The organism is Trinickia fusca (assembly GCF_003628145.1).
GTDB lineage: Bacteria > Pseudomonadota > Gammaproteobacteria > Burkholderiales > Burkholderiaceae > Trinickia > Trinickia fusca.
Genome location: NZ_RBZV01000017.1, coordinates 1 through 90,795 on the forward strand (window position 1 = coordinate 1; position 90,795 = coordinate 90,795).

Below are 90,795 nucleotides of genomic sequence, written 5' to 3' on the forward strand. Positions count from 1 at the left end.
GCTACCGTCTTGCGTCGCTGCGTCAGCAGCAGAGAAACGAGATTATGCAGACTTCGTTTTCATTCGTCAACTGTTTTTTTCGCTTCGCTTCGTTTTTACTTCACTCAGCGTTCAAAACCAGTCTTCGATCAAACGTGCCGCGCACACCACTTCAACTCCCGCGCAGCCCTGCTCCCACTTCCCTTTCCGCTGCACACTTGGCTGCGGAAAGGGCGTGACTTTACGCCCCTTCCTCGACCTGTGCAAGCGAAATTTGAAAACAATGCAAATGGCATTCTTAATGCAGGCGCAAGCACAATCGACGCAGTGCCGCGACATCCTGCCGCCGCGTACCAAGCACAGCTCGGCTAAAAGCGCCGCGGAAAAGACTAGAATGCAAGGCTCATTGAATCCAATATAAGACTGCTCCTATGCGCTCGCGAATCGCTAAACGTCTTCCTCCCGATGCCGACAAGCTCGTCGGCCTGTCCCTCGCGCTCTTCGCATCGGGTAGCCGCATCGAAGACCGCTTCTGGGAAGCGAAGCTCGATGCCCTTCTCGCAAAGGTCATTCGTAACAGCAATCAAACGACGCTCGACGCCGCGCTCGACCATCTGCAGCAAAATCATCCGGATGCCTACGGCGCGCTCGCCGATATGGCCGAAACGCACAGCGAATCGTTCGTCGTCGAGCACGAAGGCACACCGTACGAAGCCCTGCTCATCGCCGCCCCCGTGCTCGCCTGGACGCGCTACGTCATTCCGTCCGGCCCGCTCAAGACCGACGCCGTCGACGCGCTACGCGCGCACCTGCAAGCGCACGTGCTCGCGGACGGCTCGCGTGTCGCGCTCGCGCCGTTCCTCTATAGCATCGACCAATTGCCGCGCCACCACGTCGAAACCTATCGCGTTGCGCAGCAATTGATCCAGGCCGCGATCAGCGGCTCAACCGCCAAGCTCAACTTCGGCGACCTGCCCGAAACGTCGCCGATCCTCGCCGACCCGCGTTTCTTGCTCGCCGTCGTCGCCGCTCCCGTCGGCGCGCCACTCTTTCGCTGGCAGGAAGAAGAAAACGGCATGCGTATCGAACGCGGCCAATGCCTCGAGCAGTGGGCCACCCAAGGCGGCGCCAACCTCGCACTCGTGCTGCCCGGCTGCGAATTCGAATGCCTGCTGCCCGATGCCTACTATTCGGCCTGCCGCGACGCCGACGAACGCGTGCGCCCCCATACCGTGCGCACGGCGATCCGCTATCTGTACGACACCATCGGGGCAACGCCGCAAGACCTGCGGGCCGTTGTCGCCGGCTTCGGCGAGCGGCGCGTCGACGAATACCGCGTGGGCTTCACGCGCCGCGGCAGCAACGACGTGATCTACGGCGTAGTGTGGCCGCTATACGGGCGCGAGAACGGCGAGCTCGCCATCGACGAGGAAGCCGAAGGCTCCGGTCCGCTCGAAGAAATCATTGCGCTGCTCAAGGAAGCCGGCGTGACCGATATTCGTCGCCACGCGGGTCGATTCGAACCCGAATATTGCGACGATTGCGGCGTCCCGCTCTATGCCGACCCGCTCGGAGAAATCGTGCATGCCGAAATGCCCGAAGACGCCGAGCCCGCCCAGCCGCACTTCCACTGACCCGCCCAGCCGCACTTCCACTGACCCTCCCCTTCGCATCGAACCCCGCCGCGGAAGCGGCGGGGCACGTGTGTCCTATGCCGTCCGGATAGCCGCCCCACCGTAAGGAATTTGTCATCATTGCCTCCTCGGCGCATTCCCGGCACCGGCCCGCTCCCGGTTCGCCGCTGCCGCCGTCCATCGACCAACGAGGAGGCAAAACTATGCGGTTCGCAGTTCTCAGTCCAGGTGCAGAACGTCGCGACGGCCTGAAAGCCCTGTTGCGGCAGATCGATCGGCACGCCCGTTTTTGCGAGGCAAGAGATTGGGTGCAATCGAGCCGGGCGCTGCGGCGGGTGCCCGCCGATTTGCTCGTCGTCGATTGGCAAGATGAGATGCGCGTCTCGGACGCGCGTGCATTGCTGGCCGAACATGTCTCGTTGCGGGTCGCGGTGTTCGTCGATGACGCGACGGCGTCCCGCGTGCGTGCGCTCGTCGAACAGGGCGTGCATGGCGTGATCCCGCGCGTCACCCATGCTCAGTTGATCGTGCGCCTGCTCGAATTCGTGCTCGCCGGCGGTCATTACGCTCCATACGTCTCGCCGGCGCGCGATGCGCGGGCGGCCGGCGAGGTGCGGCCACTGCCGTCGTCCGCGCGCGCCTGCCCGCTACCCGGGCCGCGTCGCATCCGGCTCTCGACGATGCTGTCCCCGCGTCAGGAGCAAATCATGCGGTGCGTTCACATGGGCAGTACCAACAAGATGATCGCACGCACGCTCGGCATCAGCGAGGGCACGGTCAAGATCCACCTGGCCAGCATCTTCCAGCAACTCGGCGCGCCCAACCGCGCCGCCGCGGTTGCCATCTACAACGGCTGGCTGTCCGCCCAGCTCGAAGTGCTGCGCACGGAAGGCGAAGGTACAACCAAGCCCGTGCTCGGTCAGGCGGGACCGGTCCCGCTGCGCCGCAGTGCCTCATATCAGTACCCGATCGCGCGCTGTGACGAAAGAACCAATCTGCCGATGGCCGCCGAACCCGACACGCCGTTCGGCTCGGCAACGTCCAATACCTGCTGAACGCGACGGATGGCGCGCCGCGCCCGCGAGCCGCCGATGCAACGGCCACTCCCCTCTTTAGCGCCCCAACGAGTAATATGGACGGCATGGGTTTCCTCTACACGCCGCTCCCGTTGTGGATTGCCGTCGGTGGCTGGGCCACCGCGGCAGGACTCATTGCGCTCGCGTTGACGCGCAAGCCGTTTCGGCGCCTTCAGGATGGCACGCTGCAACATGTGTGGCTCGCGCTCGTCGTCGCCATCTCAGTGCTGTGGGCCAGCAACGCGTGGCTCAACGACGGCCCCGTCATGCATGTGCTCGGCGCGACGCTCGTCGTCACATTGTTCGACTGGTCGCTTGCGTTGGTTGCGATGGCCGCCGTGTCCGGCATCGCCGGCCTCATCTTCGATGCGGCATGGCAAGGCATCGCGCTGACGTTCCTCATCTATGGCGCGATGCCGGTCGGTGTGTCGGCACTGTTGCAGCGCGCCTGCATTGCATGGCTGCCGCGCAATCTGCTCGTCTTCATCTGCGCGCAAGGCTTCGTCTCGCCGGCCATTGCGGTCACGTGCGCGTCGCTCGCCGCGGCTGCCATGCATGTCGCGCTCGCTCACGGCTCCTTTGCCGTCATTCCCATCGGCTATGCGTTCAGCGTATTGCTGCTGGCCCTCGGGGAGGCCTGGTTCACCGGCATGTCGACGGCATTGATCGCCGTGTACAAGCCGACCTGGGTCACGACCAACGACGTGCGCCGCTATCGGCTGGGCGGGCCACGCACCTGAGAGGCCGCACGCGGCAAGTCCAGGCTCCGATCGCGCCACACGCAACCGAACCGCACCAAGCGGCACCAAGCAGCACGTCAGGCAGTCACCTCGATCTCCCATCTCGACGTCGGACATGTCGTCGCAGGCGGGCGTATCGCGGATTCTTTTGGTCTCAACCGACACCGCTCACTAGCGAAAATATTCACGCCGTCATTGAACTCCGGCTCCGACTGGGGCATCTTACGTGCCTGATGTCTCAATAGTGCCCAACTGGATGGATAGCTCCAACACCTCGAGCCGCTTGCGGCAGGTCCTCAAGTGGCTGGCCATGGCAGCGACTTCTCTGCCGCTCGCGTTTTCCGCGACCGCCCATGCCGACCTCCTCATCGATCAGCGCAATGCGATGATCGCCAAATTCATCAACGAGATGCACGCGGACCCGCTGGTCGCCGACTGTGCGGCCCACGGCAACTTCGTCGCGAGCACCTCGAGCGTCATCGATCATGTCGAGTTCCCGCCCGAGGCCTTCGATAGCGACCACGCCAAGATCGCTCCGTGGAACGAGTCGTTCGACGAAGGCAAGCAACGCGTCAAGGTCGAGAACGTCGTCACCGTCAACGGACAAGGCGTCGCCCGCGAGTCGGGGCACGCCCCGTACGATCTGACGTTTCGCTGCGGCTACGTGGGTACGCAGATGCTCGCGTTCAGCTGGAACGACCCCGAGCCCGCGGCCAAGCCCCACACCGAACGCGCAGCCAAGAAGAAAGGCAAGGGCAAGCACGGCAGGAGCGCCGTCAAGCGTTCGGGCAGCTCGGGCAAAAAGAAAGGCGCCGCTTCCTCCCGCCAGAAGAAAGCGGCAGCCTGACCGTTCAGGCAAATGTCTCGAAGTGGCGCAGCACGGCTGACAGCATCGCTGCGCCCAATGCCGCGCTGCGCTCGCCGTTCCAGCCGACACGCTCGTCGGGCAGGTCCGCGTTGTCCTTGAACGGCATCTCGAGCGTCAGCGACAGACAACCGAACGTGTGACCCACGTACTTGGAGGCCAGCTTCAGCGCATCCTCCTTGTACTTGCTCGCCTCGTAGCCGTATTTGTCCTGGAAGTCGGGGCTCGCATGCTTGAATGCGGCGATGAACGCCTTCTGCTCCTCAGCCTGGCGTGCCGTGAAGCTCGGCAGCATTTCCGAACCCGCGAGAAACACGTACGGCAGCCCTTCGTCGCCGTGAATGTCGAAGAACAGATCACAACCGATCGCGTGAATCGCGTCGCGCACCGCGAGCACTTCGGGGCTGCGCTGCGCATCGGGTTCCATCCATTCGCGATTGAGGTTGGCACCCGCTGCGTTGGTACGCAGATTGCCGCGCACGCTGCCGTCAGGATTCATGTTCGGCACGATGTAGAACACGGCGTGCTCGTACAATTTGCGCGCCACCGGATCGCCCGACCAGTCGCCCCACCCCACCAGCCGCTTGACCAGCCCTTCGACGAACCATTCGGCCATCGTCTCGCCCGGATGCTGACGCGCGATGATCCACACCTTCTTCTTCGGCTTCGCACTGGCGCCTTCCATCGCTTCGGGCGTCCCAAGCACGATAAGCGACATGGGCCGGTCTTCGACGGTGCGGCCCAGCTCGAGCAGCGTTGCGTGCGGCATCTGCTGCACGGCGCCCAGAAACTCGGAGTGGCGCTCCTCGCTGTACGGCTCGAAGTACGCGTAGTAGACGCGGTCGAACTCGGGCGTATGGTCGATCGTGAGCGCGCGGCCGTCGTAGGACGCCGGCACGCGGAACCAGTTGACCCGGTCGTAGCTCGCCATCGCACGATAGTCGCGCCAACCTTGCTCGAATGCGCACTCGGACGCATTCTCGAACGTCATCACGCAGCGTTCGCCGCGCGCGCCCGTGAGTCTGAAGTAGAACCATTGCGCGAAGTCGGCATGCGAGTCCGGGCGGATACGCAACCGGATGTCGTCGGCCGCTTCGCAAGACAGCACTTCAATGGCGCCGCCGTCAAAGTTGCTCGTGATCGAAAGGCTCATGAAGTTTCCTCAGTTCGATGCGGATGATGGTTGATGTCGCGCAGCGCGGCTCAAGCGCCGATGCGACGACGGAACAGGTAAGTGGATTCGTTCGACGCCTGTGCATCGAACGCATAGCCCTCGGCAGCGAATGCCTTCAGCTGCTCGGGCGTCTCCAGCCGATGCTCGACGGCAAAGCGCGCCATCAGGCCACGCGCGCGTTTTGCGTGGAAGCTGATGATCTTGTAGCGGCCACCCTTCCAGTCTTCGAAGACGGGCGTGACGACGGGCGCATCCAGCAGCTTCGGCTTGACCGACTTGAAGTACTCCTCCGAAGCGCAATTGACGAGCACGCGCGCGCCCCGCTCGTTCTTGCGCAACTGCGCGTTGAGCGCCTCGGTGATGCGCGCGCCCCAGAAGGCGTACAGGTCCTTGCCGTGCGCATTGGCCAGACGCGTGCCCATTTCGAGCCGGTACGGCTGGAGCAGATCGAGCGGACGCAATACGCCATACAGCCCGGACAGCACACGCACATGCTGCTGCGCGTAGTCGAGGTCGGCAGCCGACAGCGTTTTCGCGTCGAATCCTTCGTAGACGTCGCCGTTGAAAGCGAGCACCGCTTGCTTCGCGTTATCGGTGGTAAAACGCGGCGACCAATCGGCGTAACGCTGGAAATTCAGGTGTGCGAGCGCATCGGAGATGCCCATCAGCGTGCCGATCTGCTGCGGCGACAAGCGGCGCAAGCCTTCGACGAGCTCGGTGGCGGCGTCGATGAAATCGGGAATCGTATGATGCTCGACGTGTGGCGGCGTTTCGTAGTCGAGCGACTTGGCCGGGGACAAAACAATTATCATGGAGGCTCGCCGGCGTGCCTGGCCGGCGGTTAGACGAAAAGCCCGATTGTAGCGAATGCCTGCCTCCCCTACCTTGCGCGACGTGCCCCGCGTCGTACTCGACTCGAACGTCTGGATCGATATTCTCGTATTCGACGATGGGGTCACACGCCCGATCCGCGCTGCGCTCGAGCGCGGTGCGCTCGATGCCGTCATCGACGCGCGCTGCCTCGCCGAGCTCACCTATGTGCTCGACTATCCACAGTTCGTGCGCTGGGCGGTCGACAAGGAGGCCGCACTCGCGACAGTCGGGCGCCTCGCCACGCTGATCGCGCCGGAGCCCGTACCGAGCGATTGCGCGCCGCTGCCAAAGTGCAAGGACCGCGACGATCAGAAGTTTCTCGAGCTTGCCCGCGCGGCCGGTGCCGACTGGCTCGTGTCGAAGGATCGCGCCGTCCTCAAGCTCGCGCGGCGCACGGCGCGCGATTTCGGCTTTCGCATCGCACAACCGGCGCCGTTCGTAGCCGAATGCCTGGCCGACGCGTCGACGACGAGCACGCAGACAGACAGCTCACCGCCACCGCAGGTCGCGGTGCCCGGGTGAACCGAGCCCGTCATGCCGAAATATCGAGCCGCCATCCCTTCACGAACCCTTCAACGTTGACCGTCCGATGAACGCACCGCACGCCCCGACGCATGCCACGTCCCCTGTTCTGACCTCGCGTCTGCCGAATGTCGGCACGACGATCTTCTCCGTGATGAGTGCGCTCGCGGTCGAACACGGCGCCGTCAACCTGGGCCAGGGCTTTCCCGACTTCGATTGCGACGCGCGCATCGTCGACGCGGTCACCAAGGCCATGCGCGACGGTCACAATCAGTACCCGCCGATGGCCGGCGTCGCGCCGCTGCGCGAGGCCATCTCGCACAAGATTGCCGCGATGCACGCACGCCACTACGATCCCAACACGGAAATCACCGTCACGGCCGGCGCGACGCAAGCCTTGCTGACGACGATCCTCGCGACCGTGCATCCCGGTGATGAGGTCGTCGTGATCGAGCCGACGTACGACAGCTACGTGCCGTCGATCGAACTCGCGGGCGGCAAGCCCGTGTTCGTTGCGCTCGAGGCGCCCGATTACGCGATCGACTTCGACAAGCTCGCGGCCGCGATCACGCCGCGCACGCGCCTGCTGATGATCAATACGCCGCACAATCCGACCGGCCGCGTCTGGCATGCCGACGACATGCGCCGGTTAGAAGCGATCGTACGTGGCACGAACGTGTTGATCCTCTCCGATGAGGTGTACGAGCATATGGTCTACGACGGCGCGCCGCACGAGAGCGTCGCGCGCTACCCCGAGCTCGCGCAGCGCAGCTTCGTCGTCTCGAGCTTCGGCAAGACGTTTCACGTGACGGGCTGGAAGGTCGGCTACGTGGCCGCGCCGGCCGCGTTGATGGCCGAGTTCCGCAAGGTCCATCAATTCAACGTGTTCACGGTCAACACGGCGATGCAGGCCGGCATCGCCGACTATCTACGCGACCCGGCACCGTACCTCGAGCTGCCGGCCTTCTATCAGCAAAAGCGCGACACCTTCCGTGCGGGACTCGCGAACACGCGCTTCAAGCTGCTGCCTTGCGAAGGCACCTACTTTCAGTGCGTCGACTACACGGCGATCAGCGATATGCCCGAAGCGGAATTTTCACAGTGGCTCACGCGCGAGATCGGCGTCGCGGCCATTCCGGTGTCGGCGTTCTACCATGCGCCGCACGAGTCGGGCGTCGTGCGCTTTTGCTTCGCCAAGCGCGACAGCACACTGGCGACGGCACTCGAGCGGCTCGCCCGTCTGTAAACACTGTCCGCCAAAAGGGAACACGCCCGTGTGTCCGATGGCGCGCCCCGCTTGCACGGCCGGCGCGCCATCGCTGCGTTCAGCTGCCCTGCATCGCAGCCACGTACGCTTTACGGTCGTCCATCACGCGCCGCACTGCGGGCCGTTCGGCGATCGGCTTGATGTACGACTTCCAGTCGACCCCGCCTTCGAGCAGCAGATCGCGTCCGAGCACGGCTTGCGTCGCCATCCCGACGGCCGGCAGGATCGTGTAGCCGACGATATCGGCGATCGTGAACGTGTCGCCGGCAAGGTACGGGGCAAATTTCGCGAGCTGCTTGAAACCCTTGATGTGCTTGACGAGCAGCGTCTCGACACGCGCTTTGGTCTCGTCGGTCACCGTGCCGCCGAAAAACGCCTGCTTGTAGAGATCACGCGCGGGCAGCTCGAGATGCAGCTCGACGAACGTGATGAGCTCACGGAGCTTCGCCGCCTGGAACGCGTCGGCCGGGAAGATGCCCTTCTCGGGAAAGCGCTGGGCCAGATACTCGATGATGACTTCCGATTCGCACAGCGTACCTTGCTCGGTGTGAATGAACGGTATCTTGCCGGCTGGCGAGCAGACGAGCGTCGCTTCGTCTTCGATCGGCAAGCCCGTATGCACTTCCTCGAACGCGATGCCGTATTCGAGCAACGCAAACTTGACCTTGTTGTAGTAGTTCGACAGCGCGATGCCATGCAACTGAATCATGACTCTCTCCATGTACTGGGCGGTATGTCGCGCACCTCGACCCCGCGGGCGCGATCAGCTCGTCTCGAAAATGAAACGAGCGTGCTAGTCTAGACGCATTTCCGTGAAAGGAGACACCATGAGCGCAGAGCTACTTGCGTCGCGCCCGCCCGAGAGCGAGTCGACCCTCGTTCTCACGCTTTCGAACCCCGGTGCGCGCAATGCGCTGCATCCCGACATGTACGCGGCCGGCGTTCGCGCACTCGAAACCGCCGAGCGCGATCCGTCCGTACGCGCCATCGTGCTCACGGGTGCCGACGACTTCTTCTGCGCCGGCGGCAATCTGAACCGGCTGCTCGAAAATCGCGCCAAGGATCCCTCGGTGCAGGCGCAGAGCATCGATGCGCTCGGCCAGTGGATTCTAGCGCTGCGCACGTCGACCAAACCCGTCATCGCGGCCGTCGCGGGTGCGGCGGCGGGCGCCGGTTTCTCGCTGGCGCTCGCATGCGACCTCATCGTCGCGGCCGACGACGCGAAGTTCGTCATGTCGTATGCGCGCGTCGGCCTCACACCCGACGGCGGCGGTTCGTGGTTCCTCGCGCAAGCGTTGCCGCGTGCGCTCGTCACCGAGGTGCTGCTCGAAGCGAAGCCGATCGGTGCCGACCGCCTGTATGCGCTGGGCGTCGTGAACCGCCTCGTGAAGACGGCGCAGGTCCGCGACACCGCGATTGCGTGGGCCGATGAGCTGGGCCGCGGCTCGCCCAACGCATGCGCGCGCATCAAGACCTTGATCGCGGCAGCCGGCACGCAGCCGCTCGCCGATCACCTCGGCACCGAGCGCGACCACTTCGTCGCGTCGCTCCATCATGGCGATGCCCTCGAGGGCATTACCGCCTTCCTCGAAAAGCGCGCGCCGCGCTATCGTTGAAGGAGCCCGCCATGGCCGAATTCACGATGCCCCGACGGCGCCGCATCTTCCTCATGCGTCACGGCGACGTGACGTACTTCGACGATACGGGCCGTGCGATCGATCCCGATACGGTGCCGCTCAACGAACGCGGCCGCGTGCAAGCCAGCGCCGCCGGCCGCGCTTTTGCGGCGCACGGTTTGCGCTTCGATCGCGTGATCGTGAGCGGTCTGCCGCGCACCGTCGAGACGGCCGAGCGCGTGCTCGCCGAAACCGGCCAGCAGGTCGCGATCGAAGCATGGCCCGAGTGGCGCGAGATCCGTGGCGGCCGGCTCGTCGACTTGTCGGCCGATCGCATCGAAGCCGCGTTTCTGAGCGCATTCGATGGCATCGTGGCCGAAGACACGCGCTTTCTCGGCGGCGAAACGATCGGCGAGCTGCTCGATCGCGTGCTGCCGCCACTCGCACGGCTGCGCGCGGACCCATCGTGGGATACCGTGCTGCTCGTGCTGCATGGCGGCGTCAATCGCGCACTGCTCTCGCACGCCATCACCGCGGGCGGGCGCGCCTTCTTCGGTCATCTCGCGCAAGCCACGGGCTGCATCAACGCGCTCGACATAGGCAGCAAACCGGGTGACTGGGTCGTGCGCGCGCTCAACTACGCGCCGCCGACACCGCTGTTTCCCGACATACGCCACACGACAATGGAAGAGCTGTACGCGCAGTACCTGCGATACCGGCGCGAGTAGCGCGTTCGCCCCGCGCATCCGCATCCCACACTTCATCCGCAATGCGCCGGCACAGGCGCCCTATCCGGAGGAGACATGGCAGCGAGCGATTCGGCAACAGCATCACCAGCAGAAGAACGGCCCGACTATTCGGCATTCGTCGGCACGCGCGCCGTCGCCGAGCGCCAGCGCTTCGACCTCGACGCGCTGGCCGCCTGGCTGCGCGAACACGTGGACGGCTTCGATGGTCCTTTGAGCGCGGAGCAGTTCGCAGGCGGTCAATCGAATCCGACCTTCAAGCTCGTCACCCCCTCACGCAGCTACGTCATGCGGGCCAAGCCGGGGCCCGCCGCGAAGCTGCTGCCGTCGGCGCATGCGATCGAGCGCGAGTACCGCGTCATGCATGCGCTGGCGGACACGGACGTGCCCGTCGCGCACATGCTCGCGCTGTGCGAGGACGAAACCGTGATCGGCCGGGCGTTCTACGTGATGGAGTACGTCGAGGGACGGGTGCTGTGGGACCCGTCGCTGCCGGGCATGACACCGACCCAACGCGCGGCCGTCTATGACGAGATGAACCGCGTCATTGCGGCGCTGCATAGCGTCGACGTGAACTCGGCTGGCCTGACCGATTACGGCAAGCCCGGCAACTACCTGGCGCGGCAGATCGCCCGCTGGAGCAAGCAGTACGAGGCCTCGGAAACCGAGCCGATCGAGGCGATGCATCGGCTCATCGAATGGCTGCCGCAGCATGTGCCGGTTCAGACGCAGGCCGCGCCGGCACGCGTGTCGATCGTGCACGGCGATTACCGGCTCGACAATCTGATCTTCCATCCGAGCGAGCCACGTGTCCTGGCCGTGCTCGACTGGGAGCTGTCGACGCTCGGCGATCCGATCGTCGACTTTGCCTATCACTGCATGACCTGGCACGTCGACCCGTTGCAGTTTCGCGGCATCGCGGGCCTCGACTGGCAGATGCTCGGCATTCCCGATGAAACGCGCTACGTCGCGCGCTACTGCGAACGCACAGGCTTGACCCTCCCCGGCGACTGGAACTTCTATCTGGCGTTCAACATGTTTCGCATCGCGGCGATCCTGCAAGGCATCATGAAGCGCGTGACGGTCGGCACGGCCGCGAGTGCGCAAGCCGCCGACGCAGGCCGGCGCGCGCGGCCGATGGCCGAGCTCGCGTGGTCGTACGCTTGCAAAGTCCGCTGATTCGTCACGCTCCGCGAGGTCTCCATGAACTTCGACTACACCCCGAAAGTACAAGCACTGCGCGAAAAGCTGCTGGCGTTTTTCGATGCGCACATCTACCCGAACGAGCGCGCGTTCGCCGAGGAAGTCGCGCGCAATCGCGCAAACGGCGATGCATGGGTGCCCACGCAATTGATCGAAACATTGAAGGCGCGCGCGCGCGAAGCTGGCCTGTGGAATCTCTTCCTGCCCGATTCGACGCGCGGCGCCGGGCTCACGAACCTCGAATATGCGCCGCTCGCGGAGATCATGGGCCGCGTGCCGTGGGCGCCCGAAGTGTTCAACTGCAATGCGCCCGACACCGGCAACATGGAGACGATCGAGCGCTACGGCACCGACGAGCACAAGCGCACCTGGCTCGAGCCGCTGCTTGCCGGCGAGATTCGCTCCGCATTCCTGATGACCGAGCCCGAAGTCGCCTCGTCCGACGCGACCAACATCCGCACGCGCATCGAGCGCGACGGCAACGACTATGTCGTCAACGGCCGCAAGTGGTGGTCCTCCGGCGCCGGCGATCCACGTTGCAAGATTTATATCGTGATGGGCAAGACCGATCCCGACGCGCCCAAGCACGCCCAGCAGTCGATGATCCTCGTGCCGGCCGACATGCCCGGCATCACCGTGCATCGGCCGCTCTCGGTGTTCGGCTACGACGACGCACCGCACGGCCACATGGAAATCACGCTCGAGAACGTGCGCGTGCCCGCCTCGAACATCCTGCTCGGCGCAGGCCGCGGCTTCGAGATCGCGCAGGGCCGCCTGGGGCCGGGGCGCATCCATCACTGCATGCGGCTCGTCGGCCTCGCCGAACGCGCGCTCGAGCTCATGTGTCGGCGCGCCTTGCAGCGCGTCGCGTTCGGCAAGCCGATCGCAGCGCAAACGGTCACACAGGAGCGTATCGCCGAGGCGCGCTGCATGATCGAACAGGCGCGTTTGCTGACGCTGAAGGCAGCCTACATGATGGATACCGTCGGCAATAAAGCGGCCAAAAGCGAGATTGCGATGATCAAGGTGGTCGCACCGAACATGGCGTGCCAGGTCATCGACTGGGCGATTCAAGCACATGGCGGCGCCGGCGTCAGCGACGACTTCCCACTCGCCTATGCGTTCGCCAGCGCCCGCACACTGCGGTTCGCCGACGGCCCCGACGAGGTGCACCGCAACGCCATCGCGAAGTTCGAGCTCGCGCGCTATCGGGAGGCAGAGCCGCCGCTACCGGCTTGAAAGCGTGATGCCCGCACCGCAATCAGGGCTTTGGGGCGCAGCCAGCGACGCTCGTCGATCTATGCTAATTTTCGCGTCAATCGGCGCCGCCCCTTGCTGGCGCCAATCTCGACGAAGGAATGACGATGATCGACGTGCATAGCTGGGCAACACCCAACGGTCACAAGGTTCACATCATGCTCGAGGAGACGGGCCTCGAATACCGCGTCCATCCGATCGACATCGGAGCGGGCGATCAATTCAAGCCCGAGTTCCTCGCACTGAGTCCCAACAACAAAATTCCTGCCATCGTCGATTCCGACGGCCCGGACGGCAAACCGATCACGTTGTTCGAGTCGGGTGCGATCCTCATCTATCTGGCCGAGAAGACCGGGCGCTTCCAACCCGTCGATCCGGCCGGCCGCTATCGCGTGCTGCAATGGGTGATGTTCCAGATGGGCGGCCTCGGGCCGATGCTGGGACAGGCGCACCACTTCCGCATCTATGCGCCGCAGAGAATCGACTACGCGGTCGAGCGTTACACGAACGAGGCCAAGCGACTGTACGGCGTGATGGACAAGCAGCTCGGCAAGACACAGTACCTGGCCGGCGATGACTATACGATCGCCGACATCGCGAGTTTCCCGTGGACGCGTTCGTGGCAGAACCAGGGCATCGAACTGGCCGAATTCCCCAACGTGCAGCGCTGGCACGAAGCGATCGCTGCGCGGCCGGCCGTGCAGCGCGGCGTCGAAGTGCTGTCCTCGGCACGCAAGCCGCTGATCGACGACAAAGCGCGCGAGATGCTGTTCGGTGCCACGCAGTACGCGAAGCACTAGACAGCATCGGAATCCGATACGCGCAAGCGTGTCTTGCGCGACCTCGCTCGAGGTGAAGTATTGCGGCTTGCCGCAGAGGGGGTATCCTCGCGAAGCGCGCCGTCGGCGCCCCCCTTCCCTCCGAGAGATTCTCATGCCGCTTCGCCGCCTATGGTTGTGTTTGCTCGCTTGTGCCTTGCCGCTGCATGCGGCCGAGCTCAAGCTCGACCTCGATAACGGCGATCGCGTGGTCACGACCGAGCAGCTGCTCGTGCGGCCCGACGCACGCAGCGTGACAGTTCCGGCCGATCTATCGTTCCACCGTGAGATGCACTACCGCGCGGTGCCGCTCGCCGCGCTGCTTGCCGGTGTGAAGCCCGGCACGCGCCTGCAGTTCGTCGCCGCCGATGGATTCGCAGTCGACATCGACGCGGATTTGATTCGCAATCACAAGGGCGCGCAGGCATGGCTTGCCATCGAGGACCCGCAGGCACCGTGGCCCCCACTACCGACGAACAAGGGGCACGCGGGTCCGTTCTATGTCGTCTGGACGCACCCGGAGGCAGCTGGCGTCAGCGACGAGCAGTGGCCGTATCAGCTCGCCCAGATCCGACGCACGCTTGATGGCGCGACAAAGTACCCGGCCACGGCGCCCGACGCATCGGTGCCGGCCGATGGCGCTATCCGTCGCGGCTATGCGGTGTTTCAGCGAACCTGTTTCGCGTGCCACACGCTCAACGGGGAAGGCGATTCACATATGGGCCCCGATCTGAACGTCCCGCACAACCCGACCGAATACCTGCGTGCCGATATGCTGCGGGCCTTCATCCGCGATCCGCAGTCGCTGCGTCGCTGGCCCGAGGCGAAGATGAAGGGGTTCCCGACGCAAGCATCGCTGTCGGACGCCGATCTCGATGACGTCCTGGCGTACCTGCGTCACATGGCGCTGCACAAGGCGGACCACTAAGCGGCGGGTATTTCACCGCCGCGTGTGTATCGAACGCCACGGGCGTGGCGAGGTTTACGCCGTGGCTCCGCGCGCGACTGCCTGCTCGCGCAAGCCGAACATCACCTTCGAACGCACGGTGACAACCGTTTCGTCGTCCTGATTGACGCCTTCCCACAGCGTCGTGGCGATGCCGAGTTCGGGACGGCTCGACGACACGCGCTTGTCGATGACGGAGTTGAACATCCGGATCGCATCGCCGGGACGGACGGGCTTGAGCCAGCGAATCTCCTCGATGCCCGGGGAGCCCATCGACGTCGAACCGTTCAACACGTTGCGCACGAGCATGCCCATCATAACCGAGCAGGTATGCCAGCCGCTCGCGATGAGCCCGCCGAACTGCGATGCGCGCGCGGCTTGCTCGTCGATGTGAAACGGCTGCGGATCGAAACGCTCGGCGAACGCCAGAATCTCTTCGGCCGTAAACGTGTGCGTGCCGATCTCGTCGCGCGACCCCACGCGCAGGTCCTCAAAACTCAACCCCATCTTCTGTCTCCATGTTCGGCTCGCCTATCGAGCCTGATCTTGAACAACCATCGTTGGCATCGCCACGCACGGGCAGCGCGTGAATGGGTACAGCGTCGGGTACACGTTCGGCGGGCAAGCGCGAGCGATGCGCGCTGGAAAGATACGGCAAAGCCGCGAATCGCGTCTATTGCAGCGATTCTTTTGGAACGCAGGCACCTGGCAGCGGCAGCACGTCGATGCCTTCTTCGACCAGCGCTTTCGCGTCTTCGGGCGTGGTGACGCCGCGAATGCTACGCGCGGGCGCTTCGTTGTAATGGATGCGGCGCGCTTCTTCCGCGAAGCGTTCGCCGACGTTCTCGGTTTTCTCGAGCACCTCGCGCAGCATGCGCATCGCGCGTGCCTCGACCTCGCGCAAGCCCGCCTGCCCTTGCGGACGCTCAGCGGCTGCGCGGCGTTGCGTCTCGCCCGATTCGGGGCTCGTGGCGCCCGACAGATTCAGACGCGGCGCGGACGGCATACGGCAAACCTCGGTCGCCGCGCAAATCGGACATTCGACCAACTTGCGTGACAACTGCGACTCGAAGTCATCGACGGAGGCGAACCAGCCTTCGAACCGATGGCCGTGGGAACATTGCAGATCGAGGACCTTCATGCTGAACCGAGGTGAATGCAGAGCTGTCGACTCATTCTAGCGCGCTTTACCCGCGCGCCGACGAAGTGGCCGCCGCCTCGACAGCGCGGGGCTGCCACTCCCCCGAGCGCACTTTCTCGAGCCAGAACGTGCCGATGATCGTCTTCACGTCGCTGATCTCGCCCGTGCGCACCCATTCGCTGACCTGATCGGCGTGGACGGTAAAGGTCTCGAGGAATTCGCCTTCATCGAGGCTGCTCTCGCCGGCCGTCAGGCCTCGGGCAAGGTAGATGTCGATGAATTCGGTCGAATACGAAATGATCGGATGGATGCGCGTCAGGAACAGATACTCGCGCGCGGTATACCCGGTTTCCTCGCCCAATTCGCGCTGCGCGCAGGCGAGCGCGCCTTCGTTGGGATCGAGCTTGCCGGCCGGGTATTCGATCATGACTTTGCCGATCGGATAGCGGAACTGGCGCTCCATCAGCACACGGCCGTCGTCGAACAGCGGAATCACCATGACCGCGCCCGGGTGCTGCACATATTCGCGCGTGGCTTGCTTGCCGTCGGGCAGGCGCACGATGTCGCGCTTGAGGGTGAGGAACGAACCTTCGTGGACGGTTTCGCTGCTGACTCGCGTCTCGGTCAGGGACGCATCATGATCGTGATCGGGCAACTGGGCCATGTGCACTCTCCGAAGGGCGGGCACGACGGCGCTTGCTGCGCGCCGTCAGCGTCGTTTGACGAGATATTGGAACGTGAAGCCGGGGAACGCGAAGACGATGAAAAGACTGAACGTAATCGCGTAGAACTGCCAGCCCTGTTCGAAGCGGTTGCCGGCGCGCGCTTCAAGGATGAAGCCGAGCGCGCCGACCAGAAAATACAGCACGATCAATTCGCCGATCCGGATCCAGACGCTCTTTTTCGCCGCCGCGAGCGGCACGACGGCGAACAGACGCTGATTGAGAAACGGCACGTTGGCGCCGGCGAGCGCCAACAGTACGACGAACCAACCTGCGGCCGACATCAGAGCGCCACGGGCAGCGTGTGGGCGACGGCGTTCAGGCACAGCGTCATGAGCGGACCCGGCACGATGCCGAGCACCACCACCGCCACGCCGTTGGCAGCCAGCAGCCAACGCTTCGTGAAATCGCCGCCAATCGGCGTCGTGTCTTGCGGCGCGTCGAAGTACATGAGCTTGACGACGCGCAGATAGTAGAACGCACCGAACAGCGACGTGACGACGGCCAGCACGGCGAGCCAGGTCAGGCCTGCGTTCATGATCGCCTGGAGCACGGCGAGCTTCGCATAGAAGCCGACCGTCGGCGGAATGCCGGCCAGCGAGAACATCATCGTCATCATCACGAACGCATACACCGGGCTGCGCTTGTTGAGACCCTTGAAGTCGTCGAGCGTCTCGGCTTCGAAGTCGCGGCGCGCGAGCAGCATCACCACGCCGAACGAACCGAGCGTCGTCAGCAGATAAACGATGCTGTAGAACATCGCCGAGCTGTAGGCGCCGGCCATGCCGTCGGCCTTGCCGTCGACCACGCCTGCGAGCAGGCCCAGCAGCACGAAGCCCATGTTCGAGATCGCCGAGTACGCGAGCATGCGCTTGACATTGCGCTGCGCGATACCGGTGATGTTGCCCACGATCAGCGACAGCGCCGCGAGGATCGTCAGCATTTCCTGCCAGTCGACGGCGAGCGGCAGCAGACCCATCACGAGCAGGCGCAGACCCCACGCGAACGCGGCCACCTTCGGGCCACCGCCCACGAGCAGCGTCATGGCCGTCGGCGCGCCGTGATAGACGTCGGGCACCCACATGTGGAACGGTACGGCGCCCATCTTGAACGCGACGCCGGCCACGATGAAGATCACACCGAACAGCAGCACCGGTTCGTTGATGTGGCCCGAGGCCACGGCCTTCAGCACTTCGCTGAGGTCGAGCGAGCCCGTCGCGCCGTACAGCATCGACATGCCGTACAGCAGGAAGCCCGAAGCAAGCGCGCCGAGCACGTAGTACTTCATGGCCGCTTCGTTCGACTGCGACGCGTCGCGGCGCAGCGCGATCGCCGCGTACAGCGACAGCGACATCAGTTCGAGGCCGAGGTACAGCGTCAGGAAGTTGCTGCCCGAGACCATCACGAGCTGACCGAGCAGCGCGAACATGCCGAGCAGCACGAAGTCGCCGCGGAACAGATCACGATCCTCGAGATACTTGCGCGAGTAGATCATCGTGATCGCGTAGCCGATCGAGATCACGGCCTTCATCCCACTCGCGAACGCGTCGACCACGTACATGTGCGAGAAGAAGTAATGCGGCTGCGGATCGAACACGAGCGTCGTGAACCACACGCCCGCGACGAGCGACGCGGCGATCGCGATGAAGTACGTCAGGCGGCGGCCATTGTCGCCCACGAACGTTTCGTTCAGCCAGGCCACGACGGCGGCGGCCATCAGCAGCGCGTCGGGCAACAGAACAGTCATAGAGGCGTTTTGCATGATTCTCTCAATCCTCCACTCGGCTTACTGGGACAGCGGCGGCAGCTTCGACTGCGCCACGTGGGAGAGGAGGTTCTGCACGGACACGTGCATCACATCGGTGAAAGGCTTCGGATAGAGGCCCATGAGCAACGTCAGCGCAGCGAGCACGCCGAGAATCAGGAACTCGCGGCAGTTGATGTCCTTCAGTTCCTTCACGTGATCGTTCGCCACCGCGCCGAAGTACACGCGCTTGTACATCCACAGCGTGTAGGCCGCGCCGAGGATCAGCGTGAAGGCGGCGCCGAACGCGATCCAGAAGTTGTACTGGACCGACGCGAGAATCACCATGAACTCCCCGACGAAACCCGAGGTGCCCGGCAGGCCGCAGTTGGCCATCGCAAACAGCATCACGAGCGCGGCGAACTTCGGCATCACGTTCACGACGCCGCCGTAATCGGCGATCTGACGCGAGTGCATGCGGTCGTACAGCACGCCGATGCACAGGAACATCGCGCCCGACACGAAGCCGTGCGAGATCATCTGCACGATCGCGCCTTCGACGCCGAGCTGGTTGAAGATGAAGAAGCCGAGCGTCACGAAGCCCATGTGCGCGATCGACGAATACGCGACGAGCTTCTTCATGTCCGCCTGCACCATCGCAACGAGGCCGATGTAGATCACGGCGATCAGCGACAGCGTGATGACCACGGGCGCGAGCGCGTGGCTCGCATCGGGCGTGATCGGCAGCGAGAAGCGCAGGAAACCGTACGCGCCGAGCTTCAGCATGATCGCGGCCAGCACGACCGAGCCGCCCGTCGGCGCTTCCACGTGCGCGTCAGGCAACCACGTATGCACGGGCCACATCGGCACCTTCACCGCAAACGCGAGGAAGAATGCGATGAACAGCAGCACCTGTGGCGTCATCGCGATCGGCGCGTGTTGCCACGCCGCCAGATCGAACGTGCCCGTCTGCACGTACAGGTAGACCAACGCAACCAGCATCAGCAGCGAGCCGGCCAGCGTATAGAGGAAGAACTTGAACGCCGCGTAGATACGGTTCGCCCCACCCCACACGCCGATGATCAGGTACATCGGGATCAGGGTGGCTTCGAAGAACACGTAGAACAGCATGCCGTCAGCCGCCGAGAACACGCCGACCATGATCCCCGAGAGAATCAGGAACGCGGCCATGTACTGCGACACGTGCTCGGTGATCACTTCCCAACCGGCGATCACGACGATCACCGTGATCAAGGCGGTCAGCACGACGAACCACATCGAGATGCCGTCCACGCCGAGGTGGTACGTGATGTGGAAGCGTTCGATCCAGTTCGACTGCTCGACGAACTGCAGCGCGGCCGTCGACGAATCGAAGCCGGTAATGAGCGGCAACGTCACGAGGAAGCCCGCGATCGAGCCGATCAGCGAGAGCCAGCGCGCGGGCCCGGGGTTCTTGTCGGAACCGATGGCGAGTACGGCCAAGCCGAAAACGATCGGCAGCCAGATCGCGGTACTAAGAATCGGAAAAGAGTACATTCAGTGTCCCCGCCTTATTTGCCGCCGAGCGTTACAAACAGGGTAAGGAGCCCCAGCATGCCGATAATCATGGCGAACGCGTAGTGGTAGATGTAACCGGATTGCAGGAAGCGGATCACGCTCGCGAACCAGCCGATGAAGCGTGCGCTGCCGTTGACGATACCGTCGATGACCACGACATCGCCCTCTTTCCACAGACCGCGGCCGATCGCGACCGCGCCCTTGGCGAAGACGACTTCGTTGATCTTGTCCATGTAGTACTTGTTGTCGAGCAGCGTGTAGATCGGGCTGAACACGCCGCGGATCTTCGCAGGCAGCTCGGGACGCTTCAAGTACAGGAACCATGCCGTCACGACACCGGCCAGTGCGAGCCACAGCGGCAGCGTCGACACCGAGTGCAGGCCCATCGAGGCCCAGCCGTGGAATTCCTTGCTCATTTCCTCGAGCGCCGGGTGGTTCTCGCCGATGAAGATGACCTTCTCGAACGCCACGCCGTGCTGGAAGAAGTCGCCGTACAGCATCGGGCCGATCGCGATCGCACCGATCACGAGCGACGGAATCGCCAGCAGCACGAGCGGCACCCACACGACCCACGGGGTCTCGTGCGGTTCGTGCGCGTGGTGGTCATCACCGTGGTGCGCAGCCGATTCGGCGCCGTGGCCGTTGCCGAAGTCCTGCGGATGACGGAAACGCTCTTCACCGTGGAACACGAGGAAGTACATACGGAACGAGTACAGCGCCGTCACGAACACGCTCGCCACGACGGCGAAGTGCGCGAAGCCCGCACCGGCCAGATGCGACTCGGCAACCGCGTCGATGATCGAATCCTTCGAGTAGAAGCCCGAGAAGAACGGCGTGCCGATCAGTGCGAGCGAGCCGACCAGCGACGTGATCCAGGTGATCGGCATGTACTTGCGCAGACCGCCCATGTTGCGCATGTCCTGATCGTGGTGCATGCCGATGATGACCGAGCCCGCGCCGAGGAACAGCAGCGCCTTGAAGAACGCGTGCGTCATCAGGTGGAACACGGCGACCGGGTACACGGACGCGCCGAGCGCCACCGTCATGTAGCCGAGCTGCGACAGCGTCGAGTAAGCGACGACACGCTTGATGTCGTTCTGCACGATGCCGAGAAAGCCCATGAACAACGCCGTGATCGCGCCGATCACCATCACGAACGACAGTGCCGAGTCCGACAGCTCGAACAGCGGCGACATGCGCGTGACCATGAAGATACCGGCCGTCACCATCGTCGCCGCGTGAATCAGCGCCGAAATCGGGGTCGGGCCTTCCATCGAATCGGGCAGCCACACGTGCAGCGGGAACTGCGCCGACTTACCCATCGCGCCGATGAACAGGCAAATGCAGGCCACCGTCAGCAGGCCCCAGTGCGTGCCCGGGAACGTCTGCGCGGCCAGCTCGGTGCTCTTGGCGAACACCTCGCCGTAATTCATCGAGCCTGCATATGCGAATAGGAGGCCGATGCCGAGCAGGAAGCCGAAGTCGCCCACGCGGTTCACGAGGAACGCCTTCATGTTCGCGTAGATCGCGCTTTCACGGGTGAAGTAGAAGCCGATCAGCAGGTACGACACGAGACCCACCGCTTCCCAGCCGAAGAACAGCTGCAGGAAGTTGTTGCTCATCACGAGCATCAGCATCGAGAACGTGAACAGCGAGATGTACGAGAAGAAGCGCTCGTAGCCGTCGTCTTCGGCCATGTAGCCGATCGTGTAGATGTGCACCATCAGCGACACGAACGTGACGACGCACATCATCATGGCCGTCAGCGTATCGACGAGGAAGCCGACTTCGAACTTCACCGAGCCGACTTTCATCCATTCGTAGACGGTCGCGTTGTAGCTCGCGCCATGCAGCACGTCGAGGAACACCATCGACGAGAGAATGAACGAGATCAACACGCCAAGGATCGTGACGCGATGGCTTCCCTTGCGCCCCACCACCTTGCCGGCGAGCCCTGCAATCAGCGAGCCGGCGAGCGGTGCGAGCGGGACCGCCAGCAGCAGGTTTTGATTAAGTGTCGTGGACATAACCGCAGTGCCTGAATTTAACCTTTGAGCTGATCGAGATCCTCGACGTTGATCGTGTCGAGGCTACGGAACAGAGTCACCAGAATCGCGAGGCCGATCGCGGCTTCCGCTGCCGCCACGGTCAGCACGAAGAACACGAAGATCTGCCCGTGCACGTCGCCGAGGTAGTGCGAGAACGCGACGAAGTTCGTATTCACCGCGAGCAGCATCAGCTCGATCGCCATCAGGATGATGATGACGTTGCGACGATTCAGGAAAATGCCGACGACGCCGATCGAAAAGAGGATCGCGCCGAGCACGAGGTAATGAGCCAGGGTCAGGTCAAGCATATTTATCTCCTCGCCGCTCAGCCGTTGTTGCCGGACGCGTTCGCGTCGGCAGCCGTATCGAGCACCTTCTCGGCCGGCATCTTCACGATGCGCACGCGATCTTGCGCGCGCACCTTCACTTGTTCGGACACGCGTTGGCGCTTGCTGTCCTTGCCCTTGCGCGCCGTCAGCGCGATCGCTGCGATGATCGCCACCAGCAGCACGAGGCCGGCCACTTCGAACGCGAACACGTAGTCGGTGTAGATGGCCTTGCCGATCAGGAACGTATTCGGAACGGCGGCCGCACCTGCTGCAGCTGCTTCGCGCACCGGCGTGGTCGTCGCACCGTAGCCGTGCCAGAGGATCAGCGCGGTCTCGATGACGATGATCGCGCCCACCAGGGTCGCCATCGGCACGAAGCGCTTGAAGTCCTTGCGCAGCACGTCGAGGTTGATGTCGAGCATCATCACGACGAACAGGAACAGCACCATCACCGCGCCGACATACAGCAGCACGAGCAGGATCGCGAGGAATTCGGCCTCGAGCAGCATCCAGATGGCCGCTGCGTTGAAGAACGCGAGCACGAGAAAGAGCGCAGACCCGACCGGGTTGCGCGACGTGATCACCTTCAGCCCCGACACCGTAAGGAGCAGCGCGAAGATGTAGAACAGTACGGTCGTGAATTCCATGATTACCGGTTCATCGTTAGCCCAACGTCAGGCATGGTGTTTCGCAGGCCACACGCTGCATTCGCACCGCGACAGGCATCGAGCCTGCCGCGGCATGTTCGCCGCGTGCGAAACCCTTGCGTTCAACGATACGGCGCGTCGGCCGCCTTGGCCGCGGCGATTTCCGCTTCGTAGCGATCGCCCACTGCCAGCAGCATGTCCTTCGTGAAGTACAGGTCGCCGCGCTTCTCACCGTGATACTCGAGGATCTGCGTCTCGACGATCGAGTCGACGGGACAGCTTTCCTCGCAGAAACCGCAGAAGATGCATTTGGTCAGATCGATGTCGTAGCGCGTCGTGCGGCGCGTGTTGTCCGCGCGCGTTTCCGATTCGATCGTGATCGCCAGTGCCGGGCACACCGCCTCGCACAGCTTGCAGGCGATGCAGCGCTCTTCGCCGTTCTCATAGCGGCGCAGCGCATGCAGGCCACGGAAACGCGGCGAGATCGGCGTCTTTTCCTCGGGGAACTGCACCGTGAACTTGCGCTTGAACGTGTAACGACCCGTCAGCGCGAGACCCTTGAGCAGCTCGGTCAGGAAAAACGTCTTGAAGAAGTGTTGGATTGCGGTCATGTTTTCGTCCGCCCTTTATTTCCAGATGTTCAGCGGCGACATGATCCAGAACCCGACCACGACGACCCACAAGATACACACGGGCAGGAATACCTTCCAGCCGAGGCGCATGATCTGGTCATAGCGATAGCGCGGGAACGTCGCACGGGCCCAAATGAACACCGACAACAGGAGGAACACCTTCAGCACGAGCCAGAAGATGCCAGGGATGAACGACAGGAAGCCGAACGGCGCATCCCAGCCACCGAGGAACAGCACCGAGGCGAGCGCCGAGATCACGATCATGTTGATGTACTCGGCGAGGAAGAACAGCGCGAACGCCATACCCGAGTAATCGATCATGTGGCCTGCGACGATTTCCGACTCCCCTTCCACCACGTCGAACGGGTGGCGGTTCGTTTCGGCAATGCCCGAAACGAAGTAGACGACGAATACCGGCAGCAGCGGCAGCCAGTTCCACGACAGCAGGTTCAGGCCATAGCTCGCGAACAAGCCGCGCGCTTGCGAACCGACGATGTCGGAGAGGTTCAGGCTGCCCGAGGTCATCAGCACGACGACGAGCGCAAAACCCATCGACACTTCATACGAGACCATCTGCGCCGCCGCGCGCATCGCGCCGAGGAACGCGTACTTCGAGTTCGACGCCCAGCCCGCGAGAATCACGCCGTACACGCCGACCGACGAAATCGCGATCACGTACAGCAGACCCGCGTTGATGTTGCCGAGCACCGCGCCCGCCTGGAACGGGATCACCGCCCACACGGCAAACGCCGGCACGACGGTCATGACCGGCGCGATCAGGTAGAACCAGCGGTTGGCCGCGGTCGGCTGAATCACTTCCTTGAGCAACAGCTTCAGCACGTCGGCGATCGGCTGCAGCAGACCCTTCGGACCCACGCGGTTCGGCCCGAGACGCACGTGCATCCAGCCGATGAGCTTGCGCTCCCACAGAATCAGGTAAGCCACGCACAGCAGGATCGAAACCGACACCACGAGGATGCGCACCAGCGCCCACACCGTAGGCCATGCCGCACCGAGTAGCTGCGTGCCGCCCGAGTTGATCGTATCGAACAAGCTCATTTACGCCTTCTCCACCACCAGTTCACCGAACAGGCCGCCGAGCATCGCGCCGGCAGGCGTCGCCGCCGACACGCGCACGACCGTCTCGGCCAGATTCGCATCGCGCACTGCGCTCGCCAGAACGGCACGATCGCCTTGGCGTACGCTCACGACCTCACCATCCTTCAGACCCAGCTTGTCGAACAGCGCGGCCGGCAGGCCGATCGTGTTCGCGGCGCGCGCGGCGACCGTCAGATGCAGCGACGGCGCACGACGCACGAGCGGATCGGCATGATAGATCGGCACATCGGCGATACGCTCGAGCGCACCGGCTGCGGCCGGCTTGGCAAACGCGCCTGCCTTGGCCGGCACCGCCGACGTGCGGTTCGACAAACGTGCCGCGACGGCGCCGTTGCCGAGCGCTTGCGCACGCACGTCTTCCACGCTGTCGTACTCGAAGCCCGGCAGGCCCAGCACGTTGCCGAGCACGCGCAGCACCTTCCATGCCGGACGCGTTTCGCCGAGCGCACGCACGACGCCGTTGAACGACTGAACCGTGCCTTCCGCATTGACGAACGCACCGGCCGTTTCGGTGAACGGCGCGATCGGCAGCAGCACGTCGGCATATTCCATGCCGTGCTTGAATGCCGACAGCACGACGACCGTCTCGGCCTGCTTCAAAGCGGCCAGCGCTTGCTGCGGATTAGCCGTATCGAATTCGGGCTCGACGTTCATCAGCACATAGCCCTTGCGCGGCTGCTCGAACGCTTCGCGTGCGTTGAGACCGCCTGCGTCGGGCAGTGCGCCGACCACGTGCGCGCCGACCGTGTTCGCCGCTTCCGTGAGGAAGCCCAGCGTCGCGCCGGTTTGTTCGGCGATCCACTGTGCGAGCGCATGGATGCGCGAGAAATCGGGGTGTTGCACGGCGCTATTGCCGAGCAGCACGAGACGACGCTCGCCGCTGACGAGTGCCGCGGCCACTTCCTGAGCCTGTGCGGACGCTTGCACGCCGTCGAAGCCTGCGGGCAGTGCGACTGCGCGTGCTTGCGACACGGCTGCCGCCACACCGGCCAGCGCATCGAGCCAGGCCGACGGTGCGGCGACGATCGCCTTGGCCGTCGGGATCAGCGAGTTGTCGGCCGTCGCGTGCAGCAGATGCAGCTTCGCACCGGACTTGGCCGCCTGACGCAGACGCGCAGCCATCAGCGGATGGTCGCGGCGCAGGAACGAACCGATCACGAATGCGCTATCGACCTTCGTCAGGTCGGCAAGCGACACGCCAAGCCACGGCGCACCGTCGAGCGCGGCGGAGAAGTCGCTCTGACGCAGACGGAAGTCGACGTTCGGCGTACCGAGCGCCTTCGCGAGCTGCTTGAGCAGGAACAGTTCTTCGACGCTGCTGTGAGCGCTGCCCAGCATCGCGAGTGCTTGCGCGCCGTGGTCCGCCACGACACCCTTCAGGCCCTTCGCGACGTATTCGAGCGCGGTCTGCCAGTCGGTTTCGAGCCACTGGCCGCCTTGCTTGATCATCGGCTGCGTGAGGCGCTCTTCGCTGTTGAGGCCTTCGTACGAGAAGCGGTCCTTATCGGAGATCCAGCACTCGTTGATGGCTTCGTTCTCGAGCGGCAGCACGCGCATCACGCGGTTGTTCTTGACCTGCACGGTGAGGTTCGCGCCGACGGAATCGTGCGGGCTCACCGACTTGCGGCGCGACAGTTCCCACGTACGCGCGCTGTAGCGGAACGGCTTGCTCGTGAGTGCGCCGACCGGGCACAGGTCGATCATGTTGCCCGACAGTTCGGAGTCGACGGTCTTGCCGACGAACGACGTGATTTCGGAGTGCTCGCCACGGCCCAGCATGCCGAGCTCCATGACGCCGGCGATCTCCTGGCCGAAGCGTACGCAGCGCGTGCAGTGGATGCAGCGCGTCATCTCTTCCATCGAGATCAGCGGCCCCACGTTCTTGTGGAACACCACGCGCTTCTCTTCGCTGTAGCGCGAGGACGACTTGCCGTAGCCCACGGCCAAGTCTTGCAGCTGGCATTCGCCGCCCTGATCGCAGATCGGGCAGTCGAGCGGGTGATTGATGAGCAGGAATTCCATCACCGATTGCTGCGCCTTGACGGCCTTGTCGGACGTCGTGCGCACGACCATGCCATTCGAGACCGGCGTCGCGCAGGCCGGCACGGCCTTGGGCATCTTCTCGACTTCGACGAGACACATCCGGCAGTTGGCCGCGATCGAAAGCTTCTTGTGATAGCAGAAGTGAGGGATGTACGTGTCTACCTTGTGGGCAGCCTGGATCACCATGCTGCCCTCGGGCACCTCGACCTTCTTCCCGTCTATTTCAAGTTCAACCATGATGGTGAATGGTCCTTAACCTATTACCGCTCAATCGTTCGCTCGCCGACACCACCCGCGCATCCATGCGCGGGGCCTATCGCGAAGCGATGAAAGTACGTCTGTCGATGCTGCGTTACGCGACCGCCGCAGCGGCTGCAGCCGACGCACCCGCGTGACCGCCGACGAGGCAGCGCTTGTGCTCGACGTGATATTCGAATTCGTCCCAGTAGTGCTTGAGCATGCCGCGCACCGGCATCGCTGCCGCATCGCCGAGCGCGCAGATCGTGCGGCCCATGATGTTCTCGGCCACCGAATTGAGCAGGTCGAGGTCTTCCTTGCGGCCCTCGCCGTGCTCGATGCGATTGACGACGCGGTAGAGCCAGCCCGTGCCTTCACGGCAAGGCGTGCACTGACCGCACGACTCTTCGTAGTAGAAGTACGACAGACGCAGCAGCGAGCGCACCATGCAACGCGTCTCGTCCATGACGATGACCGCGCCCGAGCCGAGCATCGAGCCGGCCTTCGCGATCGAATCGTAGTCGAGATCCGTTTGCATCATGAGGTCGCCCGGCACCACCGGCGCCGACGAACCACCCGGAATGACGGCCTTGAGCTTCTTGCCGCCACGCACCCCGCCCGCCAGCTCCATCAGCGTCGCGAACGGCGTACCGAGCGGCACTTCGTAGTTGCCCGGACGGGCGACGTCGCCCGACACCGAGAAAATCTTCGTGCCGCCGTTGTTCGGCTTGCCGAGCTCGAGGTAATTCTGCGGCCCGATCGCCAGCAGGAACGGCACCGCGGCAAACGTCTCGGTGTTGTTGATCGTGGTCGGCTTGCCGTACACGCCGAAGCTCGCCGGGAACGGCGGCTTGAAGCGCGGCTGGCCTTTCTTGCCTTCGAGCGATTCGAGCAACGCCGTCTCTTCGCCACAGATGTAGGCGCCGTAGCCGTGATGCGCGTGGAGCTCGAACGAGAAGCCCGAACCGAGGATGTTGTCGCCGAGGAAACCCGCGCGGCGTGCTTCCTCGAGCGCCTCTTCGAAGCGCTTGTACGTTTCGAAGATTTCGCCGTGGATGTAGTTGTAGCCGACCGTGATGCCCATCGCGTACGCGCCGATCGCCATCCCTTCGATGAGGGAATGCGGGTTGTAGCGCAGGATGTCGCGATCCTTGAACGTGCCGGGCTCGCCTTCGTCCGAGTTGCAGACGAGATACTTCTGGCCCGGGAACTGACGCGGCATGAAGCTCCACTTCAGGCCGGTCGGGAAGCCCGCACCACCACGGCCGCGCAGGCCCGACGCCTTGACGTCGGCGATAACCTGCTCGGGCGGAATCTTTTCTTCGAGAATCCGGCGCAGCTGGGCGTAACCGCCGCGCGCCACGTAATCCTCGAGGTGCCAGTTGTCGCCGTTAAGGCCGGCGAGCATCAGCGGCTTGATGTGACGATCGTGCAAAGACGTCATTTCGAGAGCTCCTCGAGCAACTGGTCGATCTTCTCGCGGCTCATGAAGCTGCACATGCGGTGATTGTTCACGAGCAGCACCGGCGCATCGCCGCACGAGCCCATGCACTCACCTTCCTTGAGCGTGAACTTGCCGTCGGGCGTCGTCTCGCCGAAGTCGATACCGAGCTTTTGTTTCAGATAGTCGGCCGCGCTGTCTGCGCCGCCGTCAGGGCCAAGCTGGCACGGCAGGTTCGTGCAGAGCGTGATCTTGTATTTGCCGACGGGCTTCGTCTCGTACATCGTGTAGAACGTCGCGACCTCCTGCACGGCGATCGCCGGCATGCCGAGGTAATCGGCGACGAACTGCATGAGCTCGGGCGACAGCCAGCCATGCTCTTCCTGAGCAACGGCCAACGCCGACATCACGGCGGACTGTTTCTGATCGGCGGGGTACTTCGCGACCGCACGATCGATTTCTTTCAGGCCTTCAGCTGAGATCATTTTGAGAACACGACTCTTTCAATACCTACCGAACGAAAACCTGCTGCGCGGCGCAGCCCGCTAACACGAGCCGCGCACCGCGCGGCACTTAGCGGTCGACTTCGCCGAACACGATGTCCTGCGTACCGATGATCGCGACCGCGTCGGCGATCATGTGGCCACGCGCCATCTCGTCGAGCGTGGACAGGTGCGCGTAGCCGGGCGCGCGAATCTTGAGCCGGTACGGCTTATTCGCGCCGTCCGAGATCAGATAGATGCCGAACTCGCCCTTCGGATGCTCGACGGCTGCGTAGGCTTCGCCTTCCGGCACATGGAAGCCTTCCGTGAAGAGCTTGAAGTGGTGAATCAGCTCTTCCATGTTCGACTTCATGTCGACACGCGACGGCGGCGCAACCTTGTGGTTGTCCGTCATCACGGGGCCCGGGTTCTTGCGCAGCCATTCGATACACTGCTTGACGATCCGCGTCGATTGGCGCATTTCCTCGACACGCACGAGATAGCGGTCGTAGCAGTCGCCGTTCACGCCGACCGGAATATCGAAATCGAGTTGATCATAGACTTCGTACGGCTGCTTCTTGCGCAGATCCCATTCGATGCCCGAGCCACGCAGCATCGGCCCCGTCATGCCGAGCTGCAGTGCGCGCTCGGGGCTCACGACGCCGATACCCACCAGACGTTGCTTCCAGATGCGATTATCGGTCAGCAGCGTTTCATATTCGTCGACGCAGGTCGGGAAACGCGTGAAGAAGTCGTCGATGAAGTCGAGCAGCGAGCCTTGGCGCGTCTCGTTCATCCTCTCGAGCGCCTTCGCATTGCGGATCTTCGACGCCTTGTACTGCGGCATCGCGTCAGGCAGATCGCGATAGACGCCGCCCGGGCGATAGTACGCCGCGTGCATGCGCGCACCCGACACCGCCTCGTACACGTCCATCAGATCTTCGCGCTCGCGGAACGCGTAGAGGAACACCGCCATCGCGCCGACGTCGAGCGCGTGCGCGCCGATCCACATCAGGTGGTTCAGGCAGCGCGTGATTTCGTCGAACATCACGCGGATGTACTTCGCGCGAACCGGCACGTCGATGCCGAGCAGCTTTTCGATCGCGAGCACATAGCCGTGCTCGTTGACCATCATCGACACGTAGTCGAGACGGTCCATGTACGGCACGGATTGCAGATAGGTCTTGTGCTCGGCGAGCTTCTCGGTCGCGCGATGCAGCAGACCGATGTGCGGATCGGCCCGCTGGATCACTTCGCCGTCGAGCTCGAGCACCAGGCGCAGCACACCGTGCGCGGCCGGGTGCTGCGGACCGAAGTTGAGCGTGTAATTCTTGATCTCTGCCATGGCGACCTCTTAGTGTTTCAGACCGCCGTAGCGATCCTCGCGGATCACGCGGGGTGTAACTTCGCGCGGCTCGATCGTGACCGGCTGATAGACGACGCGCTTCTCCTCCGGGTCGTAACGCATTTCGACGTAGCCCGACAGCGGGAAGTCCTTGCGGAACGGGTGGCCGATGAAGCCGTAGTCGGTCAGGATACGACGCAGGTCGGGGTGACCTTCGAAGACGAGGCCGTACAGGTCGAACGCTTCGCGCTCATACCAGTTCGCCGAATTCCAGATGTCCACGACCGAGGGCACGATCGGCATGTCGTCGTCGGGTGCGAACACGCGCACGCGCAGACGCCAGTTGTTCGACACCGACAGCAGATGCAGCACGGCTGCGAAGCGCAGGCCTTCGTAGGTGCCTTCGCCGTAGGATTGATAGTCGACGCCGCACAGGTCGATCAGCTGCTCGAAGCCGAGCGTGCGATCGTCGCGCAGACGCTTGGTGATTTCGAGGTAATCAGCGGCCTTCACGACGATCGTCAGTTCGCCGACCGATTCCGTGATGCTCACAAGACGGCCGCCGAAGGCCGCCTCGAGGTTCGCTTTGAGGGTCTCGAGTTTGCTTGCCATATTGTGGGAAGGCTCAGGCTTATTGACGGGCGATGGTGTTGGTGCGGCGGATCTTCGCTTGCAGCTGGATCACGCCATAGACGAGCGCCTCGGCAGTGGGCGGGCAGCCCGGCACGTAGACGTCGACCGGCACGATGCGATCGCAACCGCGCACGACCGAGTACGAATAGTGATAGTAGCCGCCGCCGTTGGCGCACGAGCCCATCGAGATCACCCAGCGCGGCTCGGCCATCTGATCGTAGACCTTGCGCAATGCGGGCGCCATCTTATTGCACAGCGTGCCGGCGACGATCATGACATCCGACTGACGCGGGCTCGGACGAAACACGACACCGAACCGGTCCAGATCGTAGCGGGCCGCACCCGCATGCATCATCTCGACCGCACAACATGCGAGACCGAACGTCATGGGCCACAGCGAACCCGTGCGCGTCCAGTTGATCAGCTTGTCAGCCGTAGTGGTGACAAACCCTTCCTTCAAGACCCCTTCGATACTCATTTTGCTTTCCACTCCAGACGGGACGGCGATGCTGGGCCGCCCGTGAGAAACCGGCGATTAACCCATCACTCCCAATCGAGCCCGCCCTTCCTCCAGATATAGGCAAAGCCCAACAGGAGTTCGAGCAGGAAAATCATCATCGCCATGAAGCCGGGCCAGCCGATATCGCGCAGGGCAACACCCCACGGGAACAGGAACGCGGTCTCGATATCGAAAATGATGAACAGGATTGCCACGAGGTAGTAGCGCACATCGAACTTCATGCGCGCATCTTCGAACGCTTCGAAGCCGCACTCGTACGGCGAGTTCTTTTGATTGTCGGGCTTGCTGGGGCCGAGGATCTTGCCGATGCTGACCAGCGCTATGCCTAAACCAGCGCCCACGAGAAGGAATAACAGAACGGGGAAGTAGGCTGCGAGGTTCAAGACTATCCTCTTGAGGTTGGTTCTGAGTGCCGCCAAGCGAGCGATGGCTCACCCGACGAAAATCACTTCGTTCTGCTTGGCATTGCAAGCATCTCGCAAGCCAAACTCCAGAAGCGACAATGCCAGCCGAAGCTGAGCAAGCGGCTGGCATTGGATAACTTTGGTGCCGACGGCGAGACTCGAACTCGCACAGCTTTCGCCACTACCCCCTCAAGATAGCGTGTCTACCAATTTCACCACGTCGGCACTAACTGCAATCCGGGACACAACTCGTTGAAACCCGCGAATCGCTTCAAGACTTAAATTCTAACCTGACCGTCTGATTTGTTCAACGCACAAATGCAATTTTTTTTAGATTTTGTTACTTCGGCACGTTCTGACCCGGCGCCGACACCGGCGCAGGCACGGCAGCCGGCACCGAAGCCGCCGAGGCCGTCACAGCAGGCGCCGCACCGAGCAAGCCCGCCGACGGCTTGGACTTGTACGAGCCGATGTACGTCAGCGTGAGCGTCGTTGCAAAGAACACCGCGGCGAGGATGGCCGTCGTGCGCGACAGGAAGTTCGCCGAACCGGTCGCACCGAAGAGGCTCCCCGACGCACCGCTGCCGAATGCGGCACCCATGTCCGCGCCCTTGCCATGCTGCAGCAGCACGAGGCCGATGACGCCCAATGCCGACAGCAACTGCACCACGATAATCAACGTTTTCAGAAACAGCATCACACTCACCCGAGTAGAGGTTTAGGCATCCGCCGCGCCTGCGGCCGGACACATACATCGCGGCATCGACCGCAACGGCTCAATGCACGTTGCCGGTCACTGCGCCGCAGCGCAGATCGCGAGAAAATCCTGGCTCTTCAACGCCGCGCCGCCAATCAGCCCGCCGTCGATATCAGCCTGACGGAACAACGTTTCGGCATTGTCCGCCTTGACGCTGCCGCCGTAGAGCAGCGGCACGGCCGCTAGCGACGCATCCTTGGCCGCCAGACGCGCACGCAGGAACGCGTGCACTTCCTGCGCCTGCTCGGCCGTTGCGCTCTTGCCCGTGCCGATCGCCCAGACCGGCTCGTAGGCCACGACGATACGCGCCGCCTGCTCGACCGACAGCACCGCCAGCACGGCATCGAGTTGCGCACCGACGACCGCCTCGGTCGCACCGCCTTCGCGCTGCTCGAGCGTTTCGCCGATGCAGACGATCGGCGTCAGGCCCGCTTCCAGCGCACGGACCGTTTTCGCGGCCACGCGCTCGTCGCTTTCGGCATGATAGGCCCGCCGCTCCGAGTGACCGACGATCGCGAGCGTCGCGCCGAATTCGACGGCCATTTCGCCCGCCACTTCCCCCGTGTACGCGCCATGCGTGTACGCGGAGAGGTCTTGCACACCCCACACGAGCGACGTGCCAGCGAGCAACGTCTGCACTTGCGCGAGATACGGGGCCGGCACGCAGACGCCGACGCGCACGGCTTCGCCGAACGCACCCGCGCCCTGCACCACCGCCTGCAACAAGGCCGCGTTATCGGCCAGGCGACCGTGCATCTTCCAGTTACCGACTACCCACTTCGCTCGTTGTTTCGACATGTGTCGCCCTGACGCTTCCCGTTCTCCGTCCCGTACAGGCAACAGGGTCGGGAAATCTTTTGTGGACCGCATTGAGAAAAGCCTGCGCGCGCTATCGCCTCATCCGACATGCCGATGCCTGCGGCGCACGCAAAACGCGCAATTTTACTGTGCGCGGACGGGACCGGTCAAACCGAATCGGCCCAATCGAGCCGCATCAGCCGAGCCCCGCTTCATCGGTCCAATCGAGGACGATCTTGCCGATATGCTCGCTGCTTTCCATCAGCGCGTGCGCGTCTTTGGCCTGCGCCGCCGGAAATACGCGATAAACGACGGGCTTGATGCGCCCCGCTTCGATATGCGGCCAGACCTTCGCTTTCAATTGGGCCGCGATCTTCGCCTTGAAGTCGACCGAGCGCGGGCGCAGCGTCGAGCCCGTCACCGTGAGCCGCCGCCGCAAGATCTCGCCGAGATTGAGATCCGCCTTCGCCCCACCAAGCAGCGCAATCAACACGAGCCGTCCGCCGTCGGCGAGCGCCGACAGCTCGCGCGGCACATAGCCGCCTCCGACCATGTCGAGGATCACGTCCACGCCGCGATCGTTCGTCAACGACTTGACGACCTCGACGAAATCCTCTGAGCGGTAATTGATGGCACGTTCGGCACCCAGTTGCTCGCACGCACGGCATTTCTCCACCGAGCCCGCCGTCGCGAAGACGCGAAAGCCGAATGCATGCGCGATCTGAATCGCGGCCACACCGATACCGCTGGAGCCACCCTGCACGAGCAGCGTCTCGTGCTCGCCCCCCTCGCCCTCGCCCAGCTGCGCCCGGTCGAAGATGTTGCTCCACACCGTGAAGAACGTTTCAGGCAACGACGCCGCCTCGATGTCGGTCAAGCCAGCCGGCACAGGCAGACATTGCGCGAGCGGCACGCTCGCATATTGCGCATAGCCGCCGCCCGCCGTCAGCGCGCAGACACGATCTCCCAGCTTCAAGCCAAACGGGTTGTGCTTGCCCGCGAGCTCGCCTTTGACGATCTCGCCGGCCAACTCCAGCCCGGGCAGGTCCGACACGCCCAGCCGCGGGGCGTAGGAGCCTTTGCGCTGGAGGACATCGGGACGGTTCACGCCCGAGGCCGCAACCTTGATCAGCACCTCGCCGGCCTTCGGCTCCGGTATCGGGCGGTCCGTCAGCGCGAGCACTTCAGGCCCGCCGAACTCGGTAATCTCGACTGCTTTCATCTACATCACCCCTCATCATGGGTCGAACGCCGATGTCGCAGAGCACGACAACACCCTATTCTGATAAAAAAACGGCCGGTTCGCTTGTAGCAAGCGAACCGGCCGTTTCATGGGCTACCGCGTTACTGCTGCGGCGTCGATTCGGGCTGAGCGGCACCCGACTCGTTGAGCAGCGCCTTCGCCGACAGGCGCACGCGACCCTTTTCGTCCGTCTGGATGACCTTGACCTTCACTTGCTGGCCTTCGGTCAGGTAGTCCTTGATGTCCTTGATGCGCTCGTTGGCGATCTCGGAGATGTGCAGCAGACCATCCTTGCCCGGCAGCAGGTTCACGATCGCGCCGAACTCGAGCAGCTTGAGCACCGTGCCTTCGTAGACCTGGCCGACTTCGATTTCGGCCGTGATGTTCTCGATGCGGCGCTTGGCTTCCGCCATGCCTTCGCTGTTCGTGCTGGCGATCGTGACGACGCCGTCGTCGGAGATGTCGATCGTCGTGCCCGTTTCCTCGGTCAGCGCGCGGATCACCGAACCACCCTTGCCGATCACGTCGCGGATCTTTTCCGGATTGATCTTGATCGTGATCATGCGCGGCGCGAACTCGGACAGCTCGGTATTCGCACCGGCCACCGCTTCCGTCATCTTGCCGAGGATGTGCATGCGGCCTTCGCGCGCCTGTGCGAGCGCGACCTGCATGATTTCCTTCGTGATGCCCTGGATCTTGATGTCCATCTGCAGCGCGGTCACGCCGTCAGCGGTACCCGCCACCTTGAAGTCCATGTCGCCGAGGTGATCTTCGTCGCCGAGAATATCGGTCAGCACTGCGAACTTGTTGCCTTCGAGGATCAGGCCCATCGCGATACCGGCCACGTGCGCCTTCATCGGCACGCCGGCGTCCATCAGCGCGAGGCAGCCGCCGCACACCGATGCCATCGACGACGAACCGTTCGACTCGGTGATTTCCGACACCACGCGAATCGAGTAGCCGAATTCTTCGGCGCTCGGCAGGCACGCAACCAGCGCGCGCTTCGCGAGACGGCCGTGACCGATTTCACGACGCTTGGGCGTACCCACACGGCCCGTTTCGCCCGTCGCGAACGGCGGCATGTTGTAGTGGAGCATGAAGCGCTCGCGGTACTCGCCTTCGAGCGCGTCGATGATCTGCTCGTCGCCCTTCGTGCCGAGCGTCGCCACGACGAGCGCCTGCGTTTCGCCACGCGTGAACAGCGCCGAACCGTGCGTGCGCGGCAGCACGCCCGTGCGGATTTCGATCGGACGCACCGTGCGCGTGTCGCGGCCGTCGATACGCGGCTCGCCATTCAGGATCTGGCCGCGAACGATCTTCGCTTCGAGTTCGAACAGGATGTTGCCGATGGTCGCCTTGTCGACGGCGGCTGCACCTGCGGCGAGCGCTGCTTCGTCGAGCTTCGCGCCGGTCGCGGCGTAGACTTCCTTGAGCTTCGTCGAACGCGCTTGCTTGTTGCGCATCTGGTAAGCCGCGAGCAGCTCGCCCTGGGCGAGCTCGGTCACGCGCGCGTACAGGGCTTCGTCCTTCTGCGCCGGCTGCCAGTCCCACTCTTCCTTGCCACCTTCGCGCACGAGCTCGTGGATCGCGTCGATAGCCGTTTGCATCTGCTCGTGGCCGAACACGACCGCGCCGAGCATCACGTCTTCAGGCAGCTGATCCGCTTCCGACTCGACCATCAGTACGGCACGCTCGGTACCGGCGACGATGAGCTCGAGGCGCGATTCCTTCATTTGCGAGCGCGTCGGGTTCAGCACGTACTCGTTGTTGATGTAGGCCACGCGCGCAGCGCCGACGGGGCCGTTGAACGGCACGCCCGAGATCGCCAGCGCAGCCGACGAGCCGATCAGCGCGGCGATGTCGGCCGGCACTTCCGGGTTGATCGACAGCACGTGCACGACAACCTGCACTTCGTTGTAGAAGCCTTCCGGAAACAGCGGGCGCAGCGGACGGTCGATCAGGCGCGACGTCAGCGTCTCACCCTCCGACGGACGGCCTTCGCGACGGAAGAAGCCGCCCGGAATCTTGCCGGCGGAATAGGTCTTTTCGATGTAGTCGACGGTCAGCGGGAAGAAATCCTGACCCGGCTTGGCCGTCTTGGCTGCGACGACCGTTGCGAGCACGACCGTATCGTCGATGTCGACGAGCACGGCGCCCGAAGCTTGACGCGCGATTTCGCCCGTCTCGAGGCGAACGTTATGTTGGCCCCACTTGAATTCCTTAACGATCTTATTGAACATGGTCATAGTCACTCCTTCTCACATTTTGCTCATCGTTGTATCGGTCCGCTGCCGCACCCGAAGGGCAGCAGGCGGCGCGAGCGGCCAGAGCACTCGCGGGAAGAGGTGTGTTATGCCATTCCAGCGCCACGCTTGCGTACCGTACGCAAGCATCGCGATGGAATGACACAAAGCTCTGCCCGCCGAACTGGCCGGTTCGAGAGCCCGGCGCACGCTCATGCGTGCTGTGGGGCTCTACGGCAAACGCACGTATCGTGCGTGCCTTTCAGCTTTGCTTGGGACCGCAATAACCGCTTCAGCGGTTACTGTGGTCGACAGCTCTGCATGGGACCGCAGTAAGCGCTAAAGCGCAAACTGCGGTCGACAAAAAACAAAATGCCTGCATCAGAGGACTGACACAGGCACCTTGCATGAAGCGACGACCGCCGATTACTTGCGCAGACCCAGCTTTTCGATCAGCGAACGGTAACGGTCAGCATCCTTGCCCTTCAGGTAGTCGAGCAGCTTACGACGACGGCTCACCATGCGCAGCAGACCGCGGCGGCTGTGGTGGTCCTTCGAGTGCGACTTGAAGTGGGACGTCAGTTCGTTGATGCGCGTGGTCAGCAGTGCGACTTGCACTTCGGGCGAGCCGGTGTCGTTCGTGGCACGCGCGAATTGCGCGACGATGTCGGACTTCTTGATATCTGCAACAGACATTTGGTTTCCTTTAAAACAAACGGGCGGACACGGAAGAAAGGCCGTGCCGTGAGTTACGACGAAGCCGGGATTCTAACACAGTCGGACATGACTACCCAGCCCCCCTCAAGGCCGCTTCATGCGGCACACGTTGGCCGGCTCCGTCTGCTGGGCCGTTAGCGCCCGCACCGTGCGAAAGCCGTAACCGGAGCCCTCGTTGTCGAAACGCACACCCGGCACACCCGCGCGATCCATCTCGATCACGTAAAGGGGTTGGATCAGTTGGTGGTCGGCCGCGCGCATCGTGACACGGTGAAAATCGGGGCCGAACGTCATGCCCTCGAACGCCTTCGCGACGGCCATCGCATCGACCGAGCGCGCCCGCGTGACGGCCTCGGCCAGCATCTCGACCATCAGCTCCATGCGCAGCACGGGGTAATCGTCATGCGCGGCCGGATAGCGGGCGCGGAACGCCGCATAGTACTGATCGGACGCCTGCCCCCCCACGTTCGGATGCCAGTCGGCCACGGCCAGCACACGCTTGACGCCGGCATCGCCGAGCGCAGCCGGGGCATCGAGACTGTTGCCGTAGAACGTGTAGAACTTGCCGTTGAAGCCCTGCTCGCGCGCCGCTTTCACGAGCAGGGTCAGGTCGTTGCCCCAATTGCCCGTCACGACGGCGTCCGCGCCGCTCGCGCGCATCTTGGCGATATAGGGCGCAAAGTCCTTCACGCGACCGATCGAATGGAATTCGTCGCCGACGATGGCGATGTCGGGCCGCTTCGCCGCCAACGCCGCGCGCGCCAGCGTGCTCACGTCGTGGCCGAAGCTATAGTCCTGATTGAGCAGATAGACCTTCTTCACCGTGTGCTCGTCGGCGATCACGTCGGCCAGCGCATCCATGCGCATGCCCGCATGCGCGTCGAAGCGAAAGTGCCAGAAGCTGCACGCGGCGCCGGTCAACGCGGGATCGTCGGCCGAATAGTTGAGGAACAGCTCGCGATTGTCGGGCTCACGGGTATTTTGCTTATCGATCGCCGCCACCAGCGCCGCCGCCACGGACGAACCGTTGCCCTGCAAGATGAACGGAATATGCCGGTCGGCCGCCGCGCGTTGCTGAAGCAGCGCCTGCTCGACACTGCCCTGGCTGTCGAGCACCACGAGTTCGAGCGGGTGTGCGCCGTCGGGCAGCTTGACGCCGCCGCGCGCGTTCACGCGCTCGACGCCGAAGCGCAAATTGCGTTCGACCGCGGCGCCCGCGTCGGCGAACGGCCCCGACATCCCCTCGATCAGCGCCAGCCGGATCGGCTCCGCCGCACTGGCGGGCAGCGCCAACACCGACGCCAGCACGGCCGCCGCCGTCACCGCCTTTTTCCATGCGCCCTTCATCGCACGATCCTCGTATCGATTCGAAAGCGCGGATCATAGGCCGTTGCCCCGCCCGTCCGCAAGCAGGCGCCGCCAGCGCCGATGCGGTTGCACTGACACGATGGCCGCCACCGCCCGACCCAAATCTTTTTGCAGCGCCTACTGTCAAAACCTTGGACAGCGTGATAAAACGCCGCTCGAACGGGTTCATGCGGTAATCGGAGGAATTCATGTCCAAGCGTCTTACAGCGATGCTCGTCTGCGCGGCAGCCTTTTCGCTCGCGGGCTGCGCGCAGCCGTGGCAACGGTTTCAGCCGGGTGAGGACCAGTCGGCCCTGGTCCAGCGGCTCGGCCCGCCGCGCGAGATCTACGATCTGCCGAACGGCGGCAAGCGACTGATGTGGCCGACTCAGCCGATGGGCGAAGTCACGACGGCAGCCGACATCGATGCGGCGGGCAAGGTCGTGAACGTGCGCCAAGTATTACAGGCGAATGAGTTCTACCGCGCGCAGATCGGCCAGTGGACCAAGCGTGACGTACTCGTCAATTTCGGGCGCCCCGAGGAGACATCGTACTTTCCGCTCATGAAGCGCGAAGTGTGGACCTACCGCTATCAGGAAGACAACGTCTGGTATCTGCTCTACAACTTTTATTTCGATGACAACGGCATCCTGCGCCTGACGCAGAAGACGCCCGACCCGCTGCACGAACCGGACCGCGGCGATCGTATGTTCTGAGCTTTGCCGCCGCACCGAGCATGCGCGTAGAAAAAAGCCCGCTGCGAAAGCGGGCTTTTTTTGCCCACTTCGCAGCGGGCTTTTTTTCATCGTGATGCCGCGCAATGCGCGGGCAATCACGAACGCTGCGGGTTCACCTTGTCGCCCGCATAGAGCTTGTTCAGCGCGGCGATGTACGCCTTGGCCGATGCCGCCACGATGTCGGGATCGGTGCCGACGCCGTTCACGATGCGGCCGCCCTTGGACAGCCGCACCGTCACCTCGCCCTGCGCCTGCGTGCCCGTCGTGATCGCGTTGACCGAGTACAGCAGCAGCTCCGAGCCGCTGCCGACCTCGCTCTCGATCGCGTTCAGCGTCGCATCGACCGGGCCGTTGCCGCGAGCCTCGCCCGTGATTTCCTTGCCGTCGACCGAGAACACGACGCGCGCCTCAGGGCGCTCGCCCGTTTCCGAGTGCTGCGACAGCGACACGAACTTGAACTGCTCCTGTTCCTGGGCCTGCGCCGACTCTTCGGTGACGATGGCGATGATGTCCTCGTCGAAGATCTCGGCCTTGCGATCGGCGAGCTCCTTGAAGCGCGCGAACGCATTGTTCAGTTCGCTCTCGCTGTCGAGCGCGATGCCGAGCTCTTGCAAGCGCTGCTTGAACGCGTTGCGGCCCGACAGCTTGCCGAGCACGATCTTGTTCGCGCTCCAGCCCACATCCTCGGCGCGCATGATTTCATAAGTGTCGCGCGCCTTGAGCACGCCGTCCTGGTGAATGCCGGACGCGTGTGCGAACGCATTCGCGCCGACCACGGCCTTGTTGGGCTGCACGACGAAGCCCGTGATCTGCGAGACGAGCTTCGAGGCCGGCACGATCTGCGTCGTATCGATGCCGACGTCGAGGCCGAAGTAGTCCTTGCGCGTCCTGATCGCCATCACGATTTCCTCGAGCGCCGTATTGCCCGCCCGCTCGCCGAGCCCGTTGATCGTGCACTCGACCTGACGCGCCCCGCCGATCTTCACGCCCGCCAGCGAGTTCGCCACAGCCATGCCGAGGTCGTTGTGGCAGTGCACCGAAAAGATCGCCTTGTCCGAGTTCGGGATGCGCTCACGCAGTGTCTTCACGAGATTACCGTAAAGGTCGGGCACACCGTAGCCGACCGTGTCGGCGATGTTGATCGTCGTCGCGCCTTCGGCAATGACGCCTTCCAGCACGCGGCACAGGAAATCGATGTCCGAGCGGCTGCCGTCTTCGGGCGAGAACTCGATGTCATCGGTGAAGTTGCGCGCGAAACGCACCGCCAGACGAGCCTGCTCGTAAACCTGCTCGGGCGTCATGCGCAGCTTCTTCTCCATGTGCAGCGGCGACGTCGCGATGAACGTGTGGATACGGAAGCGCTCGGCCGGACGCAGCGCATCGGCGGCCCGTTGGATGTCCTTGTCGTTCGCGCGCGCGAGCGAGCAGATCGTGCTGTCCTTGATCATCGACGCGATCGTGTTGATCGCATCGAAATCGCCGTTCGAGCTGGCCGCGAAGCCGGCCTCGATCACGTCCACCTTCATCCGCTCCAATTGCTTCGCAATGCGGATTTTTTCTTCTTTCGTCATCGACGCACCGGGCGACTGCTCGCCGTCGCGCAACGTCGTGTCGAAAATAATCAGCTTGTCTGCCATCTCTTGTCTCCAGGGGACGATTTCAATCGGATCGTAAATACGGAATTGGGGTGTCCGCGCCACCGCTGGCGACGCTGAACGACGAACGAAGGCAGACGGGGGGCGAAAACGATCAGCGCGACGCGCGCGCTAGCGCTAGTGCGCGTAGCGACGCACCGGCGAGAAGGGATAGGAGGGGAAATGCGTGGATCGACATGCCGATGACTATAGCGGCATTCAAAAAAACGTGCAACGAGCCCCGCCGGATAAGGGCCCGAACCGGGAAAAGCGCCGCCGGACAGCACGCGGCGGCGCGGTGTGCCGCTCAGTCGTGCGGCACCGAGCGGGCCGGATTGTCACGGCCGCGCACGGCCATGTAGGCCCAGAACACATACCCCGACAGGCCGTAGAGCACGAACAGGCCGAACAGCATCAGCGGCGGATCGGACGACACGAGCACGAACGCGACGACGACCAGCAGGATCGCCGCGAACGGCACGCGATGCCGCACATCGAGTGCCTTGCCGCTGTAGAACGGCGCATTCGAGACCATCGTCATACCGGCATAGACGGTCAGCACGAACGCGACCCACGGCAGCCAGGAGAGCTTGAGCGGCACGCGGTTGTCGGTCGCGAGCCACACGAAGCCCGCGATCAGCGCCGCCGCGGCCGGACTCGGCAAGCCCTGGAAGAAGCGCTTGTCGACGACGCCGATGTTGGTGTTGAAGCGCGCCAGCCGTAGCGCCGCGCCCGAACAGTAGATGAACGCCGCGAGCCAGCCCCAGCGGCCGAGGTCCTTGAGCACCCATTCGTACATGACGAGCGCCGGCGCCACGCCGAACGACACCATATCGGAGAGGCTGTCGAATTGCTCGCCGAACGCGCTCTGCGTATGCGTCATGCGGGCGACGCGGCCGTCCATGCCGTCGAGCACCATCGCCACGAAGATCGCGATCGCCGCGATCTCGAAGCGCACGTTCATCGCCTGCACGACCGCGAAGAAGCCGCAAAACAGCGCGGCTGTCGTGAACGCATTCGGCAGCAGATAGATGCCGCGCGTGCGCAGGAACTGCTGGCGTGCGGCACGGCGGCTCTCGGCCGGCGCCGAATCGCCGGCGAGCGTCTTGTTGCGGTGGAACGGATTGCGCCGGAACGGCCGCGGCAGCGGCGTGTTGCCGCTGCGCGGACGGCGAGGTTTGAAAGCGGCCATCTGACCCTCCTCGCCCCGCCTCACAGCTCGGCGAGGATCGTCGACGACGCGTACACCTTTTCGCCAATCGAAACCTTCGCACGGCTGCCGAGCGGCAGATAAACATCCACGCGCGAGCCGAAACGGATGAAGCCGTAGCGCTGACCACGCGTGAGCGGCTCGCCGGTGCGCACGTAGCACAGGATGCGTCGCGCGATGAGGCCGGCGATCTGCACGGACGTGACCGTCTTGCCGTCGGCCATCTGGATCACGAGCGCGTTGCGTTCGTTCTCGAGCGACGCCTTGTCGATCGCGGCGTTCAGGTAGGCACCCGGAAAGTATTCGACCTTCGTGATGGCGCCGTCGACGGGCGAGCGCTGCGAGTGCACGTTGAACACGTTCATGAACACGCTGATCTTGAGCGCCTCGCGATCGGCATACGGGTCACGCGTCGTTTCGACGGCGACGATGCGCCCGTCGGCCGGACACAGCACCGCATTGGCCTGCGTCGGAATCGCACGCGGCGGATCGCGGAAGAATTGCACGACGAAGATCAGCAACAGCCAGAACGGCCATGCCAGAGCGAGCCCGGCGACCGCGTGGATCAACAGCGCGACGACGGCGGCGATTGCAATGAACGGCCAGCCTTCGCGCGCGATGATCGGATGAGGGTAATTCATGGATCGTTTCAGTCTTTTTGTAAAACCGTAGGATAGCAAAAGCCGTCCGGCGCACGACGCGCGGGACGGCTTTTGTGCACGCCGGCATCAAGCCGGCGGTCGATCATACCGCTTAGTTCTTCGACTGGTCGACGAGCTTGTTCTTCGCAATCCACGGCATCATCGCACGCAGCTTCTCGCCGACTTGCTCGATCTGGTGCTCGGCCGTCAGGCGGCGACGCGATTGCAGCGTCGGCGCGCCGGCGCGGTTTTCGAGGATGAAGCTCTTCGCGTATTCGCCGGTCTGGATGTCCTTCAGCACGGCCTTCATGACCTTCTTCGTCTCGTCCGTGACGACGCGCGGGCCCGTCACGTACTCGCCGTACTCGGCGTTGTTCGAGATCGAGTAGTTCATGTTGGCGATGCCGCCTTCATAGATCAGGTCGACGATCAGCTTGAGCTCGTGCAGGCACTCGAAGTAAGCCATCTCGGGGGCATAGCCCGCCTCGACCAGCGTCTCGAAACCGGCCTTGATGAGCTCGACCGTGCCGCCGCACAGCACGGCTTGCTCGCCGAACAGGTCGGTTTCCGTCTCTTCGCGGAAGTTCGTCTCGATGATGCCGGCACGGCCGCCGCCGTTGGCTGCGGCATACGAGAGCGCGATGTCGCGCGCGGCGCCCGATTTGTCCTGCGCCACGGCGATCAGGTGCGGCACGCCGCCGCCCTGCGAGTAGGTGCCGCGCACGGTGTGGCCCGGCGCCTTCGGCGCGATCATGATCACGTCGAGGTCGGCACGCGGGATGACCTGCCCATAGTGCACGTTGAAGCCGTGTGCGAACGCGAGCGCGGCGCCTTCCTTGATGTTGGCATGCACGTCGTTCTTGTAGACCTCGGCGATCTGCTCATCCGGCAGCAGCATCATCACGACGTCGGCACCCTTCACGGCTTCGGCCACTTCCTTGACGGCGAGGCCGGCCTGCTCGGCCTTCTTCCACGATGCGCCGCCGCGGCGCAGGCCGACGGTCACGCGCACGCCGCTGTCCTTCAGGTTCAGCGCGTGAGCATGGCCTTGCGAGCCGTAGCCGATGATCGTGACGTCCTTGCCTTTGATGAGGGAGAGGTCGGCGTCTTTATCGTAGAAAACTTTCATGTCTGTTCCTTCGCGTAATCGGTGAGATTCTTAAATCGGTGAAATGCTTAAAAAGCGCGCGCCATCCGCCTGGCGCGCCGATCGCAAGCGGCGTTACACCTTCAGGATGCGCTCGCCACGCCCGATGCCCGAGCTGCCCGTGCGGACCGTCTCGAGAATCACGGCGGCATCGAGCGCTTCGATGAAGGCGTCGAGCTTGTCGCTCGCCCCCGTCAGCTCGATCGTATAGGTCTTTTCGGTCACGTCGATGATGCGGCCGCGGAAAATGTCCGCCATCCGCTTCATTTCTTCGCGCTCCTTGCCGACCGCCCTTACCTTGATCAGCATCAGCTCGCGCTCGATGTGGGCGCCTTCTGTCAAGTCGACCACCTTCACCACCTCGATCAGGCGGTTCAAGTGCTTCGTGATCTGTTCGATCACGTCGTCCGAGCCAATGGAAACGATGGTCAGGCGCGACAGCGAATGGTCTTCGGTCGGTGCCACCGTCAAGGTTTCGATGTTGTAGCCGCGTGCGGAGAACAGGCCGACCACGCGCGACAGCGCGCCCGGTTCGTTTTCCAGCAGGACGGAGATGATGTGTCGCATAGTGCTTTCCCGTTTATCCAGATGTCGATGCGTGCGGTGCCCCCCAGCGCCTCGCGTCACGCCCGCCCTTCGTGAAAGCGTGTGCGCGCGATCGCTTGTCATGCCGGGCGCCGCGTCGTCGTTAGAGGTCTTCCGAGCCGAGCAGCATCTCTGTGATGCCCTTGCCGGCCTGAACCATCGGCCAGACGTTTTCGGTCGGGTCGGTCTGGAAATCGAGAAATACGGTGCGATCCTTCAGGCGCAACGCCTCCTTGAGCGCCGGCTCGACATCCGCGGTCTTTTCCACGCGAATGCCCACGTGGCCGTACGCCTCGGCGAGCTTCACGAAGTCGGGCAGCGCATCCATGTACGAGTGCGAATAGCGCTTGCTGTATTCGACCTGCTGCCACTGGCGCACCATGCCCAGATAGCGGTTGTTCAGCGAGATGATCTTGATCGGCGTGTCGTACTGCTTGCAGGTCGACAGCTCCTGAATGCACATCTGGATCGAGCCTTCGCCCGTGATACAGACGACGTCGGAATCGGGATGCGCCATCTTCACGCCCATCGCGGCCGGCAGGCCGAAGCCCATCGTGCCGAGGCCGCCCGAATTGATCCAGCGGCGCGGCTTGTTGAAGCGGTAGAACTGCGCGGCCCACATCTGATGCTGGCCCACGTCGGAACACACGTACGCTTCGCCGTCGGTCAGCTCCCACAGCTTTTCGACGACGTATTGCGGCTTGATGATCTCGCTCGTACGGTCGAACTTGAGGCAGTCCTTCGCGCGCCACGCCTCGATCTCTTTCCACCACTGCGCGAGCGCAGCCGTGTCGGGACCGTGCTCGGCCGTCTGCAGCTGCTCGATCAAGTCTTTCAGCACTTCCTTGACGTCGCCGACGATCGGAATGTCGACCTTCACGCGCTTGCTGATCGAGGACGGATCGATGTCGATGTGGATGATCTTGCGCGCCCGCGATGCGAAGTGCTCCGGATCGCCGATCACGCGGTCGTCGAAGCGCGCGCCGATGGCGATCAGCACGTCGCAGTGCTGCATCGCCATGTTCGCCTCGTACGTGCCGTGCATGCCCAGCATGCCGAGGAACTTCTTGTCGCTCGCGCGGTAGCCGCCCAGCCCCATCAGCGTGTTCGTGACGGGGTAGCCGAGCAGGTCGGCGAATTGATTGAGCTCGCGCGCCGCGTCGGCGAGGATGATGCCGCCGCCCGTGTAGATATACGGACGCTTGGCCGCAAGCAGCAGCGCGACTGCCTTGCGGATCTGGCCCGAATGGCCCTTCGTAACCGGGTTGTATGAGCGCAGCGAGACGCTCTTGACCGGCTCGTACTGGCACGGCGTCTTCGAGATGTCCTTCGGAATGTCGATGAGGACAGGGCCCGGACGACCGGTGCGCGCAATATAGAACGCTTTCTTGACGGTGGCCGCGAGGTCGCGCACGTCCTTCACGAGGAAGTTGTGCTTTACGCAGGGCCGCGTGATGCCGACCGTGTCGCATTCCTGGAATGCGTCCTGGCCGATGGCGGCCGTCGGCACCTGCCCGCTGATGATGACGAGCGGGATCGAATCCATGTAGGCCGTGGCGATGCCGGTGACGGCATTGGTGACGCCGGGGCCGGAAGTCACGAGACACACGCCAACCTTGCCGGTCGAGCGCGCATAAGCGTCGGCCGCGTGCACGGCTGCCTGTTCGTGGCGCACGAGCACGTGCTGGACTTTGTCCTGCTTATAGAGTTCGTCGTAGATATAGAGCACTGCGCCGCCGGGATAGCCCCACAGCACCTCGACGCCTTCGTCCGCCAGCGCGCGCATGAGCACCGTGGCGCCAATCGAATCGGCTTCGTGGGCAGGAGTGATATCCGACGTGGAGAATTCCGCGCTGGGCATATTCATCATTTACCTTTCAAATTTTCGGCAAAAAATTGATCGGGTGCTCTCTGCCGGGCTTGTGGCTCGGGTTCAAGCGGCGCGTCCAGTTTGACAGGCAGGCTTCTTGGGCCCACCCCAAAAGAGACAATCACTTTGTGTCGCGAATCGGAAACGTTATCTGCTGACGGAGGCAAGGTCAAGCAAAACTTCCCGAAGCAAGCACCGGCGTGGCCTTGCGCGCAATGCAGTGAGCACTTAAAACAACGCGCGGCTGGCGTTTGGCGGCCGCGCCCATCCCCAGCGCCCCGAAAGTTTGCTAGCATCCGCGAGTTTTACGACTTTTTTTCAATCGATTACGGCGCGCGCAAGCTTCGCGCCGATCTCAGGGATGGCATCAGACAAGGAACTCGCCGATTTTCTGGCGGGCGTCGAAAGGCGCGCGTTCAAGCAGACCGTCTACGCTGTGCGCGACGACGATGCCGCCCTCGACATCGTGCAGGACGCGATGATCAAGCTCGCCGAAAAATACGGCGACCGCCCCGCTGCCGAGCTTCCGCTCCTGTTTCAGCGTATCCTGCAAAATGTGACGCACGACTTTTTCCGTCGTCAGAAAGTACGCAATACGTGGGTCAGCCTGTTTTCGTCACTGGGCAACGCCGACGACGAGGACTTCGACCCGCTCGAAACGATCGAAGCCGATGACAACGCCTGGGGTTCCGAGAGCAGCGAACAAAAGCTCGAACGCGATCAGGTACTTGCATTGATCGACGCGGAAATCCAAAAATTGCCGGCGCGTCAACGGGAGGCGTTTCTCATGCGTTATTGGGAAGATATGGATGTCGCCGAGACTGCCGCCGCAATGGGCTGTTCCGAGGGCAGCGTCAAGACGCACTGTTCACGGGCCACGCATACGCTAGCGGTCGCGCTCAAGGCCAAAGGAATTACGCTATGAGCTCCGCTCCCGATACAAAAGAACGCGAGTTCGCGCAGAGAATCTGCCGCGCGCTCGACGAAAACACGGCCAGCCTGCCCACTTCGACACTCGACAAGCTGGCTACCGCACGGCGTACCGCGCTTGCACGCAAGAAGCCGGAACCCGTCGCCGCCCCGGCCTTCGCGCCGGTGCTCGCGCACGCCGGTGGCTCGTTCGGCACACCGCGTGCCGACGCGCCGCGTGAGCGCGTCTCGCCACTGCGCCGGCTCGCCCGCGCGTGGCCGCTCGTCGCACTCGTGGTGGGTGTGGTCGTGGTCGCTTACTGGGAAGACGTGCAACGCGCCAAGGAACTGGCCGACATCGACGCGGCCATGCTCAGCGACGACTTGCCGCTCAACGCGTATCTCGACCACGGGTTCAACGCGTATCTGTCGCGCGCGCGCTAACGCAGGCGGGAGCGAATCGGGGTGAGCTACAAGCGCGGCTTGGCCGTTGTGTTCGGGTGTGCCATCGCGGCTGCGGTCGCGTTCGCCGCCACGTACCCACGCTTTTTCTCGCAGCAGCCGGCAGCCCAGGCTGGCGGCGCGCACGGCGCTGCGCCAGCGCCGGCGGCGCTCGCCGTCGAGTTCCCCCCTCTTGCCACCGACAACAACCCGCTGTCGTGGTCTCATTTGTCCCCGGCCCAGCATGTGGCCCTCGCGCCGTTCGCCGCCGAATGGGACGGCTTCAGTGACGAGCGCAAACGCAAATGGATCAAGATCGCGGCTCGTTTCTCGAAGATGTCGCCAGAAGCGCAAAAGCGACTGCAAGATCGGATGGCCGAGTGGATTGGCATGACGCCCGAGCAGCGACGCGTCGCGCGTGAGAACTATCAGGTCTCGAAGACGCTTCCGCCGCAGGCGCGCCAGAACGCCTGGAAGGCTTATCAGGAACTCTCACCCGATCAGAAGGCCCGGCTGGCGGCCAGCGAGCGCAAGCGCCGGCCGACTGTCGTCAGTGCGCCGCCTTCCGGCGCCAAAAGCGAGATTCGCGGCATCAACCGGCTCGTCAACGGGCCCAAACACGCGGCAAGCTCCACGCAGGCCGCGCAAGCGCCCGGCGTAGCGAGCGGGGCGTCGGAAGTGGCGCCCGCACCCATGCCCGCGTCGAGCCCGGCCGGCTTCGCGCCTGCCATCCCGACGCCGGTTTCGCCATCCGAAGCGCCCTCGCTGTTCCGCGGCGCCTAATCACCCTTCTTCGTTCATGTCCTCGCCGACGCCCTCGAACGCACCGACCCCAACCCGCTCCCGTGGCGTGCCGTCGGTGCGGCGGCGTCTGGCGGCGCTCGTCTACGAGAGCGTGATCCTGTTCGGCATCGTGTTCGTGGCCGGCTACCTGTTCAGCACGCTGACGCAGCAGCGCAACGGTCTGACGCACCACAACGCGCTCGCGGTGTGGGTGGCGCTCGTGGTCGGCGTCTATTTCGTCTGGTGCTGGACTCATGGGGGCCAGACCCTGCCGATGAGGACCTGGCGCCTGCGCGTGATCACGGCGAACGGCGAGCCGCTGGGCCTCGTACGCGCGATGGCGCGTTATGCTCTGGCCTGGCTCTGGTTCCTGCCGCCGCTGGCGCTGCACCCGCTGCTGCACCTGTCCGTGCCGGCCACGCTCGGCGCCACCGCGGCCTGGTTCGCTTTCTGGGTCGTGGCGGCGCGGCTCGATCGCGCGCGGCAATTCCCGCACGATCGCCTCTGCGGCACGCGCATCGTCGCCGTCGACGCCAAAGCCGCGGACCAACCCGCGTAAACGCCCGCGCCACCGCGCGGCACCGCTCTTGCGCAGCCCCTGTCCTGGCCGCGTCTTCCGTCCCTGAAATGCAGTAATAAGAACTTCTTGTGACTGTCATGTGGCAGTCACGCACGCGTGGCGCAATGCACGCATGTTCAACTCGACGCGAGAAGCCATGGACCGCACGACGTCCGCGACTTCGCTGCTGCGGCAACTCGGCGCAAGCGTCGACGCTGTGCCGTTTCAACCCCTCTCCACCGGCGCCGCTGACCTGCCGCTCGATACGCCGCCGCTGCCGACTTCGAACAGCCATCACGACGACAGCGTGGGCGACGAATCGCATCGCTATCGCACGATCTGGCTCTCGGATATCCATCTGGGCTCGAGCGGGTGTCAGGCCGAATATCTGCTCGACTTCCTGCGTCATAACGAGTCCGAATACCTGTACCTCGTCGGCGACATCATCGACGGCTGGCAGCTCAAGAAAGGCTGGTACTGGCCGCAGGCGCACAACGACGTCGTGCAAAAAATCCTGCGCAAGGCGCGCAAAGGCACGCAGGTCATCTACATCCCGGGCAATCACGACGAAGGCGCGCGGCAATTCTGCGACCTGGCGTTCGGCGACATCCACGTCCGCGGCGAGGCGTTTCACACCACGCTGTCGGGCAAGCGCTTGTGGATCGTCCACGGCGACCTGTTCGACGGCGTGATTCAGCACGCCAAATGGCTCGCGTACCTCGGCGATACGGCCTACACGGGAATCCTCGTGCTGAACCGCTGGTTCAACCGCCTGCGCAGCCGCTTCGGCCTCCACTACTGGTCGCTGTCGCAGTATCTCAAGCATCAGGTCAAGAACGCCGTGAACTTCATCTCGTCGTTCGAGCACGTCATGGTCGACGAAGCACGCCGGCGCGGCTGCGACGGCGTCGTGTGCGGACACATCCACAAAGCCGAGATCCGCGACGTCGACGGCCTGGTCTACTGCAACGACGGCGACTGGGTCGAGAGCCTGTCGGCGCTCGTCGAGACGCTCGATGGCGAACTCAAGATCGTGTACTGGACCGTCATGCGCTCGCCCGAAGCCAGCTCGCGCAAAACCAAGGCCAAGGCCGCCGCTTAAAGCCCGTGACAACCGGAAATACCCGCATGAAAATCATGATCGTCACCGACGCCTGGGAACCTCAGGTCAACGGCGTCGTGCGCACGCTGAAAAACACCACCCGCGAGCTCACCGCGCTCGGCCATCGCGTCGAGCTCGTCACACCGCTCGAATTTCGCACGGTGCCGTGCCCGACCTACCCCGAGATCCGACTCTCGCTGTTGCCACGCCGGCGTCTGCACACACGAATCAGCGAGTTCTCGCCTGATGCGCTGCACATCGCCACCGAAGGCCCGCTCGGGCTCGCCGCACGCGCCTATGCCGTCAGGCACGGCCTGCCGTTCACGACGGCCTACCACACGCGCTTTCCCGAGTACGTGCAGGCGCGTTTCGGCATTCCGGTAACGGCCACCTACCGCTTCCTGCGCTGGTTCCACGGCGCTTCGCTGGCCGTCATGGCACCGACGCCCGTCGTGAAAGCCGACCTCGAGCACCATGGCTTCAAGAACGTCGTGCTGTGGACGCGCGGCGTCGATCTCGAGATCTTTCATCCGATGGATTCGAAGGTGCTCAACACCGCGCGGCCGATCTTTCTCTATGTGGGGCGCGTGGCTGTCGAGAAAAACGTCGAGGCGTTCCTGAAGCTCGATCTGCCCGGCTCGAAGTGGGTCGCCGGCGAAGGACCCGCCCTTGCTGAGCTCAAGTCGCGCTACCCCGAGGTCAACTACCTCGGCGTGCTTTCGCAAGCGGAACTCGCGAAGGTCTATGCCTGCGCCGACGTGTTCGTCTTCCCGAGCCGCACCGACACGTTCGGCCTCGTGCTGCTCGAGGCGCTCGCTTGCGGCACGCCCGTGGCGGCCTACCCCGTGACGGGACCGATCGACGTGCTCGCCGATGGCGGAGCCGGCGCCATGCACGAAGACCTGCGCGAAGCATGCCTCGATGCGCTGAAAATCGACCGTGCGCATGCTCGCGCATGGGCCGAGCGCTTTTCCTGGAGAGCGGCGTCCGAGCAGTTCGCCGCGCATCTGAAGCCGCGTTCGAACGCGGCCATACCTGAGGAAAACGCAGCCGCATGAAGCGCGATCCGTCGCTTTCCCCGCAAGCCGCCAGCGAGCCTCAAGCACCTCATGAGCCGCTCGGCCCCGACGATCCCCTCGCGCTGGCGCCCGCGCCCTTCAATCCGTACAAAGGCAATCGCGGCCTCACGCGCGCATGGCACGCGCTGAAGAACTCGATCAACGGTTTTCGCGTGGCGATTCGCGAAGAAAGCGCGTTTCGTCAGGAGCTCACGCTCGCCGCGATTCTCGTGCCATGCGGCACGTTCGTGCCTGTCGACGCCGTCTCGCACGTGCTGCTCGTCGGCTCGGTGCTGCTCGTGCTGATCGTGGAACTGCTCAATTCGAGCGTCGAGGCGGCCATCGACCGCATTTCGCTCGAGCGTCACGAGCTGTCGAGGCGCGCGAAAGACCTCGGCAGCGCCGCGGTTACCGTCGCACTCGTGCTTTGCGTGCTGACTTGGGCCCTCATCGTGGGCCCGCTCGCGATGCATTGGCTGGGCCGCTGAAACCGACCAAAGCCACGCCCCGCAAGGCTTCAGCGAACGATCGTTCGAAATCTGTCTCTCCCGCGCCACACAAGGCTTGTCCGGAAAACCCTATACAAAAGTCCGGGGAACAGAACGACCAGTTTATAATCGCCCGACAATCCTCAAAACATACCAACCGAGCCGGGCTCACAACGCAAGCTCGCGAGAGCGACACGCGTGCCCGGCAGCACAGGGCCGGACGAGACGATATGGAAGCCAAAACTCCCCGCCGCACCCGCGAACGGATTCTCGAGCTGTCGTTGAAGCTATTCAACGAGATCGGCGAACCGAACGTGACCACGACGACGATCGCGGAGGAAATGGAGATCAGCCCAGGCAATCTCTACTACCATTTCCGCAACAAGGACGACATCATCAACAGCATCTTCGCGCAGTTCGAGCAGGCCATCGAAAAGCGACTGCGGTTCCCCGAAGATCATCGTCCGACCATCGACGAGACCTGGTCGTACCTGCAGTACATGGCCGACTTCATGTGGACGTACCGCTTCCTGTACCGCGACCTGAACGACCTGCTCGCGCGCAACCGCACGCTCGAGACGCACTTCAAGCAGATCATCAGCCACAAGGTGCGCTTTGCGCGCGACATGTGCGAACTGCTCGTGGCCGACGACGAAATGGTGGCGACGCCCGATGAGATTCAAGTCATCGCGACCAACATGGGCGTCATCGCGACGTACTGGCTCTCGTACCAGTTCGTCATGCATCCGCGCAAGTACAACGACCAGGAAGCGATCCGCGACGAGCTGCATCAGGTCAGCGTGCACGTGATCTCGATGATGGCGCCGTATCTGCGTGGCCGCTCGCGACAATTGTTCGACGATCTCGTCTCCGGCAAGCTGCCCAAGCGTCAGTTCCAGGACTATCTGCCTCCGCGCGATGGCTCGCGCGCCGCCGCCAAGGACGCCCAGCAATGAAATCGATCTGCGTCTACTGCGGTTCTTCGCCCGGCGCCAAGCCGGTCTATGCGCAGGCCGCGCGGGCGTTCGGTCAAGCACTCGTGCGCGAGGGCTGCTCGCTCGTCTACGGCGGCGGCCGCGTAGGCCTGATGGGCATCATCGCCGATGCCGTGCTCGAGGCCGGTGGCCAGGCGATCGGCGTGATCCCCAAGCTGCTCGTCGACAGGGAAATCGGCCATCCGGGGCTCACGGAACTGCACGTCGTGCCCGACATGCATGAGCGCAAGAAGAAGATGGCCGATCTCGCCGACGCGTTCGTCGCGCTGCCCGGCGGCGCGGGCACGCTCGAAGAGCTGTTCGAGGTCTACACGTGGTCCCACCTCGGCTATCACAACAAGCCGATCGGGCTCTACGACGTCGAAGGCTACTATCGTCCGCTCGTCGCAATGCTCGAACACACCGTGCGCGAAGGCTTCTTGCGGCAGAACTACGTCGATGCGCTGCAGGTCGACGCGCACGCACCTGGGCTGATCGACAAGCTGCGCCGCTATCGTCCGCCCGGCAGCGATAAGTGGGCTCTCGAGCGCGACGCCGTCTGAGCGGCTGCGCCCCCTCCCCCTCCGATCCGGTGATGCTCCGATGACCCGCGCCCAGCCCGTGGCTCTCATCACCGGCGCCAGCCGCGGCATCGGCCGCGCCACCGCGCTCAAGCTCGGGCAGGCCGGCTGGGCCGTCGGCGTCAACTACACGCGCGACGCGCTGGCCGCCGAACAGACTGCGGCCGAGGTCGAATGCGCAGGCGGCCGCGCACTGACCGTGCAAGCGGACGTTGCCGACGAAGCCGCCGTAATCGCGATGTTCGACACGCTCGAACGCACGTTCGGGCCCATCGACGCACTCGTGAACAACGCTGGCATCGTCGCTCACTCGATGCCCCTTGCCGACATGGACTATGCGCGGCTCAAGCGTATGTTCGACGTGAATGTGCTCGGCGCGTACCTTTGCGCCCGCGAGGCGGCCCGCCGCATGTCGACCGACCGTGGCGGGCACGGCGGCGCGATCGTCAACGTCTCCTCGGCGGCAGCCCGGCTCGGCTCGCCCAACGAGTATGTCGACTATGCAGGCTCGAAAGGCGCGATCGATACGATGACGCTCGGCCTCGCCAAGGAACTCGGGCCACGCGCAATACGCGTCAATGCCGTGCGCCCGGGCCTCATCGACACCGAGATCCACGCCAGCGGCGGACGCCCCGAGCGCGCGGCGACACTCGGCGCGCAAACGCCGGCCGGACGGCCCGGTACGGCGGAAGAAGTCGCTGCGGCTATCGTCTGGCTGCTCAGCGACGCCGCCTCGTACGTCAACGGCGCCCTGCTCGACGTCGCCGGCGGCCGATAAACGGCATCGTCGCCACCCGCCCCGGCGCGGCGTTCTGACCCCACCCACACAAAACTCCACAAAGCTCGACGCTTCTCGTAATACGCGGTAACAATTGGCCGATACACTTATTCGTAATGGCTGGCCAAGTTGTTGCAAGCAGTTGGAGTCGTTCATAGCCAGCTCCCTACGCGGGCCACGCGTCATCAGGCTGCACGCCACGTAAGCGTCCGGCCGATTCAAACGACCGATTCACATGCTCGGACCTGTAGAGACTCCGCGGCGGACTTCGTCCGCCCGCGATCCCCTCGTTTCGCCCGTCGCCTCCGCGCGCCGCGCTCACGCTGGCATCGAACCGGCGCTGACGACGCTGCGCACGCATGGCCTCGAGCCGGTCGACGTGTCGATGGGCAGTCACGGGCACGCGCCGGCAGCGGAACGGACTATCGCACGCGCGTGGTTCTGGCCTCGGCTGCGGGCCTGGCTGATCATGCTGGCGCTCGTGTGCGCCTACGTGCTGCCCGGCACACTCGGCCACGACCCCTGGAAGCAGGACGAGACCTATACGTTCGGCATCATCCAGCACATGCTCGAGACCGGTGACTGGGTCGTGCCGACGAATGCGGGCCAGCCGTTCGTCGAAAAACCCCCGCTTTACGACTGGGTTGCCGCCTCGCTCGCGTGGGCAGGCGGCGACGTGTTGCCGCTGCACGACGCGGCACGGCTCGCCAGCGCGCTGTTTACGCTGCTCACGCTCGCCTGCGTCGCGCGACTTGCGCGTCAGGCGACTGGAGCCCGCAGCTGGAGCGACATGCGTGTGCTCGGCATGCTGGCGCTGTTTGCGGGCACGCTGCTCGTCGTCAAGCACTCGCACGACATGATGACCGACGTCGCCTTGATGGCGGGCACGGCGCTTGGCTTTTGCGGTCTTTTCGAGCTCGTGACGATCCTGCGTCGCGACCGGGCCGACACCGACCGCAAGGCTGCCGACGTGGCCGCGCTGATGCTCGGCGTCGGTGTCGGCATCGCCTTCATGACGAAGGGACTCTTTCTGCCACTCGTCTTCGGCGCCACCGTGTGCGCGCTGCCGATCATCGATCCGGCCTGCCGCAGCCGCGCGTTCGTCCGCGCGCTTGCGCTCGCCGCGCTCGCCTTTGCCCCGTTCGCGCTCGTTTGGCCGATTGCCTTCTACTGCCGCTCGAGCGAGCTGTTCAAGGTGTGGTTCTGGGATAACAACATCGGCCGCTTCTTCGGCTTTTCGGTGCCGCAGCTCGGTTCCGAGAACGATAAGCCGCTGTTCATCTGGCGCGTGCTGCTGACGGCGGGCTTCCCCGTCGGGCCGCTCGCCCTCGCCGCACTGGCCGGCGGCGCGTGGCGCCGCTGGCGCGAGCCGCGCGTCGCGTTGCCCGTCGTCTTCTGCGGCATCGGCATCGTGGTGCTGCAAATGTCGGCGACCGCGCGCGAACTGTACCTGCTGCCGTTCATGGCCCCGTGCGCATTGCTCGCCCTGCAAGGCGTCGAGCGCATCACGTTGCGCGCGCACACCGCTTGGGACTTCGTCAGCCGCGCGCTGTTCGGCCTCTCCGCGGCAGCCACTTGGCTGGTCTGGTCGGATATGACCGATCCGTCGAGCACCCATGAGCAGATCCGTTTCCTCGGCCGCTGGCTGCCGCTCGACTGGACGATGCCGATCCAGCCGGTGGCCGTCATGATTGCGCTCGGGTTCACGTCCGCCTGGCTGTGGCTGCTGCCGCTGCTGCGGCAAACCGGTAAGTGGCGCGGCGTGTTCAGTTGGTGCGCGGGCGCGATGCTCGCCTGGGGCCTCGTTTTCACGCTGCTGTTGCCGTGGATCGATGTCGCCAAGAGCTATCGCTCCGTATTCGAAGACCTGTCGGTGCATCTGGATTCTGCATGGCGCCAGGGCGACTGCCTGGCGAGCCAGGACCTCGGCGAATCGGAAGCACCGATGCTGTATTACTTCACGGGCATCCTGCACGCGCCGTTGGCGGCCGATGCGCCGGAGAATACGCAGTGCCGCTGGATCATCGTGCAAGGCGCCCCGAATGACGGCAAAACGCCGGCCGGCGACTGGACGCCGTTCTGGGCAGGTGCACGGCCCGGCGACGATGGTCAGCAACTGCGCGTTTACTTGCGCAAGCCGTTCAGCATCGCCAACGCAAGCAATATCAACAAAACACAACCGATTAAAACGACGAATTGGGTTCGAGCAGAAGCGCACGCTCCTCATCGGTCAATGTCCGCCCCGACGCGGCATGGCGATGTGGAAAGCAATCAAAGCGTTCGACGATTTCCCAGCGTCTGATTACATACTCGAGATAGCCGCGCTCGCCCGTTTGCCGAGCGAGCGCGTCGAACAGGCACACCGAGTCGCTGAACGTCCGGCGACTCGGTGTGTTCGCTTGCCCACGCCGCGAGCTAGGGCCTGTTCGCGCTAATACTGAACCAGAATCGTCACGCGCCGATTCGCAGCCCGGGCCGCCGCGTCATCTCCCAGCACTAACGGGACGTTATCCGCGCGGCCAATCGCGGCGAGCCTGAGCGGCTCGATTCCCTGGTCGACGAAGTACCGCACGACGGCCCCCGCTCGCGCGGACGAAAGCTCCCAATTCGACTCGTACTTCGCGTTCGAGATGGGCACGCTGTCGCTATGGCCTTCGACCAAAATACTCTTCGCCGATCGGCTTGCGAGTGCTCGTGCGACTTGATTGAGGACTGCAAACGAATCGGGCAGCAGGCGCGCATCGCCCGAATTGAACAGGACCTTCGCGTTGATCGCGATCTCCACGCCCTCAGACGTATCGACCACCGCGATCTGGTGCTGGTCGCTCAACGGTTTCAAAAGGGAGAGCAGCGTCTGTTTCGCCGTTGTTCGCGCGTTTTGCACGGCGCTTGCGGCATCCATGCCGGCGACGGCGGCCCGTTGCTTGACGACGTGCGCGTCGAACGCCTTGCTCTCGAGCTCCCTGTATTTCGCCAACTGCAACACATAGAGCGCGAGAAAGAACACCATCAGCGTCGTGATGAGATCCGCGTAGGAAATGAGCCAGCGCTCCGAACGCTCGTCGGCATCCTCCTCGTCCTCGTATCCGTTCTCGGAGGGTGCGAGGCGTTTGCCGCCAGAAAGGATGCTCATGATGAAAAGCTCAATTCAAAAACCAGCGTTCGATACGATGCGTCCGGTCCGCCGAGCCGGGCTAGGCCAGCAGCTCCGCGGACCGCTCCCGGACTTCTGCCGCCAAACGCGTCTCGATGGTTTGCGGCGACTCCTTGCGCGAAATGGCGAGCAAGCCATCCAGGTACAACCGTCTGAAGCGCAATTCGCTATCGACCTGCGCTTTGATCTTTCCGTACAGCGGCAGAAAGATCAGATTCGCCAGCGCCAGGCCATAGAGCGTCGCGGTGAATGCGGCTGCGATACCTTGCCCGAGCTGCGCCGGCTCGAGGATGTGGCCCGTCACGTGGATCAAGCCGAGCACGGCGCCAAGAATGCCGAAAGTCGGCGCATACCCGCCTGCCTGCTGCCAGATGCGTGCCGCGGCCATGCGATTGCGCTCATAGGCAACCAACTCCCGTTGCAGGGCATCTTCGAGGACAGCGGTGGACACACCGTTTGCGAGCAGCTCCAAGCCCCGCTTCGCAAAGGCGTTGATCCCGCTGGCGTCGATCGATTCGAACGCCAGCATGCCGTTCAATTTCGCCTGATCGCCCCACTCGAGCAAGACCGAGAGACTTTCGCGGTCGACTTGCCGTGTCTTGGTGAACGCGAGATGCAGCTGCTTGATGCCGTCGCAGAACCGCACCCAGGTGTTCTGAATCATCACGGCGCTCACGGTGCCGCCCAGGACGATGACCAGCGCCTCCATCTGGAAGAGCGTCGTGAAATGGCCGCCCTCGAGCCAGAAGCCGAGGGCGATGGCGGTCGCGCCGAATAGCGCGCCAAATACGGTCAGCAGATCCATGGCGAACACTCAAGCTTCTCGGCCGGCAAGCGCCGTGCCATTGGCCGCAGACGTCTTGATCGTTCTGACGGTCTCGAGGAATCGTTGCTCGATGTCGCTCACTTCGAGCGGATCGATCTTGATGTCGCGCCGCATCACCCACGACACCTCTTTCCTCCTTGCATCCGCCAAGACGGAAATCAGCCGTTCCGAAATCGACTGATCCGCCATCGTCGCGAGCAGCTTGGCGAGATCGTATGTATCGGTGGCGGCCACGGCCTCGAAGAGCGTCCTTTGATCGACGAATTCGAGATCCTCGAGCGAATTCACATCGCCAGTCCCACGCGCGTTTCGCTTCGAGAAGTAGCTGACCCCTTTCTGCTCGACATAATTGAGGACTCTCGTCTTGCGGAACGCGAACAGGTCCTCGGCGATTTCGCCATGCGACAGCTTGCTCAAGATCAGCTTCTTCTCCACCCCGATCAGCGTTTCCAGGTCGGTCAGCTCGATGAGCTCGAGTTCGCTGTTGATGGCGATATCCAGATCGCGGTCACCCACTTGCTCGGCGCGATCGGTGATCCGCGCCGGGTCGAACGTCACCATCTGTCGGCCTATCGCATCGTCCTGCCCGGAATAGCGCGAGTTCTCGGGAAGACTTCCGGCCCGGCCGTTCTCCATCGTGATGAGATTGAGCTTCTCCATCCGCTTGAGCATCGCCATCACGTGCGGACGGGAGTGGCCTGCAATCGCACGGCACTTCTTGATGACGTCAGGCAATGGCACGGAAACGTCGTCGCTCTGCGCACGCCGCATCCGTCGGTCCATCGACTCCACATTGTCGGCAGCCGCCATCAGCGCGAGGACATGCGCATACGACAGCACGCCTGGCAGGAAATCGGCGTGCGTGTACGTCGCGAGGAGATCGTCTTTCTTTCTGGACCGGCGAATCATCGTTCGCACCATATGGCGAACGAGCGGCGACGATCGCTCGAGCTCTTGCTCCACCGTGCTGGCTTGGACCACCGTCAATTGACAAAACGTCAGCGCCTTCGCGGTATGCGCACGCGGTTCGGCAGGCAGCAGTGCCGCTTCGCCGAAGAATTCGCCTTTGCCGAGGGTGGCCAAGACGACTCGCTTGTCGTCGCATTGCGTGGAGAGTTCGACTTTGCCGTCCGCAATCACGTAAATGACTGCGTCGCCCGCGTAACCCGCGGAATAGATGACTTCGCCCGGAGCCGCTGTGCGCGTCCAGGACGACGATCGTTGCTGATTCAAGATGCACTCCCCGTAACTGGTTCCTGCACGCCCGGTCCTCGTTGGTGCTTCGAGGCGGACGCGTCGTGCCGATGTCGCGGCTTATGCAAACGATAACGACATCATTAGGAGCATCTTTAGACTCGTCGACATACGTCTGACGAATGTGGGGGCCAAGGCTAAACGGAACACACTCGATTAAAACGACGAATTGGGTTCGAGCAGAAACGCACGCTCTTCATCGGTCGATGTCCGCCCTAGCACGACATTGCGATGTGGGAAGCGACCAAAGCGTTCGACGATCTCCCAGTGCCTGATTGCATACTCGAGATTGCCGCGCTCGCCCGTTTCCTCGGCGAGTGCGTCGAATAGGCGCACCGATTCGCGCTGAGCCTCCAGCGACTCGGCGTGCTCGAATGGCAGGTACGCGAACACACGGTGATGCGAGGTCGGCAGCAAGCGGTCTGCTTGCGTCCGAACGAGTTGCTGCGCAGCCGCCAGCGCGCGCGCATCGCCGGCAAACGCCTGTGCATGGCCACGATGAAGATTGCGCGAGAACTGGTCGAGCACCAGGATCAACGCCAGCGCACCGAGCGGCGTGCGCTGCCAGTCGTCGAGCTCGCCGCTGCAGGCGCTGGCGAGCGTCGGCGCAAAGCGCGCCGTCAATTCCGCATCGAACGCATCGTCGCGCGCGAACCAGCGTGAATCGGCGCGACCAAAACGCGGCGAATCCGGCGCACCAAACCAGAAGTCGAGCACCTCGCGCGCGGCGCTTGGCAGCGCCAGGTAGTCAGCGCTCGGGTGCCCTGCCCCGTTCGCTTCGAATGCGCGAGGGTCCCCCCCAGCCTGCTCCGTCGCCCTGAAGCCCCCTTCTTCGATGTCGTGCGGATGCGTCATGCAATCTCCAATACGAGGCGCCGCGTGCGAGCGCTTTTCTTTTCCAATTTGGCCACGCGCAGCACGCCGATCTCGGCCGTATTGGCCACATGCGTGCCGCCGCACGGCTGCAAGTCGACGCTCTCGATGCGCAGCAGACGCACGCGCCCGAGCCCCATCGGCGGCTTCACGCTCATCGTGCGCACGAGTTCGGGACGCGCGGTCATCTCTTCGTCGGTGATCCATTCGGTCGATACGCGGTGCTCCCCTTTGACGAGCTCGGCAAGCCGTGCCTCGACCTGCTCGCGCTCGATCGGTTCAGCCGTCGCGAAGTCCATGCGCGCGTAGTCGGCTGTGATGCTGCATCCGTCGACGGCGTAAGGCAGCACCGCGCACATCAGATGCGCGGCCGTATGCAGGCGCATGTGCCGGTAGCGGCGCGCCCAGTCGATCTCGGCCACGACCGCCTCGCCCACGCGCAACCGGCTCAGCAGCAACGCCTGGCCCGGCGCCGGCACGTGCACGACATCGTCGACCGTGGCGCCGTCGAACTTGGCCTTGCGCGCATCGGCAATCTCGATGCGCGTACCGTCGGCAAGCTCAAGCACGCCCGTGTCGCCGGCCTGCCCGCCGCCGAGCGGATAGAAGACCGTCCGATCGAGCACGATGCCGTGCTCATCGAGGTGGGTGATCGATGCCTCGCAGCGCGTGAGGTAAGCATCGTTGCGAAACAGTGCTTGCGTCGTCATGGCAGGACCTTTCTGGACAAGGGATCGAAACCGTTCGGCGCGTGTCTGTTTTGACTTCATCAAGCGCGCCGGCACCGCATGCGCATTATCGCGACGAACGATCGGCACAGAACAGGCTGCCCCGTGCCGCGCACGCACAGCACCGTACCGGTCGATCAACCGGGCCGGTTGCGCATCCAATGTTTCCGAATACTACTGACTGTTCGCGGCAGGTAAGTGCCGGCTCGGCAATTCGTCCTGCCACTCATCGAATAAGCGGCCTTGACGGCATCATATCGTTTCGACGAACGGGAACTCGTACCGGCTCGCGAAGACGGCGCATCGCCGGATGCGTGCCGTCCGGCCGCCGCGAAACGCAGACTTGCTTCGAAAGTGCGGGATCAAAGCCGCTCGAGAACTTCGAGACCGAGCAGCACAATGATAAGTACGCCAATCCATCTCACCGTCAATCTCAGGTTGGCGAGCTTCGCGCCGAGTGAAATCACGGCATCGGCGACAGGGTTCATCGCCCCTTCAGCATCCTCGTCACCGTTGGCCACGGCGCCACGCAACTCGGTCGTTGCGAAATCGATACGAAGGTGGGTGACATAGCCGGTTGCGATATGCGGCCATTCACCCGTGCTGTCGCTCTCGCTCCTGTCAGGCCTGAGAAACAGGCGAGCCCGACGTGCAGGGTTGTCCGGCGCGTTTTCGGCCGTGTAGAGATGCCGCAGGACGAGGCCCAACTCGACCCCACCGAGCTGGCCATCCGCGCTCGCCCTGGACAGCGCCTGCAGGCAGGCTTGGGGAATGTGGCAGGCAAGCCACCACTGATCGGGCTCTCCCGTCTCGTCGTCGGCGCCGTTGAATCCCAAGCGAGCCGTGCCGAGCGTCACATCGGAATACGAAATGCCGAGTTCGTCCTCCAACTGGCGCAGGCCTACCCGGTCGCCTGTGCTCACGTCGCGCGCCCCAAAAGACACGTCAACCGTACGCGTCGTGTGCGCATCGTCGCCGATGATCGCCAACTCCCGGCCGTCGAGATACGCCAGCCCGTGCAGCGACGTGGAAAGTGTCGGCTGTTTGTCTTCGTCCAAGGGCTCGGCAAGCTGCTTCACCACCTGGAGGCGCCCCAACTTCAGCCACATGGACCGGGCAGGGTAATAAGCCTTTTTTTCGATCTCGGACCCGACATATTCGAGGGAGTGATCCTGCCGCTCGATGAATTCGTCCGCGACCTTCTTGTCCGCTAGCATGGCGCGCCCCCCGCTCGCAATGCGATCTGCCGATGAGCGCAACTGTAATCGCGGCGACGCCCGACTTTGTATGATGAAGGGCACACAAAGACACAAGAATTACGCAGTGGGCGGCGATCGAATCCATCGTGCCCAAGATCGGCTGCACGAGCCAGACGCTGCTGGGGTCGGTCAAGCGAGATGAAGTCGATCAACCAGGTCGGTTGCGCATCCAGTCGGCCGTGTCGTAGAACGACATCATCAAACGCTCGCGCAGCGGCTCGCCCAATCCCATGTCGTCCATCGCCCAGGCTATGCACCGCAGCCACTGGTCGCGCTCAGACGATGCGATTGCAAACGGCAGGTGCCGCGCACGCAGTCGTGGATGGCCGAAGCGCTCGATGTAGTGATCGGGGCCGCCGAGCCAGCCGCACAAGAACCAGAACAGCTTGTCGCGCGAGCCGTCGAGCGAGGGCGGGTGCATCGCGCGGATACCCGCGAACTCGGGCTCGAGATCCATCAAATCGTAGAAACGGTCGACGAGTTCGCGCACGCGCGCCTCACCGCCCACGAGTTCGAATGCCGTCGGCTGGGACGGCACTTCGTCGTCGGTCTTATCGGTCATACGTAATACGTCAAGCCAAGAAAAAAGAAACGGAATGGAACGGAAAGCCTGCGCGCGTGAAGTGGTCGCGGCCGTGCCTCACGCGTCGCGCAACGACTGCGCTGCCGGACGCCGCAGCACGCGTGCGAGGCTCAGCCAGCCGCCTACACCCGCGCATACGACGCCGGCCGCCACGCCGACCGGCAGTAGCCACGGGTCGAAGTCGAGGTAGAAGTCGAACACGCGCGTGGCGAGCACCGAGCCCAGCGCTTGCGCGCCAGCTGCCGCCATGAGTCCGGCAAGCGCCCCGACGGCGGCGAACTCGGACAGCTGCACCGCACGCACCTGCCGATGCGATGCGCCAAGCGCACGCAGCAAGGCCGATTCTCGCACGCGCTCGTCACGCGTGCCGGCGAGCGCCGCATACAGCACGAGCACGCCAGCGGCCAACGTGAACGCAAACAGGAACTGCACGGCGCCGATCACCTGATCGAGCACATGCTGCACCTGCGCCAGGATCGGCCCTGTGTCGATCGCCGTCAGGTTCGGATGCTCGGCGATCAGCGCGTCAAGCACCGCGCGCCGCTGCGGCGGCAGATAGAAACTCGTGATGAAGGTGGCCGGGAAACCTTGCAGCGAGGCCGGCGGCATCAACACGAAGAAGTTGACCTTGAACGAGCCCCAATCGAGCTTGCGCACGCTCGTGACCGGGGCCTCGACCGGCAAGCCCGTCACATCGAAGCGCAGCACGTCCCCCACTTTCACGCCGATCAGTTTCGCGAGTCCCGCTTCGATCGAGATCTCGGGCTTCGTCGCCGCGCCGAACCAGCGGCCGTCGGTAATGCGATTGTCGTCGGGCAGGCTCGCGCGGTACGAGAGGTTGAACTCGCGATCGACGAGGCGGCGCGCGTCGTCGTTCTTGTACGCGCCTGGGTCGACCGGCTTGCCGTCGATGGCGAGCAGTCTGCCGCGCACGAACGGTTCGAGTACGACGCCGGGCACGCCGTGCGTGCTCAGGTAGCTCAGCACGGCCTCACGCTGGTCAGGCTGGATGTCGATGATGAATTCGTTCGGCGCATCGGGCGGCGTCGACTTGCGCCAGCCCGCCACGAGATCGTTGCGTGTCATCGCGATCAGCAGCAGGCACATGAGACCGATCGCCAGCGCCGTGATCTGCAACGCGCTGGCCGCCCCGCGCCGCTCGAGCGACGCCAGCGCATACCGCCAGCCGAGACTCGCGCGCAGCGCCACGCTGCGCTCACTGCGCGCCAGATGCGACATGGCCCACAGCGCGGCGCGCGCGAGGCTCGCGAAGACGACCAGCCCCAGCGCAAAGCCGCCCGCGACGATGCTGCCAAGCTTCAGTTCACCGGCCGCCAACACGAGCAGACCCGCGAACAGTGCGATGCCGAGCGCGTACGCGGGCCATGCCGTGCGGGCCTGGCCATCCCATTCGCGACGCAGCACACGCACGGGCGGCACGCGCGTAAGGGGCAACAGCGGCGGCAAGGCGAAGCCGAACAGCAGCACGAGTCCGGCCGCGAGGCCCTCGACGGCCGGCAGCAGGCTCGGCTGCGGCAAGTCGACGGCGATGAGCTCGCCGAGCCAGGCCAGCAGCGCGAAGTGTCCCGCGTAACCGAGCGCGACGCCGGCCACGCCCGCCACCAAGCCGACGAACAGGAACTCGAGCGCGACCAGCGTGCGCAACGTGCGCTCGGCCAGACCGAAGCAGCGCATGACCGCACAGCCGTCGAGATGGCGCCGTGTGTAGCGATGCGCGGCCATCGCGATCGCGACGGCCGCCAACAGCGCCGTCAGCAGCGCCACGAGACGCAGAAAGTGTCCGGCCCGATCGAGCGTCTGACGCACTTGCGGCTGGCCGTCCTGCAGCGACTCGAGCGCGACGCCGCGCAGCTTGCCGCCGTCGACGTGCGCATGCGCGAACTGGGCGAACTGGGCGACGGCGTCGTCGCCGCCCGCGACAAGCAACCGATACGTCACGCGGCTGCCGTAGCCGAGGAGCCCCGTCGACGCGAGCTCGTCCTCGCGCAGCATCAGGCGCGGCGAAAAGTTGACGAACGAGAAGCCGCGATCGAGCTCGCGCGTGATGACCGCGCCGATCGTGAACGTGCGCGCGCCCAGCACGACTTGATCGCCGACGCGAGCGTTCAATGCGCCGAGCAGTTCGGCGTCGACCCACGCCGTGCCACGTGACGGCATGCCGGTGGCCGGTGCATCGGGCGCATCGGGCGCCGCCGCAATGCGCAGCGCCCCGCGCAGCGGATAAGTCGGGGAGACCGCCTTGACAGCCGCCAGCCGCGCGCTCGGCAACGCACCGGGGGCCGCCTCGTCGCCGCCCGCGCGCATCACCATGCTGGGAAAGATCGTCGTCGTCGCCGTGCGCAGCCCCAGCGCGCGGGCTTCATTGAAAAAAAAAGAGTCGAGCGGATGATCGGCACGGACGATGAAATCGGCCGCGATCATGCGGCGCGCATCGCGTTCGAGCCCTTGTTGCAGACGATCGGCCAGGAACCCGACGCTGGCGAGCGCCGCGACGGCCAAGACGAGCGCCAGCACGAGCATTGTCAGCTCGCCCGAGCGCCAGTCGCGCGCGGTCATCCGCGCCGCCTGGCGTACGGTATCCGCGAAGGTGTAGCGGCGGCGCGGCCCGCCATCGATCGGCTGGCTCAATCGCGCTTGCCCCCGAACGAGCCCAAGCGCGACACCATGTGCGCCGCCATGCCGCGAAAGCCCCCCTGCACGCCGCGCCACAGCCGCGGCAACGCCCAGCTCGAAAACGCGAGGAAGCCGACCATCAGCAGCAGGAACAGCAAAGGCACGAACAGCGCGAGCGCCAGCCCCACGCACACGAGCACGTCCTCGGTCGACGAAGCGATCCAGTTCGACAGCGGCTCGGGCGAGAGATTGATCAGCGCGCGTGTGCCGGCCTTGGTCAGATGCGCCGAGCCGGCCAGCGTGCCGCCGGCGAGCGCGGCCACCGTCAACAACGCAGGGTCGGCATGGCCGAGCGAGCCGGCAGCCAGCAGCGCCCCGGCCGGGATGCGGATGAACGTATGGATCGCGTCCCACAGCGAGTCGAATGCGGGTATGCGATCGGCGAGGAATTCGGCGACGGTCAGCACGGCGGCCGTGCCGATGACCCAAGGCGAGGCGAGCGCCGACAACGTGTCGGGAAGATGCACGATGCCAAGCCGGGCGAATACGCCCACGAGCAGCACCGTCAGATAAAGGCGCAGGCCGCTGGCCCATGACAGGCCGGCGCCGAGCGAAAGTGCGTCGAGCATTGCCCCCTCCCCTTTGTCGTGGCGACGGCCACTTCGCGCGGCATCAGGCGCGCGGAAGGCTGTCACGGGCCGCGCGCGCCCCGCGGCGCGCGACTTGCATCCCATTATAGACAGGTCGCCGGTACGCCAACGCGCGATGCGCCGTTGCTGACGGGGGCCGTACGCAAGCTGCGCGTCAGGCGGCGCCGACGAGCCGGTAGCCGACGCCGGTTTCCGTGACGATGTGCTCCGGCTGGGCCGGATCGCGCTCGAGCTTCTGACGCAGGTGCGCCATATAGATGCGCAGATAGTGGTTGCTCTCGACGTGCGACGGGCCCCACACGTCGCGCAGCAGCTGCCGGTGCGTCAGCACGCGGCCTGCATGGCGCACGAGCGTCGCGAGCAGGCGGTATTCGATCGGCGTCAGGTGCACGGGCGCGCCGTCGCGCGACACGAGCCGCTGCGCGAGATCGACGCAGACCGGGCCGAAGCGCACCTGCGGCGACTCGCTCGTGCCTGCCAGGTTGCGCCGGCGCAGATGCGCGCGAATGCGCGCGAGCAACTCCGAGACGCCGAACGGCTTGGTCAGATAGTCGTCGGCACCCGCGTCGAGCGCGGCGACCTTTTCGGCCTCGTGCGTGCGCGCCGACAACACGATGACGGGCATCTCGCTCCAGCCGCGCAACTCGCGGATCACGTCGAGCCCGTCGGTGTCGGGCAGGCCCAGGTCGACGATGACGAGGTCAGGCTTGCGCGTGGCCGCCTCGACGAGCCCCTGCTTGCCCGTTTCCGCGTCGTACACGGCAATGCCCTCGGTCTCGAGCGACGTGCGCACGAAGCGGCGGATCTGCTTTTCGTCCTCGATCAGGACAACGGTGATGGTAGGCTCACTCATGATGCTTTATTCGTTGTGGGCGTCGCGTTCGACGCTGTGCCTTCGGCTACGGGCGGCAGCGCGGGAAGCGCCTCGATATCGCCTTCGACGTCAGGCGCGGCCGGTGGCGTCTCGACCGGCAGGGTAAACCAGAACTGCGCGCCGATGATCGTGCCTTCGGGACCGAGGCGGTTCGCCGCGCCGATCGTGCCGCCGTGCGCTTCGACGATCGCGCGGCAGATCGCCAGCCCGAGGCCGATGCCGGGCTTGGCCGATTCCTTTTCGCCGCGCGTGAACTTCTCGAAGATGCGCGCTTCCATGCCGTGCGGCAGACCGGGGCCGTTATCGTCGACCGTCACGCGCACGAACGGCCTGCCGTCCTCGTCGATGCGCTGCGCGCCGATCGCGATCGGCGTGCCGGCCGGCGTGTACTTCGCCGCGTTCTCGAACAGGTTCGAGAACAGCCGCTCCATCAATACCGCGTCGAGCTGCAACAGCGGCAGCTCGGGCGCCAGCGTGACACTGGCCGGATGCGGGGCGAGCACGCGCTTGCAGGCCGCGAGCGCAGCGCCGACCGTTTCCTCGAGCGGCGTCCATTGCCGGTTCAAGCGCAGGCTGCCGGCTTGCAGGCGCGCCATATCGAGCAGGTTCGTGACGATGCCCGTCATGCGCAACGCTTCCTCGTGGATGGCCTCGACGAGCTCGTCGCCGGGCTGTGGGGCAGCCATGCCCGCGCGCGTCTGCGCGAGCATCGACGAGAAACCGACGATGGCCGTCAGCGGCGTGCGCAAGTCGTGCGAAATGGCCGACAGCAGCGAATTGCGCAGGCGCTCGGACTCCATGTTCACGAGCGCATCGCGCGCGATGTCGACATAGTGGACACGCTCGAGCGCGAGCGCGATCTGCGCCGCGAACGCATCGAGCATGCGCTGCTGCTCGGGAATGGCGAGCTCGCTGGCATTTTCCATGACCACGGCCAGCACGCCGCGCGTGCGCATCGGCGCCTTCAGCGGCAAATACAGGGCCTGCGCGGCCGGCAGCGTATCGGTGCCGCGGCCTGCCGGCTTTTGCTGGTCGTAGACCCACTGCCCTACGTCGATATCGAGCGCCTCGCCTTGCAGCGTGACCTTTTCGTCGGGCTCCTCGATCTTCTGTTTCACCTTGTCGGCACTGTCGGGCAGCAGGATCGCGACGCGCGCGCGAAACACCTCGCTGACGTGGCGGCTGCCGATCTCGACGATCTGCTCGGTCGTCAGCGCCGCGCCGAGCTCACGCGCCATCGCGTACATCGCGCCCGTACGCCGTTCGCGATGTCGTGCCACGCTGGCCTCGCGGCGCAGGCTCGACGTGAGGTGGCTGATCACGAGGGAAGTCAGCAGCATGCCGAGGAAGGTCAGCAGATACTGCGTATCGGTGACCGAAAACGACATGCGCGGCGGCACGAAGAAGAAGTCGAACGCCGCCACCGACAGGAACGACAGCAGGACGCCGGGCCCGCGTCCGAGCCGGACGGCCGTGAACACGACGCCAAGCAGATACAGCATGACGAGGTTCGTCAGGTCGAGGTGCACCATCAGACGGCTCGCGATGGCCGTGATGACGGCACAGATCGCCGTCGCATAGGCATAGCTCGACGGCGGCGAACGCCAGGCGCTGCCGGCCGCGAGCGCCTCGCGCCATGCGCGAGCGCCATCGTCGAGCGCCGTGCCGCTCGCGCGGCTCGAACGTGTCTCCTGCTCGCCGAACGCGCGGATCAGCGTGACGTCGACGTCGCCGGCACGCTCGGCCAGCCGCTCGCCCATCGGCCGGCGCAGCCAGCGCGAAACGCCCGTGCGCACCGAGCCGCCCGCCACGAGCTTGGATACATTGCGCACGCGCGCATAGCCCACCAGCGCCGCGATGGCATCGCTGGCGGCCAGCGTGGCCGTCTCGGCGCCGAGCTCGGCCGCGAGCTTCAGCGCGTTCAACGTGTGCTCGCGCGTGGCATCGGACAGCCGTTGCAGCTTGGGCGTCTCGACATAGACGGCGATCCAGTCGGCTTTCAGGCTGGCCGCGAGCCGGGCCGCCGCGCGCACGAGCATCGGCGCCTCGGGCCCGGGCCCCACGCACACGAGCAGCCGCTCACGCGCCTGCCAGATACGCTGGATCGAGCGGTCGGCACGATACTCGCGCATCTGCGCGTCGACGCGATCGGCCGTGCGCCGCAGCGCGAGCTCGCGCAGCGCGATCAGGTTGCCCTTGCGGAAGAAATTGCGCACGGCGCGCTCGGCCTGCTGTGCCAGATAGACCTTGCCGTCGCGCAGGCGATCGAGCAATTCCTCGGCCGGCAAGTCGACGAGGGTGACTTCGTCGGCCATGTCGAACACGCGGTCGGGCACGGTCTCCCACACGCGAATGCCGGTGATCTGCCCCACGACGTCGTTCAGGCTCTCGAGGTGCTGCACGTTGACGGTCGTATAGACGTCGATGCCGGCGTCGAGCAGTTCCTGCACATCCTGCCAGCGCTTCAGATGGCGTGCGCCCTGCACGTTCGAGTGCGCGAGCTCGTCGACGAGCACCAGCTGCGGCTTGCGCGCGAGCGCAGCATCGAGATCGAACTCGCCGAGCTTGCGCCCGCGATACTCGATTTGCGCGAGCGGCAGCATCTCGAGCCCTTCGACGAGCGCGGCCGTTTCCTTGCGGCCGTGCGTCTCGGCGATGCCGACGATGACGTCGACGCCCTCGTCTTTGCGGCGGCGCGCGGCTTGCAGCATCGCATAGGTCTTGCCAACGCCGGCCGACGCGCCAAAGAAGACCTTCAGCTTGCCGCGCTGGCGCCGCTCTTCGTCGCGTTGCAGTCGATCGAGCAGTTGATCGGGATCGGGTCGGTTCATGCGAAAACAGTATGACGGACTGCGCAATAACAAGTGCGCGATGCTCCTATTGTCGAAGCACCGCGCGCAAAAGGCAAAGGCGACGCCCCATGCCGGCGGCGCCGCCTTTGCACAGCTAGGCCCCTGCTCAGCCGTGGCTGCCGTGCGCAGCCGCGTCGAGCGCGAGGTTCAGCTTCAGCACGTTCACGCGCGGCTCGCCGAACAGGCCGAACTGACGCCCGCTCGTGTTGCTCGCGACGATCGCTTCGACGTCGGCCGCCGACATATTGCGTGCCTTGGCTACGCGCTCGACCTGATAGACCGCCGCGGCCGGGCTGATCTCGGGATCGAGCCCGCTACCCGAGGACGTCACCAGATCGACGGGCACCGGCTTGGACATGTCCGTGCCGGCCGCCTTCAGCGCCTCGATACGGCCTTTCACCTCATCGGCGAGCGCCGGATTCGTCGGGCCCGTGTTCGAGCCACCCGAGTTCGAGGCGTTGTACGGCTGCGGGCTGGTCGCCGACAAACGCCCCCAGAAGTACTTCGGCGCATCGAATTGCTGGCCGATCAGCGCCGAGCCCACGGCCTTGCCATCGTGCTCGATGATGCTGCCGTTGGCTTGGAACGGGAAGACCGCTTGCCCGATGGCCGTGACGACGGCCGGATAAGCGAGCCCGGTGATCGCGGTCAGCACGGCGAAGACGACGAGAAGCGGACGAAAGAAGGAGTTCATTTTCACATTTCCTTGGCAATGACGAGCCGATCAATCAAACCCAGCCCAGTGCGGCCAGCACCATGTCGATCAGCTTGATGCCGACGAACGGCACGAGAATGCCGCCAAGCCCGTAGACCAGCAGGTTGCGGCGCAACAGCATGGCCGCGCCGAGCGGCCGGTAGCGCACGCCCTTCAGCGCGAGCGGGATCAACATCACGATGATCAGCGCGTTGAAGATCACCGCCGACATGATGCTCGATGCCGGCGTCGCCAGATGCATGACGTTCAGCGCGTTGAGCTGCGGATAGGTCGTCGCAAACACGGCCGGAATGATCGCGAAGTACTTGGCCACGTCGTTGGCGATCGAGAACGTCGTCAGCGAGCCGCGCGTCATCAGCATTTGCTTGCCGATCTCGACGATCTCGATGAGCTTGGTCGGGTTCGAATCGAGGTCGACCATGTTGCCCGCCTCCTTCGCCGCCTGCGTACCCGTGTTCATCGCCACGGCCACGTCGGCTTGCGCGAGCGCCGGCGCGTCGTTCGTGCCGTCGCCCGTCATCGCCACGAGCCGGCCTTCGGCCTGATGCGCGCGAATCGTCTTGAGCTTCGTTTCGGGCGTGGCTTCGGCCAGGAAGTCATCCACGCCGGCTTCGGCCGCGATGGCCGCCGCCGTGAGCCGGTTGTCGCCGGTCACCATGATGGTCTTGATGCCCATCTTGCGCAGTTCGGCAAAGCGCTCCTTGATGCCGCCCTTCACGATGTCCTTGAGCTCGATCACGCCCAGGATGCGTGCCGCGCCGCCAACCTTTTCAGCCACGACGAGCGGCGTGCTGCCGCGACGGGCCACTTCGGCCACCGCATTCGCCACTTCCGGCGAAAAGCGTCCGCCGTTCGCTTCGACGTACGTCTTCAACGCGTCGGCCGCGCCCTTGCGGATCTCGCGGTCGGCCAGGTCCACGCCGCTCATGCGTGTCTGTGCGCTGAACGCGATGAACGTCGGATGCAGCGCAGCCATGTCGCGTTGGCGGATGTTGAAGCGCTGCTTGGCGAGCACGACGATGCTGCGGCCTTCGGGCGTTTCGTCGGCCAACGAAGACAGCTGCGCCGCATCGGCGAGCGCCTCCTCGGCGATACCCGGGGCCGGCACGAAGCTCGATGCCTGCCGGTTGCCGAGCGTGATGGTGCCGGTCTTGTCGAGCAACAGCACGTCGACGTCACCGGCCGCTTCGACTGCGCGGCCCGACGTCGCGATCACGTTGGCCTGCATCATGCGGCTCATACCGGCCACGCCGATCGCCGACAACAAGCCACCGATCGTCGTCGGAATCAGGCACACGAGCAGTGCGACGAGCGCCGTGATCGTGACGACATGGCCGGCCTTGGCCGCCTCGACCGAGAACATCGAGAACGGCAACAGGGTCACCGTGGCGAGCAGCAGCACGATCGTCAACGCCACGAGCAGGATCGTCAGCGCGATCTCGTTGGGCGTCTTCTGACGCTTGGCGCCTTCGACCATCGCGATCATGCGGTCGAGGAACGCTTCGCCCGGATTGGCCGTGACGCGCACGACGATCCAGTCAGACAGCACGCGCGTGCCGCCCGTCACCGACGAGAAGTCGCCGCCCGATTCGCGGATCACCGGTGCCGATTCGCCCGTGATGGCCGATTCGTCGACCGACGCCACGCCTTCGATGACTTCACCGTCGGCGGGAATCGTGTCGCCCGTTTCGACGAGCACCACATCGCCGCGGCGCAGGTCGGTGGCCGTGACGATGCGCACGGGCGATTTCGGATGCGGCTCATTGAGCTTTTTCGCCATCACGTCGCGCTTGGCGCTGCGCAGCGACGCGGCCTGCGCCTTCGAGCGCCCTTCTGCGAGCGCTTCGGCGAAGTTTGCGAACAGCACGGTGAACCACAGCCACAGCGTGACGGCCAGAATGAACCCCGACGGCGCTTCGGCCTGGCCCGCGAGCGCAGCCAGCCACAGGATCGTCGTGAGGATGCTGCCGACGTACACGCAGAACATCACAGGGTTGCGCAGCTGCGTACGCGGCGTCAGTTTTTTGAACGAGTCCACGATCGCCGGGCGCACCAGCGCCGGATCGAACATGGACCGAGTAGCGGAATGTTGAGTCATGTGAATTCTCGAATGCGCTTGTCGCGTTCCTCGATCAATGGCCCGCGATCATCATCAGATGCTCGACGGCGGGGCCCAGCGCGAGCGCCGGCACGTAGGTCAGCGCGCCGACCAGCAAGACGGTGCCGAGCAGCAGCACGACGAACAGCGGGCCGTGCGTGGGCATCGTGCCGCTCGTGACGGCCACGCGCTTCTTAGCGGCCAGCGAACCGGCGATCGCCAGCACGGGCACGATCGTGCCGAAGCGGCCGAACCACATCGCAATGGCGGTCATCCAGTTGTAGAACGGCGTGTTCACCGACAGACCCGCAAACGCGCTGCCGTTGTTGTTCGCCGCCGAGCTGAACGCGTAGAGAATCTCCGAGAAACCGTGCGGGCCCGGGTTCGCGATGCCGGCCTTGCCTGCGGCCGTGAGCACGGCCACGGAGGTGCCGACGAGCACGAGCAGCGGCGTAAGCAGAATCACGATCGAGACCATCTTCATCTCGAACGATTCGATCTTCTTGCCGACGTATTCGGGCGTGCGGCCGATCATCAGGCCTGCGACGAACACGGCGAGCAGCGCGAACACGAGCATGCCGTACATGCCGGAGCCGACCCCACCGAAGATCACTTCACCGAGCTGCATCGACAGCATCGGCACGAGGCCGCCGATCGGCGTCAGCGAATCGTGCATGGCGTCGACGGCGCCGCACGACGCGACCGTCGTCGCCACCGTGAAGATGCCCGTCTGCGCGATACCGAAGCGCGTTTCCTTGCCTTCCATGTTGCCGCCCGCTTGCAGCTGGCTCGCCGACTGATCGACGTGCAGCGTGCTGAACAGCGGGTTGCCGGCCTGCTCGGCGCCGACCTCGGTCACCACGGCCGCTGCGAACGCGATCGTCATGACGGCGAGCACGGCGATCCCTTGCTTGCGGTCCATCACCATGTTGCCGAACACGAGGCACAGCGCGGCCGGAATGATGAGGATCGAGAAGATCTGCACGAAGTTCGAGAACGGCGTCGGGTTTTCGAACGGGTGTGCCGAGTTCGCATTGAAGAAACCGCCACCGTTCGTGCCGAGCATCTTGATCGCTTCTTGCGAGGCGACCGGGCCCATCGCGATCGTCTGCTTCGTCACCGGCGTGTCGACCATCACCGGGTTGCCCTTCGCATCCTTCACGGCATTGCCTTGCGCATCGAGCTTGGGCGCCGAATAGGTGGTCGCCTGCAGCACGGGCACGTCCTCGTACGTCTTCATGTTCTGAATGACGCCCTGGCTCATCAGCACGGCAGCCACGATGACGGACATCGGCACGAGCACGTACATCGTCACGCGCGTGAGGTCGACCCAGAAGTTGCCGATCGTCTGCGCCGTATGGCGCGCAAAGCCGCGGATCAGCGCGATGACGACGACGATACCGGTGGCCGCAGACAGGAAGTTGTGCGTCGCCAGGCCCAGCATCTGCGTCAGATAGCTGACCGTCGCCTCGGGCGTGTAGTCCTGCCAGTTCGTGTTAGTCGCGAAGCTGACGGCCGTGTTGAAGGCGCTGTCGACCGTCATCGGCCCGAACTGCTGCGGGTTACCCGGCAGCCATTGCTGAACGCGCAGCAGCCCATACGTGAAGATCGTGCCGAGCACGTTGAACGCGATCGTCGCGAGCGCGTAGTGCTTCCAGTTCATCTCGGCGTTCGCATCGACGCCGGCGAGCCGATAGAAGAAGCGCTCGATCGGGCCGCCAAGGCGCACGATGCGCGAGCTGCCGTCCATGACGCGCGTGATGTAGCGCGATACGGGCACGGCAGCAGCCAGCAGAACGACGAGGAAAACGGCTGCTTGCAGGAGGTTGTTCGAATTCATTCGATGTCCTCCGCGCACAGCAGTGCATAGACGAGATAAGCGAACAGCAGCGCCGTCGCCGCGCCCGATAACCACAGCATCCAGGTCATGAGCGTTCCCCCTGGCCGCGGCGTGCCCGATAGAGCTTGTCGCAGCCCGCAATCAACGCGAAGGTCAGCGCCGCGAACAGCACGATGCCCCCGACATACACCACATCCATTTATGTTCTCCATTTGAACGGATTTTGGACGGTGTAATCGTAGGGAAGCCCGCGTAAATGACGGGTCAAACCTTTTCGCATACGCGTAAACAACGCGTAAACGACGAAAGCGGCGCTGGACGCCGCTTTCGTTTTGCTTACGCAATGCTCGGGCTGCGCCGCGCTTGCCGCATCAGGGGATCAGGATCGTCGACCCCGTCGTCTTGCGCGCCTCGAGATCGCGATGCGCCTCTCCCACGTCCTTCAGCGCATAGCGCTGGCGGATGTTGGTCTTGACCTTGCCCGAGGACAGGACGTCGAACAGCTCGGCCGCCATCGCCTCGAGTGCACCGGGCTGGCCCATATAGGAGAACAGCGTCGGCCGCGTGAAGAACAGCGAGCCGCGGTTCGAGAACTCGGACGACTCGATCGGCGGCAGCGGCCCCGATGCGTTGCCGAAGCTCACGAAGTAGCCGAGCGGCGCGAGGCAGTCGAGCGAGCCTTTGTAGGTGTCCTTACCGATCGAATCGTAGACGACGGGCACCCCCGCGCCGCCCGTGATCTCCTTCACGCGCTCGGTGAAGTTCTCGCGCGTGTAGACGATCGCGTGGTCGCAGCCGTGCGCCTTGACTAGCTCGGCTTTCTCGTCGGAGCCGACCGTGCCGATGACGGTCGCGCCGAGCGCCTTGGCCCACTGGCACACGAACAGGCCCACGCCGCCGGCGGCCGCATGGATCAGGATCGTCTGCCCCGGCTGCACGCGATAGGTCTGGCGCAGCAGATACTGCGCGGTCAGGCCTTGCAGCATCGCCGAGGCCGCATCGTCGAACGACACCGCATCGGGCAGCTTCACGAGCGCCGCGGCCGGCAGCACGCGCGCTTCGCAATAAGCGCCGGGCGGCCGCGCGACGTACGCGACGCGATCGCCGTTCTTCAAATGCGTGACGCCGGCGCCGACCGCCGTGACCTCGCCGGCCGCCTCCATGCCGAGTCCGGCCGGCAATGGCTGCGGATAGAGACCGGTGCGAAAGTACACGTCGATGTAATTGAGGCCCACGGCGCGCTGCGCGATGCGCACTTCGCCAGGACCGGGCTCGCCGACCTCCACGTCGACCCACTGCATCACTTCAGGACCGCCCGTGCGTTCGTATCGAATCGCCTTGACCATCGTGCTCTCCTTCTCGTGTTCGGTTGGTTCGGGTGCTGCGGTTGATTCGGTTGGTTCGCCTGCTGCTGGCCGGCGCACGCTCAGGCAGCGTCGCTAGAGCGCTCCGCCAGCGCGTCGAGAATCATGCGCGCGGTGGCGACGTTCGTCGCGCACGGCACGTTGTGCACGTCGCATGCGCGCACGAGCGCATTGATGTCGGGCTCGTGCGGCTGCGGTGTCATGGGATCGCGCAGGAAGATGACCACATCGACTTCGCCTTGCGCGAGCTGCGCGCCGATCTGCAGGTCGCCGCCTTTCGGGCCCGACAGCATGCGCTCGACCGTGAGCCCGTGCGCGCTTGCGATGCGCCCGCCCGTGGTGCCGGTCGCGACGAGCGCACAGCGGCGCAGCGTGCCGACGTATTCGCCCGCGAGGGCGACGATGTCGTCTTTCTTGTGGTCGTGCGCGATCAGCGCAACGCGTGGGGTCATGACACGGCTCCTTGCTCGTTGATGCGGGGTCGATGCAGTAATAGTGTGAGGCGGCGGGCGACGGCGGGGAAATCCGGCTCGGACGCCGCGGGTGCGGGACGCTGCGCTAACGCGGACGCGACGTCGTCAGAACGTGCCGGGGTACGCGCCGCCGTCGATGAGCCAGTTCTGCCCCGTGATGTAGCCCGCATGCACGCTGCAGAGGAACGCGCAGGCCTTGCCGAATTCACCGGGTTCGCCGAAGCGGCCAGCCGGAATCGTCTTCATGCGCGCGCGGCGCGCCTCATCGAGGCTGACTCCCTTGCTCGACGCCTGCGCCGTGAACGTGGCCGCGATGCGGTCCGTGTCGAACAGGCCCGGCAACAGGTTGTTGATCGTCACGTTGTGCTGCGCGACGTTGCGGGCCACGCCGGCCACGAAGCCCGTCAAGCCCGAGCGCGCGCCGTTGGACAGGCCCAGCACGTCGATCGGCGCCTTCACGGACGAGCTCGTGATGTTGACGATGCGACCGAAACCGCGCGCGATCATGCCGTCGATGGTGGCCTGGATCAGCGCGATCGGCGTCAGCATGTTGGCCTCGAGCGCACGTAGCCAGTCGTCGTGCGTGAACTGCCGGAAGTCGCCCGGGGGCGGGCCGCCCGCGTTGTTGACGAGGATGTCGGGCTCGGGACAGGCCGCCAGTGCCTGTGCGCGGCCGTCAGGCGTCGTGATGTCACAGGCGACCGTGCGTACGCGCACACCTGTCTTCGCACGGATGTCGTCGGCCGTTTGCTCGAGCGTCTCGGCCGTGCGCGCCACGATCACGAGCTCCACGCCCTCCGCGGCCAATGCCTCGGCACAGCCGCGCCCGAGACCCTTGCTCGCCGCGCACACGAGCGCACGTCGCCCAGCGATTCCCATGTCCATACGTGTTCCTGACGGTTCGGATAACGAATGCGGACGATTGTAGAAGAATCGCTTGTTCGCTGCCGAAGGCGCGCACAGCACCGCATCGGATCCGCGCGGCCGCCCCGTCTTTCGGTAAACTTGCGCCCATCCCCAATCTATTGACGCGTGGCGCCCATGAAACAAGACAGCCGCTTTCCGAACCTCTTCATCCTCAACCATCCGCTGATCCAGCACAAACTCACGCACATGCGCGACAAGGACACGTCCACACGCACGTTCCGCGAGCTGCTGCGCGAGATCACCTTGCTGATGGGTTACGAGATCACGCGCAACCTGCCGATCACGACCAAGCGCATGGCTACGCCGCTCGTCGAAATCGACGCGCCCGTCATCGCCGGCAAGAAGCTCGCGATCGTCCCCGTGCTGCGCGCGGGCGTGGGCATGTCCGACGGCTTGCTCGAGCTGATTCCGTCGGCACGCGTCGGCCACATCGGCGTGTATCGCGACGCGGAGCATCGCCCCGTCGAATACCTCGTGCGCCTGCCCGACGTCGAGGACCGCATCTTCATCCTGTGCGATCCGATGGTGGCGACGGGTTACTCGGCCGTGCACGCCATCGACGTGCTCAAGCGCCGCAACGTGCCCGGCGACCGCATCCTGTTTCTCGCGCTCGTGGCGGCCCCGGAAGGCGTCGAGGTGTTCCAGCAGGCACACCCGGACGTCAAGCTGTACGTCGCGTCGCTCGATTCGCACCTGGACGAGCACGCCTACATCGTGCCGGGCCTCGGCGACGCCGGCGATCGTCTGTTCGGCACAAAGAACTGACGAATAGGGGGCGCTCGGCGCCGGCCGCGCCCCACCTGCCCCGCCGCTTACCGCTTCCCGGCGGGAAGCGGCATGTTAAAATCGCCTTCTGCTCATCGAGCGGCCCGCCCTGCTTACCGCTCAAGCTCGCGCGCGACGCGCCGCCCGATATCGCGACCATTCGCACATTCGCACCGACAAAACGCATCATGCGTGCGCCCAGCGCGCACGCGACGGAGAAACGGTATGGCTGGTCATTCCAAATGGGCCAACATCAAGCATAAGAAAGCCGCTGCCGACGCCAAGCGCGGCAAGGTCTGGACTCGTCTGATCAAGGAAATCCAAGTCGCGGCCCGCATGGGCGGCGGCGACGCCGATTCGAACCCGCGTCTGCGCCTCGCCGTCGACAAGGCCTACGACGCGAACATGCCGAAGGACAACATCAATCGCGCGATCCAACGCGGCGTCGGTGGTGTCGATGGCGCGAACTACGAAGAAATCCGCTACGAAGGCTACGGCATCGGCGGCGCTGCGGTCATCGTCGACACGATGACCGACAATCGCACGCGCACCGTCGCCGAAGTGCGGCACGCGTTCTCGAAGTTCGGCGGCAACATGGGCACGGACGGCTCGGTGTCGTTCCTGTTCGATCACGTCGGACAATTCATCTTCGCGCCCGGCACGCCCGAGGACAAGCTCATGGACGCGGCACTCGAAGCCGGCGCCGACGACGTCCTCACGAACGACGACGGCAGTATCGAAGTGCTGTCGCCGCCGCACGATTTCACCAAGGTCAAGACCGCGCTCGAAGCAGCGGGCTTCAAGGCCGAAATCGCCGAAGTGACGATGAAGCCGCAAACGGAAGTGGAATTCACTGGCGAAGACGCGGTGAAGATGCAAAAGTTGCTCGACGCGCTCGAGAATCTCGACGACGTGCAAGAGGTGTACACGAACGCCTCGATCGTCCTGGAGTAACCAGCGTGGCAAGCGTCGCGCGCAGCCGAGCGGCGGGCGCGGCGCGCTCGCTTAAAGAGCCCAGATTCTACGGCCGGCGCCTTGCGCCGGCCGTCCCTCTTTTACGTCTTCGGGGAATCATATGAAACTACTCGTCGTCGGTTCCGGCGGTCGCGAACACGCGCTCGCCTGGAAGCTCGCGCAATCGCCGCGCGTGCAGCTCGTCTACGTCGCGCCGGGCAACGGCGGTACGGCACAGGATGAGCGCCTGCTCAACATCGCCATCACCGATCCCGAAGCGCTGGCCGATTTCGCGGAGAAAGAGCAGATCGCCCTCACCGTGGTCGGCCCGGAAGGCCCGCTCGCGGCCGGCATCGTGAACCTCTTTCGCCAGCGTGGCCTGAAGATTTTCGGGCCGAGCAAGGAAGCCGCGCAGCTCGAGAGCTCGAAGGATTTCGCGAAGGCGTTCATGAAGCGCAACGGCATCCCGACGGCCGAGTACGAAACGTTCTCCGACGCCGCTGCCGCGCATGCCTACCTCGACAAGCAGGGCGCGCCGATCGTGATCAAGGCCGACGGGCTCGCGGCTGGCAAGGGCGTCGTCGTCGCCGCCACGCTCGACGAAGCCCATGCGGCCGTCGACATGATGCTGGCCGACAACAAGCTCGGCGATGCAGGCGCTCGCGTGGTCATCGAAGAATTCCTCGAGGGCGAAGAAGCGAGCTTCATCGTCATGGTCGACGGCAAGCATGTGCTGCCGCTCGCCTCAAGCCAGGACCACAAGCGGCTGCAAGACGGCGATGCCGGCCCCAACACGGGCGGCATGGGTGCCTACTCGCCCGCGCCGATCGTCACGCCGCAGCTGCACGCGCGCGTGATGCGCGAGATCATTCTGCCCACCGTGCGCGGCATGGAGAAGGAAGGCATCCGCTATACGGGCTTCCTGTACGCGGGCCTGATGATCGACACCGAAGGCAATCCGAAGACGCTCGAATTCAATTGCCGCATGGGCGACCCCGAAACGCAGCCGATCATGGCGCGCCTGAAGGGCGACTTCTCGAAGGTGCTCGAGCAGGCCATCGCCGGCACGCTCGACACGGTCGAGCTCACGTGGGACCGTCGCACGGCGCTCGGCGTCGTGCTGGCCGCGCACAACTACCCCGACACGCCGCGCAAGGGCGATCGCATCGGCGGCATCCCGCCCGAGACCGATGCGGCCGTCACGTTCCATGCCGGCACGGCGCTCGTCGACGACGGCAAGCTCGTGACCTCGGGTGGACGCGTGCTGTGCGTCGTGGGCCTGGCCGATTCGGTGCGTGGCGCGCAGTCTGCCGCTTACGAAACGATCAACCAGATCTCGTTCGACGGCATGCAGTACCGTCGCGACATCGGTTATCGCGCGGTCAACCGCAAACATTGAGGGGGTACGTCAAGCGCGGTGCGCGGCTGAAAGCCGCGGGGGTCGAGGGCGGGCGTTCGTTAAAATCGGAACAGCCCGTCCTGGTGACGACAGCCCCTGACACTTGTAGCCTGAAGCGCCCGCGCTTGCCTATCATGACCACCCCGATGACGACCCCGATGACCGCCTCGACTTTCGACGCCACTCCCGTTCGCGCTTACCTGCAAGGCCTGCAGACGCGCATTGCCGACGCGCTCGGCGCCCTCGACGGCAAGCCCTTCACGCGCGACGCGTGGGAGCGGCCGGCCGGCGAGCGCCTGGCGGGCGGCGGCGTGACGACCATCCTCGAGGACGGCGCACTGATCGAGCGCGGCGGGATCGGCTTCTCCGACGTGCGCGGCGGCGCGCTGCCGCCGTCGGCCAGCGCATCGCGCCCGCAGCTAGCGGGCCGCGGCTTCGAAGCGATGGGTGTGTCGCTGGTCATGCATCCGCGCAATCCGTACTGCCCGACGGCCCACATGAACGTGCGGCTGCTGTGCGCCACGAAGGAAGGCGAAGCGCCCGTGTTCTGGTTCGGCGGCGGCATGGACCTGACGCCCTACTACGCGTTCGAGGAAGACGCCGTGCACTTTCACCGTGTCTGCCGCGATGCGCTGGCGCCGTTCGGTGCCGAGCTGTACCCGCGCTTCAAGCACTGGTGCGACGACTACTTCTTCCTCAAGCATCGCAACGAGACGCGCGGCGTCGGCGGCATCTTCTACGACGATTTCGACGAGCTCGGCTTCGAGCGCTCGTTCGAGATGATGCGCAGCGTCGGCGACGCGTTCATCGAAGCCTACTTGCCGATCCTCGAAAAACGGCACGCGACCCCGTATGGCGAGCGCGAGCGCGCGTTCCAGGGCTATCGGCGCGGCCGCTACGTCGAGTTCAACCTCGTCTATGATCGCGGCACGCTGTTCGGCCTGCAAAGCGGCGGCCGCACCGAGTCGATTCTGCTGTCGATGCCGCCCATGGCGAATTGGCGCTATAACTGGCAGCCGGAGGCCGGCAGCCCCGAGGCCCGGCTCTACAGCGACTTCTTAAAACCTCGCGAGTGGCTCTGACCCGCCGCTCGCCCGCATCAAGGATCGACAACTGAATTCGCCCGCCCCGTCAGCCCATGCCGCACCCGACGCACCCATCCCGCTGCCACGCCGCGTGGGGCTGCTCGGCGGTACGTTCGATCCGATCCACAATGGCCACCTTGCGCTGGCTCGGCGCTTCGCCGAGCTGCTGCAGCTGACCGAACTCGTCCTGTTGCCGGCTGGCCAGCCCTGGCAAAAATCCGACGTCTCCAGCGCGCACCATCGTCTCGAGATGACGCGCGCAGCCGCCGCCTCGCTCGCGCTGCCGGGCGTGACCGTGACGGTCGCCCTTGACGAAATCGAGCACGACGGCCCGACCTATACCGTCGAGACGCTCACGCGCTGGCGCGCGCGCGAAGGCTTCGACGCCTCGCTCGCGCTGCTGATCGGCGCGGACCAGCTGCTGCGCCTCGATACCTGGCGTGACTGGCGGCATCTGTTCGATTTCGCGCACGTGTGCGCGGCCACGCGGCCCGGCTTCGATCTCGCCTCGCTCTCCCCGGAGCTGGCGCACGAGCTTGCGCGGCGCCGTGCCGACGACACACACGTACGCGGGACACCGAGCGGGCATTTGCTGATCGACACGACGCTCGCCCTCGACGTGTCGGCCACCGACATCCGCACGCACCTGCGCGCACACCTCGTTCCCAATACGCAGAGCGCCCCCGATACGATTCCGGCGGCGGTCTGGGACTATATTCTTCAACATCATCTGTACCATCAGTAACCATGGACATTCGTAAACTGCAACGCGCAATCGTGGACGCCCTCGAAGACGTCAAAGCGCAAGACATCAAAGTCTTCAACACGAGCCATCTGACCGAACTGTTCGATCGCGTGATCGTCGCGAGCGGCACCTCGAACCGGCAAACGAAGGCGCTCGCCTCGAGCGTGCGTGACAAGGTCAAGGAAGCGGGTGGCGACATCATCAGCACGGAAGGCGAGGACATCGGCGAATGGGTGCTCGTCGACTGCGGCGACGCGATCGTGCACATCCTGCAACCGGCGCTGCGCCAGTACTACAACCTCGAAGAGATCTGGGGCGACAAGCCCGTGCGCATCAAGCTCGCGAACACGAGCGGCTTCGGCGGCGCTCACGCCAGCGAACCGATGGACGACGAGGAAGACGAAGACGCTACCCCGGCTGTGAAGAAGCCGGCAGCGCGCAAGACTGCCGCCACCAAGACGGCCAAGCCCGCTGCGCGCAAAACGGCTGCGGCGAGCCCGGCCCGCAAGACGAGCTCGGGCCGGCGCTAACGCGCCGAAAGCGGTACGGCACGATCGATGAAACTGCATATCCTCGCCGTCGGCCACAAGATGCCTGACTGGATCACGGCCGGCTTCGACGAATACGCGAAGCGCATGCCGCCCGAGTTGCGCATCGAGCTGCGTGAACTCAAGCCCGAGCCGCGCACGGGCGGGCGCACGGCGCAAAGCGTGATGGCGGCCGAGCGTCAGCGCATCGAAGCGGCGCTGCCCAAGGGCGCCCGCGTCGTGGCGCTCGACGAACGCGGGCGCGACTGGACCACCATGCAGCTGGCCGAGGCGCTGCCGACCTGGCAGCAGGAAGGACGCGACGTGGCGTTCGTCATCGGCGGCGCCGACGGCCTCGATCCGCAGGTCAAGGCGCGTGCTGAACTGCTGCTGCGCATCTCGAGCCTCACGCTGCCGCACGGCATGGTGCGCGTGCTGCTTGCCGAACAGCTTTACCGCGCGTGGAGCATCACGCAGAATCACCCCTATCACCGCGTCTGATGCGCCGTCACGTTTCGTGAAGCGGCGCATCGCCGCCTCACGAGAACGCTAGATGCCGCAGCCAAACCACTCCTCGCCGTACCCGTTCGTTTATCTCGCCTCACAAAGCCCACGCCGGCAGGAACTGCTCGGGCAGCTCGGCGTGCGCTTCGAATTGCTGCTGCCGCGCCCCGACGAAGATGCCGAAGCGCTCGAAGCCGAGCGCGATGGCGAGTCGGCGCAGGTGTACGTGCAGCGTGTGTGCGTCGCCAAGGCCGAAGCCGCGCGAGCCCGGCTCGTCGCCGGCAGCCATGCCACCGCACCGATTCTCGTTGCGGACACAACCGTTTCGATCGACGGCGCGATCCTCGGCAAGCCTGACGACGTCGAGCACGCGGTCGAGATGCTGGCGCGCCTGGCCGGACGCGACCACGAAGTGTTCACGGCACTGGCCGTCGTCGACGCCGACGGCGCGCTGCTGCCACCCGCGCTGTCGCGCTCCACGGTGCGCTTCGCCGCGGCGCCGCTCGACGCGCTGCGCCGCTATGCGACGACGGGCGAGCCGCTCGGCAAGGCCGGCGCGTATGGCATCCAGGGCCGCGCCGCCGAGTTCGTCGAGCATATCGAGGGATCCTATTCGGGTATCATGGGTCTGCCCCTTTTTGAGACCGCCGCGCTGCTGCGCCAGGCCCGCGTCGACTTCTGAAGCCGTTTCGATTTCGAACCAGACATGAACGAAGAGATTCTGATCAATGTGACCCCGCAGGAAACGCGCGTCGCGCTGGTCCAGCAAGGCGCGGTGCAGGAGCTCCACGTCGAGCGCACCCTCTCGCGCGGACGCGTCGGCAACGTCTATCTGGGCAAGGTCGTGCGCGTGCTGCCCGGTATGCAGTCCGCGTTCATCGACATCGGGCTCGAGCGCGCCGCCTTCCTGCACGTGGCAGACATCTGGCATCCGCGCATCGCGGGCGAGCATACGCCGACCCCGCAGCCGATCGAAAAGACGGTGTTCGAAGGACAGACGCTGACGGTGCAGGTCATCAAAGACCCGATCGGTACGAAGGGGGCCAGGCTGTCGACGCAGGTCAGCATCGCGGGCCGCACGCTCGTTTATCTGCCGCAGGAGCCGCATATCGGCATCTCGCAGAAGATCGAGAGCGAAGCCGAACGCGAGGCGATTCGTGCGCGACTCATGGCCGTGGTGCCTAGCGAGGAGAAAGGCGGCTACATCGTGCGCACGATCGCCGAGGATGCGACGAGCGAAGAGCTCGGGGCCGATGTCGCCTATCTGCGCAAAACCTGGGCGACGATCGTCGCCCAGGCGCAGCGGCTGCCGCCTACCAGCCTGCTCTATCAAGACCTGAACCTTGCGCAGCGCGTGCTGCGAGACTTCGTCAACGACGAGACCACGCGCATTCAGGTCGATTCGCGCGAGACGCATCAAATGCTGGCCGAGTTCGCGGCGGAGTTCACGCCGGCCGTGAGCCCGAAGCTGCATCACTACACGGGCGAGCGGCCGCTGTTCGATCTGTACAACGTCGAGGCCGAGATTCAGCGGGCGCTGTCGCGTCGTGTCGATCTGAAGTCGGGCGGCTATCTGATGATCGACCAGACCGAGGCGATGACGACGATCGACGTCAACACGGGCGGCTATGTCGGCGCGCGCAACTTCGACGATACGATCTTCAAGACGAATCTCGAAGCCGCGCACACGATCGCGCGGCAGCTGCGCCTGCGTAATCTCGGCGGCATCATCATCATCGACTTCATCGACATGGAGAACGCCGAGCATCGCGATGCCGTGCTCGGCGAGCTCAAGAAGGCCCTCGCACGCGATCGAACGCGCTCGACCGTGAACGGCTTCTCGCAGCTAGGGTTGGTGGAGATGACGCGCAAGCGCACGCGCGAATCGCTGGCGCATGTGTTGTGCGAGCCCTGCCCTACGTGTCAGGGCAAGGGGCAGGTGAAGACGCCGCGCACTGTCTGCTATGACGTGCTGCGCGAGATCCTGCGCGAGTCACGGCAGTTCAATCCGCGCGAGTTTCGGGTGGTGGCGTCGCAGCAGGTGATCGATCTGTTTCTCGATGAGGAGTCGCAGCATCTGGCGATGCTGATCGACTTCATCGGCAAGCCTGTCTCGTTGCAGGTCGAGTCGAATCTCAGTCAGGAGCAGTACGACATCGTGCTGATGTGAGGAGGCATGGTGCGGGCTGAATAGCCCGCGCCTTGGGCGCGGGCATCTGCATCAACGGGCTCGCGCGTCAGTCCGTCCCGTACTTCGGCGAGCGCGGACCGTACATCCAGCCGTCCGGCGGACCTGCGTGCAGCAGGCGCGAACTCGTCAGGCCAGCGACGTCATGGCTTTCATCGGTGATCGTATGGGCAACCTGCTTGACGGCCGCCTGCACCAACATGAACAGCAAGCCGGCGTTGATGTCGACGTTGGTGCCGATTTCCTTGCCCGTCGCGCGTGCGTGGCCGTGCCACAGCGTATCGCCGCTACGTAGGTCGATGAGTTTCGCCGACGCATCAACGACACTCGTGCTATCAACCACCTCGTACACGGAACCGTATCGCGTCACCTTCGTGTACAGCGCCGCATCGGCACCGAAGATGTCGCGCAGCTTTTGCGGCGAAACATCCTGAATGTCGTTCGGCGTCGTCAAGCCGTTCTGCTTGAACGTCTCTTCCATCACCGCGACAGGCACGACGTAGTAGCCGCCTTCGGCGACCGGCAACGTCATTTGCGACAGCATGCTATCCGACGCCAGCACATCGGTGGTTTCGTTGATCGGCGGCAAGATCAGAATCGAATGCGGTTTGTTCTTCTTGAACGCCACGTAACTGCGGTGTGCCCCCTGCTGATTCGCACAAGCCGCGAGCATCACCACGGCAGACAGCGCCAGCAGACGCTTGAGGAAATTGAGTTTGGACATGGCTGCCTCGCGTTATTTGGGTTTCTTCATCAGGAAGTCCATGTAGGCGGACGACTCGGGGAAGAGCCGCTTCTCCTCGCCAAATTCCTGTAGGGCTTGATCGCCCTTGCCGACGCTCGCATAGAGCATCCCCAGATGCGCGTGGAAGCCCGGCGGCGGGTTGCCGTTCTTTGATTGGATCTGCTGGAGTGCCTTTTCGAGCGCGTCGATCTGAGCGTCAGGGGCGGTCTTGCCCTTGAAGTATTCGTAGACTTGCGGCTGATAGGCGTCCCACTGATAAAGCGAGGTGTCGTTATTTGCCGCGCAGCCGGAGACGAGGATCGTCACGGCGAGCGCCGGCAGCCCGGCGCTGCGGGCGATGTTGGTCAATGTCATCTTCTATCGTTATGGATGTCGATCGGAGGTGGAATCGAAGCGCGTCGCGGCTCCGACGTCACTGCGCCGATTTGAGCGCGCCGGCGTCGATCTGCTCCGCGAGGTGGTTGACCGCCTCTTGAATCGCGAGCTCGAGCACCTTGCCGTTGAGCGTCGAGTCGTAGGACGCGGTGCTGCCGAAGCCGATGACCTCGCGATTCGACAAGCTGAACTCGCCGGCCCCCTGGCTCGACAAGACGACTTCCGAAGTCGTCGTATCGACGACGTTCAGATTCACCTTCGCGTAGGCGATCTGGTGCCTGCCTTGGCCCAGGATGCCGAACAGCTGCTGATCGCCGACTTCCTTCCGGCCGAATTCGGTCACGTCGCCCGTGATCAGGTACGTGGCGCCCTTCACTGCCTGAGCCTTCTTCTGGAAGCCCGCTTCCTGCTTGATCTCGTCGAGGTTGTCGCGATCGAGCACGGTGAAGCGGCGGCTTTGCTGCAGGCTCGTCACGAGGATCGTCTTCGCCTGGCTGCCGAGGCGGTCGACGCTATCCGAGAAGATGCCGCGCAGGTAGCTCGAGCGGTTGTCGAATTTGCCGACGGCGATTTGCACGGGCTTGCCCGTGAACGGCGTCTGTGCGCTCGCGACTGGTTGTACTGGAAGCGTGCGCGACGATTCAGTCGTGCAGCCGCTCAATGCGGCTGCGACCAATGCAGTGATCAGGACACCGTATTTTTTTGATGGTCTCAAGTGCTTAATCCCTTTTTGAAACGCGCGTGGTCGCGCGGAAACGTGCCGTAGCGATCGTCTAGTTCGCCTAGTCGATCGTGGTCGGACTCTTATGAATTGGTTTGAATTTTCGAGTCGCAATCGCGCTGAGATGGCGCGGGACTTCTACAAAAACCGCTACTGATCATGGCCCCGTCACTTATGGTTCGTATTTATCGATGTTTGCGGGGGATTGTAGCCGAAGGCGATCGCCGCGATTGTGCCGGTGTGTGGGGATTCGTTTTTATAGCGCCGCGGCGCTGATGATCCTTGAGCGATGAAGCCAATGATGCGTGACATTGTGGCGTGCGGCGGGAAGCCAGACGATAGACAGCATGCGTATCCGGTCAAGTCGACTCTGTCAGGCCGTCAAGACCGTCTAGCTGCAATTCTCAGCGCTGCCTCTCGGATGAGGGCCTCCATGTCGGCCATCACCTCGTCATGGGGAACGAACACCACATTGGGGGCGTCTGCCTCGCGCAGCGCAGCCTCCATCTCGGCTCGTAACCAGCGGTCGTACGCTTCGGCCTCTTCGACCGTGGCGAATTCCGATTCGATGGGGGAAAGAATTGTAGGCATGGGTCGTAAGATACGCTCATCGAGCACCCGCTTTCCAACCCGGGACGTCGTTACCGCGTAACGACGTTCATGCCGCAGCGAACAACATTCAACCGATAACCACTTTTACCGGCTTGCCGACGCGGGCCAGCATCTCCACCAGAGCATCAATCGTGAACTTGCCAGCCTTCTTATTGACCACATCCGAGACGCGAGGCCGCGTGACGTGCAGTACCTCAGCGGCTTCGGCTTGCTTCAGATGGTGATCCTCGATCCACGAAGCGAGCTCGCCCATGAGCTGCTCCTTGAGCGCCAGCGTTTGGCCGATCAGAGCCCGCGACTCATCTTGATACCGCTGCGCCTCGTCAGAAGCGAAGCCCAGTTCGGCAAACAGGTTCGCTCCGGGCTTCGTCACATGGCGGATGCGCGTATCGATCTTGCTCATTTCTGCTCCTTCCTTTCTCGAACTACCACTCGGTAGCGAGTTTCGGCAATCTCTTTGTCGTGCTTTGACGTAGCCTGCGTCTTCTTCTGGAAGCAATGCAGCACATAGATCGCTTCCTCGAACTTGGCCACGTACATCACCCGGTAAATTCCCGCGCTGTCACGAATACGGATTTCTCGCATGCCAGAACCAATGTCGGCGAGCGGTTTCCAGTCGTCAGGGTCCAGTCCTGCCTGAACCCGCCCAAGCTGGAAGCCCGCCTCTCGGCGAGCGGTGGAGGGGAGCACGTCCGCCCCGTTCTCCAGCATCAGCGTCGCCATCGTTTGCCGGAACAGGTAGCACGAGCCGCGGGTGATTGCACACCTGCCACCGGAACCACACCTTGATCGGAGCCAGCTGCATATGTTGGCTGCGTCCCGACAGCGCTTCGCCGTTTTTCCTGCGATACAGGAACAAGTAACGCTGATACCAATCCAGCACTGGGCGCGTTACCTCCCGCGGGCGCGTCACGCCCCGCCCGTCGCACTACGAAATGAACGCGCGCAAGTGCGTCCCCTGATGCTCGACGGTCCCCTCGCTGTAGTTGCGCACCCGCATCCACTCCAGAAATGGTCGCCTCCGGTGATACAGGATCTGCGGATCGTCTGGCAGACCGATCAGGGCAGCGGCGCGCGTGGCGTGACTGCCTTTTTATTGGTGTTCGAAGCCAACGAGCACGGCCCCTCCGACGATCTGCGCTTGCAATTCAAGGCCATCGGTCATATGCGCCGAGGAGGGGTGCGCCATCATCAAGGCCGTGCTCAACGGCATGATCCTCAAGTACCAGGCCAAGCAGATCGTCGGCCTCGTCAGCGGCTAAGGAAGGAAGGGAGAAACAGCAGGAGAACTGAACTGCTCAATTGAAGCGCGGGCCGTGAGTGCTACCAACACTCACGGCCCGCTGACCACAACCAGTTCGACGGAGGAACTGACCATGGCTGATGCCAATCTTAAACCACACCCATCACGCACACGCCTGCGCGACAGCTGCGCCGTGACGCTACGCGATTCGCCCGACTACGGCACCACACAGCCCACTCCCGCTTTCATGCCTTGGATGCAGGTCGCCGACCTCTGGCTCCACCGCGTTGGCTTCGCTTCAGGGCAGCGCATGCGCCTCTCCTTCGACTACCGAAACCACTGCCTTACCATCTCGCCCGAGCGCTTCTAGCACCTCACAAACAGCAGGCCCGGCCGGGACCGGGTTTGCTGAATCAGCCTACTGCGGGTTACTCGCTAGCTCCTTGATCGCGTCTTCCAGCATCGCTTTGAATTCGTTTAAATCGAAGTGCCATGCTCCGTTGTTGGCTGCCGGATAAATCTCGATCTCGTAATCACTACCTGGCTCCTTCGATACTTCGGCAACCTGCCTGTTTTCGTGCCAGATTTCGTAGATGAGGTTCTCCCTGTCAGTCACGCTTGCAATCTGCGCCCTTAGCGATTTCATTTGTTCGGCTCCAAAAAACCAATAAATCTTCCGTCCACCCGATACCGAATACCTCGCCCATCAGAAGCCCGGACTTCGATGACATCACCGTAACGTCCACGGTTCATTTGCTCAACAGTACGTCCGGGATCATTCAGAATTTCATCGACGATTTTCTGCCCTTGCTCGTTGATTGCCGCAGGATTCCCTTTAGCAGCGGGAAACGAGCTACCGTCCCGGCCACCGTGCTTCTGCAACGCCCGGCCCGCCCCGGCTAACTCGCCTGACCTATCGGATGGGTCGGGTACCTTTGCAGCATCGGACCAGTCACTGATACTTCTCCCGCCAATCGACTGATCGCTATCCCCACTATTGAGCGTCGCATTGCTCGGCCCATGCCCCGTTGTACTCAGCGAGGCCTCCGCAGCCTGCCCCCCCGTGGAAGTTACCAACTGCAGCCCCGGACTCGCAGTTGGCCCCTCACCGCCCCCTGCTCCCGCAATCGCGCTCACGCCATTCGCGACGCTCTGAGCCACCAGGCTCGCAGGGGATTCGGACATCGTACGCTGAGCATCAGACTTCATCTGGTTGAGGAACTGGCTCACGAAGTCCGCAGCACCTCCACGAACGAAGTTCGACGCACCACGACCTACACCTGCGCCGCCCCAATCCCACGCCTGTGCAAGCTTATCGAGCCCTCCATCGACGATCGGGTCGTACTTGAACAACCCCGTCGCGTTCAGATTGGAGCAGCCCCCTGAAACACCGGACACAGCCTCCCACTTAAAATAACGGGTAGGCATAAGACTGTGTTTTTGACTAACACTAGGCAGGAAGTGAT

General features: G+C 64.2%; 95 protein-coding genes, 1 tRNA gene and 2 pseudogenes. 36 read left to right on the plus strand and 62 right to left on the minus strand.

Annotation, left to right across the window (positions count from 1 at the left end; genetic code table 11):
* The 5 genes from D7S89_RS27685 to D7S89_RS24760 all read left to right on the plus strand — a co-directional run.
* Positions 1 to 400 (plus strand): hypothetical protein (locus tag D7S89_RS27685; RefSeq protein WP_220702203.1); only part of this gene is annotated, 400 nt, incomplete at its 5' end.
* Positions 401 to 410: 10 nt separating this feature from the next.
* A complete protein-coding gene (locus tag D7S89_RS24745) occupies positions 411 to 1,613 on the plus strand; it encodes a DUF2863 family protein (RefSeq protein ID WP_121281521.1) in 1,203 nt (400 codons plus the stop codon).
* A 203-nt stretch (positions 1,614 to 1,816) separates the two neighbouring features.
* On the plus strand, positions 1,817 to 2,668 hold the full coding sequence (locus tag D7S89_RS24750; RefSeq protein WP_121281522.1) for a helix-turn-helix transcriptional regulator: 852 nt from the start codon (positions 1,817 to 1,819) through the stop codon (positions 2,666 to 2,668).
* 86 nt (positions 2,669 to 2,754) lie between these two features.
* Positions 2,755 to 3,429 (plus strand): energy-coupling factor ABC transporter permease, encoded by a 675-nt coding sequence (locus D7S89_RS24755; protein ID WP_121281604.1) that lies wholly within the window; start codon positions 2,755 to 2,757, stop codon positions 3,427 to 3,429.
* Positions 3,430 to 3,685: 256 nt separating this feature from the next.
* Positions 3,686 to 4,276, plus strand: coding sequence for a BspC domain-containing protein (locus D7S89_RS24760; protein WP_121281523.1), 591 nt, complete (start codon positions 3,686 to 3,688; stop codon positions 4,274 to 4,276).
* A 4-nt stretch (positions 4,277 to 4,280) separates the two neighbouring features.
* On the opposite strand, the gene D7S89_RS24765 is transcribed toward D7S89_RS24760, so the two are convergent.
* Positions 4,281 to 5,447 carry a M14 family metallopeptidase gene (locus tag D7S89_RS24765; RefSeq protein ID WP_121281524.1) on the minus strand — a complete coding sequence of 389 codons (1,167 nt, stop codon included), beginning with the start codon at positions 5,445 to 5,447 and terminating at the stop codon, positions 4,281 to 4,283.
* Positions 5,448 to 5,497: 50 nt separating this feature from the next.
* Positions 5,498 to 6,280, minus strand: coding sequence for a peroxide stress protein YaaA (gene yaaA / locus D7S89_RS24770; RefSeq protein ID WP_121281525.1), 783 nt, complete (start codon positions 6,278 to 6,280; stop codon positions 5,498 to 5,500).
* 55 nt (positions 6,281 to 6,335) lie between these two features.
* On the opposite strand from yaaA, the gene D7S89_RS24775 reads away from it, so the two are divergent.
* Positions 6,336 to 6,863, plus strand: coding sequence for a putative toxin-antitoxin system toxin component, PIN family (locus D7S89_RS24775; protein WP_121281526.1), 528 nt, complete (start codon positions 6,336 to 6,338; stop codon positions 6,861 to 6,863).
* A gap of 67 nt (positions 6,864 to 6,930) precedes the next feature.
* Complete coding sequence (locus D7S89_RS24780) at positions 6,931 to 8,109, plus strand: pyridoxal phosphate-dependent aminotransferase (protein ID WP_121281527.1); 1,179 nt, start codon at positions 6,931 to 6,933, stop codon at positions 8,107 to 8,109.
* Positions 8,110 to 8,188: 79 nt separating this feature from the next.
* Here the strand turns inward: D7S89_RS24780 and D7S89_RS24785 are convergent, their stop codons facing one another.
* Positions 8,189 to 8,839: a glutathione S-transferase family protein gene (locus tag D7S89_RS24785; RefSeq protein ID WP_121281528.1), complete on the minus strand. Its 651-nt coding sequence runs from the start codon at positions 8,837 to 8,839 to the stop codon at positions 8,189 to 8,191.
* Between the two features lie 118 nt (positions 8,840 to 8,957).
* On the opposite strand from D7S89_RS24785, the gene D7S89_RS24790 reads away from it, so the two are divergent.
* From D7S89_RS24790 to D7S89_RS24815, 6 genes are all read left to right on the plus strand, one after another.
* Positions 8,958 to 9,746, plus strand: coding sequence for an oxepin-CoA hydrolase, alternative type (locus D7S89_RS24790; protein ID WP_121281529.1), 789 nt, complete (start codon positions 8,958 to 8,960; stop codon positions 9,744 to 9,746).
* Positions 9,747 to 9,757: 11 nt separating this feature from the next.
* Entirely contained in the window at positions 9,758 to 10,474 is a 717-nt protein-coding gene (locus D7S89_RS24795) for a histidine phosphatase family protein (protein ID WP_121281530.1), read from the plus strand.
* 75 nt (positions 10,475 to 10,549) lie between these two features.
* Positions 10,550 to 11,671 carry a phosphotransferase gene (locus tag D7S89_RS24800; protein ID WP_121281531.1) on the plus strand — a complete coding sequence of 374 codons (1,122 nt, stop codon included), beginning with the start codon at positions 10,550 to 10,552 and terminating at the stop codon, positions 11,669 to 11,671.
* 24 nt (positions 11,672 to 11,695) lie between these two features.
* Positions 11,696 to 12,934 (plus strand): acyl-CoA dehydrogenase family protein, encoded by a 1,239-nt coding sequence (locus D7S89_RS24805; protein WP_121281532.1) that lies wholly within the window; start codon positions 11,696 to 11,698, stop codon positions 12,932 to 12,934.
* Between the two features lie 125 nt (positions 12,935 to 13,059).
* Entirely contained in the window at positions 13,060 to 13,752 is a 693-nt protein-coding gene (locus D7S89_RS24810; RefSeq protein ID WP_121281605.1) for a glutathione binding-like protein, read from the plus strand.
* A gap of 133 nt (positions 13,753 to 13,885) precedes the next feature.
* On the plus strand, positions 13,886 to 14,698 hold the full coding sequence (locus D7S89_RS24815) for a c-type cytochrome (protein ID WP_121281533.1): 813 nt from the start codon (positions 13,886 to 13,888) through the stop codon (positions 14,696 to 14,698).
* A gap of 54 nt (positions 14,699 to 14,752) precedes the next feature.
* Here the strand turns inward: D7S89_RS24815 and D7S89_RS24820 are convergent, their stop codons facing one another.
* The 25 genes from D7S89_RS24820 to D7S89_RS24940 all read right to left on the minus strand — a co-directional run bounded on the left by D7S89_RS24820 (position 14,753) and on the right by D7S89_RS24940 (position 38,865).
* On the minus strand, positions 14,753 to 15,223 hold the full coding sequence (locus tag D7S89_RS24820) for a MaoC family dehydratase (protein ID WP_121281534.1): 471 nt from the start codon (positions 15,221 to 15,223) through the stop codon (positions 14,753 to 14,755).
* Between the two features lie 166 nt (positions 15,224 to 15,389).
* Positions 15,390 to 15,857 (minus strand): DUF1178 family protein, encoded by a 468-nt coding sequence (locus tag D7S89_RS24825; RefSeq protein ID WP_121281535.1) that lies wholly within the window; start codon positions 15,855 to 15,857, stop codon positions 15,390 to 15,392.
* Between the two features lie 46 nt (positions 15,858 to 15,903).
* Positions 15,904 to 16,521: an NUDIX domain-containing protein gene (locus tag D7S89_RS24830; protein WP_121281536.1), complete on the minus strand. Its 618-nt coding sequence runs from the start codon at positions 16,519 to 16,521 to the stop codon at positions 15,904 to 15,906.
* Between the two features lie 45 nt (positions 16,522 to 16,566).
* Entirely contained in the window at positions 16,567 to 16,863 is a 297-nt protein-coding gene (locus D7S89_RS24835) for a DUF2818 family protein (protein WP_121281537.1), read from the minus strand.
* Complete coding sequence (gene nuoN, locus D7S89_RS24840) at positions 16,863 to 18,341, minus strand: NADH-quinone oxidoreductase subunit NuoN (protein ID WP_121281538.1); 1,479 nt, start codon at positions 18,339 to 18,341, stop codon at positions 16,863 to 16,865. Before nuoN ends, D7S89_RS24835 begins: the two co-directional genes overlap by 1 nt.
* A 24-nt stretch (positions 18,342 to 18,365) precedes the next feature.
* Positions 18,366 to 19,859 carry an NADH-quinone oxidoreductase subunit M gene (locus D7S89_RS24845; RefSeq protein WP_121281539.1) on the minus strand — a complete coding sequence of 498 codons (1,494 nt, stop codon included), beginning with the start codon at positions 19,857 to 19,859 and terminating at the stop codon, positions 18,366 to 18,368.
* A gap of 14 nt (positions 19,860 to 19,873) precedes the next feature.
* Positions 19,874 to 21,907, minus strand: coding sequence for an NADH-quinone oxidoreductase subunit L (gene nuoL / locus D7S89_RS24850; RefSeq protein WP_121281540.1), 2,034 nt, complete (start codon positions 21,905 to 21,907; stop codon positions 19,874 to 19,876).
* A gap of 17 nt (positions 21,908 to 21,924) precedes the next feature.
* The gene (gene nuoK / locus D7S89_RS24855) at positions 21,925 to 22,236 is read right to left on the minus strand and encodes an NADH-quinone oxidoreductase subunit NuoK (RefSeq protein WP_121281541.1); all 312 of its coding nucleotides are present in this window, start codon (positions 22,234 to 22,236) and stop codon (positions 21,925 to 21,927) included.
* 17 nt (positions 22,237 to 22,253) lie between these two features.
* Complete coding sequence (locus D7S89_RS24860) at positions 22,254 to 22,904, minus strand: NADH-quinone oxidoreductase subunit J (protein ID WP_121281542.1); 651 nt, start codon at positions 22,902 to 22,904, stop codon at positions 22,254 to 22,256.
* Between the two features lie 122 nt (positions 22,905 to 23,026).
* Complete coding sequence (gene nuoI, locus D7S89_RS24865; protein ID WP_121281543.1) at positions 23,027 to 23,515, minus strand: NADH-quinone oxidoreductase subunit NuoI; 489 nt, start codon at positions 23,513 to 23,515, stop codon at positions 23,027 to 23,029.
* 15 nt (positions 23,516 to 23,530) lie between these two features.
* Positions 23,531 to 24,595 carry an NADH-quinone oxidoreductase subunit NuoH gene (gene nuoH / locus D7S89_RS24870; protein WP_121281544.1) on the minus strand — a complete coding sequence of 355 codons (1,065 nt, stop codon included), beginning with the start codon at positions 24,593 to 24,595 and terminating at the stop codon, positions 23,531 to 23,533.
* Positions 24,596 to 26,935 (minus strand): NADH-quinone oxidoreductase subunit NuoG, encoded by a 2,340-nt coding sequence (gene nuoG / locus D7S89_RS24875; protein ID WP_121281545.1) that lies wholly within the window; start codon positions 26,933 to 26,935, stop codon positions 24,596 to 24,598.
* Between the two features lie 115 nt (positions 26,936 to 27,050).
* Positions 27,051 to 28,379, minus strand: a complete 1,329-nt coding sequence (gene nuoF / locus D7S89_RS24880; protein WP_121281546.1) for an NADH-quinone oxidoreductase subunit NuoF — start codon at positions 28,377 to 28,379, stop codon at positions 27,051 to 27,053.
* On the minus strand, positions 28,376 to 28,861 hold the full coding sequence (gene nuoE, locus D7S89_RS24885; RefSeq protein ID WP_121281547.1) for an NADH-quinone oxidoreductase subunit NuoE: 486 nt from the start codon (positions 28,859 to 28,861) through the stop codon (positions 28,376 to 28,378). The genes nuoF and nuoE overlap by 4 nt, the downstream gene beginning before the upstream one ends.
* Before the next feature lie 88 nt (positions 28,862 to 28,949).
* Positions 28,950 to 30,203 carry an NADH-quinone oxidoreductase subunit D gene (locus D7S89_RS24890; protein WP_121281548.1) on the minus strand — a complete coding sequence of 418 codons (1,254 nt, stop codon included), beginning with the start codon at positions 30,201 to 30,203 and terminating at the stop codon, positions 28,950 to 28,952.
* A 9-nt stretch (positions 30,204 to 30,212) separates the two neighbouring features.
* The gene (locus D7S89_RS24895) at positions 30,213 to 30,815 is read right to left on the minus strand and encodes an NADH-quinone oxidoreductase subunit C (protein ID WP_121281549.1); all 603 of its coding nucleotides are present in this window, start codon (positions 30,813 to 30,815) and stop codon (positions 30,213 to 30,215) included.
* A gap of 19 nt (positions 30,816 to 30,834) precedes the next feature.
* On the minus strand, positions 30,835 to 31,314 hold the full coding sequence (locus D7S89_RS24900) for a NuoB/complex I 20 kDa subunit family protein (protein ID WP_006052903.1): 480 nt from the start codon (positions 31,312 to 31,314) through the stop codon (positions 30,835 to 30,837).
* Positions 31,315 to 31,379: 65 nt separating this feature from the next.
* Positions 31,380 to 31,739 (minus strand): NADH-quinone oxidoreductase subunit A, encoded by a 360-nt coding sequence (locus D7S89_RS24905; RefSeq protein WP_121281606.1) that lies wholly within the window; start codon positions 31,737 to 31,739, stop codon positions 31,380 to 31,382.
* Between the two features lie 161 nt (positions 31,740 to 31,900).
* Positions 31,901 to 31,985 (minus strand) — tRNA-Leu (locus D7S89_RS24910).
* A gap of 115 nt (positions 31,986 to 32,100) precedes the next feature.
* Positions 32,101 to 32,457 carry a preprotein translocase subunit SecG gene (gene secG, locus D7S89_RS24915; RefSeq protein WP_121281550.1) on the minus strand — a complete coding sequence of 119 codons (357 nt, stop codon included), beginning with the start codon at positions 32,455 to 32,457 and terminating at the stop codon, positions 32,101 to 32,103.
* A gap of 96 nt (positions 32,458 to 32,553) precedes the next feature.
* A complete protein-coding gene (tpiA, locus tag D7S89_RS24920) occupies positions 32,554 to 33,315 on the minus strand; it encodes a triose-phosphate isomerase (RefSeq protein WP_121281551.1) in 762 nt (253 codons plus the stop codon).
* A gap of 196 nt (positions 33,316 to 33,511) precedes the next feature.
* Positions 33,512 to 34,537 (minus strand): NAD(P)H-quinone oxidoreductase, encoded by a 1,026-nt coding sequence (locus D7S89_RS24925; protein WP_121281552.1) that lies wholly within the window; start codon positions 34,535 to 34,537, stop codon positions 33,512 to 33,514.
* 122 nt (positions 34,538 to 34,659) lie between these two features.
* Positions 34,660 to 36,804 carry a polyribonucleotide nucleotidyltransferase gene (gene pnp, locus D7S89_RS24930; protein ID WP_121281553.1) on the minus strand — a complete coding sequence of 715 codons (2,145 nt, stop codon included), beginning with the start codon at positions 36,802 to 36,804 and terminating at the stop codon, positions 34,660 to 34,662.
* Between the two features lie 423 nt (positions 36,805 to 37,227).
* Entirely contained in the window at positions 37,228 to 37,497 is a 270-nt protein-coding gene (rpsO, locus tag D7S89_RS24935; protein ID WP_121281554.1) for a 30S ribosomal protein S15, read from the minus strand.
* Positions 37,498 to 37,602: 105 nt separating this feature from the next.
* Positions 37,603 to 38,865 carry a branched-chain amino acid ABC transporter substrate-binding protein gene (locus D7S89_RS24940; RefSeq protein ID WP_121281555.1) on the minus strand — a complete coding sequence of 421 codons (1,263 nt, stop codon included), beginning with the start codon at positions 38,863 to 38,865 and terminating at the stop codon, positions 37,603 to 37,605.
* Positions 38,866 to 39,074: 209 nt separating this feature from the next.
* On the opposite strand from D7S89_RS24940, the gene D7S89_RS24945 reads away from it, so the two are divergent.
* Positions 39,075 to 39,581, plus strand: coding sequence for a hypothetical protein (locus tag D7S89_RS24945; RefSeq protein ID WP_121281556.1), 507 nt, complete (start codon positions 39,075 to 39,077; stop codon positions 39,579 to 39,581).
* A 116-nt stretch (positions 39,582 to 39,697) separates the two neighbouring features.
* On the opposite strand, the gene D7S89_RS24950 is transcribed toward D7S89_RS24945, so the two are convergent.
* From D7S89_RS24950 to D7S89_RS24975, 6 genes are all read right to left on the minus strand, one after another.
* Complete coding sequence (locus D7S89_RS24950; RefSeq protein WP_121281557.1) at positions 39,698 to 41,239, minus strand: 2-isopropylmalate synthase; 1,542 nt, start codon at positions 41,237 to 41,239, stop codon at positions 39,698 to 39,700.
* 304 nt (positions 41,240 to 41,543) lie between these two features.
* A complete protein-coding gene (gene pssA / locus D7S89_RS24955; protein ID WP_121281558.1) occupies positions 41,544 to 42,428 on the minus strand; it encodes a CDP-diacylglycerol--serine O-phosphatidyltransferase in 885 nt (294 codons plus the stop codon).
* A gap of 20 nt (positions 42,429 to 42,448) precedes the next feature.
* Entirely contained in the window at positions 42,449 to 43,087 is a 639-nt protein-coding gene (locus tag D7S89_RS24960) for a phosphatidylserine decarboxylase (RefSeq protein ID WP_121281559.1), read from the minus strand.
* Positions 43,088 to 43,199: 112 nt separating this feature from the next.
* Positions 43,200 to 44,216 (minus strand): ketol-acid reductoisomerase, encoded by a 1,017-nt coding sequence (gene ilvC, locus D7S89_RS24965; protein WP_121281560.1) that lies wholly within the window; start codon positions 44,214 to 44,216, stop codon positions 43,200 to 43,202.
* 93 nt (positions 44,217 to 44,309) lie between these two features.
* On the minus strand, positions 44,310 to 44,801 hold the full coding sequence (ilvN, locus tag D7S89_RS24970; RefSeq protein ID WP_102611725.1) for an acetolactate synthase small subunit: 492 nt from the start codon (positions 44,799 to 44,801) through the stop codon (positions 44,310 to 44,312).
* A 121-nt stretch (positions 44,802 to 44,922) separates the two neighbouring features.
* Positions 44,923 to 46,686: an acetolactate synthase 3 catalytic subunit gene (locus D7S89_RS24975; RefSeq protein ID WP_121281607.1), complete on the minus strand. Its 1,764-nt coding sequence runs from the start codon at positions 46,684 to 46,686 to the stop codon at positions 44,923 to 44,925.
* Positions 46,687 to 47,050: 364 nt separating this feature from the next.
* Between D7S89_RS24975 and D7S89_RS24980 the strand changes: the two genes are divergently transcribed.
* From D7S89_RS24980 to D7S89_RS25030, 11 genes are all read left to right on the plus strand, one after another.
* Entirely contained in the window at positions 47,051 to 47,614 is a 564-nt protein-coding gene (locus D7S89_RS24980; RefSeq protein WP_121281561.1) for an RNA polymerase sigma factor, read from the plus strand.
* Positions 47,611 to 48,042, plus strand: a complete 432-nt coding sequence (locus tag D7S89_RS24985) for a DUF3619 family protein (RefSeq protein WP_121281562.1) — start codon at positions 47,611 to 47,613, stop codon at positions 48,040 to 48,042. Before D7S89_RS24980 ends, D7S89_RS24985 begins: the two co-directional genes overlap by 4 nt.
* Before the next feature lie 21 nt (positions 48,043 to 48,063).
* On the plus strand, positions 48,064 to 48,822 hold the full coding sequence (locus tag D7S89_RS24990) for a DUF3106 domain-containing protein (RefSeq protein ID WP_121281563.1): 759 nt from the start codon (positions 48,064 to 48,066) through the stop codon (positions 48,820 to 48,822).
* A gap of 16 nt (positions 48,823 to 48,838) precedes the next feature.
* On the plus strand, positions 48,839 to 49,381 hold the full coding sequence (locus tag D7S89_RS24995; RefSeq protein WP_121281564.1) for an RDD family protein: 543 nt from the start codon (positions 48,839 to 48,841) through the stop codon (positions 49,379 to 49,381).
* A 157-nt stretch (positions 49,382 to 49,538) separates the two neighbouring features.
* Positions 49,539 to 50,483, plus strand: coding sequence for a UDP-2,3-diacylglucosamine diphosphatase (locus tag D7S89_RS25000; protein WP_121281608.1), 945 nt, complete (start codon positions 49,539 to 49,541; stop codon positions 50,481 to 50,483).
* Between the two features lie 26 nt (positions 50,484 to 50,509).
* Positions 50,510 to 51,541, plus strand: coding sequence for a glycosyltransferase family 4 protein (locus tag D7S89_RS25005; protein ID WP_121281565.1), 1,032 nt, complete (start codon positions 50,510 to 50,512; stop codon positions 51,539 to 51,541).
* On the plus strand, positions 51,538 to 52,029 hold the full coding sequence (locus D7S89_RS25010; RefSeq protein ID WP_121281566.1) for a diacylglycerol kinase: 492 nt from the start codon (positions 51,538 to 51,540) through the stop codon (positions 52,027 to 52,029). Before D7S89_RS25005 ends, D7S89_RS25010 begins: the two co-directional genes overlap by 4 nt.
* A 230-nt stretch (positions 52,030 to 52,259) precedes the next feature.
* Positions 52,260 to 52,985, plus strand: a complete 726-nt coding sequence (locus D7S89_RS25015; RefSeq protein WP_121281567.1) for a TetR/AcrR family transcriptional regulator — start codon at positions 52,260 to 52,262, stop codon at positions 52,983 to 52,985.
* Complete coding sequence (locus D7S89_RS25020; protein WP_121281568.1) at positions 52,982 to 53,566, plus strand: LOG family protein; 585 nt, start codon at positions 52,982 to 52,984, stop codon at positions 53,564 to 53,566. The genes D7S89_RS25015 and D7S89_RS25020 overlap by 4 nt, the downstream gene beginning before the upstream one ends.
* A gap of 40 nt (positions 53,567 to 53,606) precedes the next feature.
* Positions 53,607 to 54,362 (plus strand): SDR family oxidoreductase, encoded by a 756-nt coding sequence (locus D7S89_RS25025; RefSeq protein ID WP_121281569.1) that lies wholly within the window; start codon positions 53,607 to 53,609, stop codon positions 54,360 to 54,362.
* A gap of 235 nt (positions 54,363 to 54,597) precedes the next feature.
* On the plus strand, positions 54,598 to 56,664 hold the full coding sequence (locus tag D7S89_RS25030) for an ArnT family glycosyltransferase (protein ID WP_245983263.1): 2,067 nt from the start codon (positions 54,598 to 54,600) through the stop codon (positions 56,662 to 56,664).
* Here the strand turns inward: D7S89_RS25030 and D7S89_RS28350 are convergent.
* From D7S89_RS28350 to D7S89_RS25130, 20 genes and pseudogenes are all read right to left on the minus strand, one after another.
* A pseudogene (locus D7S89_RS28350) lies at positions 56,621 to 56,725 on the minus strand (DUF924 family protein); the annotation flags it as partial. The gene D7S89_RS25030 and the pseudogene D7S89_RS28350 sit on opposite strands and share 44 nt — an antisense overlap.
* Positions 56,726 to 56,793: 68 nt before the next feature.
* Positions 56,794 to 57,495, minus strand: coding sequence for an OmpA family protein (locus D7S89_RS25040; protein ID WP_121281571.1), 702 nt, complete (start codon positions 57,493 to 57,495; stop codon positions 56,794 to 56,796).
* Between the two features lie 61 nt (positions 57,496 to 57,556).
* Positions 57,557 to 58,321: a flagellar motor protein gene (locus D7S89_RS25045; protein ID WP_121281572.1), complete on the minus strand. Its 765-nt coding sequence runs from the start codon at positions 58,319 to 58,321 to the stop codon at positions 57,557 to 57,559.
* A gap of 9 nt (positions 58,322 to 58,330) precedes the next feature.
* The gene (locus D7S89_RS25050) at positions 58,331 to 59,575 is read right to left on the minus strand and encodes a Crp/Fnr family transcriptional regulator (protein WP_121281573.1); all 1,245 of its coding nucleotides are present in this window, start codon (positions 59,573 to 59,575) and stop codon (positions 58,331 to 58,333) included.
* Positions 59,576 to 59,752: 177 nt separating this feature from the next.
* A complete protein-coding gene (locus D7S89_RS25055) occupies positions 59,753 to 60,451 on the minus strand; it encodes a DUF924 family protein (protein WP_121281574.1) in 699 nt (232 codons plus the stop codon).
* Positions 60,448 to 61,179, minus strand: coding sequence for an alanyl-tRNA editing protein (locus D7S89_RS25060; protein WP_121281575.1), 732 nt, complete (start codon positions 61,177 to 61,179; stop codon positions 60,448 to 60,450). The genes D7S89_RS25055 and D7S89_RS25060 overlap by 4 nt, the downstream gene beginning before the upstream one ends.
* A gap of 380 nt (positions 61,180 to 61,559) precedes the next feature.
* Positions 61,560 to 62,414, minus strand: coding sequence for a hypothetical protein (locus D7S89_RS25065; protein ID WP_121281576.1), 855 nt, complete (start codon positions 62,412 to 62,414; stop codon positions 61,560 to 61,562).
* 190 nt (positions 62,415 to 62,604) lie between these two features.
* Positions 62,605 to 63,018: a group II truncated hemoglobin gene (locus D7S89_RS25070; RefSeq protein WP_121281577.1), complete on the minus strand. Its 414-nt coding sequence runs from the start codon at positions 63,016 to 63,018 to the stop codon at positions 62,605 to 62,607.
* Between the two features lie 78 nt (positions 63,019 to 63,096).
* Positions 63,097 to 65,616 (minus strand): ABC transporter permease, encoded by a 2,520-nt coding sequence (locus tag D7S89_RS25075; protein WP_121281611.1) that lies wholly within the window; start codon positions 65,614 to 65,616, stop codon positions 63,097 to 63,099.
* 68 nt (positions 65,617 to 65,684) lie between these two features.
* Positions 65,685 to 66,302 carry a DUF4126 domain-containing protein gene (locus D7S89_RS25080; RefSeq protein ID WP_121281610.1) on the minus strand — a complete coding sequence of 206 codons (618 nt, stop codon included), beginning with the start codon at positions 66,300 to 66,302 and terminating at the stop codon, positions 65,685 to 65,687.
* Positions 66,303 to 66,477: 175 nt separating this feature from the next.
* Positions 66,478 to 67,176, minus strand: a complete 699-nt coding sequence (gene kdpE, locus D7S89_RS25085) for a two-component system response regulator KdpE (RefSeq protein WP_121281578.1) — start codon at positions 67,174 to 67,176, stop codon at positions 66,478 to 66,480.
* Positions 67,173 to 70,028 carry a DUF4118 domain-containing protein gene (locus D7S89_RS25090; RefSeq protein WP_121281579.1) on the minus strand — a complete coding sequence of 952 codons (2,856 nt, stop codon included), beginning with the start codon at positions 70,026 to 70,028 and terminating at the stop codon, positions 67,173 to 67,175. The genes kdpE and D7S89_RS25090 overlap by 4 nt, the downstream gene beginning before the upstream one ends.
* A 127-nt stretch (positions 70,029 to 70,155) precedes the next feature.
* Positions 70,156 to 70,743, minus strand: coding sequence for a potassium-transporting ATPase subunit KdpC (gene kdpC / locus D7S89_RS25095; protein ID WP_121281580.1), 588 nt, complete (start codon positions 70,741 to 70,743; stop codon positions 70,156 to 70,158).
* A gap of 34 nt (positions 70,744 to 70,777) precedes the next feature.
* The gene (kdpB, locus tag D7S89_RS25100; RefSeq protein WP_121281581.1) at positions 70,778 to 72,862 is read right to left on the minus strand and encodes a potassium-transporting ATPase subunit KdpB; all 2,085 of its coding nucleotides are present in this window, start codon (positions 72,860 to 72,862) and stop codon (positions 70,778 to 70,780) included.
* Positions 72,863 to 72,896: 34 nt separating this feature from the next.
* On the minus strand, positions 72,897 to 74,702 hold the full coding sequence (gene kdpA / locus D7S89_RS25105; protein ID WP_121281582.1) for a potassium-transporting ATPase subunit KdpA: 1,806 nt from the start codon (positions 74,700 to 74,702) through the stop codon (positions 72,897 to 72,899).
* A complete protein-coding gene (locus tag D7S89_RS25110) occupies positions 74,699 to 74,791 on the minus strand; it encodes a potassium-transporting ATPase subunit F (RefSeq protein WP_121281583.1) in 93 nt (30 codons plus the stop codon). Before D7S89_RS25110 ends, kdpA begins: the two co-directional genes overlap by 4 nt.
* Complete coding sequence (locus D7S89_RS25115; protein WP_121281584.1) at positions 74,788 to 74,901, minus strand: potassium ABC transporter ATPase; 114 nt, start codon at positions 74,899 to 74,901, stop codon at positions 74,788 to 74,790. Before D7S89_RS25115 ends, D7S89_RS25110 begins: the two co-directional genes overlap by 4 nt.
* A gap of 172 nt (positions 74,902 to 75,073) precedes the next feature.
* Complete coding sequence (locus tag D7S89_RS25120; RefSeq protein ID WP_121281585.1) at positions 75,074 to 76,048, minus strand: quinone oxidoreductase family protein; 975 nt, start codon at positions 76,046 to 76,048, stop codon at positions 75,074 to 75,076.
* A gap of 80 nt (positions 76,049 to 76,128) precedes the next feature.
* Positions 76,129 to 76,518 carry a methylglyoxal synthase gene (locus D7S89_RS25125; RefSeq protein WP_121281586.1) on the minus strand — a complete coding sequence of 130 codons (390 nt, stop codon included), beginning with the start codon at positions 76,516 to 76,518 and terminating at the stop codon, positions 76,129 to 76,131.
* A gap of 126 nt (positions 76,519 to 76,644) precedes the next feature.
* A complete protein-coding gene (locus D7S89_RS25130) occupies positions 76,645 to 77,424 on the minus strand; it encodes an SDR family oxidoreductase (RefSeq protein ID WP_121281587.1) in 780 nt (259 codons plus the stop codon).
* A gap of 156 nt (positions 77,425 to 77,580) precedes the next feature.
* Here D7S89_RS25130 and upp point away from each other — a divergent pair, with 156 nt between their 5' ends.
* The 9 genes from upp (at position 77,581) to rng (ending at position 85,615) form a co-directional block, all read left to right on the plus strand.
* Entirely contained in the window at positions 77,581 to 78,231 is a 651-nt protein-coding gene (upp, locus tag D7S89_RS25135; RefSeq protein ID WP_121281588.1) for a uracil phosphoribosyltransferase, read from the plus strand.
* A gap of 225 nt (positions 78,232 to 78,456) precedes the next feature.
* The gene (locus D7S89_RS25140; protein ID WP_121281589.1) at positions 78,457 to 79,185 is read left to right on the plus strand and encodes a YebC/PmpR family DNA-binding transcriptional regulator; all 729 of its coding nucleotides are present in this window, start codon (positions 78,457 to 78,459) and stop codon (positions 79,183 to 79,185) included.
* Positions 79,186 to 79,306: 121 nt separating this feature from the next.
* Positions 79,307 to 80,584, plus strand: a complete 1,278-nt coding sequence (gene purD / locus D7S89_RS25145) for a phosphoribosylamine--glycine ligase (RefSeq protein ID WP_121281590.1) — start codon at positions 79,307 to 79,309, stop codon at positions 80,582 to 80,584.
* A 158-nt stretch (positions 80,585 to 80,742) separates the two neighbouring features.
* Positions 80,743 to 81,666, plus strand: coding sequence for an oxygen-dependent coproporphyrinogen oxidase (gene hemF / locus D7S89_RS25150; RefSeq protein ID WP_121281612.1), 924 nt, complete (start codon positions 80,743 to 80,745; stop codon positions 81,664 to 81,666).
* A 31-nt stretch (positions 81,667 to 81,697) separates the two neighbouring features.
* A complete protein-coding gene (locus tag D7S89_RS25155; RefSeq protein WP_121281591.1) occupies positions 81,698 to 82,414 on the plus strand; it encodes a nicotinate-nucleotide adenylyltransferase in 717 nt (238 codons plus the stop codon).
* A 2-nt stretch (positions 82,415 to 82,416) separates the two neighbouring features.
* Positions 82,417 to 82,944 (plus strand): ribosome silencing factor, encoded by a 528-nt coding sequence (gene rsfS / locus D7S89_RS25160; RefSeq protein WP_121281592.1) that lies wholly within the window; start codon positions 82,417 to 82,419, stop codon positions 82,942 to 82,944.
* A 27-nt stretch (positions 82,945 to 82,971) separates the two neighbouring features.
* Positions 82,972 to 83,442 (plus strand): 23S rRNA (pseudouridine(1915)-N(3))-methyltransferase RlmH, encoded by a 471-nt coding sequence (rlmH, locus tag D7S89_RS25165; protein WP_121281593.1) that lies wholly within the window; start codon positions 82,972 to 82,974, stop codon positions 83,440 to 83,442.
* Positions 83,443 to 83,494: 52 nt separating this feature from the next.
* Positions 83,495 to 84,127, plus strand: a complete 633-nt coding sequence (locus tag D7S89_RS25170) for a Maf family protein (protein ID WP_121281594.1) — start codon at positions 83,495 to 83,497, stop codon at positions 84,125 to 84,127.
* 24 nt (positions 84,128 to 84,151) lie between these two features.
* Positions 84,152 to 85,615, plus strand: coding sequence for a ribonuclease G (gene rng, locus D7S89_RS25175; protein ID WP_121281595.1), 1,464 nt, complete (start codon positions 84,152 to 84,154; stop codon positions 85,613 to 85,615).
* Between the two features lie 67 nt (positions 85,616 to 85,682).
* Here the strand turns inward: rng and D7S89_RS25180 are convergent, their stop codons facing one another.
* The 6 genes from D7S89_RS25180 to D7S89_RS25205 form a co-directional block, all read right to left on the minus strand.
* Positions 85,683 to 86,357, minus strand: coding sequence for a DUF799 domain-containing protein (locus tag D7S89_RS25180; protein ID WP_121281596.1), 675 nt, complete (start codon positions 86,355 to 86,357; stop codon positions 85,683 to 85,685).
* A 12-nt stretch (positions 86,358 to 86,369) separates the two neighbouring features.
* Entirely contained in the window at positions 86,370 to 86,732 is a 363-nt protein-coding gene (locus D7S89_RS25185) for a DUF4810 domain-containing protein (RefSeq protein WP_121281597.1), read from the minus strand.
* Between the two features lie 58 nt (positions 86,733 to 86,790).
* Positions 86,791 to 87,468, minus strand: a complete 678-nt coding sequence (locus tag D7S89_RS25190) for a CsgG/HfaB family protein (RefSeq protein WP_121281598.1) — start codon at positions 87,466 to 87,468, stop codon at positions 86,791 to 86,793.
* Positions 87,469 to 87,855: 387 nt separating this feature from the next.
* Complete coding sequence (relB, locus tag D7S89_RS25195) at positions 87,856 to 88,065, minus strand: type II toxin-antitoxin system RelB family antitoxin (RefSeq protein ID WP_121281599.1); 210 nt, start codon at positions 88,063 to 88,065, stop codon at positions 87,856 to 87,858.
* A gap of 88 nt (positions 88,066 to 88,153) precedes the next feature.
* A complete protein-coding gene (locus D7S89_RS25200) occupies positions 88,154 to 88,489 on the minus strand; it encodes a helix-turn-helix domain-containing protein (protein WP_121281600.1) in 336 nt (111 codons plus the stop codon).
* A complete protein-coding gene (locus D7S89_RS25205) occupies positions 88,486 to 88,809 on the minus strand; it encodes a type II toxin-antitoxin system RelE/ParE family toxin (RefSeq protein WP_121281601.1) in 324 nt (107 codons plus the stop codon). The genes D7S89_RS25200 and D7S89_RS25205 overlap by 4 nt, the downstream gene beginning before the upstream one ends.
* A gap of 238 nt (positions 88,810 to 89,047) precedes the next feature.
* On the opposite strand from D7S89_RS25205, the gene D7S89_RS28355 reads away from it, so the two are divergent.
* The gene (locus D7S89_RS28355) at positions 89,048 to 89,392 is read left to right on the plus strand and encodes a hypothetical protein (RefSeq protein ID WP_147426762.1); all 345 of its coding nucleotides are present in this window, start codon (positions 89,048 to 89,050) and stop codon (positions 89,390 to 89,392) included.
* 70 nt (positions 89,393 to 89,462) lie between these two features.
* Positions 89,463 to 89,699: a hypothetical protein gene (locus D7S89_RS27290; RefSeq protein WP_147426763.1), complete on the plus strand. Its 237-nt coding sequence runs from the start codon at positions 89,463 to 89,465 to the stop codon at positions 89,697 to 89,699.
* 48 nt (positions 89,700 to 89,747) lie between these two features.
* On the opposite strand, the gene D7S89_RS25210 is transcribed toward D7S89_RS27290, so the two are convergent.
* Both D7S89_RS25210 and D7S89_RS25215 read right to left on the minus strand, forming a co-directional pair.
* Positions 89,748 to 89,975: a hypothetical protein gene (locus tag D7S89_RS25210; protein ID WP_121281602.1), complete on the minus strand. Its 228-nt coding sequence runs from the start codon at positions 89,973 to 89,975 to the stop codon at positions 89,748 to 89,750.
* A pseudogene (locus D7S89_RS25215) lies at positions 89,972 to 90,795 on the minus strand (hypothetical protein); the annotation flags it as partial. The pseudogene D7S89_RS25215 and the gene D7S89_RS25210, both read right to left, overlap by 4 nt.

Excerpts from the sequence above, each read along its gene's own strand:
- D7S89_RS24745 (WP_121281521.1), top strand. The coding sequence starts at position 411 with ATGCGCTCGCGAATCGCTAAACGTCTTCCTCCCGATGCCGACAAGCTC.
- D7S89_RS24750 (WP_121281522.1), top strand. The coding sequence starts at position 1,817 with ATGCGGTTCGCAGTTCTCAGTCCAGGTGCAGAACGTCGCGACGGCCTG.
- D7S89_RS24755 (WP_121281604.1), top strand. The coding sequence starts at position 2,755 with ATGGGTTTCCTCTACACGCCGCTCCCGTTGTGGATTGCCGTCGGTGGC.
- D7S89_RS24760 (WP_121281523.1), top strand. The coding sequence starts at position 3,686 with ATGGATAGCTCCAACACCTCGAGCCGCTTGCGGCAGGTCCTCAAGTGG.
- D7S89_RS24765 (WP_121281524.1), bottom strand. The coding sequence starts at position 5,447 with ATGAGCCTTTCGATCACGAGCAACTTTGACGGCGGCGCCATTGAAGTG.
- yaaA (WP_121281525.1), bottom strand. The coding sequence starts at position 6,280 with ATGATAATTGTTTTGTCCCCGGCCAAGTCGCTCGACTACGAAACGCCG.
- D7S89_RS24775 (WP_121281526.1), top strand. The coding sequence starts at position 6,336 with ATGCCTGCCTCCCCTACCTTGCGCGACGTGCCCCGCGTCGTACTCGAC.
- D7S89_RS24780 (WP_121281527.1), top strand. The coding sequence starts at position 6,931 with ATGAACGCACCGCACGCCCCGACGCATGCCACGTCCCCTGTTCTGACC.
- D7S89_RS24785 (WP_121281528.1), bottom strand. The coding sequence starts at position 8,839 with ATGATTCAGTTGCATGGCATCGCGCTGTCGAACTACTACAACAAGGTC.
- D7S89_RS24790 (WP_121281529.1), top strand. The coding sequence starts at position 8,958 with ATGAGCGCAGAGCTACTTGCGTCGCGCCCGCCCGAGAGCGAGTCGACC.
- D7S89_RS24795 (WP_121281530.1), top strand. The coding sequence starts at position 9,758 with ATGGCCGAATTCACGATGCCCCGACGGCGCCGCATCTTCCTCATGCGT.
- D7S89_RS24800 (WP_121281531.1), top strand. The coding sequence starts at position 10,550 with ATGGCAGCGAGCGATTCGGCAACAGCATCACCAGCAGAAGAACGGCCC.
- D7S89_RS24805 (WP_121281532.1), top strand. The coding sequence starts at position 11,696 with ATGAACTTCGACTACACCCCGAAAGTACAAGCACTGCGCGAAAAGCTG.
- D7S89_RS24810 (WP_121281605.1), top strand. The coding sequence starts at position 13,060 with ATGATCGACGTGCATAGCTGGGCAACACCCAACGGTCACAAGGTTCAC.
- D7S89_RS24815 (WP_121281533.1), top strand. The coding sequence starts at position 13,886 with ATGCCGCTTCGCCGCCTATGGTTGTGTTTGCTCGCTTGTGCCTTGCCG.
- D7S89_RS24820 (WP_121281534.1), bottom strand. The coding sequence starts at position 15,223 with ATGGGGTTGAGTTTTGAGGACCTGCGCGTGGGGTCGCGCGACGAGATC.
- D7S89_RS24825 (WP_121281535.1), bottom strand. The coding sequence starts at position 15,857 with ATGAAGGTCCTCGATCTGCAATGTTCCCACGGCCATCGGTTCGAAGGC.
- D7S89_RS24830 (WP_121281536.1), bottom strand. The coding sequence starts at position 16,521 with ATGGCCCAGTTGCCCGATCACGATCATGATGCGTCCCTGACCGAGACG.
- D7S89_RS24835 (WP_121281537.1), bottom strand. The coding sequence starts at position 16,863 with ATGTCGGCCGCAGGTTGGTTCGTCGTACTGTTGGCGCTCGCCGGCGCC.
- nuoN (WP_121281538.1), bottom strand. The coding sequence starts at position 18,341 with ATGCAAAACGCCTCTATGACTGTTCTGTTGCCCGACGCGCTGCTGATG.
- D7S89_RS24845 (WP_121281539.1), bottom strand. The coding sequence starts at position 19,859 with ATGTACTCTTTTCCGATTCTTAGTACCGCGATCTGGCTGCCGATCGTT.
- nuoL (WP_121281540.1), bottom strand. The coding sequence starts at position 21,907 with ATGTCCACGACACTTAATCAAAACCTGCTGCTGGCGGTCCCGCTCGCA.
- nuoK (WP_121281541.1), bottom strand. The coding sequence starts at position 22,236 with ATGCTTGACCTGACCCTGGCTCATTACCTCGTGCTCGGCGCGATCCTC.
- D7S89_RS24860 (WP_121281542.1), bottom strand. The coding sequence starts at position 22,904 with ATGGAATTCACGACCGTACTGTTCTACATCTTCGCGCTGCTCCTTACG.
- nuoI (WP_121281543.1), bottom strand. The coding sequence starts at position 23,515 with ATGACCGCAATCCAACACTTCTTCAAGACGTTTTTCCTGACCGAGCTG.
- nuoH (WP_121281544.1), bottom strand. The coding sequence starts at position 24,595 with ATGAGCTTGTTCGATACGATCAACTCGGGCGGCACGCAGCTACTCGGT.
- nuoG (WP_121281545.1), bottom strand. The coding sequence starts at position 26,935 with ATGGTTGAACTTGAAATAGACGGGAAGAAGGTCGAGGTGCCCGAGGGC.
- nuoF (WP_121281546.1), bottom strand. The coding sequence starts at position 28,379 with ATGACGTCTTTGCACGATCGTCACATCAAGCCGCTGATGCTCGCCGGC.
- nuoE (WP_121281547.1), bottom strand. The coding sequence starts at position 28,861 with ATGATCTCAGCTGAAGGCCTGAAAGAAATCGATCGTGCGGTCGCGAAG.
- D7S89_RS24890 (WP_121281548.1), bottom strand. The coding sequence starts at position 30,203 with ATGGCAGAGATCAAGAATTACACGCTCAACTTCGGTCCGCAGCACCCG.
- D7S89_RS24895 (WP_121281549.1), bottom strand. The coding sequence starts at position 30,815 with ATGGCAAGCAAACTCGAGACCCTCAAAGCGAACCTCGAGGCGGCCTTC.
- D7S89_RS24900 (WP_006052903.1), bottom strand. The coding sequence starts at position 31,314 with ATGAGTATCGAAGGGGTCTTGAAGGAAGGGTTTGTCACCACTACGGCT.
- secG (WP_121281550.1), bottom strand. The coding sequence starts at position 32,457 with ATGCTGTTTCTGAAAACGTTGATTATCGTGGTGCAGTTGCTGTCGGCA.
- tpiA (WP_121281551.1), bottom strand. The coding sequence starts at position 33,315 with ATGTCGAAACAACGAGCGAAGTGGGTAGTCGGTAACTGGAAGATGCAC.
- D7S89_RS24925 (WP_121281552.1), bottom strand. The coding sequence starts at position 34,537 with ATGAAAGCAGTCGAGATTACCGAGTTCGGCGGGCCTGAAGTGCTCGCG.
- pnp (WP_121281553.1), bottom strand. The coding sequence starts at position 36,804 with ATGACCATGTTCAATAAGATCGTTAAGGAATTCAAGTGGGGCCAACAT.
- rpsO (WP_121281554.1), bottom strand. The coding sequence starts at position 37,497 with ATGTCTGTTGCAGATATCAAGAAGTCCGACATCGTCGCGCAATTCGCG.
- D7S89_RS24940 (WP_121281555.1), bottom strand. The coding sequence starts at position 38,865 with ATGAAGGGCGCATGGAAAAAGGCGGTGACGGCGGCGGCCGTGCTGGCG.
- D7S89_RS24945 (WP_121281556.1), top strand. The coding sequence starts at position 39,075 with ATGTCCAAGCGTCTTACAGCGATGCTCGTCTGCGCGGCAGCCTTTTCG.
- D7S89_RS24950 (WP_121281557.1), bottom strand. The coding sequence starts at position 41,239 with ATGGCAGACAAGCTGATTATTTTCGACACGACGTTGCGCGACGGCGAG.
- pssA (WP_121281558.1), bottom strand. The coding sequence starts at position 42,428 with ATGGCCGCTTTCAAACCTCGCCGTCCGCGCAGCGGCAACACGCCGCTG.
- D7S89_RS24960 (WP_121281559.1), bottom strand. The coding sequence starts at position 43,087 with ATGAATTACCCTCATCCGATCATCGCGCGCGAAGGCTGGCCGTTCATT.
- ilvC (WP_121281560.1), bottom strand. The coding sequence starts at position 44,216 with ATGAAAGTTTTCTACGATAAAGACGCCGACCTCTCCCTCATCAAAGGC.
- ilvN (WP_102611725.1), bottom strand. The coding sequence starts at position 44,801 with ATGCGACACATCATCTCCGTCCTGCTGGAAAACGAACCGGGCGCGCTG.
- D7S89_RS24975 (WP_121281607.1), bottom strand. The coding sequence starts at position 46,686 with ATGAATATGCCCAGCGCGGAATTCTCCACGTCGGATATCACTCCTGCC.
- D7S89_RS24980 (WP_121281561.1), top strand. The coding sequence starts at position 47,051 with ATGGCATCAGACAAGGAACTCGCCGATTTTCTGGCGGGCGTCGAAAGG.
- D7S89_RS24985 (WP_121281562.1), top strand. The coding sequence starts at position 47,611 with ATGAGCTCCGCTCCCGATACAAAAGAACGCGAGTTCGCGCAGAGAATC.
- D7S89_RS24995 (WP_121281564.1), top strand. The coding sequence starts at position 48,839 with ATGTCCTCGCCGACGCCCTCGAACGCACCGACCCCAACCCGCTCCCGT.
- D7S89_RS25000 (WP_121281608.1), top strand. The coding sequence starts at position 49,539 with ATGGACCGCACGACGTCCGCGACTTCGCTGCTGCGGCAACTCGGCGCA.
- D7S89_RS25005 (WP_121281565.1), top strand. The coding sequence starts at position 50,510 with ATGAAAATCATGATCGTCACCGACGCCTGGGAACCTCAGGTCAACGGC.
- D7S89_RS25010 (WP_121281566.1), top strand. The coding sequence starts at position 51,538 with ATGAAGCGCGATCCGTCGCTTTCCCCGCAAGCCGCCAGCGAGCCTCAA.
- D7S89_RS25015 (WP_121281567.1), top strand. The coding sequence starts at position 52,260 with ATGGAAGCCAAAACTCCCCGCCGCACCCGCGAACGGATTCTCGAGCTG.
- D7S89_RS25020 (WP_121281568.1), top strand. The coding sequence starts at position 52,982 with ATGAAATCGATCTGCGTCTACTGCGGTTCTTCGCCCGGCGCCAAGCCG.
- D7S89_RS25025 (WP_121281569.1), top strand. The coding sequence starts at position 53,607 with ATGACCCGCGCCCAGCCCGTGGCTCTCATCACCGGCGCCAGCCGCGGC.
- D7S89_RS25030 (WP_245983263.1), top strand. The coding sequence starts at position 54,598 with ATGCTCGGACCTGTAGAGACTCCGCGGCGGACTTCGTCCGCCCGCGAT.
- D7S89_RS25040 (WP_121281571.1), bottom strand. The coding sequence starts at position 57,495 with ATGAGCATCCTTTCTGGCGGCAAACGCCTCGCACCCTCCGAGAACGGA.
- D7S89_RS25045 (WP_121281572.1), bottom strand. The coding sequence starts at position 58,321 with ATGGATCTGCTGACCGTATTTGGCGCGCTATTCGGCGCGACCGCCATC.
- D7S89_RS25055 (WP_121281574.1), bottom strand. The coding sequence starts at position 60,451 with ATGACGCATCCGCACGACATCGAAGAAGGGGGCTTCAGGGCGACGGAG.
- D7S89_RS25060 (WP_121281575.1), bottom strand. The coding sequence starts at position 61,179 with ATGACGACGCAAGCACTGTTTCGCAACGATGCTTACCTCACGCGCTGC.
- D7S89_RS25065 (WP_121281576.1), bottom strand. The coding sequence starts at position 62,414 with ATGCTAGCGGACAAGAAGGTCGCGGACGAATTCATCGAGCGGCAGGAT.
- D7S89_RS25070 (WP_121281577.1), bottom strand. The coding sequence starts at position 63,018 with ATGACCGATAAGACCGACGACGAAGTGCCGTCCCAGCCGACGGCATTC.
- D7S89_RS25075 (WP_121281611.1), bottom strand. The coding sequence starts at position 65,616 with ATGACCGCGCGCGACTGGCGCTCGGGCGAGCTGACAATGCTCGTGCTG.
- D7S89_RS25080 (WP_121281610.1), bottom strand. The coding sequence starts at position 66,302 with ATGCTCGACGCACTTTCGCTCGGCGCCGGCCTGTCATGGGCCAGCGGC.
- kdpE (WP_121281578.1), bottom strand. The coding sequence starts at position 67,176 with ATGAGTGAGCCTACCATCACCGTTGTCCTGATCGAGGACGAAAAGCAG.
- D7S89_RS25090 (WP_121281579.1), bottom strand. The coding sequence starts at position 70,028 with ATGAACCGACCCGATCCCGATCAACTGCTCGATCGACTGCAACGCGAC.
- kdpC (WP_121281580.1), bottom strand. The coding sequence starts at position 70,743 with ATGAACTCCTTCTTTCGTCCGCTTCTCGTCGTCTTCGCCGTGCTGACC.
- kdpB (WP_121281581.1), bottom strand. The coding sequence starts at position 72,862 with ATGACTCAACATTCCGCTACTCGGTCCATGTTCGATCCGGCGCTGGTG.
- kdpA (WP_121281582.1), bottom strand. The coding sequence starts at position 74,702 with ATGAATTCGAACAACCTCCTGCAAGCAGCCGTTTTCCTCGTCGTTCTG.
- D7S89_RS25110 (WP_121281583.1), bottom strand. The coding sequence starts at position 74,791 with ATGACCTGGATGCTGTGGTTATCGGGCGCGGCGACGGCGCTGCTGTTC.
- D7S89_RS25115 (WP_121281584.1), bottom strand. The coding sequence starts at position 74,901 with ATGGATGTGGTGTATGTCGGGGGCATCGTGCTGTTCGCGGCGCTGACC.
- D7S89_RS25120 (WP_121281585.1), bottom strand. The coding sequence starts at position 76,048 with ATGGTCAAGGCGATTCGATACGAACGCACGGGCGGTCCTGAAGTGATG.
- D7S89_RS25125 (WP_121281586.1), bottom strand. The coding sequence starts at position 76,518 with ATGACCCCACGCGTTGCGCTGATCGCGCACGACCACAAGAAAGACGAC.
- D7S89_RS25130 (WP_121281587.1), bottom strand. The coding sequence starts at position 77,424 with ATGGACATGGGAATCGCTGGGCGACGTGCGCTCGTGTGCGCGGCGAGC.
- upp (WP_121281588.1), top strand. The coding sequence starts at position 77,581 with ATGAAACAAGACAGCCGCTTTCCGAACCTCTTCATCCTCAACCATCCG.
- D7S89_RS25140 (WP_121281589.1), top strand. The coding sequence starts at position 78,457 with ATGGCTGGTCATTCCAAATGGGCCAACATCAAGCATAAGAAAGCCGCT.
- purD (WP_121281590.1), top strand. The coding sequence starts at position 79,307 with ATGAAACTACTCGTCGTCGGTTCCGGCGGTCGCGAACACGCGCTCGCC.
- hemF (WP_121281612.1), top strand. The coding sequence starts at position 80,743 with ATGACCGCCTCGACTTTCGACGCCACTCCCGTTCGCGCTTACCTGCAA.
- rsfS (WP_121281592.1), top strand. The coding sequence starts at position 82,417 with ATGGACATTCGTAAACTGCAACGCGCAATCGTGGACGCCCTCGAAGAC.
- rlmH (WP_121281593.1), top strand. The coding sequence starts at position 82,972 with ATGAAACTGCATATCCTCGCCGTCGGCCACAAGATGCCTGACTGGATC.
- D7S89_RS25170 (WP_121281594.1), top strand. The coding sequence starts at position 83,495 with ATGCCGCAGCCAAACCACTCCTCGCCGTACCCGTTCGTTTATCTCGCC.
- rng (WP_121281595.1), top strand. The coding sequence starts at position 84,152 with ATGAACGAAGAGATTCTGATCAATGTGACCCCGCAGGAAACGCGCGTC.
- D7S89_RS25180 (WP_121281596.1), bottom strand. The coding sequence starts at position 86,357 with ATGTCCAAACTCAATTTCCTCAAGCGTCTGCTGGCGCTGTCTGCCGTG.
- D7S89_RS25185 (WP_121281597.1), bottom strand. The coding sequence starts at position 86,732 with ATGACATTGACCAACATCGCCCGCAGCGCCGGGCTGCCGGCGCTCGCC.
- relB (WP_121281599.1), bottom strand. The coding sequence starts at position 88,065 with ATGCCTACAATTCTTTCCCCCATCGAATCGGAATTCGCCACGGTCGAA.
- D7S89_RS25200 (WP_121281600.1), bottom strand. The coding sequence starts at position 88,489 with ATGAGCAAGATCGATACGCGCATCCGCCATGTGACGAAGCCCGGAGCG.
- D7S89_RS25205 (WP_121281601.1), bottom strand. The coding sequence starts at position 88,809 with ATGGCGACGCTGATGCTGGAGAACGGGGCGGACGTGCTCCCCTCCACC.
- D7S89_RS28355 (WP_147426762.1), top strand. The coding sequence starts at position 89,048 with ATGCTCGACGGTCCCCTCGCTGTAGTTGCGCACCCGCATCCACTCCAG.
- D7S89_RS27290 (WP_147426763.1), top strand. The coding sequence starts at position 89,463 with ATGGCTGATGCCAATCTTAAACCACACCCATCACGCACACGCCTGCGC.
- D7S89_RS25210 (WP_121281602.1), bottom strand. The coding sequence starts at position 89,975 with ATGAAATCGCTAAGGGCGCAGATTGCAAGCGTGACTGACAGGGAGAAC.